Consider the following 104,786-nt stretch of genomic DNA (forward strand, 5'->3'; position numbering starts at 1 on the left):
AACAAGATGGCGCTGGCCGGCATCAGCAAGCCGGAGGATCTGGACAATCTCATAGCCTATATCGAAAGCGCGGCTTCGAAGCCGGCCGAGTGACAGCGAAAAGCGGAGTACGTGGAGGTCGGCAGTACGCCCTTACACCTGGCTGGTTTCGCCCTCTGCCAACTGAGCAAGCCCCGGCAGATTGCAAACCAGGAGCTTCTGCCGCCCGCCCTGCACCAACCCCTTGCTCTCCCAGCTGGAGAGGATGCGGGAGACGGTGTGCAGTGTGGTGCCGGTCATTTCGGCGATATCCTGACGGGAAATGGGGAAGTCGATACGGATGCCGTCTTCCTCCTTGCGGCCCGCCTGCTGCGAAAGGCGCAGTACGGCATGGGCCACCCGGCGCTCCACTTCCTGCGTCGACATTTCGCGGATGCGCGTATGGGCTTCCTCGAGACGCTGGCCGATCGTCTGCATGGCGGAGACGGCAAGATGCGGGTTCTGTTCGACGAATTGCGGCCAGAGGTCCGTCTGCCATGACAGGATGACGCTTTCGGCCGCCGTCGTGGCGGTGCCGGGATAATCGGACCGTTGCAGTGCTCTTGCGAAACCGAAGAGATCACCGGGATGCACCACGCGCACGATGATCTGCTGGCCGTCATGCGTCACCTGCGTCACCTTCAGGCGGCCGTGGATAAGCAGGAAAAAATGCGTTGCCGACTGGCCCTGCTCGAAAATGGCTTCGCCCGGCGGCACCAGCCGGGATGTGGCGTGGGTCAGCAGTCCGTCCAGCTCATCGTCGGCCATCTTGGCAAACAAGGCCAGCGACCGGATGACGCTTCGGTCAATCTTCACTTGCACCCTCTCCGGTGATCGGACGATCCTCGAGGTGATTGCAGTGGCAATCGGGGATCGGCCTTTTCTGTATTGTCAGCATACAGCACTATCACCGGCGGCAGAAGATCAAATGATATGAATCAAGCGTTTGTTTTAATTGATGATTGTCAAGAAAACAGGGTGGTGGCACGAAGCTTTTCGAGAAGCGGCGCGTACCAGCGCGTGTCTCTCACGAGCCTGAACCCGAGATTATCAGGCGGTACGCCAACGGCGCAGCCGCCGCTTTTCGGGTTTTTGACGAAGGCGCTCATCGCCGCCCGGTGTTTTCCCGAAGCGACCGGGATACCGCAGGAGGCGACGCTATCGATCGCCTCACCATCCTTGCCAAGTGTCACACGGTGGCTGCAGCTCGACGTCCACTCCCAGACATTGCCGCCGAAATCGGCAAGGCCATATTCGTTTTCGCCGAAGCTGCCATAGGATTGCGGAACGGGGTTGCCCGAGGCCCTGCGGCTGGTCTGCCGCTCGTAATCCGCCAGCCAGCGCAAAGCCGGATTTTCACTGTCCGCGGCGACACCCAGCGTCTCATCCGGGAAAAGCGAGCCGGCGGCAAAGGCAAGTTCGGCGTCGCTCGGCAGGCGCCAGACAGTGCCGGTTTGCTCGCTCAGCCACTTTCCATAGGCGTGGGCGTCGTCCTGGCTGATGCCGGTTGCCGGTATCTCGCCGCCGACCGGAGCGGCAAAGCCGGGTTCCGGCTGCTGGCAGCCGCCTTCCGCAACGCAGCGCGCATAATCTGCGCTCGACACCTGATATTTCATGATCGTCAGATTTTGTCGCACCGCCACGTCGACCATCGGCCCATCGACGGCATAACCATTGCGGAAATATTCGCCCTCCGCCCGATAGGTGAAATGTCCGGCAGGCACTGTAACGACCTGTGGAGCCATCATGGCCGCGCGGTCATCAGCACCGCTGCGGATGATCCCGGACTGGAAACCGATGGCCGTTGCCAGCAGTGTTGCAATCGAGAGCGGGAGAAGAAGCGAGACGGCATTTGGGAAGTGGCTGTTGCCGGGAATGCCCATGTGAACCTGCCTGCGTCAAGAAGACGCCAAAGTTCGGGCCTGCTTTCAGGCCGCATAGCAGAAGGGGAAGCGCGCCGCGACCGCTGGCGGCGGCGCGCTCCCGTTTGTGTCAGATGCTCGAGGGGGCAAGCACCGCCTGCATCAGGCTGTTGTTCCACTCACCCGTCACCTTGAAGTGGGCGGCTGCACCCAGCTCGAAGGCCTCAATGAGGTTGTGGTTGACATAAGCGTAGATGCCGGGCTGCTCGAAGGTGTAGAAGGCCGCACCCGCCGTGCCGCCGGGAATGAACCAGGTTTCCTGGTCGAGATCCGGTGGGTTGCGGAACTTGCCCGTTGCCCAGACATAATCGCCATGGCCGCCGATGAGGTGCGGACGGGTATCACGGTTTGCCTGCGAATGGACGATCAGCACCTTCTCGCCAACGGCGGCCTGAAGGGCATGTTCCCCGGTCAGGGCGCCCACTGCGCCATTGAAGACGATGTGGCTCGGTGTCAGCTTGCGCATCACTTCCAGCGTATCGGCCATGGCATCGCCGGCGCTTTCATATTTCTTGAAATTGCCGTTCTCGTCGCGCGGGATGTAAAAGTCCTGCTCGCCGACATAATAGATCTTGTCATAAACAAGCTCCTTGCCGTGGCCGTCCGTCAGGCCCTCACGCGGCAGTACCATGATCGCGCCATTCATGCCCGAGGTGACGTGCCACGGCACCATGCCGGGAGGTGCGCAGTGATAGACGAAGACGCCGGCCTTGGTGGCCTTGAAGCGCAGGATCGCCTTTTCACCGGGGTTGACGATGGTGAGCCCGCCGCCGCCGAGCGCGCCGGTGGCCGAGTGGAAATCAATATTGTGCTGCAGCTCATTGGTATCGGGGTTGATAAGGGTCAGTTCGACATAGTCGTCCTGGTGCACCACCATCAGAGGCCCGGGAACCGAACCGTTGAAGGTCATGGCGTGGACCTCGGTGCCCTTGTCGTCGAGGATCATCTTCTGCTCTTTGATCGTAAGCGTGAACTCGACGATCTTCGGTCCGCCTTCGGCTTTCTGCGTGTGGACATGCACGAAGGGCGGTTTGACGAGATCAACTTTTACGCGAGGCAGCGCTGCAATCTCAGCGCTCGTCAATGGCTTGGCTGCGGCCTTCTTTTCCTCTGCCGCGCTCGCTGCCGATGGCATGATGACGGGAGCTATAGCCCCTGCAAATGCTGCGCCTGCGAGAATATTACGCCGTGTGATGTGGAAGGTTTCCGTCATCATTCTTCTCCTATCCCTCTTGGGGCAGAGCATGTTTCGCTCTGTCACAGCATTTGTAGCGGAGGTGCGGAAATACAATTTGAGATGGAGCAAACTTCGCTTTCGGCACCCTGCGACATTTTGGCAGGCGGCTGAAGGCCGGTGTGGAAGCGTCGCACCGCCTCTTTGCCTGTTCGCAAAGAAGTCGGACGGGCTTGCGTCTAGACATATGTCAAGACCAAGCAAGGAGCATTATAATGAGTGGCAGCGAAACCGTTCTCACCCAAGGGCGCAGCCGGCCAAAGGGCGGCATTCCAAGAGGGCTGGCGCGCACCGGCCCGGTTATCTTTTCGTACGGCTTCCGGCCGTTTTTCCTCGGTGGCGCCCTGTGGGCCATCGTGGCGATGGTGTTGTGGATCGCAGCCCTTTCCGGCTTGATCGACCTCGGCGGGGATTACGGCGCACCGAACTGGCATGCCCATGAGATGCTGTTCGGTTTTGCCTCGGCGGTGCTGGCCGGCTTTCTTTTGACGGCCGTGCCGAACTGGACGGGGCGGCTGCCGGTGTCGGGCAAACCCTTGGTGTGGCTGTTTGCGCTCTGGTGTGCCGGCCGGCTTTTCCTGCTTGTGCCGGACCATGTGGGCGTGGTCACTGCCGCAGCCGTGGACGGGCTTTTCCTGCCGGCACTTCTGGCGATCTGCGCGCGTGAGGTCATTGCCGGGCGAAAATGGAAGGACCTGAAGGTGCTGGGCGGGCTGCTGGCGCTTTCCGTTGCCAACATCATATTCCATGTTGCAGCGATTGGGGGTGATCATAGCTTGATCGCGACCCGCCTTGCGGTCTCGGCCTACACGGTTCTTGTCATCATCGTAGGCGGCCGCATCGTGCCGAGTTTTACCCGCAACTGGCTGAACCGTTTCGGCCGCACGGATTTCCCGGTGCCCTATAACGGCTTCGATACCGCCGCCATCCTCACCGGCATCGCGGCGCTGGCCGTCTGGACGATAGAGCCTGAGAGCATCGTGGCGGTGCCAACGGCGCTTCTGGCGGCTTTCATGCACGCCGTGCGTCTGATCCGCTGGCGCGGCTGGACGACATGGCCGGAGCAGGTGCTGGTGGTGCTGCATGTCGCCTACGCCTTCATCCCCGTCGGTTTCATTACCATAGCGCTGGCGGCTCTTGACGTCATGGACACACGTTCCGTCCTGCATGTCTTCACCGTCGGCGTTATCGGCTGCATGATGCTTGCTGTCATGACGAGAGCGAGCCTTGGCCATACCGGACGCAAGCTTGCGGCCAGCAGGGTTACCATTGCCGCTTATGTCGCGCTGATCGCCTGCGCACTGCTGAGACCGGCAGCCGAGTTCTTCCCCGGTGCGATGATGCATCTCTACGCTTGCTCGGCGCTCTTCTGGATCGTGGGTTTCGGTCTCTTCTGCATTGAATATGGGCCGATCCTGATGCGCGAGCGCAAACCGCTGAAAGTCTAGATTGCTTGCGACGCCGCTAAAACGAAACGCCCCGGAGCAACTTCCGGGGCGGTTCGGTTTCGGGGAATTTGATTTATGGCTTAATGCGCGCCGGCACCGGCGCGGATGAAGATGCGGAACGCCGTGCGCGCCTCGTCGAAATTGCCGGCCCATTGATGACCCCGGGCCAGAAGTTCCGGGTAAAGGAATGTCGGCTCCTGCGGCATCAGCACGAAGATCACGGCACCCGGCGGAAGACGGTCGAGTGCGGCAAGCGTGCGGCTCGCCTGGCCTTCGGCCGTCTCGTCGCTCAGATCGAGATAGATGACCGGATCGGGCCATATCTGCGGCTCCTCGGCGTTGCCCGCAAGCGCCGGTGACACGGAAATCTGTTCGGTCTCAGTGGATTGCGGCGTAAACAGCACTTCCCAGTCACCGCCGCCGATTTCCCTGACCTGATGGTCGAAACCGCGCTCGGCCATCACCTTGAACAGCGGAACGGGCCGGAAGGCGGCGTATAATCGCAGCGCCTCACCGGGAGCAAGCCCGGCCACGGCTTCCATGATGGCCGGAAAGGGCTCGCCGCCGCTCAGCAAAAGCGGCCGGACATCGAGTTCCCTGATCATTTCCGTCATTGCATCACCTCATCTGTCGGCTGGCGGCGGCAAGGGCCATCCGCCAGAGGTCTTTTCACCACACCGCCGGGGCAGGGGTCAATGTTCGGATCCGCAGCAGCATTCGCAGCCGGACATATCATCCTCGGAACCTTCGGCCTGTTCTTCCAGCCGGCCGATATCGAGACGCCAGACTTCCGGGCCCTGTTCGAGATATTCCCAGCCGAACTGGCCGGGGAAATTTGTGGCCAGCTGGTAAAGCAGTGGACGGGGATCGTGATCGCTGGTGATCTGCAAAGATTGCCCCTCATTCAATGCGCTGAGCGCACCGAAAATGCGCGGATGGCGTTCGCGGTGCGGAATGATGCGCACATCGATATTGGTTGCGGATTGGGCTTCGGACATAGGCTGGCTCCATGACCGCGAATACTGAAATGTCCGGCGGTGCGGCCGGCCGGCGGACTGGAAAAACCTATCCGCCGTGCCGTTGGGAGACATTGTCGCCGCGCAAACAAACCTGAGATTCGTCAGGTTCATCTGTTTGACATGGTTCAGCCCGCAAGGCTGCGATAGATCGCCGGCAGCGCCGATGGCAGCTTGGCGATCCTGCTGACGATGGCATAACCGTTCTGGCCGAACATGGCCGGAATATAGGATTGCGCTTTGCTGTCCACCGTTACGCCGAACACGCTGACGCCAGAGCGTCGCGCCTCGGAGACCGCGCGGCGGCTGTCCTCGATGGCGAAGCGGCCCTCATAGTGGTCGACATCGTTCGGCTTGCCATCCGTCAGCAGCAGAAGCAGCTTGCGGCGCTCCGGCCTTTCACGCAGCTTGGCGCTGGCGTGGCGGATGGCGGGGCCGATGCGGGTGTAGAAGCCGGGTTTCAGCGCCGCGATGCGACGCTCGATAGTGTGGCCCATCGGCTCATCGAAATCCTTCACTGCTTCCACCCGCACCCAGGAACGGCGGCGGGAGGTGAAGGTCAGGATGGAGTGACTGTCGCCGCAGGCGGAAAGCCCGTGGGCAAGCACCAGCAGGGCTTCCTTCTCCACATCGAGCACCCGGCGATTGTCGAACCAGGCATCGGTCGATAGCGACACATCGACAAGGATCGTTACGGCAAGATCATGCGCCTGCGGGCGGCTTGCCATATGAATGCGGTCGCTGCCCTGTCCTCCGGCGGCGATATCGCTTCTGGCGCGAACCACGGCGTCAAGATCGAGATCGTTGCCGTCAAGCTGGGCGCGCAGCATCTCGTGGCGTGGCCGCAGCACCTCGAATTGCCGCCTGACGTGGCGGATAAGGCTCTTGGTGTCCGGGCCGGGTTCCGGTGCCGTCTCGGCGTCTTTCGCCGGACCGGCGATGACCCGGCAATGATCGGCGAGATAGGTACCGCTGCGATAATCCCATTCGGGATAGGTCAGCTCCGCTGTCAGCGGGGTATGGTTCAGTGCTTCAGGCGGCAGGTCGAGATCGAAGCGGAAGCGGGCGGAAGGCCGCCCCTTTCTTTCACCCAGCGTCATATCGTCAAGCTCGTCCGCCGCACTGCCGTCGGCATCGTCGCTGTCGTCACCCGGCCGGTCGACATTGACCATCTCCGCCATGGCGAGGATTTTTTCGAAACGGTTGAGGATGAAGGGGCTGCGTTCGGTCTGGCGGTTCTCGGTCTTTTCGCGCACGGCGATATGGCGGGCCGCTTCTGCGCCCTGCGGCGCGGCGCCCGCTGCCGGCTGGTCTTCGCTCTGCCTGGCCTCGGATGTTTCGCGCAGCAGCGTGTCCGGCCATAGCGGCACCGGCAGCATCGGCAGGTAGCGCGGCGGCGCTTTTTCCGGAAGACCGGCGGGTGGCGCATGGCCCTCGATCCCTGCCGCATTGGCGAGCATGGACAGCACCCGTTGTTCCACCTGCTGCTCCGCCTGCGGCAGCGGCCGTTTTTGGCGCACCGCGAGCATCGCGGCGCAAAGCCGGCGATAACGGGCCTTCATTCCGGGGAAGGCATGGATGACGGCTTTTGCCAGTTCTGCGGCGCGGTCGAGCCGGGCAAGATCGTTGCCCAACGGATCTGCCGCCGCAACCGGTTCAAGCGGCATCATCGCCATGGCGGCAGCGAGCCAGAGATAAAGATCGCGATTGAGGTGGCGGTCGGGAAACAGATCGAGCACCGGCGGCAGCATCAGCGTGGCATGATCACGTCCGGGCTGGGCGAGCTTCTCTTCGCCAAGACCCATGCGCTGGCGCAGCCTCAGCCGGTGGCTGGAAGTGCGGGCGCGGGCCGGGGCGATCTGCACCGCATGTTCACCGCCAAAACCGCGAAAACATATGGCCAGTACGGCCTGCATATCCTCCAGCTTCACGGCGTGATCCGGGAAGCGCAGCCATGTGCCGGTTTCGCCGATCAGCCTGTGCCAGGCGCGGCCGACGGTTTCTTCCAGTTCCAGAAAGTCCAGCATGGTTTATCCTCATGGCATCGGACCGGAACGCGCGGGGCCGCGCAATCCGGTGTGGATATCAAAGCGCCTATCGAATGATCGCATCCGCGACTTCATGCAGCGCGGCCTTCACATCCGGCTCGTCAGTCAGCGGTTCGATCATGGTCGCGCGCACGGCCTGACGGGCGGGAAGGCCGGTATCGATGAGGCTGGCGCAATAGACGAGCAGACGGGTGGAGACGCCTTCTTCCAGATCGTGGCCTTTCAGACCGCGCAGCCGGTGGGCAAGATCGACGAGCGGCTCGACATCGCGCGCATCCAGCCCGCTTTCATGCGAAACGACGGCGATTTCCTGCTCCTTGGGTAGAAAATCGAATTCAATGGCGACGAAGCGCTGGCGGGTGCTGGGCTTCAGGCTCTTTAAAAGGTTCTGGTATCCGGGATTATAGGACACGACGAGCATGAAGCCGGAGGGCGCTTCCAGCACTTCGCCAGTGCGCTCCAGCGGCAGGATGCGGCGATCGTCGGTGAGGGGATGCAGCACGACAGCCACATCCTTGCGCGCCTCAACGATCTCATCGAGGTAACATATGCCGCCCTGGCGCACGGACCTCGTCAGCGGGCCGTCCATCCACACGGTTTCCCCGCCTTTCAGCAGGTAACGGCCGGTCAGATCAGCGGCAGCAAGATCGTCGTGGCACGAAACAGTGGAAAGTGGCAGGCCGAGTTTCGCTGCCATATGGCTGACGAAACGGGTCTTGCCGCAGCCTGTCGGGCCTTTCAGCAGCAGCGGCAATTGCCGCACCCAGGCGCTTTCGAACAGTGTGCATTCATTGCCGAGCGGGGTGTAGAACGGCGCATCCGGCAAAGGCTGCGGCGCGGGGCGGAAAATCGTATTCATGGTCATCTCCATGGTTGGTGGTAAGGAACCGGCTCTCCGGGGGAAAAGGAGAGCCGGTCCGTTTCTCATTCGGCGGGCTGCACGAGGCGGGCAACGTCGCCCTGTTTCTGCTTGCCCGGTACCAGGATTGCCCAGATGAACATGACCGCCGAAATGAGAACCGCGAAACCAGAACCGAGACGGATCCAGTAGAAGATCGCCAGCTGATCCTGCACATCCATGAAGCTTTCGCCCATGACCCGCTGAAGCTGGATCTGCACCACGCCGGCAAAGGTGAGCGCGAAGGTCATCACCGACATGGCCGTGCACATGACCCAGAAGCTCGTCATCGAAAGCCACTGGTTGTAGGGCGCACGTTTCTTCATTTCGGGGATGGCATAGGCCATCATCGCAAGGTTCAGCATCACATAGGCGCCGAAGAAGGCGAGGTGCCCGTGAGCGGCGGTAAGCTGCGTGCCGTGGGTGTAATAGTTCACCGAAGACAGCGTGTGCAGGAAGCCCCAGACGCCGGCACCGAAGAAGGCCATGACCGAGCAGCCGATCGACCACAGAAGCGCGGCGCGGTTCTCATGCTTGCGGCCAGCCTTCCAGGTCATGACGAAGGTGAAGATGACCATGGTGAAGAAGGGGGCCACTTCCAGCGTCGAGAACAGCGAACCGATCCACTGCCAGTAACCCGGTGCGCCGATCCAGTAATAATGGTGACCGGTGCCGAGGATGCCCGAGAAGAGTGCAAGACCGACGATGACATAGAGCCATTTTTCCACCACTTCGCGGTCAATGCCGTTGAGCTTGATCATCAGGAAGGCGAGGATCGACGCCATGATCAGTTCCCACACGCCTTCCACCCACAGATGAATGACGTACCACCAGTACATCTTGTCCAGCGCCAGGTTGATGGGGTTGTAAAAGGCGAAAAGGAAGAAGATCGCCAGACCCCAGAGACCGAAGAGCAGGATGTTGATGACGGTGGTCTTGCGGCCCTTCAGCGCCGTCATGGTGATGTTGAACAGGAACATCAAAACGACAAGCACGATGCCGACCTTGATGGCGAAGGGCTGTTCGAGGAATTCGCGGCCTTCATGGATGCGAAACATATAACCGACCACGGCAACCGCGGCGGCCACCAGGAAGATCCAGAACTGGGCGATGGCGAGCTTGGGGCTGTAAAGCTCCGTTTCCGTCTCTTCCGGCAGAAGATAGAAGGTCGAGCCCATGAAGCCCATCAACAGCCACACGACCAGCGCATTGGTGTGGATCATGCGCACGATGTTGAAGGGCAGAAGCTCGGAAAGCGTGTTGGGCAGCACGTAGATCGTCGCGGCGATGACGCCGAACAGGATCTGCGCCACGAACAGCCCGATTGCGCCGTAAAAATACAGCATGGCGACTTTTTGCGTCTGGTATTTCATCTCGTCATCTCCTTGCCGTCAACCTCAACCCGCATCGTTCGGCGGCCAGTTCTGCGTCTTGATCCGGCTCGTCCATTCGAGGAAGTCGACGAGATCATCGAGTTCCTGTTCGGTGAGATTGAACTGCGGCATCTGGCGCCGGCCCTCGATGCCGGTGGGCTGGGCGGCCATCCAGGCCTTGATGGAATCGCGCGCCGTCTCCTTGTCTTCCACGCCGCCATAGCGCTTCCAGACATTGCCGAGTTCGGGCGCGAAATAGGCGCCTTCGCCGAGCAGCGTGTGACAGTTGATGCAGGAATTTTTCTCCCACACGTGTTTGCCGCGAGCGACGCTTTCCGTCAGCGTGCTTTCATCCGTCGAGGTGGTGCGCATGTAATAATGGCTATGGGCGGTCAGCCCGACGAATATGGCGAAGAAGAAGATGGAGCCGCCGTAAAAGACGTTTCGCGCTCCTGTTTTGGTCAGGCGTTCTGCCATGCCAATGGTCCTTTCCATCCGGAAGACCGCTTATGCGGACTGGCTTGATCGAACCCTCTTGCCGGGATTTGCCAGCAGGCTGGCGGAATGCGGTGGGGTCTGAAGCCTTTCTAGCCGCTGGCCGCCGGCGTTCTTTGCCATTTGGCAAACAAGTGGAGAGGTGATGCGGTCCGCCTTTTCAGAGCGACAAAATGCCCTGCAGGAACGCCCGCAAAAGGGCTGCGGCGGCGAAGATTGCGGGCCATGCCAGAAGTGCCGTGCGCAGCAGGCCTCGCTCTTCGCCAAAACCCAGAAAGTCGTCGATGACGCGTCTGGATTTCATGAGCGCGAAAAGCAGCATCAGGCAGGCGACGGCAACCGGCGGCAGAAGCGCTGCCTTCCACGAGGTGACGACGGCCGTACCGGCGAGAACAAGAATGGCGAGCACTGCAAAACTTCTTGCAAGCTGGCGGGAGGTGCGGTGGATCATGACTGTCAAACCAGATAGACGATGGGAAAAATGACGATCCAGACCAGATCGATGACATGCCACAGCGTCGTCACCAGCGTGACGTTCTCGTTTTTCGGGAAGACTGCGACGAGAAGCAGCAGCACGGCCACGAAGACGACATGCAGCAGGTGGAAACCGGTGAGCAGGAAATAAAGCTCGAAGAAAGCGCTATAGGCGGGGTCGGACGCGAAAGCGATTTCGGTGGAATATTCATGGAGCTTCACACCGACGAAAGCGAAACCCAGCAGGCCGGCAAGGACCAGCGCCAGCCTTTTGCCCGCCAGCGCCGTGTGGCGGCTGGCCGCGACGGCCGCCTGCCAGCCGCTTGCCAGCAAAATCAGGGTGTTGAGGCCGGCAAGTTGTGGCTGCAGATGTTGGCGCGCGGCGGCGAACGCATCAGGGTTGAGGGCGAAGGCAATGATGAAGGCGCCGGTCAGCGCGCCGAAAGCGGCAAGTTCGCTCCAGACCAGAATCCACAAAAGCAGGTTTCCGCTTTCCTCTTCCGTATTGATCGCCATGGCCTCGCCCGTAATTGTAAAACAGCAAGCCACGCTTAGGCGTCCTCAAACCCCGCTTCTTTGCGGTCGGTCAAAGAAGGGAGCGCGCAAAGTCCTATTGTCATGACAAAGCGCAACTCTGGAAAATGGAGCTTCCGATGAACGACGCGCAGGTCGGGCTGATTGTCGCAACCCCTATTATCATTGGCTTTGCCGTGCTGTTGTACCGTATGGGTGTGTTGCAGCGCATGGGCGCGGTTTCCGCCGTGCTTGCCTCCGTGGCCATTGCTTCGGTGCTGTTCCTGAACCAGTGAGAAAGCAGTCGCATGTTTGAACTTGTCGCCGCTCTTTCGCTTTTTGTGGCGCTGCATTCCATTCCCGCCGTACCTGCCGTGCGCGGCCGGTTGATCACGGCCATTGGCCGGCCCGCCTATTTCGGGGCTTATTCCGTCGTCTCGCTTCTGGCGCTGGGCTGGGTGTTTTATGCTGCGCTGTCGGTTGATTATATTCCGCTCTGGGATGTCGCGCCCTGGCAGGCGCATGTCACCTTTCTGGCAGCGCCGATTGGTCTGTTTTTCGTGCTGGCCGGTCTTCTCAGCGTCAATCCGCTTTCCATTTCCGTGCGGCAGGGAGATAAACCGGGGGCAATCGTGCGCATCACGCGGCATCCGGTGCTTGTCGGTTTCCTGTTCTGGTCGCTGGGGCATGTCGTGCCGAATGGCGACCTGCGTTCCGTCATCCTGTTCGGCGGCTTTGCACTGTTTTCGCTTGGCGGGATGGCGATGACCGAAAAACGCGCGCGGAAAAGACTGGGTAATGCATGGAGCGCGGCGGCTGCTAAAAACGCAACGATCCCTTTCGCAGCAATCCTTTCCGGCAAAACGCGCCTCGCCGTGGACGGGCCGATGTTGCTAGCCGCGGTGCTGACAGGGTTGACGGTCTGGTGGCTGCTGGCCGGCGGCCATGCCGCGCTCTTTGGCGCAGACCCCATGGCCTATTTCTGATCGCTCACGACGTCTTCACCACATGCGGCTGCCATATCGGCGCTTGCGGTGCGGGCGCGATGCCGAGCTGATCGATAGCGCGGGCGGCAAGCTGGTCGACAATATCGAGGACGCTTTGCGGCCTGTTATAAAAGGCCGGCACCGGCGGCATGACGATGGCGCCTGCCTCCGTGACAGTGCACATGTTGCGCAGATGGATGAGATGCAGCGGCGTCTCGCGGGTCATCAGCACCAGTTTGCAGCGTTCCTTCAAATGCACATCGGCGGCGCGGGTGAGAAGATTGTCCGAAAGCCCGGTCGCAATGGCGGCCAGCGTCCGCATGGAGCAGGGCGCGACGATCATGCCCGCCGTCGGGAAGGAACCGCTGGCGATTGCCGCACCGATATCATCGATGGCATGATTGACGCCGGCGAGCGACAACATCCGCCCCATGGCTTGCGCACCTTCCTCATGCAGCACGGTGCGTCTGGCGGATTGCGACAGGACGAGATGGATTTCGACGATTTTCATGTCGGCGAGACGCTCGATGATGCGCAGCGCAATGCCGGCACCCGATGCACCGGTGACGCCGACCACGACGCGGCACAGGTTCATGGTCGTTCTCCAAGGCCAAGATCACGCCACATCAGATCCACCTTTGCGATGACGTCAGGTGTCATGGAGAGCACGCGACCCCATTCACGCTCCGTCTCCGGCGAAAGCTTGCGGGTGGCGTCCAGACCCATCTTGCCGCCGAGGCCGGTTTTCGGCGAGGCGAAGTCGAGATAATCGATCGGCGTATCGTCGATGATCGTTGTATCGCGCGAAGCGTCGAAACGGGTGGAAAGCGCCCAGATGACATCCGCCCAGCTGTGCACATTGATGTCGGGATCGACCAGAATGATGAGCTTCACATAGCTGAACTGCGGCAGCATCGACCACAGGCCCATCATCACCCGCTTTGCCTGGCCGGGATAACGCTTGTCGATGGAGACGACCATGACGCGGTAGGAACAGGCCTCCGGCGGCATCCACAGATCGACGATTTCCGCAAACTGCCTTTTGACGAGCGGCAGGAAAATCTCGAGCATGGCTTCGCCGAGAACCGAGGGCTCATCCGGCGGCCGGCCGGTATAGGTGGAAAGATAGATCGGGTCGCGGCGCATGGTGATGGCCGACAGCGTCATGATCGGAAAGGCTTCGACGGAATTATAATAGCCGGTGTGGTCGCCATAGGGGCCTTCGAGTGCCGTTTCCGTTGCTGAGACGGTGCCTTCCAGCACGATCTCGGCATTGGCGGGCACCGGCATCGGCACCGTCAGGGCCTTCGCGATGCGGCTTTTCGAGCCGCGCAGCAGGCCGGAAAAACCAAGCTCGCTGATATGTTCGGGAAGCGGCATGACGGCGGAAAGAATGGTGGCGGGATCAGTGCCGATAGCGACGGTTACGGGCATATCCAGCCCGCGTCCCTGCCACACCCGGTGGTGCTGCGCGCCGCCGCGATGCGCCAGCCAGCGCATGATCACCCTGTTCGGCCCCAGCACCTGCGTGCGATAGATGCCGACATTGATATCGTCGGGATCATCAGGCGAACGGGTGATGATCAGCGGCCAGGTGATGAGCGGGGCCGGCTCGCCCGGCCAGCACCATTGCACCGGCAGGCGGGCAAGATCAACTGCATCACCCGTCAGTACCTTTTCCTGTACCGGCGCGCGCGCGACGTTGCGTGGCCGCATTGACAGTGCGGCCTTCAGCAAAGGCAGCTTACCCCATGCCTCGGCCATGGATTTCGGCGGCCGTGGCTCGCGCAATTCGGCAAGCTTTTGTCCAAGTGCTGGCAGGCCGCCCGTTTCCAGCCCCAGACCCCATTCGATGCGTTGCCGCGTGCCGAAGAGATTGGCAAGCAGCGGCATGTCCCGCACCTTGCCCTCATGGTCGACGGGTTGCTCGAACAGCAGCGCCGGCCCACCATCGGCGAGCACGCGGCGGTGGATTTCGGTGATTTCGTGCACCAGTGAGACCGGCTGGCGGATTCGCCGCAGCTGCCCGCGTTCTTCCAGCAACCGTACGAAACTGCGCAGATCGGCTGCGTGGGCGGGTTTAGTTTCTGTTTTCTCGTCTCTCATGCCGCCTTTTTGCCGGTGGCGGTGCGGCATGTCCTTGCGCTGCCGCAAATGCGGCTTCAGTGCGAACGAAGATAGTCGGCAAGAACGAGGGCGTGGTTGTGTTCGGTATCATGGGCGGCGTAAAGCAGCGTGACGCGGCCCTTCGCCATCAGCTCCTTCATGCGCGCCACGGCATCGGGATTGGCGGCCAGCTCCTCATGATAGTGCCGGGTGAATTCCGCAAAACGCGACGGCATATGCGAGAAATTCTTGCGCAATTCGTTGCTGGGCGCGATTTCCTTCATCCACAGCGAAAGCTGTGCGGTTTCCTTGCGCATGCCGCGCGGCCACAGCCGGTCCACCAGAATGCGTGCGCCGTCATCATCGCTGGCGGCATCATAAATCCGTTTGATCCTTATATCGGACATGGGCGGCCTCCTTCGCTTCGCAAGTGAATGATTTATAGCGGCTTTTGTGAAGCCGCACCCGAAAATCTCTCTGTCTTTGCGTTCGCTCAAACCGGCGCTGGCGCGCTGCGGTTAGGTTCCTGCCCGCAACTGACCTGACAGGACCATTTATGAGACCGTTTCCCGCCGCCATCGCCCGCCCCATGAATTTTCTGCCCCTTGCCGTGGTGCAGCGAGCGACGGCGGCGATGCTGGCGCAGATCATGAAACGGCACCCTGACCTGTTCGGCCGGCTGGGTGAACATAAAGGCAAGCGCTTCGCTTTTCTGCCTGTCGATCTGCCCTTCGCTTTCATGGTCGAGCCGGCGCGTCCGGCCATCACCGTCAGCCGAAAGGGCCGCCTGCCGAAGGTGGATGCTGCCGTGGAAGGGCCGCTTTTCATGCTGCTGGCGCTGATGGAGGGCAGGCAGGATGCCGATGCGCTGTTCTTTTCGCGTGATCTCAGCGTCACCGGCGACATGGAGGCGATGCTGGCACTGCGCAATACGCTCGATGACAGCGGCATTGATCTGCCGCGCGATCTCGGTGCCTTTGCTGGGCCTTTCGCGCCTGTCGTAACGGGGCTTGCGAACCGCCTGCGCGGCCATGTTCTTTCGGAAACACGGGGAGGTGCGGCGTGGAGCTGATCTGTCCTGCGGGAACGCCCGCCGCCTTCCGCGAGGCCGTAGATGCCGGGGCGGATGCGGTCTATTGCGGCTTTCGCGATGAAACCAATGCCCGCAATTTTCCCGGCCTCAATTTTTCCCGCGAAGAGCTTGCCGAAGCCATTGCCTACGCGAAGAAGCGCGGCGTCCAGACTTTCGTCGCGCTCAACACCTTCATGCGCGCGGGCAATGAGGATATCTGGTATCGCGGTGCGGCCGATGCCGTGAAGGCGGGGGCGGATGCGCTTATCCTTGCCGATTTCGGTCTGATGGCGCATGTGGCGGAACACCACCCGCAGCAGCGCATCCATGTCTCCGTGCAGGCCTCCGCCTCCAATGCGGACGCTGTGAACTTTCTCGTCGATGCCTTCGGCGCGAAACGCGTGGTGCTGCCGCGCACGCTGACGATTTCCGACATCGCCCGGCTGGCGCGGCAGATCCGCTGCGAAATCGAAATCTTCGTGTTTGGCGGCCTCTGCGTCATGGCGGAGGGGCGTTGCTCGCTCTCGTCTTACGCCACCGGAAAATCCCCCAACATGAACGGCGTCTGCTCGCCAGCAAGCCATGTGCGTTATCGGCAGGACGAGCAGGAGCTGGTGTCGGAACTCGGCGATTACACCATCAACCGCTTTCCGGAAGGCGAAGCGGCGGGTTATCCGACGCTGTGCAAGGGCCGTTTCGAGATTGCCGATGACAAGTCCTATGCCTTTGAGGACCCGGTGTCGCTTGATGTGATGGACCAGATCGATGCGCTGCGCGAAGCGGGGGTCAGCGCGCTGAAGATCGAGGGCCGCCAGCGCGGCAAGGCCTATGTGGCGGAAGTGGTTTCCACCCTGCACCGGGCGCTGGCCGCCAGTGCCGAAGAGCGGGGAAGGCTGCTCTCACGCCTGCGACTGTTAAGCGAAGGCCAGCGCACAACTGTCGGCGCTTATGAGAAACGCTGGAGATGATGGCGATGGCACACACAGCAAAGGCCACATTGGCGCTTGGCCCGGTCCTCTATCTCTGGCAGGGCGAAAAATGGCGCGATTTTTACTTCCGCATCGCCGATGAAGCGCCCGTCAGTCATGTCTATCTCGGCGAAACCGTCTGTTCCAAACGGTTTCATTTTACCGAACCGCATCTGGCCGAGGTGATCGAGCGGCTGGAGAGTGCCGGAAAGCAGGTGATCCTCTCGACGCTTTCACTGATAACGCTGGAACGGGAAAGCCGCCAGCTGCGCGGCCTGATCGCCGACAGCCCCTATCCGGTCGAGGCGAACGATCTTTCCGCGCTCGGCATGTTGCACGGCACGCCGCATGTCGTCGGGCCGATGGTGAATGTCTATAATGCGGCCACCGCGCGGTTGCTCGCCTCGCGTGGGGCAAGCGCCATCTGCCTGCCGCCGGAACTGCCGGTGACTTCGGTGGAGCGCATCGTGGCGGAAACACCGGATGTGAAGTTCGAAGTCTTCGCCTTCGGCCGCCTGCCGCTCGCCATCTCCGCACGCTGCGCCCATGCCCGCGCCAAGGGCAATATCAAGGATAATTGCCAGTTCGTCTGCGGTGACGACCCGGATGGATTACCGGTGCGCACGCTTGACCGGCAGTCGTTTCTGGCGCTGAACGGCGTACAGACGGTGTCGCACACCTGCCAGTCGCTGCTTGGCGAATTGCAGGATCTGGCGGTCGCTGGCATCGCCCGATTCCGGCTGTCACCACAGGATTGCGACATGGTGGCGGTGGCGCAGATCCATGACGATGTTCTGGCCGGCAGGCGGGATGCGGCAGATGGTCTTGCACGTCTCGGGCAAATCTATCCGGACGTGCCTTTTTCCAATGGTTTCCACCACGGGCAGGAAGGGGCGGCCTGGGTCGCCCGTGCCCGCAACACGGCGCATGGGGTGAATGCATGACGATGAACAGGCAAGAGCCGCAATCGCTGTCTGCGGCAGCGCCGGGCGGGGCGGATATCGCTGCTGCGATCCATCTGGTGCGCAACGTGGTTTTGCAGAGCGCACTCGATTGCGGTTGCCGCGACAAGGTCCATGAGGCGCTGCGCGAGCTTGAGGACTTCGAGCGCCAGCGCAATATCGTCAAGTTTCTGGCCGCCGCCCGCGAGGAGCGGCGCAAGATCGGGCTTCTGACCGAGATGCTGGCGGATTTTGCCGAGGACGATACGGTCGATGAAGGCATCGTCGAAACGGCGAGCCTGATGTTTCTCGACATCGCCGCCGCCGCTCAGGAAGGATCGCGAATTCTGCGCGACGCCCTGTCTCTTAAAACATGTAAATAAAACTCATGTTTTTGGTGTTGTTTGATCCAGCGCAAAGAGGCCGTTCTTGCAAAATGTCATCCCCGGTACACGCAGGTTATGACTGAAGGGGTGGCATATGCGGGTGCTGAAGGCGGGGTTTTTCACGATAACAACGGGTTTGATGGCAGGGGTTTCCGGTGTTGCGCTTGCGCAATCTGCCACACCGGGCTCGACCACGGTTCTGGAGACGATCACGGTTGAGGGGGCGAGATGGGCGGATGGCGTGGAGCAGGCGCGCCAGCGCCTGAAGGCCATTCCAGGTGGTGTCTCCGCACTCCAGCCGCAGGAAGCGACCTCAAAGGCCGTGCCGACGCTTGCAGATGCGCTTGCTTCGGCGCCCGGCGTGGTGGTGCAGCGCTTTTTCGGCGGCAATGACCAGCCGCGCATTCAGATCAGGGGCTCTGGGTTGCAGCAGAACCCGGTCGAACGCGGGGTTCTGGTGCTGAAGGACGGGTTGCCGATCAACCGTGCCGATGGTTCCTATATCGTCGGGCTCGCCAATCCCGGTCAGGCCAGCCTCATCGAAATTTACCGCGGTTACACCGCCAACCGGCTGGGGGCCAGCGTTCTGGGCGGGGCGATCAATTTTGCTTCGCCGGTGGAGAAGGGAACCAGCATTTCTGCCGGCGGCGGCAGTTTCGGTCAGGCAGATGCCTCGCTGCGCACTGGTTTTGATGCGGATCGCTTCGCCGCCGGTTTTTATGCCGATGTCAGCCGTCGCGACGGTTATCGCGTTTACAATGATTCCCGCCGGGTAAGTGTCGGCGGGGTGATTGAGGCGGAGGTGTCGGACGCGGTCAAGACGCGGGTTTTTGCCAGCTATACCGATCTGGGTTTTGACGTGGCGGGACCCCTGACGAAAAGCGCCATGGATGCTGATCCCAGACAGGTTTCGCCCGGTCCGCCAACCAGCCTCGGCCCGAATGTGACGCGTGACAAGCCACGCCGGGAAGCCAGTCAGTTCGTCATCGGCTCGCGCAGCTCGATCGAACTCGGCGATCATCTCTTCGATATCGGATTGGGTTACACCTACACCAGGGATATGTTCCGGTTCCCGGTCTCTAGCGGCGTTCGGCGCACGGATGGCGGCGATGTGACGGGGCTGCTGCGTTATGCCTACCAGCCCGATGCCGATGCCCTGCTACCGCTTTTTGAAGCTTCGGCGCTCTATACGGTCGGTTCGGCGGAACGGACCTATCACATCAACCGGGCAGGGGGTGATGGTCCGGCCTTTTCCAACAATGATCTCGATGCTTCGACGCTGTCTTTGAATGCGGGGCTGAATATTCCGCTTTCCGAAACGGTGACGCTGTCGCCATCGCTTTCCTACACCCATGCCACCCGCGACAATGACGACCTCTGGCGGGCTGCAACCCGGCCAAGGCTGAGCTTTGGACCGGGTGGCGCGGCCACCTCTGCCGTGGCTGCGGTTGATACGAGCTATGAGCACAGCTATAGCGGCTGGTCTCCGGCGCTCGGCATCAGCTGGCGCCCGGACGATAACAACATGCTGTTTGCCGCCGTTAGCCGCAGTTTCGAACCGCCGACCCATGACGATCTTCTCGGCACCACCGGCGGCACGCCGAATGCATCGCCCACCGGCTTTTCGACGCCCGATCTTGAGGCGCAGACGGCGACCACGGTCGAGATCGGCTGGCGCGGCGAGCGTGGCTCGTGGAATATCGACGCCACTGCGTATTACTCCTGGGTGGAGAACGAATTGCTCAGCCTGCGCGATAGCAGCGGTTCGCTGCTCTCCGCTTTCAATGCGGATGAAACCGTGCATGCCGGTCTTGAACTTGGCGTTTCCGGCGAGGTGCTGGATGGGCTGACCGCTCGCTTTGCCTATGTGCTGCAGGATTTCCGCTTCCGCGACGATCCGGTGCGCGGTGACAACCGACTGGCCGGCGCGCCGCGCCATGTCGTCAATCTCGCCCTGCAATATGTCATTTTCGAACAATGGGATATCGGCGCGGTGCTGCAATGGGTGCCGTCCAAAACCCCGGTCGACAACATGAATACGATGTATGCCGATCCCTATGCGGTGGTCGATCTCAAGACCGAATATCGCGTCAATGACAGGTTCTCGATCTACGGCGCAGTCACCAACGTCTTCGACAAGGCCTACGCCTCATCCACCCTCATTCTCGACCAGGCAAGCGCCGGTCAGGCGGTCTATCTGCCGGGCGACGGGCGCGGATTTTATGCCGGCATCAAGGCGCGTTTCTGAACGCGGAAAGGACCTGATCATGACGAGTTACACACGACGCCGGGCGCTGTCGCTGCTTTCCGGGCTGACCGTTGCGGGCCTTGCTGCGCCGTCGATTTTGAAAGCAGAAGCTCCGCTTGTCTTTTACGGTCCGCCCGCAGCACCTTCGGCGGTTCTGGCGCATGCCGTAAAAGGCGGTTTCCTGAAGGATGTCGCGCCTGGGGCCGTCTTCAAGGCATGGAAAACGCCGGATGAAATGCGCGCCGCCGTCGCCTCCGGCTCCATGGGAGCGGTGGTGATGCCGAGTTACGGTGCTGCCAATCTCCATAATCGCGGCCTCGGCCTTGGGCTTTTGAACGTGCTGACAACGGGTCTGCTCTACATTGTGTCGAAGGACGAGACGCTGACGTCGCTCGAAAGCCTTTCCGGCAAGACGCTGGCTCTGCCGTTCAAGAACGATATGCCCGATTTCGTTCTGCGCCGGCTGGTCGCTGAAAAAGGCTTGAAGCCCGGCGATATCAAGCTGGAATATGCCGCTTCGCCACCGGAAGCCGTGCAATTGCTGCTGACGGGGCGGGTAGATGCGGCCCTGCTGAGTGAACCGGCCGCGACCGCTGTGCTGATCAAGGCAAAGTCGTTTTTCATGACCGTTCACCGCACCATCGATGTCCAGAAGGAATGGGCAAAGGTGGCGGGCAAGCCGGAAATCCCGCAGGCGGGCCTTGCCCTGACGTCGCAGGTTCAGCAAAAGCTCGGCAAGGCGGGTATAGAGGCTTTGCAGGCGGGAATGGAAGCGGCACTTGCCAGTGCCACAGCTGACCCGCAAACGGCGGCCGCGGCTGCGGCCGATGCCCTCGGTTTCCCGCCGGAAATCATCGCCGCCTCCTTCCCGACAAGCCATTTGTCGGCATTTAAGGCAAGTGCGGCACGCGCCGATCTCGAGGCATTTTACGATGAACTCGCCAAGGCCGACCCGGCAATCATCGGCGGCCGGCGGCCGGATGACGGCTTTTATCTGGTGTAGCAGGCATGAACCGCATTCTTGAAAGTCTTGGCTGGACCGGTCGCTATCTCTGGGCGGGCTGGGCCGGGCTTTCCGGCATTTTCTGTTTTCTCGCCGCCTGGCAGGCCGGGCATGAGATTTACGGCTCCTTCATCCTGCCCTCGCCGGGGGAGACTTTCGCGGCAATCGGGCTTCTGGCGGCGCGGCCGGATTTCTTCGCCATCCTGTCGCAAAGCGCCATCAGGGCATTGACCGGTTTTGCCATTGCCGCCGGCATCGGAACGGTTGCAGGCCTACTGGCAGGCTATTCATTCGCTGCTATGCGGCTGATGAAGCCTGTTGTCACCGTCCTGCTCGGCGTGCCGCCCATCGGCTGGATTGTGCTGGCGCTCATCTGGTTCGGTTCGTCTGGCGGCACGGCCGTCATGACTGTGGTCATTGCTTCAGCGCCCGTTTCCTTCGCGGGCGCGCTGGAAGGAGTGGCCAAGCGCGACCGTCAGCTGGAGGTGATGGCGCAGGCCTTTGGCGCTTCGTGGTTTTACCGGCTGCGCACCGTCACCATGCCGCATGTGCTTTCCTATCTCTTTCCGGCATGGACGACCACGGCCGGAAGCGCCTGGAAAGTAACTGTCATGGCGGAGCTTCTATCGAATTCCGGCGGCATCGGCGGTGAACTGGCCACTGCACGGGCGCTGTTCGATATCGCGCAGGTGAGCGCCTGGCTCACCATCACCGTCGCGCTGGCGCTCATCACCGATTACGGCCTGCTGCATCTGCTGCGCGAAGCGCTGGAACGCTGGCGCGCCGCCGGATTGCCATGGGGTGTCAAACGATGAGCGACCATTCTGCCTTGAGTTTCGAGCATGTCGGCCACGCCTTTCTCGGCCGCAGCCTGTTCGAGAATTTCGATCTCCGCATCGCACCGGGGGAAACCGTGGCGTTGCTCGGCCCTTCCGGCAGCGGCAAGACGACGATTTTGCAGATCGCGGCGGGTATCATCGATCCCGTTCGCGGCCGAGTGCGGCGCAATTACCGCAGGCAGGGCCTGGTGTTTCAGGAGCCGCGGTTGCTGCCGTGGATGACGTTGATCGACAATATCGCTTATGGCCTTGCGGCAGCCGGAATGCCAAAACGGCAACGGCGGGAAACCGCCGGGCAGTTTGCCCTGGAAGTCGGTCTGGAAGAGACGGATTTTCACAAATATCCGGTCGAGCTTTCCGGCGGCATGCGCCAGCGTGCCGGGGTGGCGCGGGCGCTTGCCGTGGAACCGGACATGCTGTTTCTGGACGAACCCTTCAGTGCCGTTGATGTCGGCCTGCGCCGGCATTTGCAGGAACTTCTCGTGGATGCTGCTCGTCGGCGTGGTTTCTCCACGCTTCTCGTCACGCATGATCTTCATGAAGCGCTGTTGGTGGCCGACAGGCTGATCGTGCTCTCAGGCGTCGATGGCCGCGTTGTTGCCGCACATACTCCGGCCGGTTCGCCGGGGCGGCGCATGGCGCGCGCAGTGTTCGACGAAGTGGAATTCCTGTCCGAGAGCCCGGCTTTCGCCGAATTGTTTTCGGCAAAGGAGCGGATGCGATGAGACAGCCACCAATCCTTTCGGAAGCCCTGCGGCTGTTTTTCCCTTTGGCCGCCCTGCATGGCGCGATCTGGCCGTTCTTGTGGGTCGTCATCGGCGGCTACGCCTTACCTTTTGCCGATGCCGTTCCGCCCTCGCAATGGCATGCCCATGAGATGATTTTCGGCACCTATGGCATGGCGCTCGCGGGTTTTCTCGGCTCGGCAGTGCCTGAATGGACCGATACGAAAGCGGCGGCGGGTCGCACACTTGTTTATTTTGCCGGTCTCTGGCTGCCGGCTCGCCTGATCGGTTTCGTGGGGGCCGATGGGTGGAGCCTGCTGGCGGGCTTTTTTGATCTGGCGTTTCTACTCGCGCTCTCCGTCCTTATCGGCAAGGCGATGCTCGTGCGGCGAACGACGAAACATCTGGCGTTCCTCGTCTGGCTCATTCTGTTTGCGGCGATGGAGACCGGCGTGCGCTATGCCTGGTGGATCGGTGATCTGGAACTCGCAGCTCGCTGTCTGGAGGCGGCGCTGTGCATCTTCACCGTGCTGTTTTCGCTCTCGGCGGCGCGCATCAATGTGGTCGTCATCAATCTGGCGCTCGATCCGAGCGGCGAGACCACGCCTTACCGGCCCCATCCCGGCCGCCAGCACATGGCGGGCGCCATGGTGACGCTTTACATAGTGGCGAAACTCTTCTTTCCGGAAAGCGATGTCTGCGCCTGGTTGGCGCTGGCGGCCGGTGCGGCGTTTTTTGACCGACTGGCAGAGTGGTTCATCGGGCGTGCCGCCTTCAAGACCGAGGTGCTGCTGCTCGGCCTCGGCAATGCCTTTGCCGGTGCGGGTTTTCTGGCGCTCGGGGCGGTGCGGCTCGGTTTTTCCGTCACGCCCGCCGCTGGCCTGCACCTGTTGTCGGTGGGCGCACTTGGCTGCGCCATCATGGCCGTGTTCATCATCGCCGGGCTGCGGCACACCGGACGCAACCTGACGCATCTGCCGTGGCAGGCGCATGGTGCCGCCGCCTTGATGGTGGCGGCCGGGCTGATCCGCATCCTGCCGGAATTCGATTTCGCAGCATTCCTGTCACCCTATCATCACGGCCTCAGTGCTATCCTGTGGGCGGCAAGTTTCGGGGTCTGGCTTCAGGGCTTCCTGCCCTTCATGCGTGCGCCCGGAGTTGATGCAGCGGGAGCTTGCGGCTGAGGCGCAACGTGCTCCTCCCGCCTTCGACGCTTTCGTGTGGCCTGATTATTTTTTCGGCAAAAGCGCAATATGAAATCAGTGACTTAGGCCAGCACTATTGATGAATGTTATTTCTAATAAATAATCAATAAAATCAAGTGGTTGAATATTTCTGCCTTTTGGCCGATGATAACTCGAACCGAACAGGGAAACGCGAATATGCCCAAAATAGTCGCGCCTCTACACGCAGATGGAAAGCCGAGCAGGACGAGGGAGCTTATTACCTTCGCCGTTCTGGCCTTTGGGATCTGGCCTGTGCTGGCGGTCGGATTTGTCGGAGCCTATGGCTTCATCGTCTGGATGTTCCAGATCATTTACGGGCCGCCGGGGCCGCCCGGCCATTGAGGGCGAATGACGATGCAAGTCTCTCTCAGCCGGCGTGATTTTCTGCGCGGCGGACAAAAACGGGAAACACGTATCTGTCCCCCCGGGGTCGCGTTGAGCGACCTCGCCGCCTGCAGCGGTTGCGCAAAATGCGTTGAAGCCTGTCCCACCGGCATCATCACCATGTCGGGCGGCTCGCCTTCGGTCGATTTCTCGGCCGGGGAATGCACCTTTTGCGGCAAATGCGCGGAAGCCTGTCCCGAGCCGGTTTTTGCCGTCCCTGCGGCGCAGCGCTTCGATCATGTCATGGCGATTGGCGATGGGTGTCTCGCCTTCGGCAATGTCGATTGTCAGGCCTGCCGCGATGCCTGTCCGACCGAGGCCATCCGGTTTCACCCCCGCCGCGGCGGCCCCTTCGTGCCCGAGCTTATTGAGGATGCCTGCACCGGCTGCGGGGCCTGTGTGTCCGTCTGCCCGACGGGTGTGATCAAGATCAAGGAAACAGCCACGGAGATGCAATATGCCTGAAAATACAGGCCGGTATCATGTCTCAAGCGCTGTCGTGGCGGTGATGCCGCAGATGCGGGACGCCGTGTTCGCAACGCTTTTAACGCTCGACAATGTCGAGGTTCATGGCGAGGGCAACGGCAAGATTGTCATCGTCATAGACGGCACGAGCACCGGCATGTTGGGCGATACGCTCACTTATATTTCGACACTCGACGGTGTGATTGCCGCCAACATGGTTTTCGAACACGTCGACACAGAGGAGACAGGCGGCGATGAGCAGCGAACTGACGCGGCGTGATCTATTGAAGGCCCATGCCGCCGGCATTGCGGCGGCAACGGCGGGCATTGCGCTGCCGGCCGCCGCCCAGCCGGTGCCGGGCGGTGTTTCCGCATTGCAGATCAAATGGTCCAAGGCGCCCTGTCGTTTCTGCGGCACAGGCTGCGGCGTCATGGTTGGCGTCAAGGAAGGCAAGGTTGTCGCCACCCATGGCGACATGCAGGCGGAGGTCAATCGTGGCCTCAACTGCATCAAGGGCTATTTCCTGTCCAAGATCATGTACGGCAAGGACCGGCTGCAGACCCCGCTTCTGCGCAAGAGGAACGGCGTCTACGCCAAGGATGGCGAGTTCGAGCCGGTGAGCTGGGACGAGGCCTTCGACGTGATGGCGCAGCAGTGCAAGCGGGTGTTGAAGGAGAAGGGGCCGACAGCCGTCGGCATGTTCGGCTCGGGCCAGTGGACGATCTTCGAAGGTTATGCGGCAACCAAGCTGATGCGCGCCGGTTTCCGCTCCAACAATCTTGATCCCAATGCCCGTCACTGCATGGCTTCGGCCGCTTACGCCTTCATGCGCACCTTCGGCATGGACGAGCCGATGGGCTGTTACGACGATTTCGAACACGCCGATGCTTTCGTGCTCTGGGGCTCGAACATGGCGGAGATGCATCCCATTCTGTGGACCCGCATTGCCGACCGGCGTCTGGGCTTTGACCACGTGAAGGTGGCGGTGCTTTCGACCTTCACCCATCGCAGCATGGATCTGGCCGATGTTCCGATCATCTTCAAACCGGGTACGGACCTCGTCATCCTCAATTACATCGCCAACCACATCATCAAGACCGGCCGCGTCAACGAAGACTTCGTGAAGAACCACACGAAATTCGTGCGTGGTGTCACCGATATCGGTTATGGCCTGCGGCCCGACAATCCGGTGGAGGTGAATGCCGCCAATTCCGCCGATCCGACCAAGACGGAAGCGATCGATTTCGAGACCTTCAAGGAATTCGTCTCCGAATACACGCTGGAAAAAACCGCCGCCATGACCGGGGTGGAAGCCGGCTTCCTGGAAGAACTGGCCGAGCTTTATGCCGACCCGAACCGCAAGGTCATGTCGCTGTGGACCATGGGTTTCAACCAGCATGTGCGCGGCGTCTGGGCCAACCAGATGGTCTACAATATCCACCTTCTGACCGGCAAGATTTCCGAGCCGGGCAACAGCCCGTTCTCGCTCACCGGCCAGCCATCGGCCTGCGGCACGGCGCGTGAGGTGGGAACCTTTGCCCACCGCCTGCCGGCCGACATGACGGTGACCAACCCGGAACACCGCAAACATGCCGAAGAAATCTGGCGCATACCGCACGGTGTCATCCCGGAAAAGCCGGGTTACCACGCCGTGCAGCAGGATCGCATGCTGCATGACGGCAAGCTGAATTTCTATTGGGTACAGGTCAACAACAACGTTCAGGCCGGTCCCAACACCAAGAACGAGACCTATCTCGGTTATCGCAATCCCGAAAACTTCATCGTGGTCTCGGATGCTTATCCGACCATCACCGCCATGAGCGCCGACCTCATTCTGCCCGCCGCCATGTGGGTGGAGAAGGAAGGGGCCTATGGCAATGCCGAGCGGCGCACCCATGTCTGGCACCAGCTGGTTGAGGCGTCGGGCGAGGCGCGTTCCGATCTGTGGCAGCTGGTGGAGTTTTCCAAGCGCTTCACCACCGACGAGGTGTGGCCGGCGGAACTGCTGGACGCCAATCCGGACTATCGCGGCAAAACGCTGTTTGAGGTTCTCTACAAGGATTGCGATGTCGGCAAGTTCCCGCTGAGCGAGATCAATGCGTATTACAAGAACCAGGAATCCACGGATTTCGGTTTCTACCTGCAAAAGGGTCTGTTTGAGGAATATGCCGCTTTCGGGCGCGGTCACGGCCACGATCTGGCGCCTTACGATGCCTATCACGAGGTGCGCGGCATGCGCTGGCCTGTGGTGGACGGCAAGGAAACGCTGTGGCGTTACCGCGAGGGTTACGACCCCTACGTCAAACCGGGTGAAGGCGTGAAGTTCTACGGCAACAAGGATGGCAAGGCGGTCATCATCGCCGTGCCTTACGAGCCGCCGGCGGAATCTCCCGATGAGGAATTCGACACCTGGCTGGTGACGGGCCGCGTGCTGGAGCATTGGCATTCCGGCTCCATGACCATGCGCGTGCCGGAACTCTACAAGGCCTTTCCCGGGGCGCGCTGTTTCATGAATGCCGCGGATGCGCGCAAGCGCGGGCTCAATCAGGGTGCGGAAATCCGCATCGTCTCGCGCCGTGGCGAAATCCGCTCCCGCGTGGAAACGCGCGGCCGCAACCGCATGCCGCCCGGCGTCATCTTCGTTCCCTGGTTCGACGCCAGCCAGTTGATCAACAAGGTGACTCTCGACGCAACCGATCCCATCTCCAAGCAGACGGATTTCAAGAAATGCGCAGTCAAGATAGAGCCAGTCGCATGATCAGGAAACACGGATGGATCGCCGCCACGCTTCTGGTCGTGGCGCTGGCGACGGGAGCCGTTGCGCAGATGGTGCCGGAATTGTCCGGCCCGCGCGGCGATGCCATGAGGACCGAGCCGGCAAAACCCTTGCCGAAATGGGTGATTGACGATTTCAGGCGCATGCGCGCCTATCCAGAGCAGCCGCCGGTCATCCCGCATTCGATCGACGGCTACCAGCTTTCGGTCAATACCAACCGCTGTCTGTCCTGTCACAAGCGCGAATTCACGCAGGACTCCGGCGCGCCGATGATCAGCGTCACCCATTACATGACGCGGGAAGGCCAGATGCTGGCGGATGTTTCACCACGTCGCTATTTCTGCACAGCCTGCCATGTGCCGCAAGCCGATACGCGGCCGCTCGTGCCCAACACCTTTCAGGACATGAGCGAAATGGGTGTCAAACCGGCGGGTAGCGAATGATGATCGCCCGTGTGAAAAAGCTCCTCGCCTGGCTGTGGGTGGTTCTGACGACGCCGGCCGCCACGCTCAGCCTTGCTTTTCTAACCCTCGGCGGCTTCGTTGGCGGGGTGATGTTCTGGGGCGCCTTCAACACCGCGCTCGAAATGACCAACAAGGAGGCATTCTGCATTTCCTGTCACGAGATGCGGGCGAATGTTTATGAAGAGCTGACGCGGACGGTGCATTTCTCCAACCGTTCCGGCGTGCGCGCCTCCTGCCCGGATTGCCATGTGCCGCATGAATGGACCGACAAGATTGCCCGCAAGATGCAGGCTTCCAAGGAGGTCTGGGGCAAGATCTTTGGCACCATCGATACGCGCAAGAAGTTTCTCGACCATCGCCTTGAGCTTGCACAACACGAATGGTCGCGCCTCAAAGCCAATGACAGCCTGGAATGCCGCAATTGCCATTCCTCCGCCGCCATGGACTTTACCAAGCAGACGCAGCGTGCTGCCGACATCCATTCAAAATATCTGCTGACGGGCAAGGCCACCTGCATCGATTGCCACAAGGGCATCGCCCATGAATTGCCGAATATGGAAGGCATCGATCCCGGCTGGAAAATGCCGCCGGCGCTCAACGGTGAACCGGGACAGACGGCGTCTGCGGTCGATGACTTGCGCCGCGCCATGAGCGATGTGCACAGGAACGTTTTCTGAGCATCAGATGCGGGCATGGGAAGCCGGGGTCAGACCCGTCCGGCTTCCTCGATGAACCGGCGCAATAGGGGCAGATGCCGCCTCTCGGCAAGGCAGACGGCGTATTCGTCGATCAGTTCGCGGGCGTCGCCCAGAGGAACGAAGGAAAGTCGCGCATCGTGGCCGAACTCCAGATCGGCGACCACACCGCACCCCACCCCGTTGGCAATCGCTTCCCGCACGCCTTCTCTGGAGGAGATTTCGATCACCGGCTGGATGGAGATGCCGTGATCGGCGAGGTTCTTTTCGAAGATTTCACGCGTGCGCGATCCACGCTCGCGCATGACGAAGGACAGGCCTTCCAGTTCGGCCATAAGGACGTTCTGCCGCGCAGCCAGCGGATGCGAGACGGGTACGCATAAACCAAGCCGCATGCTGAGAAATTTGACACCGTAAAGGCGCGGATCGTCGGGTGCGCGGGCGGTGATGGCGACATCGGCCCGGTAGTCGATGATCTGCTCCACTACCCGTGCCGAATTGTCGACCGAAAGGGAAAAGGTCAGTTGCGGCCGCTCGGCCTTCAGCCGCGAAAGAATGGGAAGCGGCAGGATGGGGCCATCGGCTGCAACGCGCAGGTGCCCGCCCGCGGCACTTTCTCCACCGCGAAGCAGGGCCTTCGCCTCATTTTCCGCCTGGAACAGGCGAGCGGTGATTTCGAACAGGCGTTCGCCCTGCGGACTGAGGCTCACCCCCCGCGGTTTTCTTTCCAGAAGGTTCACGCCGCTGATCGCCTCCAGCTCCCGAACATGGGCCGAAAGCGTGGACTGGCTTATCGCCATGTCCCGTGCAGCCTGGGAAAAACCGCCCGATTGCGCGACGATATGAAAGGCCTTCAGCTGCGTGGTCGACATGGGGTCCTGTTCTGCCGCCGGTCGACACGACTGGACCGATGCGAAGTAACTATCGGTGAAAACGCTGACAACTCCATGACGCCTGCGGGAAGGTTTCGTTTACCCCGCTGCGAAACCGATGGCGGGCATGGGAAAACGCTATGGCGCGTTTACACTTTGTTAGGAATTCGTCATCGGCGCGTTAGTCCCCGTCCTTAATCGTACCGGCATGGCCAAAGGGCCAACCCGTTTCACGCAAAAAGGCCAATGAGATGACGACCTCCCAAAATCCGATCGCCAATCCCATCGAATCCTCTTCCGACTGGCTGCTGGCCATTCCGCGGCTGTCGCAGCAACAGGGCATTCTGGTCTCGCCGAATGGTACCGGCATGGCGACGTCCTACAGCCTCGTTTATGACGTTTATTTCCCGAAGAATGGCTCCTCCGGTTGGATGCCATTTCTGCAGACCGACCTTACCAACGTCAGCGACGGTGATATTTTCGGCAAGGCAAGCGGTGACAGCTATGGTCTCGGCATCAGCAGCGATTATCGCGGCACCGCCAGACTGGACGCGTGGAACCGCATAGGCCTGACAATCGAAACGGACGCCAGCGGTGCGGTTTCGATGAAGAAATATATTAATGGAGAATTCGTCGCCGAGCAGAAGATCGCGGCATCCGCTGCTGGTCGCTTCGCCATCGACATGTCCAAGGGCTTCCTGATCTTCTCTGACGAGGATGGTGAGACTTCGCCCGGTTATCTTAGCAATTTCCTGTTCCTCAAACAGGCTCTGACTGCTGACGAGGTATCCTATCTCGGAGGCCCCAAGGCCACGGGCATTTTGCCGGTCGAGATGAAGGTGGAGGCCGAAAAGGTTGGCGTCCTCGAAACCCGTTTCGCCGAAGGCTCGGCCTCACCGGTTATGGGAGGTGGTACAGTCACTGGTAAAGGCACGACCCTGGAATTTAAGACACCGGCCCAGGCCGGTATTCTTGCCATCGGTGAAAAACCCGCAGTCGATACGGCCGCAGTTATTAAAACGTCTGCGATAAAGGACATGATGGTTACGCCGGATACGGCGAATGTGACCATCGATCTGTCGAAGCATTTCTCCGGTGAGAAGCTCACATTTACGGTTCAGAACAGTAAGAACGAGACTGTGGATGCGGTATTGACGGACGGCAACAAGCTGACGCTCGATTTTGCCGCCCTTGGTCATTCCGATATCCGCGTGACGGCAACTGACAGCGCCGGCAAGAGCGTTACGGACGACTTCCGCGTGCGTGTCGCCGGCCCGAATGCCTACACCATCGCAGTGTTCCCTGACACGCAGGACTATACCTCCAATGACGGTATCAAGCACCTGTTCGGCGAGATGACGCAATGGCTGGTCGACAATCGCGATAGCCACAAAATCGTCTTCATGAGCCATGTCGGAGATATAACCCAGAACAACCGCCCGGCCGAATGGGACATCGCCGAACCGGCGCTGCGCAAGCTTGACGGTAAGGTGCCTTACGCGCTGCTTCCGGGCAACCACGATCAGGCTAATGGCGGAAGCGCGGCTGACCACACCTCCGTTGAACTGGACCGCCGCTTCTCTGCCGAAAAGCAAGCTGCGACCAATGCCGGCGTCTTCGGCGGCGCCTACGATCAGGAACAGGCCGCCGCGCGCAATACCTACAGCACCTTTACCGCGCCTGACGGCACCAAATGGCTGTCGATCTCGCTCGAATTCGGCCCGCGCGACGACGTGATCCGCTGGGCGGGCGATGTCATCGAGAAATTCCCCGACCACCGCGTCATGCTCGCCACCCATTCGCTGACGAGCTATGCAACACGCCAGGATAATCTGGCCCTGCCGCTTTACGACGAAGGTGCGGGTTACGACTATGGCATGCGCACCGATCAGCGGGGTGCAAACGACGGCGAATATGTCGCGCGCGCCCTGCTGTCGCGTTATCCAAACATCGTCATGACCTTCTCCGGCCATATTTTCGGCGACGGCGCGGAAACCGACATCACCTACAACCAGTATGGCGAGCCCGTCTTCCAGTTCCTGGTCAATTACCAGAACGGCGTGTCGCGTGAAATCACCGGAAACGGCGTCGAATCCCGCGGTAATAATGGCGGCAACGGTGCGATGCGCCTGATCACCATCGATCCCGACAATAATCGCATCACCACCGAAACCTATTTCACTGCCTTCGACGACTATCTCGACGGTTATCGCACCAAGCCGGAACTCGATCGCGATGGCCTGACCGGTTATTATCGCGGCCATCAGGAAGTGTTCGAGAACGTCCATGTCGGCCACGGCACGGCGCGGGCCATGGCTGAGGCCGGAGATGACATCGTCGCCAACGCCTCCACCGGCGCATCTTCCGCCGCTGTCTCCCTGTCGGCCGCAAAGTCGCTGTTGGCTGGTGAGATTCAAAGCTTCGTCTGGACAAACAAAAATGGTGACGTCGTTGCAGAAGGCAGGGAGGCTTCAGTCGATCTCGCTCTTGGCAAGCACAAGCTGACGCTCACGGCAACGGACGCCAATGGCGTCAAGACCACTGATAAAGTCGATGTTCTGGTACGCGGCGACCGCACCCTGCTCATTGAAAACTTCAACGACGGCAAAGCCGACGGCTGGGCCACCGATTTCGGGGCTGCCGATGGCAATACCGGCCGGTTCCTGCTGAAGGGCACGGTGTTTTCCCGTCCGACCGCGACCGCTGGTCTTGCCGCCCCCGAAGCCGCGCTTTTCGACCAGAGCGATGCGGCCGGCAACAAGCTCGTTTATATCGGCGCCCAGTCAGCGACCTGGAACGACTACGTCTTCGAGGCGACGCTGACGCAACTCGATAACGATGCGATGGGCGTCTACTTCTATTATAAGGACGCGAACAACTACTACCGCTTCGCCATGGATGGCGAAACGAACCGTCGCCAGCTCGTAAAGGTCGCCGACGGAAAGTCGGTCGTGCTTGCCGAGGTGAAGGAAGGCACCCCCTACAATATGGAAATTCCGCTGACCGTTGCGATGGTCGGCGGCTCCATCAACGTCTTCCTCGGTGACAAGAACGTCTTTGGCGGTCCTGTCGTGGATACGAACGCGCCGCTTTCCGGCGGCACCGTCGGCGTCTACTCCAGCGGCCAGCGGGCTTCGGTTTTTGACGATATCGTAGTGACGAAGGCCGTCACGACCGCGAAAGCAGGTATCGACCAGAGAACCTATGACATCGATGGCGACGGCAAGGCGTCCGTGACACTCGACGCATCAGGTTCTTTCGGGCCAGAGCAACTGACCGACTTCACCTGGACCGACCTCAAGGGCAATGTCGTTGCAACCGGTAAGAAGGCCGATGTCATCCTCGATGCGGGCGTGAATAAACTGCTCCTCAAGGTTACGGCTGCTAACGGTTCCATTTCAACCGATCGTATCGACATCACCGTCGTCGAAAGGACGAAAATCCTTGTTGCCGAGGATTTCTCTTCCGCCGCGGCAATGGCGCGTTTCAAGATCGTTGATGAGGGCGAGTTCGGCGGTATCGGGCCGGATGGCAAGTCGTCTGAATGGCTGATTTCCAACGGCAAGCTGCTTCAGACGACGGGACTTGCCAGCCGCGAACTGACCTGGAGCGGTGCAACCAACTCCGACTACTACAAGCGCGGATGGAGCCCGATGGGCGATGGCGTCAACGTGCTGCGTCTCGGCACCTATGCGCTGTTTCAGGATCCGGCGGCGCTTGCCTGGACGGATTATGCCGTTGAGGCGACGTTCCAGACCCCGGACAAGGACGGCCTCGGCTTCCTCTTCCGTTACAAGGACAGCAAGAATTACTACAAGCTGGAACTTGATGCCGACGGCATTCTCGACCGTAGCCCCGGCAACGGCGCCGGCAGCATCTTCAACCTCGTGCGCATGAAGAACGGCATCGAGGAAATTCTTGCCCAGGTTCCGGGCAAATACGAGCCCGGTCAGGCGATGAAGCTTCGCGCCGAAGTCGTCGGCGACAAGATCACAGCCTTCTTCAATGACGAGGCGCTGTTCGCCTATCCGATCGGTGACCGCGAACTCGATGCCGGTACCTTCGGTCTTTATTCCTGGGGCAATGCCGGTTTGACTTTCGACAATCTGACCGTCGTCGACCTGAAATCCGGGCTTGATGCAGGAAATATTATCAGCGGTACAGACGGCCACGACTTACTTGAAGCCAAAACCGCTGACGCGACCATCCTCGGCCACGACGGCAACGATACGCTCCTCGGCTCAACGGGCGATGATCGTCTGGACGGCGGCAATGGTGATGATGCGCTGATCGGTGGCGCTGGCCGTGACGGGCTCTCCGGCGGTGCCGGTGATGACAAGCTCTGGGGTGATGCCGGCGACGACATGATTTCAGGTGGTCTTGGCGATGATTTCATCGAGGGCGGCCGTGGCAACGATCTGCTGATCGGTGGCGATGGATCTGACCTTTATCGTTACGGGCGCGGTGATGGTTCCGACATCATCATCGAGGCTGCGCCGACAGCTCGTGGGACCGATATTCTTTACCTGCACGATATCAACAGAAGCGAGGCTGTTCTGCGCAAATATGGCCAGTCCGTCGAAATCGAACTGGCGGGCGGCGAAAAACTGTCGCTGCGCAACCAGCTGGCGGATGGCGGTATCGAAATGCTGCGTTTCGCTGATGGTACAAACCTCGGCCGTGAGGCCATCACCAAGGGTCTCGTGAACCGGGGTCCGGCCGCGGTGTCCGAAACGCTTGCCGCGATCAATGAGGATGCCGTGTCCTTCCTCATTCCGTTCAGCGCCCTGCTTGCGAATGACAGGGACGCCGATCTGGACGTATTGGCAGTGGCCAGCGTTTTCCGTGTCATTGGCGGAACGGCGGTTCTGGAAGAAACCGGCATCCGCTTTACCGCGGCCGCCAATTTCAACGGCAAGGCGTCCTTCAGCTACAAGATCGCCGACGGTCGCGGCGGTTCCAGCGAAGCGACTGCGGCCTTCACCATCAAGCCGGTCAATGACGCGCCTGTCACCGCCTCCATCGCCGTGACAACCGACGAGGATATCGCCCTAAGTGGCAAGATCGTCGCCTCCGACGTCGATGGCGACACGCTTTCCTATGCCATCAAGACGGGCGCAAATGCCTCGAAGGGCACTGTCGCGATCGATGCAGCAACCGGTGAATGGGCCTATACGCCGAACACAGATGTCAACGGAACCGACAGCTTCACGGTTGTTGTTTCTGATGGTAAGGGCGCCAGCGTCGAGAGCGTGGTGACCGTGACTGTCGCTCCCGTCAACGACGCGCCTGTTGCTGTTGCAGACAGGATTATGCTCTCGGAAAAGGACAACGCCGTCTTCGATCTCGTCGCCAACGACACCGACGTGGAAGGTGACCGTCTTGCGCTCGTCAGCATCGCCGTGACGGCGGTTGCGGGCCTTGCCATAACCAATCAGCAGGCGGCTGCCGCTTTCTCGGTGGCAGACGGCAAGCTGGTTGTCGATCCTTCCTCCGCCTTTGCTGCGCTGGAAGATGGGCAGCAGGCGACCGTGACGCTCAGCTACACGGTTCGTGACGCAAATGGCGGCGAAGCCGAGGGCACCACGACGGTCACGGTGGACGGCTATACCGAATACAACATCGTTGAAGGCGGTGATGGCAACGACATGCTGATTGGGACCAGCCGCAAGGATATGCTCGAAGGCGGCGACGGTGACGACACGATGGTTGCCGGCGAAGGCAACGACATGGTGGATGCCGGAGCCGGTAACGACCGTGTTCTCGCCGGCGAGGGCAATGATGTGATCGACGGCGGCGCGGGCAATGACGTGCTGATGGGCGGATCCGGTAACGACGTTATAAGCGGTGGAGCTGGAAACGACACGCTGAATGGCGGCGCAGGCGATGATACGCTGAGCGGTGGCACCGGCAATGATACCCTGACGGGTGGCAGCGGTGCCGACACCTTCGTCTTCGCCGCCGGTAATGGTCGCGATGTCGTCACCGACTTCGAGGCCGGTGCCGAGGGCAAGGATGTCGTTCAGCTCTCGAAGGATGTCTTCGCGGACTACCAGGCACTCATCGCGTCCGGCTCCTTTACCAATGGGGAAAACGGCGCTGAGATTGCCTTCAACGACGGCTCTTCCATCACCTTCGCCAATGTGAAGACGGAACAATTCGCCATCGACGACTTCCGCTTCGCCTGAACCATGAAAGGCGCATCCGATCGGATGCGCCTTTTTTCGCTCGCAGGCACCTGTCACCGGCACGTTATCGCCGGCTGATACCGCCATCGCGATCTCAACGGATAGTAAAAATGCGTTTTCATTCTGCCAATAACAATGTTCGCCAGATCAAGGGTGTGTTCGCCGGCTGTGCCGGCGCTTTCATCGGCATCGGGCTGATGAGCGCTCTGGTCAATATTCTTTATCTCACCGGCTCGCTGTTCATGATGGAGGTCTATGACCGCGTCCTGCCGAGCCGCAGCCTGCCGACGCTGGTCGCCCTGTTCGGCATCGTCGTGGTGCTTTACGCGTTTCAAGGCCTGTTTGACGCCCTGCGCGGCCGTTTGCTGGTGCGGCTTTCCGATCGTCTCGATCAGGCGCTGTCATCGAAGATCTACGATGCGGTTATCGGCCTTCAGCTGCGCCTGCCCGTCAGCGGCCGTCAGGCGCAGCCGCTCCGCGATCTCGATACGATCCGCTCGTTCCTGTCCGGTAGCGGGCCGCTTGCGTTGTTCGATCTGCCCTGGCTGCCATTTTATATTGCCATCTGCTTCGCTTTTCATTTCTGGCTCGGTGTCACCGCACTTGCCGGCGCCGCCATTCTTACGATTTTCACGCTGATGACGGAGCTGGTGTCACGGCGTCCGGTGGAAGAGGCGGCGCACCACTCCGCCAAACGTAACCGACTGGCCGAAACCAGCCGCCGTAATGCCGATATTATTTCCGTCATGGGAATGGCTTCGCCACTACGCGCACGCTGGCAGGCGGATAACCGCGCCTATGTTCGCGAGCAGAGATCGGCAAGCGATATCGCCTCCGGTTTCGGCGTGGCAAGCAAGGTGCTGCGCATGCTGCTGCAATCCGGCATCCTCGCGGTCGGTGCCTGGCTCGTCATCAACGAACAGGCAACGCCAGGCATCATCATTGCTGGTTCCATCCTGTCTGCAAGGGCGCTGGCGCCGGTCGATCTCGCCATCGCCAACTGGAAAGGTTTCATTGCTGCCCGGCAAAGCCGCCGGCGTCTCGAAAAAACGCTGGCGCTGCTGCCGGACGGGAACGCGCGAATGGATCTGCCTGCGCCGCACGCCCTTCTGTCGGTCGAGCGGGTGGGTGCCATGCCGCCCGAAGCGACTGAACCGGTGCTGCAGGACATCGTCTTCACACTCGCAGCCGGCAGCGCCCTTGGTGTGATCGGCGCAAGCGGCTCCGGCAAGAGTTCACTGGCACGGCTTCTCGTCGGCCTCTGGCGGCCGCTCAAAGGTGCCATTCGGCTGGATGGTGCGACGCTCGACCAATGGCCGGCGGAGGCCTTGGCCCGCCATATCGGCTACATGCCGCAATCTGTCGAACTGCTGGACGGCACGATCGCCGAAAATATCGCCTCCTTCGATCCGGAAGCGCGTTCGGAGAAGATCATCGCGGCGGCGCGCGCGGCCCGAATTCACGATCTCGTCGTCAGCCTGCCGGATGGTTATTCCACCGAGGTCGGAGAAACCGGACGGCAATTGTCGGCGGGGCAGAAACAACGGATCGCCCTTGCCAGAGCGCTTTATGGTGAACCGTTTCTGGTTGTGCTCGACGAACCGAATTCCAACCTCGATTCAGAGGGTGAGGATGCGCTGACCGCAGCCATTCTCGGGGTTCGCGAACGTGGCGGCGTGGCCGTCATCATCGCCCACCGTCCAAGCGCGCTTTTTGCAGTGGACAAGGTGCTGATGCTTGCCGACGGACGACAGCAGGCTTTCGGTCCGAAAGAGGAGGTGCTTGCCAAGGTGTTGCGCCCGGTTGGCGGCACGGCAGGCGCGCTTAAGGTCGTGCAGGCGGCGGAAACAGGAAAGGCTTGAAAATGGATGAATGGCAGACACTCAGGCGCTCGATCCGCAATCACCTAGCTGCCGGAGGTCTCGGATTTCTGACGCTGACAGGCCTGTTCGGCGGCTGGGCGGTTGGCACGGAGATCGTCGGCGCGGTGATTGCGCAGGGATCGCTGGTGGTTGAAACCAGCCTTAAGAAAGTCCAGCATCCGGCGGGTGGCGTCGTCAGCGAGCTGATGGTGCGCGACGGCGATCGGGTGAAGGCCGGTGACGTGGTGATGCGCATCGATGCGACAATGACCAAGGCCAATCTGGCCATCGTCGTCAAAAGCCTCGATCAATTCACCGCCCGCAAGGCGCGGCTTGAAAGTGAGCGAGACCGGGCCGACAGCGTGGTGTTTCCGCAGGCTTTGCTTGACCGGGCCGATGACGCAGAGATTGCCGCGATGATGAACGCGGAGCAGCGTCTTTATGAAACCCGCAAGGCTGTCCGTGAAAGCAAAAAAAGCCAGCTCGAACAGCGCGTGCGGCAGCTTCGTGATGAGATAACCGGCATGGAAGCCGAGCGGGCAGCGAATTTCCGCGAGCAAGGGATGGTCGATGAGGAATTGAACCGCTTTCGCTCACTGCACGAAAGGGGCCTGATGGAAAGAAGTCGGCTCAGCACGCTGGAGCGTCAGGCGACGGATATCGAAGGGGATATCGGCCGGCTGATGGCGGGCATTGGCGGCGTCGAGGCGAAGATCAGTGAAACGGCATTGCAAATCCTCCAGGTTGATGAGCAATGGTCGGAGGAGGTCGGCTCGGATCTGCGTGAAATGGAAGCCCGCATCGGCGAATATGTCGAGCGGCGCGTGGCGGCTGAAGACCAGCTAAAACGTGTCGATATCATCGCGCCGCAGGATGGTGTCGTGCATCAGCTTTCAGTGCACACCGTCGGCGGAGTCGTGGCACCCGGTGAGCCGATCATGATGATTGTTCCTGAGGTCGACAAGCTGGTGGTCGAGGCCAAGGTTGCGCCGCAGGACATCGACCAGATCTATTATGGTCAGCGGACAAACCTGCGTTTCTCTGCCTTCAATCAGAAGACCACGCCGGAAATCACCGGAACGGTGGAGCGCATTTCTGCGGATGTGACGGTGGATCAGCGAACGGGTGCCAGCCATTACGTGGTGCGTGTTGCAACGTCTCCGGAGCAGATAAAGCGGCTTGGGGAATTCAGCCTGATGCCCGGCATGCCGGTGGAGGCCTTTATCACCACCGGCGAGAGAAGCGTTTTGTCGTATTTTCTCAAACCCCTGCTCGATCAGGCCAACCGGACGTTCCGCGAGGTTTGAGAGGCTGCGGCACCGAACAAAAAAATGGAGATAGTCTATAAAGGCTGCGTGTCCTTCGCATATGCGGTGCCGAACCGCCGACGGAGCTCTGCAAAGCCTGGGCTTCGGGCTGATCTGCAATATCCGCATGCACATCCGTCAGCGCGAAGCGGGTACGGCGGCACGGTGATCAAGTCTTCGGTTGCAGGAGAAAATTGTATCGTGGCGCAGGCGCGTCGCAACTGGAGCCGGTTGGAGATCGGCATGACGACAAGGCTGCTCGTACTTATCGTCAGCCTCACACCGTGCGCCCATCAGGCGCACGGTGCTTTTTATTGCGGAACCGGATCGCGATCTATGGCAATCCGGCTCCGTTCGCACAAAAACGTCAGCCGATCTGCGCGTTATCGTCACGCTTGATGGCGATGACGGCCGAGCGTGGCAGCTTGCCTTCGCCATCCGGGAAGGGGGCGTCGGGGTGCTGGATGCCGACGAAGTGGGTGCGCTTGTCGCCGGACCAGGTCTGGCCGGTGACTTCGGAACCCTTAGGTGCCGTCAGGAAACGCTCGATGCGGCCGGTGGCCGGGTCGCCCGCCAGCATCTGGTTGTTGCCCTGGCCGGCGAAGTTGCCTTCGTTGCTGTCCTCGCCATCGGTCTGGATCCAGAGGAGACCGGTACTGTCGAACATCATGCCGTCGGGCGAGTTGAACATGTTGCCTTCGTTGATGTTCGAGGAGCCGGCAAAGGCGTCCTTGTGCACGGAAGGATTGCCGGCCATGCAGAACAGGTCCCACTTGAACTTCGCGTCCGCATGGTCGTCATTTTCCGGATACCAGCGCACGATCTGGCCGTATTCGTTCTTCTCGCGCGGGTTGGCGGCATTGATGGCCATGGCGTCGCCGCCGGCGTTGGAACGCAGCTTGCCGTCTTTGACTTCGCCACGGCGGCTATTGTTGGTCAGCGCGCAATAGGCTTCGATGGCGACCGGGTTGATGGCGACCCATTCCGGACAGTCCATGGTGGTCGCACCCACCTTCGAGGCGGCCTGGCGGGTGAAGACGCAGATTTCGTCGATCTTCATGCCGGTGCTTTCAGGCGTCAGAGCCACCCATTCGCCTGCGCCGTCATCGGCGAACTTGGCGACATAAAGCGTGCCTTCGTCGAGCAGCCTGGAGGTGTCGCCGCCCGGCACGTAAATGCCGTTGGAGACGAATTTGTAGAGGAATTCGCCACGCTCGTCGTCACCCATGTAAACGACGACACGGCCGTCACGGGCAATCACCACGGCGGCGTTTTCGTGCTTGATGCGGCCAAGCGCGGTGCGTTTGATCGGGGTGGAGGAGGCGTCCGAAGGATCGATCTCGACCACGTAACCGGCGCGGCGCGGCTCGTTCGGGTTCTTGGCAACGTCGAAACGCGCGTCGAACTTCTCATAGGCGTAGCGAGTTTCGGCCACGATGCCGTAACGCTTGTAGTCATCGGGCAGCTTGAAGGCGGCATCGGTGGTGCCGAAATAGCCGTTGAAGTTTTCTTCGCAGGTGAGGTAGGTGCCCCAGGGCGTGCGGCCTGCGCCGCAATTGTTGAAGGTCCCGAGACAGTCGATACCGTCGGGATCGGCGGCGGTCTTGACGAGCTCGGAGCCTGCGGCCGGGCCGGAAAGCTTCATCGGCGTGTTGTGGTGGATACGGCGGTTGAACGGGCTGTCGAGAACGATTTCCCAGCCCTCGTTGCCTTCCACCACTTCCATGATGGTAACGCCCTGCATGTTCTGCAGGATCTTTACGTCGTCGGCCGTCTTCGGGTTGCCCTTGTCCGTGTGCGGCAGGTTGATTTCAGGGTTCACATATTCATGGTTGACGGCGATCAGCTGGTGAGCGCCGACCATGAAGAGTTCCATGCCGTCGGTATTTTCACCAAAGACCTTGTCGGAGTTTTCAACGCTGACACCCTTGGTCGGGTCGAGATCGGGAACGTTGGAAAACAGCGGCTGGCCCCATTTGGCAACCGGCTTCCAGCTGTAACCTTCCGGCACGTGAATGGTGTGGTCGGTTGCGGCCGCCACCGGTTTGAAGGGGAAGCGGCCAGCGGCGGCTTCCTGCGCTTCGGCCGAAGTGCTTGCCATCAGGTTGCCAAGCGTGCCCATGGCAGCTGCGGCCGAGCCGAAGGCCAGCACACCGCCGAGGAAACCGCGGCGGGAAATCGCGGTTTCGACCACGCGGTCGAAATCGGTTTCGGCCGGCGGCGGGTTTTGCAGTTCATCCCATTCGTCCCAGGACAGTTTGCTCGTATCGATGTCGGTCATGTCGTGTCTCCACCGTTGCATGTTTGGAATCATTCCAACAAGCTGCGTACCGTTTGAGTATTTCACACGGATGACGGGAGGAGTGGCTTTAAATATGAGTTTATGGGAACAGAAACCGTTGTTTTTCCCTCATTGCGGGAGAAGGATGCGGGTGAGCAGGAGGTCTTCGAAATGGCCAAAGCGGAAGGCGATCTCCGTTCCCTCAAGCCAATTGCCGGTGAGATCGGCGGTCAGGCGAAGGGACCCCGAGCCATCCGCGTCGTAAGCGGATAATTCGGCTGCTTCGAAAAAGAAAAGCCGTTTCACCGTCGGATAAAGCGCCTTGAACAGGCTCTCCTTGGCCGAAAAAATGAGCCCGGTCATGAAGGGATCGACAATGTTGCCGAGGCTGTGAAGCTCATGCGCCGTCAAGGTCTGCGAAGCAATATCGCGGGCTTCTTCTTCGCTCAGGCGTTTCTCGATATCGATGCCGATGCCGAGAAACCTGCTGCTGGAGCCAGCAAGGGCAATTGCCCGATCACTGCTATGAGAAATCGCGCCGACCACACCTTCGGGCCAGATCGGCGCGCGGTCCTCTCCCATTCCGGGAAATGATGCGTGGCCGGTAAGGCGGCGTATGGCTTCCGCCGCGCATCTGCGTCCCGCCAGAAACTCCGCCTTGCGTCTCGGCACCGCCCGCAGCAGCTGTGCTGGCAGGGCAGGGGCGATGCTGCCACCGGTTTCGTCGTCGGGGCTGTAACGAAGGGTGAGGCAATGGCAATCGCTGCTGTCATCCGGCCACGGCCAGACCGCTTCCGGCTGGTTGCCGAAAACAGTCTCGTTATGCAATGCCGGCATGATCGCCATATCTGTCCCTCACTACGCCGGCGAGATCAGGCCGCGAGCGTTGCGCCGCCATCAACCACGATCTGCTGCATCGTCACGTGGCCAGCCTGATCGGAGGCGAGAAACAGCACCGTATCGGCTATATCATCCGGTCTTGCAATCTTGCCAAGCGGAATACCGAGCTTGAACTGCTCCGGCAGGCCGGCGACGAGCCGTTCCTTGCCGGTGGGATCGCTCAGCATGCCGGCCAGCATCGGCGTATCGGTGGAGCCGGGCGAGACCACGTTGCAGCGCACGCCATAGGGCGCAAGTTCAAGGGCGGCGCAATGGCTGAGGCTGACCAAAGCTGCCTTGGAAGCGCAATAGGCCATCATGCCGATGCGCGGCACCACGGCTGCATTGGAGCCGACATTGACGATCGCGCCACGCCGCTGCCGTTTGAAGGCGCCACTCCATTGCCGCAGCAGATGGAACGGGCCTGCGGCATTGACATCCATGCAGGCTTTCCAGTCTTCCGGCGTCAGGCTTTCGCTGTCTCCAAGCCGCAAAATGCCTGCGGCGTTGACGAGGATATCAAGGCCGCCCCATTCGCTTTCGATTGCCTTGCATACTCTCTCCACCGCCGCGGCGTCGGTGATGTCGAGGGCGATCTGGCGGAAGGGTGCTTCCGCTGTGCCAGCCAGAAGGTCGAGGCCGATGACTTCGGCCCCTTCCTCGATGAAACGTTCGGCGATGCGGCGGCCGATGCCCTGGGCCGTGCCCGTCACCAGCACACGCCGCCCGGTAAATCTCTGTTGCGTCATCTTGTCTGTCCGCTCAGGCTGCAAGCCGCTTTTCGTCGATCAGTGTCCACCAGGCGGAAAGTGTGGGCACACGCGCAAGCTCATCGAAGCCGACGGTGACGCCGCGTTCCTTCAGTTCGCCGGCGAGTTTCATGACCTGCAGGGAATCCAGCCCGTAAAAGATCAGGTTCTCGTCGGGGTCGATATCGCTTTCGTCCTCCACAAGCTGCAGGACACGGGCTTTCAGCCATTCGCGGGTGTCGGCAGTCTCTCCGGCGCCGACGAGGCTTGCGGTGTCGATCACCACGCCGCAGCGTGTCGCCACATATTGCAGCGCCATGCGGTGCTCGGCCTCGGAAAAATCGGCGACGCCGTCACCGATCATGAAGGGCTGGATATCCTTCATGAAAGCTTCCACCGCCGTCATCATGCAGCCGATATGGGCGTAAACGCCGCCGACAATGATCTGGTCGCGGCCCCAGCCCTTCATGCGTTCGGCAAGATCGGAACGCTGGAAGGCGCTGTAGCGCCATTTGGTCAGCACCACGTCATCAGGTGTCGGGGCAAGCTTATCCACCACCTTCTGCAGTTCCGGGTCCACGACGGTGAGGCCCGGTCCCCACATGTCGTTCAGCAGCGCCCGGTCGCCGGGCGGCTGGTCGTGCGGCTGGGCCGTGTAGATGACCGGTACGCCGTTCTGAACCGCCCATGCCTTCACCTTCGCGAGATTGTCGATGAGGGTCGTCATCAGTTTGCCGTCGGCCTCGTAGAACCGCAGGAAATAACGCTGCATGTCGTGGATGAGCAGCACGGCGCGTTTCGCGTCGGGCTGCCATTTTGTCTTGTTGGCCGGAAAGCTGGCGGCAACCGGCATCGGATAATCGGAAATAGTGGGGATCGTCATGAAGACCTCGGTGGTTTGGCGCGCCGGGCGGCGCATAGTGATTTGGGACGCCCTGTAGAGCGTCCCCTTCGATAAGAGCGCGTGTCAGGCACTGACGGCGACAGGGGGTGCCGCGAGCAGGTCGCGCAGGTGTTTCTTGTCGATCTTGCCGACGGCGGTAAGCGGCATGGCGTCGATGAAACGCACCCGGTCCGGCAGCTTGTAATCCGCGACGCCGAGCGCGGCGAGATGCTGGCGGATGGCCGGCGCTTTCAGCGCGGGATTGCGCGAGACGACGAAGACGCAGCTTTTCTCACCGAGAAGTTCGTCCTGCATCGCCACCAGTGCAGCATGCGTCACATCAGGATGCCGCAGGATCAGGTTTTCCACCTCTTCCGAGGCAACCTTTTCGCCGCCGCGGTTGATCTGGTCCTTCACCCGGCCGACGACCCGCAGATACCCTTCGGGCGTGCGCTGCACCACATCGCCGGAGTAATAAAAGCCCTGTTTGTCGAAGACCCGGGCGCTGTGTTCTGGCGCGTGGTAATAGCCCCGGAACGTATAGGGGCCGCGGGTTGCCAGCATACCGGCCTCGCCCTCGGGCACATCATTGCCATCCTCGTCAACGATGCGGATTTCGTCATCCGGGCTGATTGGCCGTCCTTGCGTGGTGAAGACGAGATGGTCGGGATCACCAGCGCGGGTATAGTTCACCAGACCTTCGGCCATGCCGAAGACCTGCTGCAGCGCGCAACCCAGCACCTCCGGCACCTGGCGGGCCAGCGCTTCGGCGAAGCTGGCGCCGCCGACCTGCAGGAGCTTGAGGGATTTCAGCCTTTGGCGATGTGCGGGTGCTGCCTGCAACCACAACGCCACGGCCGGCGGTACCAGCGGCACCATGTCGATGCCGTGTTTTTCGATGAGATCGAAGCAGGCAAGCGGCTCCGGATTGGCGGCCATGACCACCGTGCCGCCGGCGTGAAATACACCGAGCGCTCCGGGTGAACTCATCGGGTAATTATGAGCCACCGGAATGGCGCAAAGAAAACGGGTCTGCGGCGAAAGTTCGCAAATCTCCGCGCTGGCCCGGGCGCTGTAATCATAGTCGTTATGCGTCCGGGGGATCAGTTTCGGCGTTCCGGTGCTGCCGCCGGAGAGCTGGAACAGCGCCACCTCGTCTGCCGCCGAAGGGGCATAGGTCGGCGGATTTTCCGCAGGCGCGGCAAGCATCCGTTCAAGGCTGCGTTGCGGCTCCGTCGCGCCCAGCAACAGGGTCAGGGAGAGCTGCGGAGAGGAAGCCTTAAGCACGTCCAGAAACGCGTCATTGGCGAAAAGCTCATGGCTGCGCGAGGCAATCACCAGTTTGGGCGCGATCTGTTCGGCATAGGAGGTCATTTCCAGCCGGCGGTGGCTGAAGAGCGCGTTGACGGGTGCCGCGCCGATTTTGATCAGTGCAAAAAAGACGAGATAAAATTCGGCGATGTTAGGCAATTGCACCAGTGCCGTGTCGCCCTTGCCGATGCCTGCCGCCGCAAGATGGCTTGCGAGATTGGAGGATTGCCGGTCGAGTTCGGCATAGGTAAAGCGGCGCTCACCGCAGATCAGCGCCGTCGCATCCGGCTGGCGCTGCACCTGTTCGGTGAGGATGCGGCTCAATGGCCTGTCGATCCAATAGCCGCGCTCGCGGTATAGGCGCGCCAGGTCGTCGGGCCAGCGTTCAAATTCGATTGTCATGGTTATCCCCGGGGAAAGTTCGGTCGCGCTCAGGCGGAAAGACCGCAGGCATTCAGCATGGTTTTGAGCTTGGTCTGCACCTCGGCCCATTCGGATTCGGGTTCCGAGGCCTCCACGATGCCGGCGCCGGCGAAAAGCCGCACGGTCTGGTGCTGCACGGTGCCGCAGCGGATCGTCACTACCCATTCGCCATTGCCCTGCGCATCCGTCCAGCCCACCATGCCGGTGAACAGGCCACGCTCGAAAGGTTCGACGAAACGGATGAGGCGATGGGCGCGTTCGGTCGGGAAACCGCAAACGGCCGGTGTCGGGTGCAGCAGGCACGCCAGTTGCAGCGCGTTGGTTTCCGGGTCGGCAAGACGGCCTTCGATGCGCGTCGAAAGGTGCCAGAGTGCGGCCGTATTGATGAGGGAGGGTTTTTCCGGAACGTCGAGTTCCGCGCAGCATGGCGAAAGCAGCGAACGGATATCCTCGATCACCAGACTATGCTCGTAGTGGTCCTTTTCCGACGCCGAAAGCCGGTCCGCATTGGCCTTGTCCGCCACCGGGTCGGTCATGCGTTTCGCAGATCCGGCCAGGGGGTTCGAGATGATCTTCTCACCCTGCTTGCGGATGAGCAGTTCCGGGCTGACGCCGATCAGGTCACCGCCCTCCGGAAGCGGAATACGGAACTGGTAACCCTCGCGATTCTGCTTGGCGAGGCTGGCCAGCAATCTCTCGACATTGACCTCGGAGGCGAAGGTCAGTTCACGCATGACGGAAAGCACCGCCTTGCGCACTTCGGAATGGCGGAAATTGAGAATGGCATGCTCGACGGCATGTTTGAAACCGGCCTCGTCCGGCAGGCTGTTTTGGCCGACAAGCGCCGGCATGGCCGAATCAGTGGCGACCGGAACCGCGTCGCGCGGACTCCACTTATGGTTGTTTGGGATGTAAAGGCATGACGGTTCGCTGACATCGAAGGGGATTGCGCCAATCGCGATCGGATTGTCCTGTCCAGCCCGGCGTGCCCGTTCGAAAGCGCCCTTAATCGCCTGCTGCAAAGGGCTTGCCATGTCTTCGCCACCGCGGGCTGGAAGGGTTATCCTTTCGCGAATTCCTTCGGCCCGCAACTGCCCAGTGCCGGAGGTAAACAAAAATTCTCTATTAAAATCAGTAATTTCGTCGGATTCGACGTCATTCGTCCTGAGTGCTCCCGTTTTCATGGGATGCCTCCTGTTCGAGTGGTTGACGATGGCTTATACTTGATTATAATAATCATGTTTTGTCAATCGGTGCAAACTCACATGCGAAATTTAACCCCGATGCAGGTGGCCTATTGGGTCGGTCGAGAGGCGGATGGGATACTCGGAAAAGTTACGCCCCATCTTTACCTCGAGTTCGACGGGCAGGGATTTGACGCGGAAAAACTGGCCATTGCAGTCGAAAAGCTTTGCCGGCGTCACCCCATGCTAAGCCTCAGGATCGATGCGGAGGGGCGTCAATCCGTCGACCCCTTCGGCCGGCCGCTTCACCTTGATGTCGAAGACCTGACCGCCCTCGATTCGGAGGCTCTGGCGCGCCGGCTCGAGGCAAAACGGCGGGACTGGAGCCATCGGCAGACCGATCTGTGCACCGCATCCCCGGCGGCGATCTCGCTCAGCCTGCTGCCGCAGGGACGCAGCCGGTTGCATGTGGATACCGACATGCTGGCGGTTGATCCCGCCAGCGTTCGGATCGTGATGGAGGATCTCGCCCGGCTTTACGACGAGGGCGAAGGCAAAGACGAAACCGCGCTTTCTGAAGAGGTGGCACCATCCTTTTTCGACTGGGTGGAGCGTCTTGCCTCCGATCCGGAGCAGAGGACCCTGCGTGAAAGAGACCGACTGTGGTGGCGACAGCATATTGCGGATATTCCCGATGCGCCGCCGCTGCCATTTTTGCCGGAAGACGCCACCCGTGCCGTTCACACGGATCGCTTCGCCACCATGCTTTCAGCGGCCGAGCGAGGCAGTCTGGAGCAGGCGGCGCGGCGTTGCTCGGTGACGACATCGGTGCTGTTGCTCGGTGTTTTCGCCGTGGCACTGTCGCAGGCGACACAGGCGCAAAAGTTCAGGCTGTCCGTGCCGGCTTTCTGGCGCGCGCCGCTGGTGGAAGGGGTCGATGGCGTCGTCGGCGAATTTTCCAATGTGCTGGTGCTCGGCGTCGATATCAGGCCGGATGAAAGCCTGGAATCGCTGCTCGGCCGCCTTTTCGGCGAGATGAACGGACTTCTCGCCCACCAGTCCTATCCGGGCGTCAGCGTCATGCGCGACCTCTCCCGTCTGCGCGGCGGCTTGCAGAACTCACCCGTGGTCTTCACCGCCGGCGTCGATCTGGCGGGCGGGGAATTGTTTTCGGAAACTGTCGGGCGTGTGTTCGGCTCCATGGTCCACACCGTCTCGCAAGGGCCGGGGGTCGCGCTGGATGCGCAGGTCGCGGCGCTCGATGGGGGTCTGCTGATCAACTGGGATGTGCGGCTCGATGCGCTGCCGGAACATTGGTTGCGCGCCCTGTTTGAAGCCTACACAGGGCTTCTTCGCCAGCTGGCGGATAGTCCTGATCTCGTTTCCGAAAGCGTGGAACGATTTGGCGCACGGCAACCGAAACCGGCAGCCGAGGCGAAAGGAAAACCGATGGAACGTCCTCTCTCACCCCTGCAACAGGCCTATCTGCTGGGGCGCGGCACCCATCTGCCGCTCAGCGGCGTGGCGATGCAGGAGTTTCGCGAATATCGCGGCAGCATCGACCCGGCCCTGCTGCAGTCGCGTCTTTCCGCCATGGTGGAGCGACATGAGAGCCTGCGCACCCGCATCGATGAGCGGCGGCTGGTACAGGTCGTCAGCGACGAGTTGAAGATCAACCTTGATATTGTTGATCTTTCTGCGCTGTCTTCTACTGAAGCGGAAGCGCGAATGAACGCCTTGCGACGGGATTTTTCCCATGCCCATTTTGATCTTGCCGCCTCGCCCTGGCAGGTCACGGTCTTCCGCCTCCCTGCGCGTGAGGCAACGGCTGACCGTGTCGTGGCTTTTCTGCGTTTCGATGCGCTCATCCTCGATGGCCGTGCGATAGCGAGCCTTGCGGCGGAACTTTTCGATGGCGTCCTGCCGGCGGAGGTTGCCGTTGTGGCCAAAACGCCGAAAGAAGATATGGCGGCGGCCCGTGCCGAAGATGCCGCCTATTGGACGGAAAAGCTGAAAACTGCTGAAGTGCCGTCGCAGCTGCCGTGGAAAGCTCCGCTCGAAACCATCGCCGTCTCGCGTTACAGCCGTCAGAGCCTGACCGTTGAAAAACAGCGCTTTGCCGCCTTTTCCCGCATCGGCGCGAAAGAACGGCTGTTCAAGAATTCGGCGCTGACGGCGGTGATCCTCGATGTGCTGTCGCGCTGGCTGAATGAAGGCGCCCTCGTTGTCGGCATTCCTGTCGCCCCGCAGGTGGAAGGAGCCTTCGCCAATCGTTCGAGCTTCATTGCAGTCGAATGGAATGCGGCAAAAGGGGACTTTGCCGAGCGGGCCGCTGGGCTGCAGACGGATGTGCTGGAAGGCCTGAACCACCTTGCTTTTTCCGGCATCGACCTCAATCGCGTGCTTCTCAATGCCAATGCGGGCGGGCTCGCTTTGCCGGTGGTCATCACCAACGGCCTGAGCTGGCCGACGCTGTCGCCCGAATCGACCATGCGCTGGACGGACGGTCTCACGCAGACACCGCAGGTGGCGCTGGACTTCCGCTTTTCGCAAAATCCGCAGGGGGATCTCGTCCTCGATATCGACTATGCCGAAGAGGCGATCGATGCCGCAATGGTCGGGAATATTCTCGCGGCCATCGAGCGTACGATTGCCGCGATCACGGATAACAGCGCTTACGCTTTCAAAGCGCGCGATATTGTCGACCTGTCCCATTATCGGCTGAACGGCGACGAGCGGAGTTTCGTCTGCCCGCCATTTCTGGAACGGATCGCCGCGCATCTTTTCGAGGGTGACCCGTCGCGCACCGCGCTCGTCAGCGGTAAACGGCGCATCTCTTACGGTGAACTCGGTGAGATGGTGGCCGGTGCGATGGCAGGCCTCAAGGCCCGTAATATAGGTCGAGGAGATGTCGTGGCGGTGTGCCTGCCGCGCAGCCCTGAACATACGGCCATCACGCTCGCCGCGGCACTGACAGGCGCCATCTGGGTGCCTGTTGATGCCGGCTCGCCGGAAGACCGGCTGCGCTATCTGCTGACCAATTGCCGCCCGGCCATCATCGTTGCCCGCAGCGTTCCGCAGGGCTTCGAGGCCGTCGAACCGGAGGTGCTTCTCGCCACGCCCGCCCCGGCGGGAACGCCTGTTGCCCTGACGGAACTGGGGGCGTTGTCCCGCAGCGAGGAGCCGGCTTATTATCTCTACACGTCAGGCACCACCGGCAAGCCGAAATGCGTCGTGCTTTCCAACCGCGCCACCGCCAATGTCATCGGCAGCACGCTTGCGGAATGGGCGGTTACGGAAAAGGACGTGTTCATTTCGGTCACGCCGCTGCACCACGACATGTCGGTCTTCGATGTTCTCGGCGCGCTGGTCGCAGGCGCGACGCTGGTGCTGCCGGAACCGGGCGAGGAAAAGGATGCGGTGCGCTGGAACGAACTGGTGGCCGAACATGGCGTGACGCTCTGGTGCTCCGTGCCGGCCATCCTTGAAATGCTGCTGTCTTGCCGCCGTGGCGACCAGCTTGCGTCACTCCGGCTCGTGGCGCAGGGCGGCGATTACATCAAGCCCGTCATCATCGAAGAGCTGCGCCGGCTGAAGCCCGATCTGCGGCTGATATCGCTCGGCGGCCCGACTGAAACGACGATCTGGAGCATCTGGCACGAGATCGTTGCGGAGGATGTCGCGGCCATCCCCTATGGCCATCCCCTGCCGGCCAATCGTTATTTCATCCTCAACGATCAGGGCCAGCATTGCCCGGCCGGTGTCGTTGGCCGCATCCATACGGTCGGCGTGAATGTGGCGATCGGTTATCTGGAGGACGGCGCCATCACCCAGACGGATTTCGTCACGGTGGATGATCCCGAAGGCAAGCCGGTGCGCGCCTTCCGTACCGGTGACCGGGGTCGCTACCGGCCGGATGGCAAGATCATGTTTGCAAGCCGGGTCAATGGCTACGTCAAGGTGCGCGGTGTGCGCGTCTCGCTGCCGGATGTGGAAAACGAACTCATTCGCCATCCCGCCATCCAGCGGGTGCTGGTGGTGGACTATGGCGTCGAGCAAAAGGGCGAGGCGGCCATTGGCGTGCTTTATGTCACCGCCCCCGGCCTTGAACTCTCCAGCGCTGATCTGCGCAATTTCGCCCGCAGCCATCTGCCGGAATCGCATGTGCCTGGCCGGTTCCTCAAGGTTGATGACCTGCCGCTTTCGGCCAATGGCAAGCCGGATCGCCGCCGGGCGCGGGAGTTGCTGATGGCTGCGGTGGGTGGCGCGGAACCGGTAAAAATCTCCGCACCTGCGGTTACCGCCGTCGACCAGGGCCACCGCCGGGTGCTGGATATCTATCTCGGCGTGCTGGGCAAAAAATCGGCGACGGTGGATGCAGGCAGTGATCTGCTCGCGCTTGGCCTCCTGCCATCGCATCTGAAGGCCGTTTCGGCGGAAATCCGCACCGCCTTTGGCGTTGAACTGACGCCGCAGCAGCTTCTGCGGTGCCGCAACGCCAGGCAGGTGACTTCGCTTCTGGCTGTGAAGGCGGCGTGATCCCAATCATTTCGGGCGGCGCCCGGCAACAGGAATAGTTCAAGGAAAAACAGATGGCGCATATCGATCCTGCCGGCGGCTGGCTTCCACTGACCCAGCCGCAACTCGATTTCTGGGAGGAGTTCTCCTTCCATCCAGACGAGCCGGTTTCCACGGTCGCCCATTACATCGATCTTTCGGGTGCGGTGAACGAAGGCGCGCTCCTTCAGGCGATCACCCGCACGGTGCGCGAGTCCGAGGTTCTGTCGATCCGTTTTCGCATCGGTGAGGATGGCGAGACGCCGCAGCAATGCTGCGATGCCGGCCATGCCCCGGTGGTGACGGTTGTTGATCTCCGCACGGATCCATCGCCCTTTGAAGAGGCGCTGCGGCGCATGAACGCCGATGTGGAGGCGAGGCTGGATCTCAGAACCGACAGGCTTTCCGCGCAGCTGCTCTACCGCATCGCCGATGATCGTTATCTCTGGTACATCCGCGCCCATCACATCGTCGTGGATGGCTATGGGCTGACGCTGGTGGAGCAGCGTTGCGGCCAGCTTTACGGGCATTATTGCGGCAAGGGCGAAGCGGGACCGGATTTCCACCCCTTCGCCAGTTTCCTCTCCGAAGAGGATGCCTACAGGCAGAGCCGGCGTTTCGAAAAGGACCGCGATTTCTGGGCGGACTATCTTTCAGCCTCCGCCGATCTGCCCGTGCTGGACAAGGATTGCGAGGATTACGGCGGCGGCGGCCTGCATGCCGATGCGGCCTTGCCGCAGGGTTTCAGCACGCGGTTACAGCAGATAGCCGGCCGTCTGGAAATTGGCTGGCCTGATCTTCTGGTATTGCTGTCCGGTCTTTATCTTCACCGGGTTTTGCCACGTCCGGACCGTGATGTGCTGACCTTGTGGCTGCCTTTCATGAGCCGCTGGGGCAGTGTCGGTGCGCATATGCCGGCCATGCTCGTCAATATCCTGCCCTTCCACCTCACGATCGAGCCGCAGGAAAGCGTCGGCGCATTTCTGGCGCGCAATGCCGCCAACCTGCGCCGCCAACGCCTGCATGGCCGTTACCGCATCGAGCAGATCGCCGCCGACCGGGAAATCTCGAAGGGCCGGCGCTTCTTCTTCTCGCCGCTCATCAATGTCCTGCCCTTCAGCGCGCCGGTCTTTGCCGGGCTCGGCGTCGCGCGGCACATTCTGGCCAATGGTCCCGGCGATGGATTCAACCTCACCTTCCGCGGCGAAGATGACGGCAGCGACCTGAACCTGCATATCGATGCGGATTCGGTACTGACGCAAGCGGAGGATTTCGCCCGTTATCGCGCGGAACTGCCATTGTTCCTTGATGCCATGCTGCGCGAAGAGGTGCTGACGCTTGTGGCGGCGGAGGCGTCTACGGCGTTCCGTTTGGCGGTTTGAGGGGGGGGACGACTGTGGGTGAATGCTAGGCCGGCTTCAGGGTGTGAGGCCGGGTATATGTTGCCGATAAAGACGGATAATCCCTTTTCCGTCATGCCGGACTAGATCCGGCATCCAGCCACGGCGCGTCTGCGCCGTGAAAGGCCTCTCTCGCGATCAAGGACTTGATCGCACTGGACCCCGGACCAAGCCCGGGGTGACGGCGTGCGGATGCAGGGGCCGCGTCAATACATTCTCATCAGCATTCATAGGCAAAAATAACCCAGCTCCGCTAAGCGAAGCCGGGTTTTCCTTGCCCAAGTCCAGCTCAGGCGAGGGTTGTCAGCACCTTGCTCGAAGCGCCGGCTTCGGCAAAGCGGCTGAAGACGCCGCTGGTGGTGTTGCGCAGCCGCTCGACGTCCTGCGGGCCGTAGCGGTCCGAACGGTAGCTCATCAGCACGCGGATGGAGCGTTCACCGCCGATCATTTCTTCCATTACCTCGAATTGCAGCCCCAGCATGGATTCGTGCTTGTCGGGGTCGATCTGGCGGAACTCCACCGGTTTGCCATCTGGTCTGGCAAGCGTGCCATTCAGCTTGTTCCTGGCGTGAATCTGGATGAAGACCTCGAACAGATGGTCGCGGCCGGGCGTCATGCCCAGCGCTTCCTCGACGAGATCGATCGGGATTTCGCTGTGTTCCAGTGAGCCGTTGATGGTGTTCTTCACCGAAGAAATCAGCTCGCCAACGGTCATGTTCTCGCCGAAACGCACGCGATGGGCGACGACCGTGGTGAAATAGCCGATGGTGTCGAAATATCCGCTATCCGTACGGCCCGAAGCCGAGGTGCCGACCACGAGATCGGTCAAGCCACCCAGATGGCGCAGCGATGCGGCGATTGCCGCATAAACCACGTTGAACAGCGAGGCGCTGTTCTGCTTGGCAATGGCGTAGAGCCCGTCGCTGACGTGCTTTTCAAGCTTGAATTCGACCCAGCCGCCGGCCGGCGCTTCATCCTGCGATGCCTCGTGCGGGGTGCTATCCTGCCCGTTGAGGGCAAGGCCCTTCGGCGCATCCCGCAACATATCGGTCCAATAGGCAAGGTGGCCGGCATTGACGCCTGAGGCGACCTGTTTTCTGGCAAATTCATGGAAGGGCGCAGGTTTGGTTGCAAAAACCGGGGCCTTGCCGGCCACTCTTGCCCGGTAGGCTTCGGTCAGTTCGTCCATCATCAGGTTCACCGACCATTCGTCCAGCACGATGTGGTGGAAGAGGAAGGACAGCACCTGCCGGCCGGTCTGTGCATCCCGCAGGAAGCGTAGCCGTATCGGCAATTCACGCGCAAGATCGAACCGCCAGCCGGCCTCTGCGTGGCGGTCCACACCCTGGCTTTCTTCGCTGGTCCAGAACCATTTGTAACCGGGCATGTCGTGCATCGGCACGATCTTCTGCAGAACCGTGTCGTTTTCGACGTAAAAATGGGTGCGCAGGCCGGGGTGGCGCTCGATGATGTCGAGGAAGGCGCATTCGAAAGCGTTTTCATCGACGGGATCGAGGAAATCGAGCGCGAAGGGAATATTGAATATCTCGCCGAAACCGAAGGCGGCATAGGCCTTCCAGAGCGACATCTGCGCCAGCGAAAGCGGCGCGGTCAGCGAGCCGGTTTCCGTCGCTTCCGCATGTGCGGGCGCAGCAGTTTCGAGATGGGTCGCCTGTGTGGCGAGCGCGGCGGCGGTTGGATAGCTGAAAAGGTCGTTGAAACGCAGCTCTATGCCGTGATTGCTGAGCAGACGCCCGATGATGCGGGTGGCGATCAGCGAATGACCGCCGAAATCGAAGAAATCGTCGTCCGGTCCCATATCGGGTGAGGCAAGCGCCTCTCGGAATTCGGCAAGGATGGTCGTGGCGGTGGCGTCATCGCCAGGGTGGGCGGATAGGCGAGCCGGCTGCTCCGATGCTGCGGAGGCATTTTGAGGTACGATGCCGGAAAAATCTGCGCCGCCTTCGAGATGGCTGACGAAACGCTCCAGCAGGAAGGCCGTCGCATGCGGCGACATTTCCTTACCGCCCGTCAGTTCGAGACGGATGTCGCCAGCGGCTGTCGGGCCAGCGGCGAGGGTGAGGCCAAGACCGGATTGCAGGGAGGGCAGGAGCAGGGGTTCGAACTGGAGGCCATGCTCCGATACGGGCTGAACAGGCGCCGCCAACACATGCAGTGTGAAGGTGGCGGGCGCGTCATCATTGTCGTTTCGCTGTTCCAGTCCTGCCAATACGGCTTTTTCAGCCTGTTCGGGCGATTGGTGACGCGAGATCGATATCCGCGATGCAGCCTCCGCTGAAGGTGGCGTAGGGGCATCGTTTTGCAGGCGGAGCGTCACGGTTTCGGGACCGTCGCCTGCCGCGAGGAACAGGGCGAAACGCGCACCGGCACGCGCCAGAAGCGCATTTGTCGCGGTAGAACTGTTGAGGCCGAGCAGTGTGGCGGGAAGATCGACGCCATGGCTGTGGCTTGCCGGCCTCTCCAGCCTGTTTTGCCGCAACGCCACGACTGCTGAGCCGGAGGCCGGGCGCTGCAGCCAGCCGAGTGGAAGCGGGTTGATACCGCCATCTTCGACCTTGCGAGCGGAAAGCGGTTTTGGTGTCTCACCGGCATAGGCGGCGGAAATGCCATCCAGCAGGATTTGCGGCGAGAGGACTTCGCCGAGCAGGCCATGGACCAGGAAGGCCAGCAGGGTTTCCCCTTCATTCAACAGCACCACCGCCTGGAAGGACGGGTCGGTTTCGGCGTCGAAGGGCCTTGCCTGAAGGTCGTGCAGAAGGGCGAGGGCTTCCGCTGACGATGGCACCTGCAGCAATTGCACATCGGAGGCGGACAGGGCTTCGATGCTTTTTGAAAGGGCGCCATCCTCTCCGAAGGCAAAGCGTACGCGAAGCTCGGGCCAGGCTTCGCCGATCGTCTTCAGCGCTGCGGTCAGGCGCAACAGGTCGCATTCTTCGCCGATGCGGTAGGCGAGAAGATGCCGGAAGACCTGATCGGGGTCCTGAAACTGCTTGAACCAGATCTGCTCTTCATATTGGCTCGGCGGTGCTGCGTCGCCTCTGTCGAAGCTCTCTTCGACGCGACGTGCGAGCATACGCGTATTGTCTGCTGCCATGGTCCTCTCCTTGGACATGTTCTGGGAAATGTTCAGGGACATCGCGCCAGGCGCGAAAAATCCTGTTGGCGGGGATCAGTCTCCCACGCGCGCCCGTTCGATCAGCGCCTGCCAGGCGGCAAGAGTGGGCTGCCGGGCCAGCTCGTCATAGTCGAGACGCGTTCCGGCAAGCTGCGAAAGCGGCGGGATGAGGCGCATGAGGGCGAGCGAATGAAGCCCGTGGCCGAACAGGTTGTCCCCCGGTTCGATATCGTGCGCCTCATCCTCCAGAACCTCGGCAAGAAGGGCCTTGAGGTCTGTCAGCATCGTTCCCGCCTCCAGCATGACATCCGCCGCCGCCGTGGGCTCATTCATCGAAATGATCGTGAACGCCGCTGGCGCCGCGCCGCCAGTAACCGGAGGCGCGCGTCCATTTGGGGTTTGCGCCGAATTCTTCGATCAGGAGGGCACGAATCTCCTTTGCGGTCTTGGATTCGCAGGCGACCCAGCTGCAGAAATCGCCCTTCGGCAGCTCAAGCTTGCGCAACGCGTCAGTCAATGCGTCGTGATCGGTTCCGCTCGCGGTGTTTTGCGTCACCCAGACGATCGAAGCGTCAGCCTTTGTGGCGATGTCCAGACGGTCCGCATCCGTTTCAACCTCGATCAGCGCCACAGCCCGTGTGCCTTCCGGCATTTCTTCGAGCCGCCGCGCCAGCGCCGGAAGGCCGGTATCGTCGGCGATCAGCAAATGCCAGTCATAGGTGAAGGGAACGGTGAAAGAGCCGCGTGGGCCGGCGATCCACGCCCGGTCGCCCACCTTTGCGGCTTTCGCCCAGTTGCTGGCGGGGCCGTCATGATGGGTGGCGAAATCGATGGCGAGTTCGCCTTTTTCAGCATCGAAGCTGCGCGGCGTATAATCGCGCGCCAGCGGGCGCGGCGCGCCTTCCGGGAATTCAAGGCCGTTCGGGCCGATCACCGGCAAATTCGGCTCGGTTTCGCCGGGAAGCGGGAAGAACATCTTGACGTGGTCGTCAAAACCGAGGCTTGCAAAGCCCTCCAGTTCCGGTCCGGTGAGGACGATGCGCACCATGGACCGGCTGAGCTGTTCCACCCGCGCAACATCGAGGCAGCGCAGCTTGACGGCGTGGCGATGACGTTTCGGAGTACGGTCCGGAACGGCGGTTTCAATGCTGTCGGTTATGCTCATGCTGTTGTCTTTCGTGGGATGTTGCCGACGGGTTCGGCAGTCTCGCTGTCCCGGATCGGCGTGCGGGATGATCGCTAATCGGAAGTGTCATCCGGCGCGATAATCCGGCATCGTTGCTTCAAGATGTGCAAACCATAACAGGCGCTTCCGGCCGTCGCAATATAACTTTACACAAAAACTCAAGTTTATGGCCGGCGCATGAAATACGCGCCGGTACGCACTGTTTTCAAGAATATCAGGGGCGGCCCGCCCAGCCTTCCACCGCGTCCAGCGTGTGCAGGGCGCTGGGAATGGAAGGCGTCGTGACCCTGGTGGAATCGAGGAACACGATCCTGCCTTCGCGGGCCGGTTTCACGAAACGTTCCCAGCCGGGAATGATCTTTTCCAGTGCCGCGCGCGTTCCATCCTCGCCGCGGGCAGGGCTGTTATAGCTGTTCATCACCACCAGCAGATCAGGATTGAGCTTGCCGAAAGCCTCGGCACTCAGCGGCATGGTAAGGGTGGAGCCAAGCCCGCCGGAAGAGGCGGCGTTATCGATTTTCAGCCGGGCATAACCCAGATCCTCCAGTGCCTGCACCGCGCCGGACATGTCGCCGACAGCATTGATCTGGTCGGTCAGCAGGATCGCCAGATAAGTCTTGCCCTTGACATCTTCGCCCAGCGTCTTTTTGACGGCGGCAAGTTTGGTGTCATAGGCTTTCCGGCGTTCGGCGAAAGCGTCGCTCCGACCCACGAGACCGGCAAGATTTTCTTCCACGTTGAAACCATAGACATGGCCGGTGCTGACCTTTTGCAGATAGACGGGCGCTATGGTGGAAAGCTGCTCGGCCTTGCCGCCATCCATTTCCGTTGCCACGATCAGATCCGGCTGCAGCGCCCGCAGCTTTTCGAGATCAATCTGGCCGACTGCGCCAAAACCCTTGGGTTTCGTACGGCCTTCGCCAAGAACGGTATCGATAAAATCGACGGCGGTGGCGAATTTGCCGTCGCTATTGCGACCATAGGCGCCGACCACATTGGCGCCGAGATCCATCAGCGGCACGCCCAGGAGCGGCTCATGCATGACGACGATGCGTTGCGGCTTTTCCGGAACGGAGACGGTGCGGCCGGCGGCATCGGTCACGCTGCGCTCGGCGGCAAGGCTCGTTCCAGCGGTCAGAAAGGCGGCGAGTAGGATGGCAATTCGCATGGTATTCCCTTTATTCAGTCATTCAATGGCTGTTGGTTCTGCGCAGCGCCTGCAGTCGCAGCGTGAGGATGAAAAGCGGCACGCCGATCAGCGTCAGCGCAAGGCCGATCGGCATCGGCGTATCAGCCACCAGCCCGCGCGACAGCGTATCGGCGGTTACCACCAAGATGCCGCCGGTCAGCCCCGACAGGAAAAGCCTGGCGCGGCCAACGGCGGGCGAAACGAAAGTGGCGAGATGCGGGGCGATGACGCCGAGAAAGGTGAGTGGGCCGACCGCCGTGACGGCTGAGGCACTGAGGATGACCGCGAAAACAATGACGAGCGGGCGCGAATGCCGGACGGTTTCGCCAAGCGCCATGGCCATCTCGTTGCCGAGATCGAAGACCGCAAGCGCCCGACCGATGAGGAAAATACCGGCAATGCTTCCGGCAAAGAGGGGCGCAAAAACGAGGATGGTGGACCAGCTTGCCTGAAACAGCGAACCCGCCATCCAGTCGGCCAGTGAAAGCGACGTTTCCGCCGGCGTGTAGAGCAGAAGCACAGATGAGACGGAGGAAAGGGCGGATTCGATCGCTATGCCCATCAGTAGAATGGCAAGTCCGCTGGAGCGTTCACGTCCAACAAGCGCGATCAGGAGGAAGGCCACAACCAGACCGCCGCCGACGGCCGCCAGCGCTACCACGGTTTTCGGCGCGGCCGGCACCAGCACCAGAAGCAGCATGATGGTGGTCATCGACCCTTGGCTCAGACCAAACAGGCCGGGATCGGCGAGCGGATTGCGGGCGACGGATTGCAGCATGGCGCCTGCCAATGCCACACTCCAGCCGGCCATGAAGCCAAGCAGAATGCGCGGCAGCCGCACCGTCCACAGCGCATAGGCCTGATCGTCGCTCAGATGCCCGCCGGCAAGGCCGTGCAAAAGGTCTAATAGACCTGTTTGGGTATTGCCGAGGCTGACGGATATGGCGGCGAGCACAAGCGCCAGCCCCATCAGCGCGAGGCCGGCCTTCAGATTGCCGATGCCGATTTGCAGACCGCTCGGCAGCCTGAGCACCGCTTTGCCGTCGGTGGCGAAATGTCGTTTCATGACAGCCCCCTTTGCGAAGGCGAAAGATAAAAGCGCTTGACGATGACGATGAAGACGAGGCCGCCGAGCAGGTCCATGAACAGCCCGGTATTGACCACATAAGGCGCAAATAGAGTTTGCGCGCCGAGGTCGGCCAGCACGCAGAGACCCGCGCCGACAAGGGCGGACGCCGGCAAAGCGAGCGTGAAGTTCACGCCGACCAGCGGCCGGACCATATGCGGCACGATGAGGCCGACGAAACCGATCGGGCCGCAGATCGCCACGGCCGAACCCGACGCCAGCATGGTGGCGAAGAGCGCGACCCGGGAAATACGCGTCACGTTCACACCGGCGGAGGCGGCCTTTTCCGCGCCCAGCAGAACGAGCGTCAGCGGTCGTGCTACCGACAACAAAATCACCAGCGCAATGGCTCCGATCCACCAGAAATCGGTAAGGCGCTCGGCATAGACGTGGTTGATATTGCCGCCCACCCAGCTCAGAAATTCGCTGCGCCGTGTCGGATTTGATAACAGCAGGGCATTGGTTACGCCGATCAGCAGCATCGAAACCAGCGCACCCGCGAGGATGAGCGACAGGCCGCGCGGATCGTTCGACCGTCCGGCAAGGCGCGCGACGAAGAAGCAGGCGCCAAAGCCGAGACCGGCGCCGATGAGTGCCACTAATCCCTGCATCTCCGGGGAAAGATCGAACACCAGCGCGCCGGCAACCACAAAAAGCGTCGCGCCGGCATTCAAGCCCAGAGTAGAGGGTGAGGCGAGGGGATTGCGGACAAGCCCCTGCAGCACGCAGCCGCTGACGGCGGTGGTGGCGCCCACGTAAATCGCAATCAATGAGCGCGGGATCTGTTGATAAAGGAGCACCGACTGTTCATAGGTGTCGGCCTCGCCGCGCCAGAGCGTTGCCGCGATTTCGGCAAGCGGCATGTCACCGCTCATGACGAGCAGATTGATAGTGAGGATGGCGGCCAGCAGCAGCGCGGCGGCAAAAATCAGCGTTATTTTCGAGGTCATGCCGGAATGGCCTGTTCCTGCCGCTCCAGCCTGGGCACGCAGATGAGCCGCCCCTGACGGGAGAAGATATCGGCTTCGAGATCGAAAACCTCGGCGACATTTTCAGGGGTGACCGTTTTTTCAACCGGCCCTGAGGCCAGAACCCGTCCGGCTTTCAGCATGATGACATCATCGGCGAAAGTGGAGGCGAGGTTGAGATCGTGCAGTACGACGATCACGGTTTTGCCGTGCCTGTCGGTCAATTCGCGCACAAGGCCGAGAACGGCATATTGATATTTCATGTCGAGATGGTTGACCGGCTCGTCCATCAGGATCACGTCGGTATCCTGCGCCAGCACCATGGCGATGAAGGCGCGCTGGCGCTGGCCGCCGGACAGCGTGTTGACCTGTGCTTTCGCCTTGTCTTCCAGCCCGACGGTCTTCAGCGCCTCGGCAAAAAGTGTGCGGTCGCGCTCGGTCGGGCCGCCGCCAAGCCCGTAACGGGCGTAACCGGCAAGCTCAACCAATTCGCCAAGCGTCATATAGTCAGGGCAATGGCATTCCTGCGGCAGATAGGCGATGCGGCGGGCGAGTTCCCGGCGTCCGATTTCGCCGATCAGACGCTCGCCAAGCCTTATTGTGCCTGATGACAAGGGCAGGAAACCCATGATGGTTTTCAACAGCGTCGACTTGCCGCAGCCATTGGGGCCGACCAGCGCCGTCACCCGCCCGGCCTGGAAACGGGCGGACAGTCCTCTCAAGACGGGGACGTGTCCGTAGCTGGCGTGAAGGTCCGTCGCATCAAGCACCGGATACAACTCCTGTTATTCATTCGGCCATGCGTCGAGATGCCGCTAAGCCGCTATAAGCATTTGAATTTAAATATCGATCTTGCGAAAAACGGATCTCGTTCCGGCAAGCGCGATGCTCTGATCTTGAAGCGACACTAAACTATAGTAAAACTCTCCACAAATCGAAATTTGCCGATTCAACCCGCAGATTTCTTCCCGGTTATTTCAGTCGAGGTGCATCATGTCAGTCGCAGCCAAGCTCCATGTCGGCATGTCGCTGGCCCCAACCTGGCTCAGCGGCGAGGCGTGGCGGCGCGTGGACAGCGATATAGATGGGGTGTTTTCCAGCGATTATTTCGTCGATCTGGCGCAGCGCGCAGAGGCGGCGCATGTGGATTTCGTCTTCCGGCCCGATACGCTTTTTCTGCGCACCGAAGGGCTGGAAACCGGCGGCGGATTTGCCAGCATGGACCCGACCATGCTTCTCGCCGCAATCGCCCGGGAGACCAGTCGCGTCGGCCTGTTATCCACGGTTTCGACGACCTTTCTGCCACCCTATGTGGTTGCCCGCCAGATTCAGTCGCTGAACTGGCTGAGCAACGGCCGGGCGGGTTGGAACATCGTCACTGCCCTCGACGGCCACGAAAATTTCGGCCTCAAGCAAATGCCGTCGCCGCAGGAGCGTTATGAACGCGCCGCCGAATTCACGCAGGTGGTGCGGCAGCTCTGGGCAAGTTTTCCGAACGAGGCGTTGAAGCTCGACAGGGAGAGCGGACGTTTTGCCGATTCCTCGCTGGTGCGGCCGGTTGCGCATGAAGGGCCGCACTTCAGCGTCAAAGGCCCGCTCAACCTGCCGGCCCATGCCAGCCGCATTCCTCTGGTGCAGGCGGGTGCTTCTCCCGAGGGCCGTGATTTTGCCTCGTCGGTGGCGGATGCGGTCTTTGCCTCCACGCCGGATATGCAGGCAGCCATCGAACTCAGGGCGGATCTGCGCCGCCGGGCCGAGGGACATGGCCGCAAGCCGGATGGGGTGAAGCTGATGCCGGGCCTCAGCCTCTATCTGGCAGAGACCCAAAAGGAGGCACTGGAACTCTTCGCGGAGACCCATGCCCGCGTCAACCGCGCCCGCGCCTTTGCCTCCATCCGCGACATGACGGGCCTCGATCTCTCGGATTGGCCGCTCACACGGATCGTCACCGTTTCGGATTTGCCATCGCCGCCTGAAACACCCAGAAGTCGCACCCATGCCAACCTCTTGCGCCGGTTGATCGAGCGGGAAACCTTGAGCGTCGGGGACCTGCTGCAAAGGCCGGAAGTGATGGGGTCCGGCCACTGGCAGGTCATCGGCACCGTGGAGGATGCTTTTGAAACCATTCGGGAATGGGCGCAGGCCGGTGCGATAGACGGTTTCGTCGCGGTGCCCGGAGGGTCTGTCGCGTCGATGCGGCTGGTATTGGAGCGGTTGCTTCCAAGGCTTGGCGATGCCGGGCTTTTCCGCACCGGCTATTCCGGCCATACCTTTGCGGAGCATCTGGCCGAATAGGATTACGATCCGCCGGATTCGCCCGTCGCCTTTGTGGCCGCTTCGAGCAGTCGCGAAAAATGTCCCTCGGCCTCGGCGGTCGCCAGGAAGGATACGGTGGTGACGACACAACAGATTTCGCGCTGGGCGTCGAAAACCGGGGCCGCCTTGCCCGTCAGAGCCGAAAACAGATGTTCGTTGAGTTCCGCACCGCCTGCCTCGCGGATGGTGTTGAGAACCTTCACCTCTGGTCGTGCACCGCGAAAGGCGGCCGGCTGCAATTTGCGTACGGCGGCAATTCTGTCCGGCGGCAGGTGAGCCTGAAAAACCAGCCCGCAGGCACTGTTGTCCAGCGGCAGAACATCACCGAGCGCCACGGTGCTGATGGAGAAGCTGGCGCTCCTGTGCCATTGCACCACCGTCGGGCCGCGATCGGTCCAGATCGCCACGCCACAGCTGGCGCCGATCTGTGAGGCCAGATTTTTCATCTGGCGACCGGCAGTCTCGACCGGATTGATTCGTCGCAGCGCGCTGATGCCTATCCCAAGTGCCGCAGGCCCGAGATCGTAGCAACCGCTTGCCGGATCCTGGGTCACCAGTCCTTCCCGCACCAGGCTCTGCATATAACGGTGCGCGGTCGAACGGCCTGTGCCGGCGCGTTTGGCCAGTTCGCCAAGCGCGACTGCTGTCTCCGATTTTGCGAGAAGATCGAGGAAACGCGCCGCGATCGACACGGACTGAATGAGCGCCGAACGCTTCTCGCCCTCGTTCTCAGGCAGATCATCGGCATCGTCATTCATGGCGTTCAAGCCTGTTCCCTCATTTTTGGACTGAACATGCCTAACGCATCGACCGGAAAATCGGAATTGATTTCTGACAGGAAAACCGGCCGTTGCGACGCTTTGCCAATCGTGGCGCTGAGGGGTGGTCGATAAATTTTGTTGTAAATATGGCACATCCCGTTACGGAACCCCGATTGTCCGCAATGCAGAACGTATTCTCTATTGCGAAACAGATAACGCTTCCGTTACTTGAATATGACTTTAATACTCATGTTTATTTAGGGGTGTGTTATGGGGTTTCGCTCTAACGGTCGTTTGATGAACGGGGTCAGCGTTCTGACGCTGGCGACGCTGTTTGTAACGCCGGTCCTGGGTCAGGATCAGCAGGCTGAGACAGCGGGGACGACCGTTCTCAAACCGATCGTCGTGACCGGTGAAAAAGTGGCGCGTGATATGAAGAACACGGCGTCGTCCGTTTCGGTCATATCCAGCGAGAAAATCAAAAAGGAAAAGACCGGCGACCCGACCGTTTCGGATGCGATCAAGGATATTCCGAACGTCGTTTACACCGACAATGTCAGCGCCCCGATCATTCGCGGACAGGACACGCAGGGACCGAATACGGGTTCCATCGCCTTCTTTACCGGCACGGTGCCGCGCGCCACGATCAATGTCGACGGTCATTATCTCGGTTATAACGAGTTCATCTATGGCGCGACCTCCATCTGGGATGTCGACAGCATCGAGGTCTTCCGCGGTCCGCAGACCACCTCACAGGGCGCGAACGCCATTGCCGGCGCCATCCTCGTCAATACCAAAGACCCGACGTTTACGCCGGAAGCGAGCTATCAGGCCGAGATCGGCAATTATCACCAGAAGCGTGGTTCCTTCGCCTTTTCCGGTCCGCTGATCGAAGACGAACTGGCGGCGCGCATGGCGATCGACTATTCCGGTCGTGACACCTTCATCGACTATATCAATTCTGCTTTCGCCCATGACGGCACGGATCAGAACTTCAAGGAGTTCAATGGTCGTTTCAAGCTTCTGTGGGAACCTTCGGAAATCCCCGGTCTTTCGACCAAGCTCACCTATTCCTATAATGCTTCCAATCGTCCAAGCCAGGAAGCGGCGTCGCGTCCTTTCGAGGATCTGAACCACATCACCAACACGATGCCGAGCTTCAGCCAGTATACCAATACCGGCATTCTCGACATCAACTATGATTTCGAGAACGGGGTGAAACTGTTCAACCAGACGCAGTTTTCCTCCTCCATCGCCAAGCGCAGGGTCGGCATTGCCAATACCGGTGATGCCGATATCGACCTGAAAAACACCTCCCACGAAACCCGTGTGACCTTCGGTGATCAGGAGGATGTGCTGAGCGGCGTAGCGGGTATTTTCTACGCACATACGAAAGCCGATGAAGTGCTTTATCTGCGCGGAACATCGCGCTTCAACGACACCAAGGACAATCTCGGTCTCTTCAGCGAACTGAGCTATCGCCTGACGGATCAATGGACGCTGACCGGTGGTCTGCGCTACCAGCAGGACCAGATTCAGCGCAACGGTTACAGAACGCTGAGCGCCACAAGCAGAAGTTCGGTCAATTATGACGAGACTTTCTCTGAGATTCTGCCGAAGGCCTCGCTCGCTTATGCCGTGAATGATGACTGGACGGTGGGCGGTTTAATCAGCCGCGGTTACAATCCCGGCGGTGTCGCATTTGACCTGACGACCAGCAAATGGCGCACCTTCGACAAGGAAACCATCTGGAACTACGAGCTCTTCACCCGCGCCAGCCTGCTGGATGATACGCTGACGATCAACGGCAACCTGTTCTACATGGACATGAAGGATGCGCAGTTCAACGTGCCGATCGTCGTGTCCACGGGCATCAGCGAATCCTACACCGTCAATGCCGAAGAAGCCCATGCTTACGGCCTGGAAATCGGTGCCGACTATCAGGTTCTCGACAATCTGACGCTCAAGGCCAGCGCCGGTTTACTGAAGACGAAAATCGACGAGATTTCCAGCAATTCCGCCTATCTCGGCAAGGAATTCGCCAAGTCGCCCGGGTACAGCTTCACCATCGGCGCCAGCTGGGACGTGACGGACAAGTTCACCGTCTCGGGTCAGGTGCGCCATCTCGACGGTTATTATTCCGACACGGATAACAAGGCCGTTTATGCGATCGAGCCCTATACGATCGCGGATGTGCGGGCGAGCTACAAGTTCCAGGAGGAGCTTGAATTCTACGCTTACGTCAAGAACGTCTTCGACGAGCGTGCGCCGACGCTGATGAAGGAGAACCGCGGCATTGGCGGCATCGAGGCCAGCATGACCGAACCGCGCATGTTCGGCATCGGCGTTCGCGGCACCTTCTGAGCCGTCACCCGAACTGAAAAACAAAAAGGCCTCCGAAATGATTTTCGGAGGTCTCAAGCTGCGGCAAAACTTGTCTTCCGCTTGCCGTCATCCTCGGGCTTGTCCCGAGGATCCAACCACGTAGCGTAAAATCAATCCGTCGCAGATGCTCGGGTCAGGCCCGAGCACGACGAAGGAGAAGTTTTAGGCCCTCGTAAAACCTTGCTTCTCGATCCTGACAAAGCCTCAGAAAAACGCCTGAATGCCCGTCTGCGCCCGGCCGAGGATCAGCGCGTGAACGTCATGCGTGCCCTCATAGGTATTGACCGTTTCAAGGTTCTGGGCGTGGCGCATGACGTGGTATTCGATCTGGATGCCGTTGCCGCCATGCATGTCGCGGGCCTGGCGGGCAATATCCAGCGCCTTGCCGCAATTGTTGCGCTTGACGATGGAGATCATTTCCGGCGCCATCTTGTGCTCGTCCATCAGCCGGCCGACGCGCAGCGATGCCTGAAGGGCGAGCGCGATTTCGGTCTGCATGTCGGCGAGCTTCTTCTGGTAAAGCTGCATGCCGGCCAGCGGCTTGCCGAACTGCTTGCGGTCGAGGCCATATTGAAGGGCACGGAACCAGCAATCTTCGGCAGCGCCGAGCACGCCCCAGGAAATGCCGTAGCGGGCGCGGTTGAGGCAGCCGAACGGACCTTTCAGACCGGAAATATTCGGCAGCAACGCGTCTTCGCCGACTTCGACGCCATCCATGACGATCTCGCCGGTGATCGAGGCGCGCAGCGAAAGTTTGCCGCCGATCTTGGGGGCGGAAAGGCCCTTCATGCCCTTTTCCAGTACGAAGCCGCGGATCTGGTTGTCATGAGCTTCCGATTTCGCCCAGACGACGAAGACATCGGCGATCGGCGCATTGGAAATCCACATTTTCGAACCGCGCAGGCGATAGCCGCCGGCGATCTTTTCGGCGCGGGTCTTCATGCCGCCCGGGTCGGAGCCGGCATCCGGCTCGGTGAGGCCGAAACAGCCGATAAGTTCACCGGAAACGAGGCCGGGCAGATATTTCTTCTTCTGCTCGTCCGAGCCATAGGCGAAGATCGGGTGGATGACGAGCGAGGATTGCACGCTCATCATCGAGCGATAACCGCTGTCGATCCGCTCCACCTCGCGGGCGACGAGGCCGTAAGCCACGTAGCTTGCATTGGCCGCACCATATTCTTCCGGCAGGGTGACCCCGAGCAGGCCGGTGCGGCCCATCAGCCGGAACAGTTCCGGTTCGGTCGTTTCAGAAAGATAGGCTTCCGATACGCGCGGCAGGAGTTCGGATTTGCCGAAGGCGGCGGCGGCGTCGCGGATCATCCGCTCGTCGTCGGTCAGTTGGTCTTCGAGCAGGAAAGGGTCCTGCCAATGGAATGCTGCGCGTTCGCTCACTTTATGCCTCCGGATTTGCTGGCCGGATTATTGGTAATCGGCCCAGATGGCACAAGCCATGTTTACTCATTTTTGCATTACATATAGTAATGGCTCATGACATCTCTCAGCCGCAAACTCCTGCCCTCCACCAGCGCGCTTGCCGCCTTTGATTCCGTTGCCCGGCTTGGCAGCTTTTCGGCTGCTGCGGACGAACTGGCCCTGACGCAAGGGGCGATCAGCCGGCAGGTTATGTCACTGGAAGAGCAGCTTGGCGTGCGCCTGTTTGAGCGCGGCGCGCGCGGCGTTGCGCTGACGGCGGAGGGTAAAACTTACGCGAAATCGATTGCCTCGGCTCTTGGTGAGATACGCTCCGCCTCCCTGCAGCTCATGACCAAAACGCATGGCAATACGCTGAACCTCGCGATGCTGCCCACTTTCGGCACCCGCTGGCTTCTGCCGCGCATCCCCGATTTCGTCTCCAGCCATCCGGAAATCACCATCAATTTCGCCACCCGCATCGGCCAGTTCGATTTCGAGCGTGAACAGCTGGATATGGCAATCCATATCGGTCAGGCGGATTGGCCGGGGGCGGAAAGCACCTTTCTAATGCATGAAATGGTGGCTCCGGTATGCAGCCCCGAGTTTCTCAATACGCATCCAGTAGAAAAGGCAGGGGATCTAGCCGCCCTGCCGTTGCTGCACATGGCCTCGCGGCCGGGGGCGTGGGGCCACTGGTTCGAAAGCCTTGGCCTGTCGCTTGCCCTGCCGCAGGGGATGCGGTTCGAGCAATTCTCCAGCGTGGCACAGGCCTGCATCGCCGGACTTGGCGTCGCGCTGATGCCGCTTTTCCTGATCGACAACGAGTTGAAATCGCGGCAACTGGTCAAAGCCTTCGATCATCAGGCTAAAAGCCCAAGCTCCTATTATGCGGTGGCGCCGCTTTCTCGCGCCAATCACGTTCCGGTCGTGCTGTTTCGCGACTGGCTGGTGCGACAGGTGGAGGCCTATCGCGCAACAAATGGCTTGCCGCTGCAAAAATAACCGCACTTTTTTCGGGCATTTATGTCTTATGCCCAGCTTTTCGCCCATTTTGCCGCCCGGTGGACTCGACAGGGCGGTTTCACTCGACTATCGTGATTAAACGTTTAATCAGCCCTTTCGGTCCATCATGGCGTCTTCACGGCCTGCCACCAATCTGAGCGCGATAGCAGCGGCACTCGGCGTGTCGGTGGCAACCGTGTCCAATGCGCTGTCGGGCAAGGGCCGGGTTTCGCCTGATCTGGCGGAGCGTATCCGCAAGACGGCAAGCGAGCTTGGTTATGTGCCGAGTTCGGCGGGCAGGGCGCTGCGCACCGGCAGATCAGGTGTTCTGGGGCTGGTTCTGCCCGATATTGCCAATCCCCTCTTTCCACAGATTGCGCAGGCCATCGAAAAGGCCGCGGTGAGTGCCGGTTACGGCGTTCTGATCGCCGATGCGCGTGGCGAGATCGCCATGCAGACGGATGCCATCAACCGGCTTATCGAGCGCGGCGTGGATGGAATGGTTATCGTTCCGCGCCGCGGCACGCGCATTACCGATGTCGATTGTCCTGTCGCGGTGATCGACAGCCCCTCGACCCCCGGCAACACTGTTGCAGCCGACCATTGGGATGGCGGCCGGCAGGTTGGCGAATACCTGGCGGCACTTGGCCACAAAAAGGTGGTGCTGGTCGGCAAAAACCGGGATTCCAACGTGCAGAACGACCGCCTCGGTGGCATTCGTGATGGTCTTGGCAAGACCTGCGTTGCACAGACACTGTGGATAGACGCCCTCGAAAAAGCCGATGGCGCGGGTTGCCGGCTTGGCCTTGCCGACAGGGTTGCTGAGGGTTTTACCGCTTTTGCTGCCGTTTCCGATCTGCATGCGCTGCGGGTGCTGACCGAATTGCAGCGCGAGGGCATCGAAGTACCGGAAGAGGCCAGTGTCACCGGCTTCGACGATCTGATTTTCTCGGCCGTGGTCACGCCGCCGCTGACGACGATGCGCATGGATATGGGCCGCATCGCCGATCTTGCGGTTGGAGCGCTGCTGCGCGCCATTGACGATGTCAGCGAAGGCGGCCTCGCCGTCGATGTTACGGCAGAAATCTCGAAAGTACCGATGGCGCTGATCATGCGCGGCTCCACCGGCAAAGCAAAGCATGATGCGATTGAAGCCAAAAAAATCACAGCAGGAGAACTCACACCATGAAAAAGATCATTCTTGCATCGGGCGCTGCCCTGATGCTGACGATGGGAGCCGCTGAGGCGCAAGACAAGACGCTGACGATTTCGGTCTACGCCTTCGCGCAGGACGAATTCAAGGAACTGGTCTATACGCCGTTTGAACAGAAATGCGGCTGCAAGCTGGTCGTCGAGACCGGCAACAGCGTCGAGCGTCTGGCCAAGATGGAAGCCAACAAGGCCAATCCGGTAGTCGATCTCGCCATCGTCTCGATGGCGGATGCTCTTTCCGCCACCCGCAAGGACCTGATCCAGAAGATCGACGCCACCAAGGTGCCGAATATCGAAAACCTCTATGACATCGCCAAGGACCCGAATGGCGACGGCATGAGCGTCGGCGTCAATTTCTACGCCACCTCCATCGTCTACCGCACCGACAAGATGAAGATCGACAGCTGGGCCGATCTCCTGAAGGACGGCATTGTCGATCACGTCGCCTTCCCGAACGTCACCACCAATCAGGGCCCGCCGGCGCTTTATATGCTCGGTAAGGCCATCGGCAAGGACACGCCTGATCTTTCCGGTGCCATCGAGGCCGTGGGTGAAAAGAAGGACGAGATCGTCACTTTCTACGTCAAGTCCTCGCAGCTGGTGCAGCTGATGCAGCAGGAAGAAATCTGGGCAGCGCCGATTGGCCGCTTCTCCTGGGCGCCCTTCACCAAGCTTGACCTGCCGCTTGCCTGGGCCACGCCCAAGGAAGGCCAGACCGGTGGCATGAACGTGCTCGTGGTGCCGAAGGGCACCAAGAATGAGGACCTTGCCCTGCAGTTCATGGATTTCTGGCTTTCGACCGACGTTCAGAAGGCGCTGGCCGAAAAGCTGGTGGACAGCCCGACGAACAGGGAAGTCAAGGTGTCCGACGAGGTGGCGAACAATATCACCTATGGCGATGAAACCGCACGCAGCCTGCAGCTTATCCCGTCCGACGTGACGCTCGATAACCGCGACAAGTGGCTCTCGGAGTGGAACTCCAAGGTCGGGCAATAAGCCAAAATAGTCGAATTCAGTCAGGAACGGGGTGATTTTCAGCGTCCGCAAGGGCTCGCCCCGTTTCAGGAAAAGCGGTTTGGTCGTCCCCTGACCGCTTTTCCAACCTTTTAAAGCCGCAAGCCGGTATCCGGCTTCAAGCGTAACCGGCCACAGCGCCGTTCAGGGAATAAACCAATGTTTCAGAACCGGGCCGAAGCGCTGGCGCTTGCCTTGCCCGCCGCGATTTTTGCGGCGGCGGTTTTTCTTGTGCCGGTCTTCATGCTTTTGTCGGAGGGCTTTCGCACCGCTGACGGCTGGACATTCTCCGCTTATGCCGATTTCTTCTCCGATCCGCTGAACCAGACGGTTTTCCTGCGCACCCTGAAGCTCGGCGCGCTCGTGACCGTTGTTTCGGCGGTGGTGGGGTATGCGGCGGCCTTCGCCATCATCAACCTGTCGCCAGGAACGAAGGGCCATGTGGTCAATCTCGTTGTACTGCCGTTGATGATTTCGCCGGTTGCCCGCACCTATGCGTGGATCGTCATTCTCGGCAGAACCGGCATCGTCAACCAGGCGCTGCAGGCGGTGGGCCTCAGCGACGCGCCGATCCGTATCCTGTTTTCTGAAACGGCTGTTTTTATCGGCCTTCTGCAGCTGTTCCTGCCGTTGATGATCATCTCGCTCATCAGCGCGCTGGAGAACATGCCGAAGGATACGATCGCGGCTGCCCGCGTTCTCGGCGCAAACTGGCTGCAGGTGTTCTGGAAAGTCATCCTGCCGCTCACAAAGGAAGGACTGGTTGTCGGCGGCACGCTGGTCTTTACCGGTTCGCTGACGGCCTATATCACGCCAGCCATCCTCGGCGGCTCCAAGGTGTTGATGCTGGAAACACTGCTTTACCAGCAGGTCACTGTTTCCAACAATTTCGTCGCCGCCAGCGTCATCGCCTTCATCCTGATCGTCATGAGCTTTGCCGCCAATATCCTGCTGAAGCGCATCGCCACCGCAAGGAACAAGAAATGACCCGGCAGCTCTTCATTCCGCTCACACTCCTTCTTGTCGTCGGTTTCCTCATCGGGCCGTTCCTCATCATCGTCGCCGCCTCGTTTTCGGCCGGCGATACGCTTGCCTTTCCGCCGCAGGGCTTTTCGCTGAAGTGGATCGCCAAGGTCTTCACAGTCGAAAGTTTCCGCGAAAGTTTCGCGATGTCGATGTTCCTTGCCATCGGCGGCACGTTCACGGCGCTCATCCTCGGTATTCCCGCCTCCTACGCCATGTCGCGCTACAAACTGCCTTTCGCAGAAACCGTGCGCACCATCGTTTCCGCGCCGATCATCGTGCCCGGCATCATCGTTGGTCTGGCGCTGCTGCGTTATTTCGTCGTGCCTTTCGGCATCGGTATTACGCTTGCCCTGTTTCTCGCCCACACAGCGCTCATCCTGCCCTATGCGGTGCGGGTGGTGTCAGCCAGCCTCAACAATCTGCGCTCGGATATTGAGGAGGCTGCGGTGCTGCTCGGCTCGTCACGGGTCGGCGCGTTTTTCCGGGTGGTGCTGCCGAATATTCGCGGCGGCATCCTGTCGGCCTTCATTCTTGGTTTCGTGACGAGCTTCAATCAGGTGCCGGTATCGCTGTTCCTGTCGGGTCCGGGCGTGCGCACGCTGCCCATCGACATGCTGGGTTACATGGAAATCGTCTTCGATCCTTCCGTGGCCGCCCTTTCTTCGCTGCTCGCCTTCCTGTCCATCGGTATCGTCTTCATGGCCGAACGTTTTCTGGGGTTCTCCCGTTATGTCTGACGCAAATTATCTTTCGCTCAACAAAGTCTCGCTCGCTTATGGCAACAACATTGCCGTGAAGGATCTCGATCTTGATATCCGCAAGGGCGAACTTCTGGCCTTGCTGGGGCCTTCCGGCTGCGGCAAGACGACGACGATGCGCGCCATTGCCGGGCTGATGCCGGTGGCTGGCGGGCGCATCGATCTCGACGGGGCCGATATTACCCGTGTCGCCGCCAACAAGCGCGCCGTCGGTCTGGTGTTCCAGTCTTACGCACTCTTCCCGCATCTGACGGTGTACGAAAACGTCGCCTTCGGCCTGAAACTCAAGGGCATGAGCGGCAAGCCACTGGAGGACAAGGTCGCCTCCGGCCTGAAGTCGGTGGGCCTCTCCAATTTCGCCTCCCGCAAACCGGCCGAGCTTTCCGGCGGCCAGCAGCAGCGCGTGGCATTGGCGCGCTCCATGGTAATGGAGCCAAAGGTGCTGTTGCTCGATGAGCCGCTCTCCAATCTCGATGCCCGCCTGCGGCTTGAAATGCGCACCGAATTGCAGCGTGTGCAGAAGGAAACCGGCGTAACAATGATCTTCGTCACCCATGACCAGATCGAGGCTCTGGCGCTGGCCGACCGCATTGTCGTCATGAAGGGCGGCAAGATCGAGCAGATCGGTACGCCGGAAGAGATCTACAACGCGCCGGTTTCATCCTTCGTGGCTGACTTCGTCGGCTTTGAAAACATCTTCGCGCTGGAAGGCGGCGCGCTGAAAACCGCAAACGGTACAACACCGCTTTCCGGACCAGTCCCTTCAGCATCTGGACTGGCCTGGCGGCCGCGCATGGTCACCCTCGGTTCAGGTCCTTTCCAGGGAACCGTGCGCGGCACATCCTTTGCCGGCAACACCCGCGAATATCTGCTGGATACGCCGCTCGGACCCATCAAGGCGGAAACCGATGCGGCGCTTGCCGCGCATGTCATTGGTGATACGCTCGCCTTTGATCTGCCGGTCGAAAAGGCGGCGAGCCTCAAGGTGTTTAACTGACCATGGGTGTATGGATCGATACCGATATGGGCTTTGACGACATTGCCGCCATCATGGTGGTGCAATCGGCAGGCCTTGCCATCGACGGCATTTCGCTGGTGTTCGGTAATACGACGCTGGAAGCGGTGTGCGGCAATGCCGCCGGAGCGGTCTCAACCTTCGGCTGGTCGATGCCGATCCATCAGGGCCGTACCAAGCCCGTGCTTGGCGCACTCGAAACCGCGCAATGCATTCTGGGCGATAACGGCATTCCGACCGTCGGCCAAAACTTGCCGGATGCGCCAGCCTTGCCGAAAAGCGATGCCTTTGCCGCCCTGTGCAACTGGCTTGAGGGTGATGGCGAAAAGCGCATTCTGGCGCTCGGCCCGCTCACCAATATCGCCGCGGTTTGCCTTGCCCGGCCTGATCTTGCCGCCAGAATTTCCGATCTCACCTGGATGGGTGGCGGCGTGACCAGCGGCAACCATACTGCATCGGCGGAATTCAACGCCTTTGCCGATCCGGAAGCGCTGGCAATCGTTCTGTCCCACGGCCTGCCGTTGCGCATGGTCGATCTCGACACCTGCCGCAAGGTTATGGCCTCGCCGGCCGATGTGCTGCCGATCCGCGATGCCGGCGGCAAAAACGCTGCGCTGATTGCCGATCTGCTGGAAGGTTTCATCGGCATCGCCACCCGCCGTGGCAGAGTCGCCATGGCGCTTTACGATCCCGTTGCCGCCGTTGCCTTTACCTCCGGTCTCATTGGCTGGCGGCAGGCGCGGATCGATGTCGAACTTCATTCCGCCTTGACCCGGGGCAGAACCGTGGTCGAGATGCGCGCCGACAAGGTGGAAACCTTCAATGCGCACTTTGCCGAAACCGTTGATGCCGAAAGTGCGAAGACGGCGATCCTCGAGGCGTTGCGCCGGGAGGCCGCCCGATGAGCGCGAACTCTCCAACACGCGAGCCTGCCGATCTCACCGATGATGCGCTGCGCAGCCGCGCGGTCGCCGCCGCACGTGGCGATGCGCCTTTCGATGTCCTCATCACCGGCGGAACATTGGTGGATGTGGTGACGGGAGAGCTTCGCGCCGCCGATATCGGCATCGTCGGCGCTCTGATCGCCAGCGTGCACGAGCGGGCAAGCCGCAGCGACGCTGCACGGATCATCGATGCGGCAAGTGCCTTTGTCTCGCCGGGCCTCATCGATACACATATGCATGTCGAAAGCTCGATGGTCACGCCGGCCGCCTATGCGGCGGCAGTGGTCGCCCGTGGTGTTACCACCATCGTCTGGGACCCGCATGAATTCGGCAATGTGCATGGTGTGGAAGGGGTGCGCTGGGCGTCGAAGGCAATCGAAAATCTGCCATTGCGCGCCATTTTGCTGGCGCCTTCCTGCGTGCCATCAGCTCCGGGGCTGGAGCGTGGCGGCGCGGACTTTGACGCGACCATTCTCGCCGATATCCTGTCATGGCCGCAGGTTGGCGGCGTTGCGGAAATCATGAATATGCGCGGTGTCATCGAGCGCGATCCGCGCATGGGCGGCATCGTGCAGGCCGGGCTTGCCTCGGGCAAACTGGTCTGCGGCCACGCCCGCGGCCTGAAAGATGCAGATCTCAACGCCTTCATGGCGGCGGGTGTCTCCTCCGATCACGAGCTGGTGTCGGGTGAAGACCTGATGGAAAAGTTGCGGGCGGGGCTTACCATCGAGTTGCGCGGTTCGCATGATCACCTGCTGCCGGAATTTGTGGCGGCGCTGAATGCGCTGGGCCATCTGCCACAGACGGTGACACTCTGCACCGACGATGTCTTCCCGGATGACCTGTTGCAGGGCGGCGGGCTTGACGATGTGGTACGCCGGCTTGTGCGTTACGGTCTGCGCCCCGAATGGGCGCTGCGCGCTGCCACGCTGAATGCCGCGCAGAGGCTCGGCCGTGCCGATCTCGGCCTCATCGCCGCCGGCCGCCGCGCCGATATCGTCATTTTCGAAGATCTGAGCGCCTTTGCGGCCCGTCAGGTGATCGCAAATGGCAGGGCTGTCGCTGAAGGCGGCCGCATGCTGGTAGAGGTTCCCGCCTGCGACGCAACGGCGCTCGAAGGCTCGATGAAGCTGCCGCTTCGTGAGCCCGATGATTTCCGGGTCACATCCGAAGGCACGAAGATACGCCTTGCTACCATCGACCGCCCGCGTTTCACCCAATGGGGCGAGGCGGAAGCCGAGGTGATGGATGGTTTCGTCGTTCCGCCCCAGGGTGCGACGATGATTTCCGTCACCCATCGCCACGGCATGGCCGAGCCGATCACCAGAACCGGATTCCTTACCGGCTGGGGAAACTGGAACGGCGCCTTCGCGACCACCGTCTCGCATGACAGCCACAACCTCACCGTTTTTGGTGGTAATGCCGAGGACATGGCGCTGGCCGCCAATGCGGTGATAAAAGCGGGTGGCGGCATGGCCGTTGCCTCAGAGGGCAAGGTCACCGCACTTCTCCCGTTGCCGCTTTCCGGCCTCGTTTCCGATGCCCCGCTTGAAGACGTGGCAAAGGCTTTCGAAGAATTGCGCGAAGCCGTCGGCAGGGTGGTGGAATGGCAGCCGCCCTATCTCGTCTTCAAGGCCTGCTTCGGCGCCACGCTCGCCTGCAATATCGGCCCGCACCAGACGGATATGGGCATTGCCGATGTGTTGACAGGCAGGGTGATGGAAAGCCCGGTGATTGCCGTTCTCGAATAGCGGCGGCCCGCATCTGCGGGCTGCGGTTCATTCGACCCCGGCCACGTCAGGCGTCTGTGTTTCGCGCGCGGCAATGCGCGCCGCCAACACGAAATTCTTCACCACCGGCGATGTCGTTCCGCGCCGATAGGCGAGCGATATGGAAAGCCGCGGCGGCGGGCCGCTGGAAGGTAATAAGACGATGTTCTGCATTTTGACCTGCGCGACGGATTCCGGCAGGAGGGAAACCCCGAGTTCGGCCGCGACCAGCGACAATATCGAGGCGATTTGCGGTGCCGCCGGCCCTAAGTGCGGCGTGAAACCGGCCTCCTGGCAGGCTTTTATCGATGCATCGTGAAGGCTGGTGCCGACGCTGCGTGGCGTCAGAATGAAAGGGTCGTCGCGCAATTCCATCAGGTCTATGGCGGTGCCGCGCCGCGCGAGCGGATGGGACGCAGGCAGGGCGACCAGAAGCGGTTCGTCAGTGAGCACTTCCTCGAGCAATGTATCGGGATCGGATTGAGAAGGGCGCAAAAGCGCCACGTCCAGCCGATCTTCGAGCAGGGCCGGTGTCAGTGCCAGGGCGGCTGCCTCCATCACCTGAAGCTCCACGTCGGGATATTGGCGTCTGTAGGTGCGGATGCAGGCCGGAACCAGAGGGTTGAGCGCCGCCGTGCCGGTGACGCCTATTCGCAGAATGCCGGTTTCACCGGCTGCTGCCCTGCGGGCGAGCCGGACACCTTCACCCACCTGATGCGGAATATGGGTCACCGCAGCCCGAAAGGCATGGCCCGCCGGTGTCAGTTCCGCACCATGCGCAAGACGCCGGAATAGCCGCACGCCGATTTCCTGTTCCAGAACCTTTATCTGCTGGCTGAGCGGCGGCTGCGCGATTCCCAGATGTTCTGCCGCCCGCGTAAAACTGCCCTCATTGGCGATGGCCAGAAAATAACGGATGTGCCTGAGTTCCATGATATTAGATCCAGATATGATGGGAACGCCTTCCATATATTAGAATGAAAGACTGAGTTGCGCTATAGCTGGGAGCGAAAGGGACAAACCCGATGCGCCAGCTCAAAAAACAGGATTTCACCCCGCCGATCGTCATGACGGAGGAGCCGCCGGATGTGCTGTGGATACGGCAGGGAAGCCGTCAGTTTCGCCGGGCGAGTTGGGCGCTTTTCCTTGCGGGCTTTGCCAGCTTTTCGCTGATCTATTGCGTGCAGCCGCTCCTGCCGGAATTTCCGGCGGAATTCGGCATCAACCCTGCAACTGCATCACTGGCCCTGTCGCTGACGACGGGAACGCTTGCCTTCGCCATTCTGCTCAGCGGAGCCTTTGCCCAGCTCTTCACCCGCCGAAATCTGATGTTCGTTTCGATGATGCTGGCAGCCATCGCCAATATCATTGCGGCAAGCACGCAAGGCTGGGCATGGCTGCTTGCCGCCCGCGCGCTGGAAGGGTTCGTGCTCGGCGGCGTTCCGGCCGTCGCCATGGCTTATCTTGCCGAGGAGATCGAACCTTCCAGTCTCGGCAAGGCGATGGGGCTTTACGTCGGCGGCACGGCGTTCGGTTCCATGGCGGGACGTGTCGGCATGGGGCTGGTGTCCGCCTATACCTCCTGGCAGGTGGCAATGTATGCGCTGGGGGCGGTCTGCATCCTCGCGGCCATCGGCTTCCTGCTGCTACTTCCGCCTTCGCGGAATTTCCGGCCGCAGCACATGCCGCTTAAAAATCATCTGAGAATATGGGCGCAACATCTTGGAAACCCGGAACTTCGGCGGTTCTATTTCCTCGGCGCGATGCTGACGAGCGTGTTCACCACCGTTTTCAACTATTGCGCCTTTCGCCTCGTCGCGCCGCCTTACGAATTGGGCCGCACGGCCGTCAGCATGATTTTCCTGACCTTTGCCCTGGGTATCGTCGCGTCCTCCTATGGCGGGGCGCTGGTCGACCGGTTCAGCCGGCGGATCATGCTGGTGGTTGCCTTTTCCACCATCCTTGTCGGTATCCTGCTCACATTCGCCTCAAGCATCATCCTCATCGTGGCGGGGATTGCGGCGATAACCATCGGATTTTTCATCGGGCATTCGGCTGCCAGCAGTGGAGTGGGCGCAAATGCGGGGGCCGCCAAAAGCCATGCTTCCGCGCTTTATCTGCTGTTTTATTATTGCGGAGCGAGCATTACCGGCTGGGTCGGCGGCTGGTTCTGGATCCATGCCGGCTGGCCCGGCATCATGGCCATCACCGCCGGCTGCGCGCTTGCCGGAATTTTTGTCAGCCTTGCGCGCCCGGGCACGCGGCGCGCCTGAGCGGCCATCGCGTCGGCCGGGGCGTCACTCCACCGCCAGTTCCTGCTCCACCAGCGTCGCCCAGAACGCAACGCCCGGCACGATGGCCGCATCGTTGAAGTCGTAGGAGGTGTTGTGGTGCAGCGCGCCATCCACCGCCGGGCCATTGCCCAGCCAGACATAACAGCCGGGGGCTTCACCAGCGAAGAAAGCGAAGTCGTCGCCGGCGGTTGAGGGCGGGAAGGCGGTGCGGGCTTTGGTGCCGAACACCGTTTTGGCGGCTCGAAGCGCCCGTTTCGTCGATTCTGTCTCGTTGATGACGGGGGGAATGCGCCGGATGAATTCGTAATGCGCCTCGATGCCGAACATCGCCGCCGTGCCTTTGGCCATCCTGCCGATTTCCGCTTCCAGCTGGTCGCGTACCTCAGCTGCATAGGCGCGCGCCGTGCCACCGATTTCAACGAGATCGGGAATGACGTTGAGTGCCTTTGGATCACCCGCCTGAACCGAGCAGGCGCTGACCACGGCGGGCTGCAACGGATCGACGATGCGGCCGACGATGGTTTGCAGCGAAGCGAGGAAGGTGCCGGCAGCTGTTATGGGGTCACGGCCGAGATGTGGCTTGGCGCCATGGGTGCCGACACCCTTGAAGGTCACGCGCCAGCTGTCGGAAGAGGCAAGCTGCGGGCCTTCCACCACGGCCATTTCATCGATGCCGAGCCCCGGCATATTGTGCAGGCCATAGACTGCATCGCAGGGAAACAGCGAGAAAAGCCCGTCCTCCACCATTTTTTTCGCGCCGCCGCGGCCTTCTTCGGCCGGCTGGAAGATGAAATGCACGGTGCCGGAAAAATCGCGGGTCTTTGCGAGATAGCGCGCAGCACCCAGCAGCATGGCGGTGTGGCCATCATGGCCGCAGGCATGCATCTTGCCGGGAAATTTCGATTTATAGGGCCTGTCGGGAATTTCCGGCATGGCAAGCGCATCCATGTCGGCACGCAGGCCGATGTTGCGGGTGCCGTTGCCCACCTGCAGGGTGCCCACGACGCCGGTGCCGCCAAGGCCGCGATGCACCTTCACCCCGGCCCGTTCCAGAAGATCGGCGACGATGGCGCTGGTTCTCTCCTCTTCGAAACCCAGTTCCGGATGCGCGTGCAGATCGTGGCGAAGCTCCGTCAGGAATGGCAGGTCTTCACCGATCCGGTCCAGCAGTCTCATGGGCAGCTTGTCCTTGAATATGGGAAAAACCCGAGTCATAGGTGGGTTCGTCCGAATGCCTGTTGCTTTGTTCCCTTCTAGCTGAAAAAGCCAATGAAATGAACCCGCCGCATGTATGCGGTTGCTGAAATGCCCGATATGCCGAACGGGGTTGGCGTGGCTGGAAAAACCGCGTCCGCTTTGCGCCATCCCGGTCCTGAAAGGAAAACCGATGCCGTCATCCGCATCGCCTGATACCCAGTCACCGACCGCTCCTCATGAGTTCTGGCAGGTGATAGCTGCTCCCCGCACATTTGAAACGGCCGGGCCGCATTCATCCTTCTTCCCGGCCGTCCTGGATGATGGAAGGCAGATTTGCCTGCCGATAAGGCCGCTCGCGGATGGTGAACATGCGCTTGCCTCGCTCATCGTCAATCAGGCTTCTTTTGAGGTGCTTGAAGTGCTCGCGGCTGATCTTGCCCGCAAGCTTTCCGTCTTTGAGCCGGATGTCGTCATCGGCCTGCCGACGCTCGGTCTGACGCTTGCCGCCGCCGTTGCCCGCCATCTTGGCCATTCCCGTTACGTACCGCTCGGCACCTCACGCAAATTCTGGTATCTGGAGGAACTGTCGGTGCCCATGTCCTCCATCACCACCAAACAGGAAAAGCGACTTTACATCGATCCGCGTATGTTGCCGCTCATCGAGGGCAGGCGGGTGGCGCTGGTGGATGATGTCATCTCCAGCGGCAGTTCCATCATTTCAGGTCTTTCGCTTCTCGCGTCGTCCGGCATTCAGCCCGTCGTCATCGGCGCGGCCATGCTGCAATCGGATCGCTGGCGGCAAAAAATCGCCGCTTTCGGGCCGGAATGGGCAGAGCGGGTGAGGGGTGTTTTCACCACGCCGCTGTTAACGAAAGCGCAAGGCGGCTGGCTGGCTTGACGTTGCGCAAATTCCGGCAAAACGCAAGTGGTGATAATTTCATCATTGCCTAATTTGCGTCTTGCGAAGCTGCGAGAGATCGTCCTAAGATCACCTTCGACAGATTATAGCGCCCGGCGAAAAACGCGCCGGTTTGCTTTCGTTCGGTGTCATTCCGGCGTCTGCCCGCCCCCTTTGGTTTTGCCGCTTTACTGGAATTTCTTCCCATGCATGCAGTGTTCGACGGTCATAATGATGTGCTGCTTCGGTTGTGGCGCAACAGCAAGGCCGGTGCCGATCCGGTTGCGGAATTCAGAAACGGTACGCGGGAAGGCCATATCGATGGTCCCCGCGCCAGGGCCGGCGGTCTTGGCGGCGGGATCTGCGCCATCTACATCCCCTCCGGCGACCTCATCTTGCAGGAGCCGGATGAAAGCGGTCACTATGATACGCCACTTGCCGCGCCGCTGGAGCGCTTGCCTTCGCTCGATATCGCCATGGAGAAGGCTGCAATTGCGCTGAGGCTCGATCGCGCTGGCGCCTGGCGGCTTTGCCGTTCCACGGCCGATATCCGCAAGGCCTTTGCCGAAGACGTTTTTGCCGCGGTGCTGCACATGGAAGGCTGCGAGGCGATCGGTGCCGATCTTGATGCGCTCGAGGTATTTTATGCCGCCGGCCTGCGCTCGCTGGGTCCGGTCTGGAGCCGGCACAATGTTTTCGGCCATGGCGTTCCCTTTTCTTATCCCATGTCGCCCGATACCGCGCCCGGTCTCACCGATGCCGGTTTTTCGCTGGTGAAGGAATGCAACCGGCTGGGCATTCTCGTCGATCTGGCGCATATCACCGAAAAAGGCTTCTGGGATGTGGCCAAGACCACCAACCAGCCGCTGATCGCAAGCCATTCCAACGCGCACGCGCTTACCCCCGTTGCCCGTAATCTCACCGACCGCCAGTTGGACGCCGTCAAGGACAGTCACGGTCTGGTCGGTCTCAACTATGCCGTGACCATGCTCAGGCCGGATGCGCGCGACATTGCCGACACGCCGCTTTCCGACATGGTGCGCCATATCGACTATATGGTGGAACGCATGGGTATTGACTGCGTGGCGCTCGGATCGGATTTCGACGGCGCGACAGTACCCGTTGGCATTGCGGATGCGAGCGGCAACCACAATCTGGTTGCGGCGCTGAAATCGGCAGGTTACGGTGACGGGGAGTTGGCCAAAATCTGCCGGGAAAACTGGCTGCGCGTTCTGTCCCAGGCCTGGTACGAACCGGCCTGAAGACGCCCTATAGCGAATGAAATCAATCTTATAACAAAAGGGGAGATCCTATGATCAAATCGCTCAACAAATCCATGCGTATTCTCAGCACCAGCGCCGCTCTGTCGCTGATGATGCTGTCGGCTCCGCACGCTTTCGCCGCCACGCCGGCCGATACCCTGGTCGAAGGTTTTGCCATCGACGACATCATCACGCTCGATCCGGGCGAAGCCTTCGAACTGTCCGCCGCCGAAGTTACCGGCAACACCTACAGCAAGCTGGTCTCCATCGATCTCAACGACACGTCCAAGGTCATCGGCGATCTGGCCGAGAGCTGGACGACCTCCGAAGACGGCCTGACCTATACCTTCAAGCTGAAATCCGGCCTGAAATTTGCCTCCGGCAATCCGATCACCGCTGACGATGTGGCATTCTCCTTCGAGCGTGCCGTCAAGCTCGACAAGTCGCCGGCATTCCTGCTGACGCAGTTCGGCCTCAAGGGCGACAACGTCAATGAAAAAGCCAAGGCTGCGGATGCGAACACCTTCGTGCTGACGGTTGACAAGCCCTATGCGCCGAGCTTCGTGCTGAACGTGCTCACCGCAACCGTCGCTTCGGTGGTCGACAAGAAGCTCATCACCGAAAAGGCGAAGTCCGTTACCCCGAGCGCGGACTACAAATACGACACGGATTTCGGCAATGAATTCCTGAAGACCGGTTATGCCGGTTCCGGCCCTTACAAGATCCTCGGCTGGAAGGCCAACGAGGCCGTCATCCTCGAAGCCAACCCGAATTATTATGGTGAGAAGCCGAAGCTGAAGCGCGTCGTCTATCGCCACATGAAGGAAAGCTCCGGCCAGCGCCTGGCGCTTGAGAACGGCGATATCGATGTTGCCCGTAACCTTGAGCCGGGTGACATGGAAGCCGTTTCCAAGAAGGAAGGTCTTGCCGTCACTTCCGCGCCCAAAGGCACCGTTTATTACTTCAGCCTCAACCAGAAGAACGAGAACCTGAAGAAGCCTGAGGTCATCGAGGCTTTCAAATATCTCGTCGATTATGACGCGATCGGCGCGACGATCATCAAGGGTATCGGCGAAGTTCACCAGACCTTCCTGCCGAAGGGTCAGCTCGGTGCGCTTGACGAAAACCCCTATAAGCTCGACGTCGTCAAGGCCAAGGAACTTCTCGCAAAGGCTGGCCTGAAGGACGGTTTCACCGTGACCATGGATGTGCGTAACACGCAGCCGGTGACCGGCATTGCCGAAAGCGTGCAGCAGACGCTGGCGCAGGCCGGCATCAAGCTGGAAATCATTCCGGGCGATGGCAAGCAGACGCTGACGAAATACCGCGCCCGCACCCATGATATCTACATCGGTCAGTGGGGTTCGGACTATTTCGACCCGAATTCGAATGCCGAAACCTTCACCATCAACTACGACAATTCGGATGAGGGCAAGAACAAGACGCTCGCCTGGCGCAATGCCTGGGACGTTCCTGACCTGACCAAGGAAACCCAGTCGGCGCTGCTGGAAAAGGACACTGCCAAGCGTGCCGCCATCTACGAAAACCTGCAGAAGGAAGTTCTGGCGAAGGGTCCCTTCGTCATCATCTTCCAGCAGACAGAAGTGGCGGGTTATTCCGCAAAGCTCCAGGGCCTGAAGCTCGGACCGAGCTTTGACACCAACTACGTCTACACGATCTCGAAGTGATGATCCGGAAGGATCGGTCTCTTGAGTATTGTTGAAGCAAACAGCAGGGCGAGGCAGGGCAAACGCCGTGCCAACGCCCGTGTGAAAGCCATTCTTGGCTTCGCCGTCACCGTCATCACCACCTTTCTGGGGCTGATGGCGGTCACATTTTTCATTGGCCGTGTGGTGCCGATCGATCCCGCGCTGGCGATCGTCGGCGACCGCGCGCCTGCGCATGTGGTTGAGCGGGTGCGCGAGCAGCTTGGCCTCAACCTGCCGCTCTGGCAGCAGTTTTTCCTTTATCTGAAGCAGGCGCTTTCGGGGGATTTCGGCATCTCCGTCCTCACCACCAATCCTGTCATGGAGGACATCAAGCGGGTGTTCCCGGCGACGATCGAGCTTGCCACGATCGGCACCATCATCGGCGCCGTCTTCGGCATTCCGCTCGGCGTTCTCGCCGCCGTCAAACGCGGCAGTTTTGCCGATCAGGTAGTGCGCGTCATCGGCCTCATCGGTTATTCCGTGCCGATATTCTGGCTCGGCCTGCTGGCGCTGCTGGTGTTTTACGCCCGGCTGCAATGGGTCGCTTATCCCGGCCGCATGGATATCGTCTATGAATTCACCTTCACTCCGGTGACGGGCTTTTTCCTGATCGACGCGATCTGGCAGCGGCAATGGGACGTGCTGTGGGATCTGTTCCGCCACATCATCCTGCCCGCCTCTCTGCTCGGTTATTTTTCGCTGGCCTATATCAGCCGCATGACGCGCTCCTTCATGCTGAACGAGCTCGCCCAGGAATATATCGTTGCGGCCCGCGCCAAGGGGCTTTCGGAAACCCGCATCATCTGGTTCCACGCGCTGCGCAATGCCGCCGTGCCGCTGGTGACCGTGATTGCGCTCTCCTATGCCGGTCTACTCGAAGGTTCGGTGCTGACCGAAACCATCTTCGCCTGGCCGGGCCTCGGCCTCTACATCACCAATTCCCTGCAGAACGCGGATATGAATGCCGTTCTTGGCGGCACGATCGTGATCGGCGCCATCTTCGTCGGCATCAATCTCTTCTCCGATCTGCTTTACCGGACGCTCGATCCAAGGACGCGCAGCCGATGACGATTTCGACTGATACACTCAAGCCCTATAGCCGCGAATGGCTGCTCTCCGACCGGCCGTCCTCGCGCAGACAGGCACGGCTTGGCCGCGCCTATGTCATCTGGCGGCGGTTTTCAGAAAACCGGCTAGCGCTGCTTGGCCTCGGCATCATCATCGCGCTGCTCTTCGTCGCGCTGTTTGCCGATGTGCTGGCCCCGCACAACCCGGTGCAGGGTGATCTGCGCAACGCCCGGCTTTTGCCGCCCGGCACCGAGGGTTATCTGCTCGGCACCGACGATCAGGGGCGGGATATTCTCTCGCGGCTCATCCACGGTTCGCGGCTCACTTTGTTCGTGGTGCTGCTGGTGGCGATTATCGCCGCACCCATCGGGCTTATCGTCGGCACTGTCTCGGGTTATGCCGGCGGCTGGGTCGATGCCATTCTGATGCGCATCACTGATATCTTTCTCGCCTTCCCGAAGCTGGTTCTGGCGCTCGCGCTGGTGGCGGCACTCGGGCCGGGCATTGAAAATGCGGTGCTCGCCATCGCGGTCACCTCGTGGCCGCCCTATGCGCGTATCGCGCGCGCCGAAACCATGACGTTCCGCAATTCCGATTTCATCGCGGCTGTGAAGCTCATGGGCGCGTCGCCCTTCCGCATCGTCTTGAAACACGTCATGCCGCTGTGCATGTCGTCGCTCATCGTGCGTGTGACGCTCGATATGGCGGGCATCATCCTCACTGCTGCCGGTCTTGGTTTTCTCGGTCTTGGTGCCCAGCCGCCGCTACCGGAATGGGGGGCGATGATCGCGTCGGGACGCCGGTTCATTCTTGATCAGTGGTGGGTGGCGGCCATGCCGGGTATCGCGATCCTGATTGTCAGCCTCGGTTTCAACCTTCTGGGCGATGGCCTGCGTGATGCGCTGGATCCCAAGGAGGCAGGCCAATGAGTGCGCCGCTTCTGACCGTTCAGAATCTCCGCGTGTCTTTCCCCACCCGCACCGGGCTGGTGGAAGCGGTGCGCGGTGTCTCGTTCACGCTTGGGCGCGAACGCCTCGGTATCGTTGGCGAATCCGGCTCGGGCAAGTCGCAGACGGGCCGCGCCATCATGGGGCTGACCCCGAAAAGCGCACGCATCGAGGCTGATACACTGCGTTTTGGTGATATCGATCTGCTCAGCGCTTCTGCGAAGGAAAGGCGGATCATGCGCGGCAAGCGCATGGCCATGATCCTGCAGGACCCGAAATATTCCCTGAACCCGGTGATGACCATCGGCCGCCAGATCATGGAAACCTTGCGGACCCATGAAAAGATCGGCAGCGGCGAGGCGCGTCAACGCACGCTTGCGATGCTTGAGGCCGTGCAGATCCGTGACCCCGAGCGCGTTTTCAATCTTTACCCGCACGAGGTCTCCGGCGGCATGGGTCAGCGTGTCATGATTGCCATGATGCTGGTCTGCGGTCCGGAACTGCTGATCGCCGATGAGCCGACTTCGGCGCTTGACGTGACGGTTCAGCTGGAAGTGCTCGATATTCTCGACAGGCTGGTGCGCGACCGTGGCATGGGGCTGATCTTCGTCAGCCACGATCTGCGGCTCGTATCCTCCTTCTGCGACCGTGTTCTCGTCATGTATGCCGGCAAGGTGGTGGAGGAGCTGTCTTCCGCCAATCTGAAGGAAGCCAAACACCCCTATACGCAAGGGCTTTTGAACTGCCTGCCGGAAATTGGCAGTCACCGCCATCCGCTGCCCGTTCTGGAACGCAAGCCGGAGTGGCGCGCATGAGCACAGTTCTTTCCATCAAAGACATGGTGGTGGATTTCGACGGTTACATCGCACTCGACAGCGTCAGCGTCGATGTGGCCGAGGGTGAATCTTTCGGTATCGTCGGCGAATCCGGTTCCGGCAAATCCACGCTGCTGCGCGCCATTGCCGGTCTCAACCATTTCGATGAAGGCTCGCTGATGGTGGCCGGTCGCTCCTATCAGGGAAAGCACCGGGACAAGAGTTTCTATAGCGATGTGCAGATGGTGTTTCAGGACCCTTATGGTTCGCTGCACCCACGCCAGACGGTGGATGCGCTGCTGCTCGAACCGCTGGTCATCCACGGTCTCGACAATCGCGAGCAGCGCATTGCCCGGGCATTGGACGAGGTGGGCCTCGGCTCCGGCTTCCGCTTCCGTTATTCGCACCAGCTGTCCGGCGGCCAGCGCCAGCGCATCGCCATTGCCCGTGCGCTGATCGTCGAGCCGAAAATCCTGCTGCTGGATGAGCCGACTTCGGCGCTCGACGCCTCTATTCAGGCCGAAATCCTCAATCTTCTGGAACAGGCCCGCAAGGACCGTAACCTCACCTTTGTCATGGTCAGCCACGATCTCGGCGTCATCAGCCACATGTGCGATCGTCTGGCGGTTATGAAAAGCGGCAAGGTGGTGGAAATGCTGGAGGCCGAGGCGCTGGAAAGCCGCGAATTCAGCGCGGATTATACAAGGCAGCTGCTGGTGGCGAGTGAGGGTTTCAAACGCGCTTGATGGCGTGAGGGTGTCTCCCTTTCTTCTCCCCGCCGGGGAGAAGATGCCCCGAAGGGGCAGATGAGGGGGCAAGCTCTCCGCCTCTCTCCACCGTCGCCCCCTCATCCGGCGCTGCGCGCCACCTTCTCCCCGGCGGAGAGAAGAAACGAGCGGTGAGCTTTACTTTCACAAGCGGTCTTTCCGGGTGAAGTATTCTCTCGTGCCGCCACGATGATATGCTGGCCCGCCACAGCGGCCCACCCGAACAAGGTTTCCATCCCATGCAACTGCGCGCCTTGATGTATTTTGACGAGCTCGTCCGCACCAATTCCATGCGCGCCGCGGCGGAAAACCTGAATGTCGCGCCAACGGCGGTCAGCCGGCAGATCGAAAATCTCGAATATTATTTCGGCTCGCCGCTGGTGGAGCGATCCAGCCGCGGCGTGAAGTTGACGGCGGCAGGTGAGCTGCTCGCCGCCCGTGCCGGCAAGACGCTGCGCGAGCTCGACCATGTGCACCAGCTGATCGATGACTTGAAGGGGCTGCAGCGCGGCCGCGTCACGGTCTATGCCAATGGCGCAACCGTGGCCAATCTTCTGGCGCCGGTGCTGGCGCAGTTCAGCCTGAAATACCCAAAACTGCGTTTCGAGGTGCATATCACCAGCGCCCGGCAGGCGATGGAGGCATTGGGCGCGGCTGAGGCCGATCTGGTTGTCAGCCTTTTTGCCCCAAAGGTTTCCGGTGTGAAAGTGCGTTCGCGTACCCGCATCAGCTATGATGTCATCTTCCCGGCCGGCCATGCGCTCGCCGCCCAGCCGGAAGTCTCGCTGAAGGAGCTGGCCGGCCTGCCGCTTGCCCTGCCGGACAAAAGTTTTGCCGCGCGGCAGGCATTCGACACGCTGTTTGCCGATGCCGGCATTGAGCTTGATCCCGTCTTCATTACCAGTTCGCTGGAAATGCTGAAGGAGCTGGTGCTGGGTCACGCCGCCGCCACGCTGTTGCCGGCGCTTTCGGTGGCGCGTGAAATCCGCAGCGGCCAGATGGTTGCGGTTCCGCTTTCCGGCAAGAAGGGTATCCATACCCAGATCGATCTCTGTGTTGCGCCTGATCGGCAATTGTCCTTCGCCGCCTCCAAGCTTGCTGATTTCATCGAGCGCTTCATGCGCGAGGCGACGGCTGGGTAAGCGGGGCAGTCGGTGTTTCTGTCGGAGAGGTTGATTTCCGTTCGCATTTCCGTGTAGCCATTTTAGCTACACGGAGCACACAAAAATCGAGATTGTGTGTGCGCCTGCAACATGACACTCTTTTTGCAACGGGTGGTCTTCGGAAGGGCAAAAATGCCCCGGCCGCCAGACAGGGGACTAAGGATGCCACGCACTTATCTTTCGCAGGCGGCAACGCTTTCGCGCCGCACCGCGCTGACCCTCGCATTGGGTACCGCGCTCTGGCTGCCGCTTTCGCTTGCGGGGGCTGAGGCTGCGCCGAAAACCGCGCTGACGCTGGGCATGGCAGTCGAGCCGACCGGCCTCGATCCGACCATTGCCGCCCCTGTCGCCATCGGCCAGGTGACCTGGCAGAATGTCTTTGAAGGTCTGGTGACGATCGACCGCGACGGCAAGGTGAAGCCGCAGCTTGCCGAAAGCTGGGAAATTGCGCCTGACGGCAAGACCTACACATTCAAGCTGCGCAAGGGCGTTACCTTCCACGATGGTGAGGCTTTCGATTCCTCTGTCGCAAAGTTTTCGCTGGATCGGGCGCGCGGTGAAAACTCGGTCAATCCGCAGAAACGTTTCTTCGCCGCCATCGACAGTATCGAGACGCCGGATGCCGCAACGCTGGTGCTGAAGCTGAAGCAGCCGGCTGGTAGCCTTCTTTATTGGCTCGGCTGGCCTGCCTCCGTGATGGTCGCGCCCAAAAGCGCGGAGAATAACCGCACGACGCCCGTCGGCACTGGCCCGTTCAAATTCGTGAACTGGGCCAAGGGCGACAAGGTGGAACTGGAGAAGAACGCCGCCTATTGGGACAAGGCCGTGGCGGTGAAGCTCGACAGGGCGACCTTCCGCTTCGTGTCCGACCCGCAGGCGCAGGCTGCGGCACTGAAGTCTGGCGATATCGATGCCTTCCCGGAATTCGGCGCGCCGGAACTTATGACCTCCTTTGATGGCGATAAGCGCCTCGGCACCTTCGTCGGCAATACCGAGCTGAAGGTCGTGGCCGGCATGAACAATGCCCGCAAGCCTTTTGATGACAAACGCGTGCGACAGGCGCTGATGATGGCGGTGGATCGTGGCACTGTCATTGAGGGCGCCTGGTCCGGTTACGGCACGGCCATTGGCAGCCACTACACCCCGAATGACCGCGGATACATCGATACGACAGGGGTGCACCCTTACGATGTCGACAAGGCGAGAGCGCTGCTTGCCGAAGCGGGTTATGCTGATGGTTTTAGTTTCACCATCAAGGCGCCGCAGATGGCCTATGCCCAGCGCACCTCGCAAATCCTGCAGGCGATGCTGGCCGAAATCGGTGTGACGATGACCATTGAGACCACCGAATTTCCGGCCAAGTGGGTGGCGGATGTTCTGAAAGGTGCGGATTACGACATGACCATCGTCGCCCATGCCGAGCCGATGGATATCGATATCTATTCCCGCGATCCCTATTATTTCAACTACAAGAACCCGACCTTCAACGAGGTTATCGCCAGCGTCGAAAAGACGGCGGATGCCGCTGAGCAGGAAAAGCTTTATGGCGACGCCCAGAAAATCCTCGCCGAAGATGTGCCGGCTCTTTTTCTGTTCGTGATGCCGAAGCTTGGTGTATGGGACAGGAAGGTGAAGGGGCTGTGGGAAAACGAGCCCATTCCCTCGAATGTGCTGACGGATGTGCATTGGGAAGAGTGAGGTTTGCCATGAAGGGCGGGGCGCATTTCCGCCCTACACCTCATTCCTGTGCTTGTCACAGGAATCCAGCCAGTCCAAGTCCTTGGGCTGGAAAGACTCCTATCGCCGCGCAGACGCGCGACGGCTGGATCCCTGTGACAAGCACAGGGATGAGGGAGGAATGCGCGGGTAAGGCGATAGACCCATTTGCCATATCCGGCTACACAACCACGCAAGGAGAAGATGCCAGATGTTAGCCGTCCTCATCCGGCGTCTTGTAAGCCTCGTCATCACGCTGTTTGCCGTCTCCCTCATCATCTATGTCATTATGGGCCTGCTGCCGGGTGATCCAGCCGCCATCATGCTTGGCACTTCGGCGAGCCCCGATACGCTGGCCGCCCTGCAGAAGCAGATGGGCCTCGATCAGCCGCTGCCGCTGCGTTACCTCCACTGGCTGGTCGGCGTCTTCCGCGGTGATCTCGGGCAATCCTATACCTATGGCGTGCCTGTGGCGGGCCTGATTATCGAGCGGCTGGCCGTTACCCTGCCGCTCGCCCTGCTTGCCGTTTGCCTGTCCGTTGCCATTGCCATTCCGCTTGGCGTGGCGGCGGCGCGGAACCGCAACGGGGCGCTGGATTTTGCGGCCGGGCTGTTTTCCCATGTGGGCATTGCCGTGCCGGGATTCTGGGTCGGGCTGCTGCTCATCATCGTGTTTTCCACCACGCTCGGCTGGATGCCATCAGGCGGGTTTCCCGGCTGGACGCCAAGCTTTTCGGCAGGGCTTGTAGCGCTGGTGCTGCCGGCAATCGCGCTGGCGCTGTCGCAGGCCGGGGTTCTCACCCGCGTCTGCCGCTCCGCCGTGCTTGAAGTGATGAATGAGGATTTCGTGCGTACCGCGCGGGCCAAGGGCCTGAGCGAACGGGTGGCGCTGTGGCGGCATGCGGTTCCGAATGCGATGATCCCCGTTGTCACCATGATTGGCCTGCAATTCACCTTTTTGATTGCCGGCGCGGTGCTTGTCGAGAATGTCTTCAACCTGCCGGGCCTTGGCCGGCTTGCCTATCAGGCGCTGACCCAGCGCGACATCGTCGTCATGCAATCCGTCGTGCTGTTCTTCTCGGCGCTGGTCATCATCATGAATTTCGTGGTCGATATCGCCTATCTCTTCATCGATCCGAGACTGCGGGCAGGTGCGCGATGATGCGATTTATCCGCCGCCGCCCGGCCTTCGTCCTCGGCATCGCTGTCACCAGCTTCCTCGTTGCCGTTGCCCTTTTGTCGCTGGTCTGGACGCCGGTTTCGCCGACCAAGATGCAGATCGTCCAGAAACTGAAATCGCCATTCGTTTATGGCGGTCTCGGCACGGATCATTTTGGCCGTGATGTGCTGTCGATGCTGATGGCCGGCGCGTGGAATTCACTCTCCACCGCCATCGCCGCCGTCGCCATCGGCGCGTCTGTCGGCACGGCCATTGGCGTCGCGGTCGCGGCCCTGCGTGGTGTTACCGAAACCGTGGTCATGCGCATCTGCGATATCATCTTCGCCGTGCCGCCTATCCTGTCGGCGATGATGCTCGGCGCTTTCATCGGCACGGGGCGCTTCACCGCCATCATTGCCATCGCCACCTTCATGGTGCCGGTTTTTGCGCGGCTGACGCTGGGGGCCGCACTGCAGATATGGGCGCGGGAATACATTACCGCTGCCATCAGCATCGGCCAGAACCGCGCCAAGATCACGCTTTTCCATATCGTGCCGAATATTTCCAACCAGATCATCGTGCAGGTGACGATCCAGCTCGGTCTTGCGATATTGACGGAAGCAGGCCTTTCATTCCTCGGTCTCGGCATGCCGCCACCCGCCGCCACCTGGGGGCGGATGCTCGCCGATGCCCAGACCTATCTTGGCGCTGCACCCTGGCTTGCCATCATGCCCGGCCTTGCGATTGCGCTCGCCGTTTTCGGCCTCAATCTTCTCGGCGATGGCCTGCGCGACCTGCTGGACCCGCGCGATACCAGTTGACCGTTCAAAAAAGCTGTCGCCCTTATTTCCTGTTTTTCTGACGAGACGATGCCATGACCGATCTCATAGACCTCAACACGCTCGAAATCCTGGCGCTTTACCGGGATAAGAAGCTTTCGCCATCGGAATATTGGCAGGCGGCGGAGGTGCGTATCGATGCCTTCGAACCGGTTGTGAACGCGCTTTACGCTTATGATCCGGAAGATGCTCGCAGGCAGGCGCTGGCCTCGACGGAGCGTTGGCAAAAAGGCGAAACGCTCGGGGCTCTCGATGGCATTCCGGTCTCGCTGAAGGAACTCATCGCCACGAAGGGCCACCCGGTGCCGCTCGGCACCAGGGCGGTGGAACTGGTGCCTGCGGCTGAAGACGCGCCGGTGGCTGCCCGCTGCCGGGAAGATGGCGCGATCATTTACGCGAAGACCACCTGCCCGGATTACGGCATGTTATCGTCGGGCCTTTCCAGCTTCCACAAGCTCAGCCGCAACCCGTGGGATCCCACCCAGAACCCCGGTGGCTCCAGTGCCGGTGCGGCTTCGGCCGGCGCTGCGGGTTACGGCACGCTGCATATCGGCACGGATATTGGCGGCTCGGTGCGGCTGCCGGCCGGATGGACCGGTCTCTTCGGTTTCAAACCGAGCCAGGGCCGCATCCCGGTCGATCCCTATTATACCGGTCGCTGCGCCGGGCCGATGACCCGCACCGTCATTGATGCCGCCTATGCCATGGCGACGCTTTCGCGGCCTGACTGGCGCGATGGTACATCACTGCCGCCCAACAGCATCGACTGGATGGATCTCGATATCGACGTGAAAGGCCTGAAGATCGGCCTCATGCTGGATGCCGGCTGCGGCCTGCCGCTGGAAGAAGAGGTGTGCGATGCTGTTGTCGCGGCTGCGAAACTGTTCGAGGCGGCCGGTGCTATCGTCATCCCGGTCGAGCCGGTGCTGACGCGCGAGATGCTGGACGGGCTGGATGATTTCTGGCGAGCGAAATTCTGGGGCGATATGGTGGCGCTGAGCGATGAACGCCGCGCGATGATCCTCCCCTATATTCTCGAATGGGCGGAGAAGGGGGCGGAGGTTAGCGGTTCCCGTGCGGTCTTCGGATTCAATCAGACGATGGAAATGCGCAAGACCTGCGGGCGGCTGATGCAGACAGTGGATGCGGTTATCTCGCCCACCAATCCCATCGTGTCTTACCCGGCCGACTGGGCCTCGCCCACCAATGATCCCTCACGGCCCTTCGAACATATCGCTTTCACGGTGCCGTGGAACATGTCGGAACAGCCGGCCTCCTCGATCAATTGCGGTTTCTCGACATCCGGCATGCCCATCGGTCTGCAGATCGTCGGTCCCCGTTACGAGGATTTGTTCGTGCTCAAACTTTCAAAGGCGTTCGAGAATTGGGGCGGCGGTGTGAGACGCTGGCCGCAGCCGCCGCAGGCCCGCTGATCCCACCTTTATCGGCCATGTAGTATTGCCATAATACCCGCGTCTCGATCCTGCCTGCTAGGGTACCCAAAGGCATTCGAAAACGGGAGGAGCAGACATGCCGAAGAAGATTTTGATGATCACCGGCGATTTCGCCGAGGATTATGAGACCATGGTGCCGTTTCAGACGCTGCTTGCTGTCGGCCACACGGTGCATGCCGTCTGCCCCGGCAAGAAGGCGGGCCAGACCATTGCCACGGCCATCCACGATTTCGAGGGCGACCAGACCTATTCGGAAAAACGTGGCCATAATTTCGCGCTCAACGCCACCTTCGCCGATATCAAGGTTGCCGATTACGATGCGCTGGTCATTCCCGGCGGCCGCGCGCCGGAATATCTCCGCCTTAATGCGGATGTGCTGGCGGCGGTGAAACATTTCTTTGAAGCCGACAAGCCGGTGGCCGCCGTCTGCCATGGTGCGCAATTGCTGGCGGCGGCCGGTGTCTTGAAGGGCCGCACCTGCTCGGCCTATCCCGCCTGCCGTCCCGAGGTCGAGTTGGCCGGCGGCACCTATGCCGATATCGCCATCGATGCGGCTGTTACCGACGGCAAGCTGGTGACGGCGCCCGCATGGCCGGCGCATCCGGCCTGGCTTTCGCAATTCATGGCGGTGCTCGGCAAATAAGACCGGCGAAACGGGGCTTTTTCCGGCCCCGTTTTCCGCCTATCTTTCAGGCGTGGTGAGGGAGGAAACCATGTGCAAGCTTTTCATCAAGGCAGACCCCACGCTTTGGGAAAGCCATACGCGGTCGCTCAGAATCGACGGCATGGTCACAAGTGTGCGGCTTGAGAACTTCTTCTGGACGACGCTGGACGAGATCGCGCGCCGCGATGGCATGAACAGCGTGCAGCTCATCGCCAAGCTTTATAATGAATCGATTGATGCCGGGCACGACCTCGGCAATTTCACCTCGTTCCTGCGGGTCTGCTGCGGGCGTTATCTGGCGCTGCAGCTTTCCGGCGATATTCCCGCGCGGACGGATATTCCGATTGCGGCGCTGGATGCGGACAGTATTCTCGATGCGGAGAAGGTGAATTACCACTAGGTGGTAACTTTGGGCTCGATAGTGGATCAACTTGCACCCGACGTCATCCTCGGGCTTGACCCGAGGATCCACAGTCACGCGCGGCAATGGATCCTCGGGTCAAGCCCGAGGATGACGGTGGAGAGGTTCTTGTGACGCAGGGAACGGCGTCTCCTCAGCTCTTCAGCGCCCTTGGATCTAACGCATCGCGCACGGCATCGCCGATATAATTGACGCTCAGAACCGTCAGTGAAATCGCCAGCCCCGGCCATAACACGCGCGACGGCGTCAGTTGCAGGAAGTTGGCGCCATCAAACAGCAGTCGTCCCCAGGTCGGAAAGTCGGAGGGGAAGCCGAGACCGAGGAAGGAGAGCGCCGATTCCGTGATGATGGCGGCGGCGATGCCGAGGGTGGCCGAAACCATGATCGAACTCAGCACATTCGGCAGGATGTGCCTCAGGATGATGCGATATTCGCGCATGCCGCTCGATTTCGCCGCCATGATGAATTCCTGGCTTTTGATCGTCAGCACATCGCCGCGCACGATACGGGCGGTATGCATCCAGCTGGTTATCCCGATCACGAAGACAATCAGGATGAAGATGCCGGTTTCCGGACCGAATGCCGCGCGCAACGTATCGCGAAACAGCATCAGGATGACGAGCAGTAGCGGCAGAAGTGGCAGGGCGAGGAACAGGTCGGTCAGCCGCATCAGCGGCCCGTCGAGCCTGCGGAAATAGCCTGACAGCACCCCCACCAGCGTGCCGAGAAACAGCGCCAGCAGCATGGCGGTGATCCCGACGGCAAGCGAAATGCGCCCGCCAGCCAGCACCTGCGCCAGCATGTCCTTGCCGAGATTATCGGTGCCGAAGGGATGGGCCAGTGATGGCCACTGGTTGCGTTCCTTTACGTTGATGGCGTTCGGCGCGACGGTGTGGATATAGGGCCCGACATATACTGCAAGCAGGATGAAGACGAAGACGAAGAGCCCCGCCACACCGCCCTTGTGAACGCGGAACTGTTTCCAGATATCGGCAAGGGCGGATTGCGTCGGGGTGGCCGCAACCGTCGGCGCTGCAATGGTGGCGTCAGTCATAGCGGATCCTCGGGTCGAGAATGCCGTACAGCACGTCGGCAATCAGGTTGAAGAGCACGATCAGCACCGCGAAAATGAAGGTCAGCGTCTGCACCAGTGGAATATCCGCGCCCTGAACGGCCGTTATCAGCAATTGGCCAAGCCCGTTCACGCGGAAAATCTGCTCGGTGATGATGGCGCCGGAAAATATCGTCGGCACGCCGAGTGCAATCACGGTCACAACAGGGATCAGGCTGTTGCGCAGCACGTGGACGAGCAGGACGGATTTTTCCTTCACGCCTTTTGCCCGTGCCGTGCGCACATAATCCTGATGCAGATTGTCCAGCATGGAGGCGCGCACGAAGCGGCTGATCTGCGAGACATTGTAGAGCGTCAGCACCAGCACCGGCAGGAACATCTGCTTCACCTGCGCCACGAAGCTTGCCCAGTCCGAGACCCTCAGATTGGTGTCGTAAACGGAAGGGAACCATTGCAGATAGGAGCTGAAGATGACGACCAGCAGCACGCCGGTGAAGAAGGTCGGAACCGAATAACCGACCATGGAAATGAAGGTGCCGATCTGGTCGAAGATCGAATATTGCTTATAGGCGGAGATGACGCCGATCGGGATCGCCAGCAGCGCGCCGAAGAGATAGGCGAGGCCCACCACCCACAGCGTTTGCGGCATGCGCTGAATGACGAGATCGACCACCGGGCTGCGTGTCGCCCATGACAAGACACGCATACGGCTACCATCGCCGATCTGCCAGCCGGTGAGCTTTTCGAAGAGGTTCAAAGGTTCGTTGATGAAGAACTGTTGCAGCCACATCAGGTAACGGATGAAGAAGGGCTGGTCGAGGCCAAGCGAGGCGCGGATCTGCTCGCGCACTTCCGGCGGGATGGTGAGCGGCAGGTCGCCGGTCGGGTCGTTGGGCGCAAGATCGAGCAGCGCGAAGATGACGAAGCTGATGACGAGCAACGTCGGTACGGCAAAGGCAAGCCGCCGGAGCGTAAAGGCAAACATCTGAAACTCTCCAGACCCAGAGCGCGGCAGCACGAAAATTGGGAGCTTCTTCGCCGTGACGCTGCAAATGTGTCTTCAGAACATGGTCCAGGGGGCATGCAAAAGGCCGGCCCCCTTGTCGGGGAGCCGGCGCATCTGCGTGTTACTTTTTGCGGGACCAGTCCGCGACGTTCCAGAGTTCCGAATCCCAGGCATTCATGCGAACGCCTTCCAGCGTCAGCGAATGTGAGGAAACGTTGCCGCGGTGGATGAGCGGAATATGCGCGCCTTCTTCCGTCAGCATGTCGTTCAGCTGCTTGGCGATTTCCCCGCGCTTGGCAAAGTCCGTGGTCTTGGAAAGGACGCCCACCAGCTTGTCGAATTCCGGGTTGCAATAACGCGGAACATTCTGACCCTGCCAGCCGTTGGCCGGGGCAGGGATCTTGTCGCACAGCCATTCCGCCAGATATTTTTCCGGATCGGTGCCGTCGAAATTGTTGGTGTACATTTCAACGTCGGCATAAAATTTCTGGAAGGTATCCGGGCTTGCCGGGTCGCCGCCGAAGAACACCGAGGCGCTGACATTGCGAAGTTCAGCCGCAACGCCGATCTGCGACCACATGTCTTTCACCAGTTCCTGCGCCGCCTGGCGAACGGAGTTGGTGGAGGTCTGGTAGAGGAAGGACAGCTTCACGCCGTTCTTGGCGCGGATCCCGTCTGATCCCTTCACCCAGCCTGCATCATCCAGCAGCTTGTTTGCACCTTCCACATCCTGCTTCAGGCACCAGCTGTCGTTTTTCGTCGAAGCGACGGCCTCAGGCGCCGGCACGATGTTGCAGGTCGGCTTGCCCGCCTCGCCATAACCCGTCTCGTCGATAATATCGCGGTCGATGGCGAGCGAGAGTGCCCGGCGCACGGCCGGATCGGAAAGCGCCGGGTGCGGCCCGCCCTCCTTGGTGGAGCGCTTGTCGCCCAGGGCGGGATCGGCATTGTACCAGTTGAGATTGATACGCTCGACCTGCGTGCCGAAGGCGGTTTCCAGCTTGCCCTTGCCGGCCGCCACCATGGTGGCGAGGATTTCCGGCTCCACCTGCATGTTCCATGCGTAGTCGAATTCGCCGGTTTCAAGAACGGCACGCGCAGCGGAAGCCGCATCGCCGCCGCCTTTCAGGGTCACGGTGGCGAAGGCGGGCTTGGCCGGATCGCGATAGTTGGTATTGGCGACGTAGCTGATCACGTCGTTCGGCTTGAAATCCTTGACTACGAAGGGGCCGGTGCCGATGGGACCGAAATTGGCGGAGGTGCAGCCCGGAGCCGCAGCGCCGACGCATTTCTCAAACTGCTTCTTCTGGATAACCGGTGATTGTGCGCCGACGAATGCGGAATAGGGGTAAGGTTTTGGTTCGGTGAAGCTGACCTTGACGGTATGGGCGTCGACGGCCTCGACGTTTTTCACGCCTTCATATTGTGCCGCCTGTGCGCAGCCGCCATCCGGTGCGGTGCAATATTTCCAGGTGAAAACCACATCGTCAGCGGTAAGCGGCGTGCCGTCAGACCATTTGACATCGCTTTTCAGCTTCCAGGTCATGCTGAGCAGGTCTTTTGCTACGCCGCCATTATCGACGGTCGGGATCTCGCTCACCAGCATCGGCACCAGCTCGCCCTTTTCGTCGTAGCGCGCCAGCGGCTCGATCACCATGGACGAGCTGTAGATTTCCTTTGTGCCTCCGGAAAGGTAAGGGTTAAGTGTCGATACGGCCTGCCAGAACAGGATTTTCAGTTCGCCGTCACTGCCGCGCTCGGCATGGGCGGCAGTGCCTGCGAGGGCCATGGCCGCCACCGTGCTGGCAAAGAGAACGCTGCGCTTCTTCATCGTGTTTTTCCCCTTTTTAGATTTTATCTATTTGAATGTTTGACGCTTTTCCCATCGTCATGTGCAAGGTCTATTGTTTATAAGTATTTGACTTTGCTAAGGAATACTCCTCCATTCCGGATGATGCTATTGTCAGTTTTTTTGAAAATCAAGCCCCAAACTCGTATTGATGAACAAAATTTGAGCCATTCGCCTTTTGGCCTATTTTTCGCTCATGCAGCAAAATTCAGACTTGCAAAAGTAGAAATTCCAAACGCAATATGGCTCCCGACAACCCGGCGGGGAACAAAAAAAGGAAAACTGGGAATGCCGATATTGAACCGTGTGGCCGAGATGCAGGAAGACGTTGCCGGCTGGAGGCGCCACCTGCACGAGACGCCGGAACTGCTTTACGACGTCTTCGAAACATCGAAGTTCGTGGCCGAGAAACTAAGGTCTTTCGGCTGTGACATCGTCGAGACCGGCATTGGCAGGACCGGGGTGGTCGGCATCATCAAGGGTCGGCACGGCGACGGCCCGACTATCGGTTTCCGTTCCGACATGGATGCCCTGCCGATCCTCGAGACCAGCGGCAAACCATGGGCTTCCAAGGTTCCCGGCAAGGCCCATTCCTGCGGCCATGACGGGCACACCGCCATGCTTCTTGGCGCGGCGCAATATCTGGCAGAGACCCGCAATTTCAAGGGTTCCGTGGCCGTGATCTTCCAGCCCGCCGAAGAGGGTGGGGCAGGGGCGCTTGCCATGCTGAATGACGGCATGATGGAAAAGTTCGGCATTTCCCAGGTCTATGGCATGCATAACGAGCCGGGCATTCCCGTCGGCCAGTTCGCCATCCGCAAGGGCTCGACCATGGCGGCGGCGGATAGTTTCGAGATCGTCATCACCGGCAAGGGCAGCCATGCGGCCGCACCGCACCTTTCCATCGATCCGGTGTTGACCTCGGCGCATATCATCATCGCCCTGCAATCCATCGTCTCGCGGGAGACGGACCCGCTGAAATCGCTCGTCGTCACCGTCGCCACCACCCATGGCGGCACGGCCGTCAATGTCATTCCCGGCTCGGTGACGCTGACGGGCACTGTGCGCACGCTGCTGCCGGAAACCCGTGATTTCGCCGAAAAACGTCTGAAGGAAGTGGCGACCGCCACGGCCATGGCGCATGGCGCCACCGTTGAGGTGAAATACCACCGCGGTTATCCGGTCACCTTCAACCACAGTGATGAGACGGAATTTGCGACCGGCGTGGCGATGGGTGTGGCTGGCGCCAACGCCGTCAACACCAATCCCAACCCGCATATGGGAGCGGAAGATTTCTCCTACATGCTCGAAGCCCGCCCCGGCGCCTTCATCTTCATCGGCAATGGCGATACCGCCGGGCTGCACAATGCCGCCTATGATTTCAACGATGATGCACTGCCTTACGGCATCAGCTACTGGGTTTCGATGGCCGAAAAGGCACTTGCTGCGTAAGACATCCGGCGGCCGTCATGGCCGCCTTCTGCTTTTCAGGAGATCGGCATGCTTTTGGCGGCGACATCAATGGAACAGACCGGCGGTTCAGTCAGCCCGGTTTTATCGGTTCAGAATCTCACCACATCCTTCCGCGTCGATGGCGGTTGGAAATCCGTGGTGCGCAATATGAGTTTCGAGATCGCACCGCGCGAGACGGTGGCGATCGTCGGCGAAAGCGGCTCGGGCAAAAGCGTCACCTCGCTCTCCATCATGCGCCTGCTCGATAAAAAGACGAGCCGCATCGAAGGCAAGGTCATGCTCGGCGGGCGCGACCTGCTGGCGCTGCCGGAAGAGGAGATGCGCAAGGTTCGCGGAAAAGACATTTCGATGATCTTCCAGGAGCCGATGACCAGCCTCAATCCGATCTTCCCGATCGGCAAGCAGATCGCCGAAGCGTTGACCGTGCATCAGGATATTTCTTCGTCTGCCGCCAAGGCTGAGGTCATCCGCCTGCTGGAGAAGGTCCGTATTCCCAATGCGAAGAACCGTTTCGACGATTATCCGCACCAGTTTTCAGGCGGCATGCGCCAGCGCGTGATGATCGCCATGGCGCTCGCCTCCAAACCGAAGCTGCTGATCGCCGACGAGCCGACAACGGCGCTCGACGTGACCATCCAGGGCCAGATTCTCGACCTCATCAAGCTGCTGCAGGAAGACGAGGGCATGTCGGTCCTGTTCATCACCCATGATATGGGCGTGGTGGCGGAAGTGGCTGACCGTACTATCGTCATGTTCCGTGGTGATGTCGTGGAAACCGGCACCACCGACGATATCTTCCACCGCGGCCATCATCCCTATACGCGTGCTTTGCTTTCGGCGGTGCCGAAGCTCGGTTCGATGAAGGAAAGGGCGCTGCCGGCGCGTTTCCCGATCATCGATATCAAGACCGGCGAGAGCCAGCCTGTGGTCGAGGTCAAGGATACTGTTTCCGGCGGCCGCACGCCCATTCTCTCGGTCAAGGACCTGACGACCCGTTTCGATATCCGCTCCGGTCTTTTTGGCCGCAAATCCGGTGCCGTACATGCGGTGGAAAAAGTCTCCTTCGATCTGGCCGAGGGTGAAACCCTGTCTCTCGTGGGGGAATCGGGTTGTGGCAAATCCACCACCGGGCGGTCGATCACCCGGCTGATCGAACCGACATCCGGCAATGTCATGCTTGACGGTTACGAGGTGCTGAAGCTCGACAAGACGACGCTGCGCACCATGCGCCGCAGCGTGCAGATGATCTTTCAGGACCCCTTCGCATCGCTCGATCCGCGCATGAGCATCGGCACGGCGATTATGGAACCCTTTATCGAGCATAAACTTGGACCCAAGCCGCAGGCGCGCGAAAAGGCGGCGGACCTGATGGAAAAGGTTGGCCTCAGCCCGGATATGATGCGGCGTTTCCCGCATGAATTTTCCGGCGGCCAGCGCCAGCGTATCGCCATTGCCCGTTCGCTAATGCTCGATCCCAAGGTCATCGTTGCCGATGAGGCTGTCTCGGCGCTTGATGTCTCGATCAAGGCGCAGGTCTGCAACCTGCTGCTCGACCTGCAACAAAGCCTCAACCTCGCCTTCCTTTTCATCTCCCATGACATGGCGGTCGTCGAGCGCGTCAGTCATCGTGTGGCGGTGATGTATCTCGGCGAGATCGTCGAAATCGGCCCCCGCGCCGCCGTCTTCGACAATCCGCAGCACCCCTATACGAAAAAATTGATGTCGGCCGTTCCCGTGCCGGACCCGGCGCGACGGCAGATCCGTCGCAACATGGCGACGGACGAGATCAAGAGCCCGATCCGCCCGGTGGATTATGTGCCGCCGCAGCGCCACTACCGCGAGGTTTCAGCTGGGCATCTGGTGCAGGAAGCGGCTTGATTAAGCAGTCCCGTCTTCGGGCTGAGCGCTGGTAAGGGACCGAGTGGTTTCCGCATATTTCTTCTCCCCGTCGGGGAGAAGTCCGCGGCAGCGGGATGAGGGGGCAAGGGTAGAGATAAACCGAGAGCTTGCCCCCTCATCCGACCCTTCGGGCCACCTTCTCCCCTCGGGGAGAAGAAACCTGCCGCACCGCCACGCCAGATGATTTTACGCCGGCCGCATGCTCCCTTGCGCATCCCACCGTTTGACAGCCGCCGCAAAAAAATGCCAGCAAATGCTCAAGCATAATTCTGAGAGGGCAGCGGCATGGCCAGACGAAACGACGCACATGGACGGCTGGACGATGCGGCCCGCGCCGGCTGGCTTTATTATGTCGCCGGCCGCACGCAGGATGAGATCGCCGCTGCCATGAGCATCTCCCGGCAGTCGGCGCAGCGGCTGGTGTCGCTGGCCGTCGCCGAGCGGCTGATCAAGGTCCGGCTTGATCACCCCATTGCTGCCTGTCTGGAAAAAGCCGAACGGCTGAAAGAGAAATTCGACCTTAGATATATCGAGGTGGTGCCGAGCGATCCGGCCGGCGTTTCCTCGACCGTTGGCATTGCCGAGGCCGGCGCGGCGGAGATCGAGCGCTGGCTGAAAAATGCCGATCCCATCGTGCTCGCTATCGGCACCGGCCGTACCTTGAAGGCCGCCGTGGACCAGTTGCCGCCGATGGAGTGCCCGCAGCATCGCATCGTGTCGCTGACAGGCAATATCGGGCCGGATGGCTCGGCGGCCTATTATAACGTCATCTTCAGCATGGCCGATGCCATCAAGGCGCGGCATTTTCCGATGCCGCTGCCGGTTCTGTGCTCGTCGGCTGAGGAGCGGGAACTGCTGCACGACCAGTCCATGGTGCGCTCAACGCTGGCGCTTGGGTCCGCCGCCAATGTCACCTTTGTTGGCGTTGGTGAACTCGGGGAAAACGCGCCGCTCTGCGTCGATGGTTTTCTGGGGGTGGATGAGATGAAGGCTCTTATGGCAAGTGGTGCCGTCGGTGAGATCTGCGGCTGGATGTATGATGCCAATGGCCGCATTCTCGAGCACGCCGTCAACGAGCGCGTTGCCTCCGTTCCCATTCCGTCACGAGAGACCTGCACCGTCATCGGCATGGCGCAGGGCGCGCGCAAGAATGCCTCGATTCTGGCGGCTCTGCAGGGCGGTCTGCTGAACGGTCTCATCACTGATGAAGTGACAGGTGAATATTTGCTCACCCATTGAGCAAAAATTAAATCAACAAAATCAGATATTTGATTTTTCCATGTGCGTCGCAGCACAGGATGTCGCTTGACTTTTTCGGCTTGCGAGTGAGTAAATGCCCCAGAGCAAAGCGAATGCTCATCATTTTTCTTCTGGGAGGAAGATATGACACTGAAGACCATTTTGCTGGGCGCATGCTCGGCCCTCGCCTTTACCACCCTTGCTTCCGCCGAAACGCTGACCATCGCCACCGTCAACAACGGCGATATGATCCGTATGCAGGGGCTGACCTCCGACTTCACGGCAAAGAACCCGGACATCAAGGTCGAATGGGTAACGCTTGAGGAAAACGTCCTGCGCGAGCGCGTGACGACCGACATCGCCACCAATGGCGGCCAATACGACATCATGACCATCGGCAACTATGAAGTGCCGATCTGGGCCAAGCAGGGTTGGCTGCTGCCGCTCGAAAAGCTCGGCGACAAATACGATGTCGATGACATCCTGCCGGCCATCCGTGGCGGCCTTTCCGCCGAGGGCAAGCTTTACGCAGCACCCTTCTACGGCGAATCCGCCATGATCATGTATCGCAAGGACCTGTTTGAAAAAGCCGGCCTGAAGATGCCTGAGAACCCGACCTGGGAATTCATCGGTGACGCCGCCCGCAAGATTACCGACCGCAAGGCCGATATCAACGGCATGTGCCTGCGTGGCAAGGCCGGCTGGGGCGAGAACATGGCGTTTATCAGCGCGCTCACCAACTCCTTCGGTGGCCGCTGGTTCGATGAAAACTGGAAACCGCAGTTCGATCAGCCGGAGTGGAAAAGCTCCCTGCAGTTTTATGTTGATCTGATGAAGGATGCCGGTCCGTCGGGCGCCTCTTCCAACGGCTTCAACGAAAACCTGACGCTGTTCCAGCAGGGCAAATGCGGCATGTGGATCGATGCGACGGTTGCTGCCTCCTTCGTGTCCAACCCGAAGGATTCGACCGTAGCTGACAAGGTCGGTTATGCGCTCTTCCCGACGCATGGCGAACTGAAGAACCACGGCAACTGGTTGTGGTCCTGGAACCTTGCCATCCCGAAGAGCTCGCAGAAGGCGGAAGCTGCCGAAAAGTTCATCGCCTGGGCAACAAGCAAGGACTACACCACGCTCGTCGCTTCCAAGGAAGGCTGGGCAAACGTGCCTCCGGGAACCCGCACCTCGCTTTACAAGAACGCCGATTATGAAAAGGCCGCCGCCTTCGCCAAGCCGACGCTTGCCGCCATGGATGCTGCCGATATTACCAAGCCGACTGTAAAGCCCGTGCCTTACACCGGCGGTCAGTTTGTGGCGATCCCTGAATTCCAGGCGCTCGGCACCACTGTTGGTCAGCTGTTCTCGGCGGTCGTTGCCGGTCAGTCCAGCGTTGATGATGCGCTTGCGGGCGCCCAGTCGACTGCGACGCGTGAAATGACCCGCGCCGGTTACATCAAGTAATCCTCCCGAAGATCGCTGTCCGGCTCCCGTGCCGGGCAGCGAACACTCCGGGTCGGAAGCCGCCAGGCGGCTCTAATGCCTTTCAAATCAAAACAAGAATGAGCCGGTTCTTCCGGATATGCCGGGCGCATGTCGTGACGCCTGTACCCAAGGGGAGGTGAGTGCAATGGCAACTCGAAACACGAGCGGTCTGGCGCGGGTGATGCTTGCGCCATCGGTGCTGTTATTGCTGGTATGGATGATCGTGCCCCTGGCGATGACGCTGTGGTTCTCGTTCCAGAACTACAATCTCCTCAACCCGGCCAATGTCAGCTTTGCGGGTCTCTTCAATTACCAGTATTTCTACACCGACCCGGCCTTCTTCCAGTCAATCTGGAACACGCTTTTGATCGTCGGCGGCGTGCTTGCGATCACCGTCATCGGCGGCATCGCCATTGCGCTCCTGCTCGACAATGACATTTTCGGCCAGGGCATCGTGCGCATCATGATCATCTCGCCGTTCTTCGTCATGCCGCCGGTGGCCGCATTGGTGTGGAAGAACATGATCATGCATCCCGGTTACGGCGTGCTTGCCGAT

89 protein-coding genes (1 of these 89 cut by a window edge) are annotated in these 104,786 nt (G+C 60.6%); 54 read left to right on the forward strand and 35 right to left on the reverse strand.

What is annotated here, in order from left to right:
• Window positions 1–93, forward strand: the 3' end of a protein-coding gene (locus PL640_RS18495) for a c-type cytochrome (protein ID WP_271362981.1). The gene continues 303 nt to the left of window position 1, outside the view; only the last 93 of its 396 coding nucleotides appear in the window; its start codon lies beyond the left edge, outside the window; it ends in the stop codon at window positions 91–93.
• Window positions 94–132: 39 nt separating this feature from the next.
• Here PL640_RS18495 and PL640_RS18500 read toward each other — a convergent pair whose 3' ends face one another.
• The 3 genes from PL640_RS18500 to nirK form a co-directional block, all read right to left on the reverse strand.
• The gene (locus tag PL640_RS18500; RefSeq protein ID WP_080820468.1) at window positions 133–834 is read right to left on the reverse strand and encodes a Crp/Fnr family transcriptional regulator; all 702 of its coding nucleotides are present in this window, start codon (window positions 832–834) and stop codon (window positions 133–135) included.
• A gap of 149 nt (window positions 835–983) precedes the next feature.
• Window positions 984–1,901, reverse strand: a complete 918-nt coding sequence (locus PL640_RS18505; RefSeq protein ID WP_271362982.1) for a formylglycine-generating enzyme family protein — start codon at window positions 1,899–1,901, stop codon at window positions 984–986.
• Between the two features lie 109 nt (window positions 1,902–2,010).
• Window positions 2,011–3,153, reverse strand: a complete 1,143-nt coding sequence (gene nirK / locus PL640_RS18510) for a copper-containing nitrite reductase (protein WP_142842899.1) — start codon at window positions 3,151–3,153, stop codon at window positions 2,011–2,013.
• Window positions 3,154–3,389: 236 nt separating this feature from the next.
• Here nirK and PL640_RS18515 point away from each other — a divergent pair, with 236 nt between their 5' ends.
• A complete protein-coding gene (locus tag PL640_RS18515) occupies window positions 3,390–4,622 on the forward strand; it encodes an NnrS family protein (RefSeq protein WP_271362983.1) in 1,233 nt (410 codons plus the stop codon).
• A gap of 80 nt (window positions 4,623–4,702) precedes the next feature.
• Here the strand turns inward: PL640_RS18515 and PL640_RS18520 are convergent, their stop codons facing one another.
• The 8 genes from PL640_RS18520 to PL640_RS18555 all read right to left on the reverse strand — a co-directional run bounded on the left by PL640_RS18520 (window position 4,703) and on the right by PL640_RS18555 (window position 11,442).
• A complete protein-coding gene (locus PL640_RS18520) occupies window positions 4,703–5,236 on the reverse strand; it encodes a DUF2249 domain-containing protein (RefSeq protein WP_271362984.1) in 534 nt (177 codons plus the stop codon).
• 78 nt (window positions 5,237–5,314) lie between these two features.
• Window positions 5,315–5,620 (reverse strand): DUF2249 domain-containing protein, encoded by a 306-nt coding sequence (locus PL640_RS18525; RefSeq protein WP_271362985.1) that lies wholly within the window; start codon window positions 5,618–5,620, stop codon window positions 5,315–5,317.
• Window positions 5,621–5,766: 146 nt separating this feature from the next.
• Window positions 5,767–7,665, reverse strand: a complete 1,899-nt coding sequence (locus tag PL640_RS18530) for a nitric oxide reductase activation protein NorD (protein ID WP_271362986.1) — start codon at window positions 7,663–7,665, stop codon at window positions 5,767–5,769.
• Window positions 7,666–7,732: 67 nt separating this feature from the next.
• Window positions 7,733–8,545: a CbbQ/NirQ/NorQ/GpvN family protein gene (locus tag PL640_RS18535; RefSeq protein WP_153515871.1), complete on the reverse strand. Its 813-nt coding sequence runs from the start codon at window positions 8,543–8,545 to the stop codon at window positions 7,733–7,735.
• A gap of 65 nt (window positions 8,546–8,610) precedes the next feature.
• Entirely contained in the window at window positions 8,611–9,957 is a 1,347-nt protein-coding gene (locus PL640_RS18540; RefSeq protein ID WP_110758675.1) for a nitric-oxide reductase large subunit, read from the reverse strand.
• Window positions 9,958–9,981: 24 nt separating this feature from the next.
• Window positions 9,982–10,434, reverse strand: a complete 453-nt coding sequence (locus PL640_RS18545; RefSeq protein ID WP_046800955.1) for a c-type cytochrome — start codon at window positions 10,432–10,434, stop codon at window positions 9,982–9,984.
• A 178-nt stretch (window positions 10,435–10,612) separates the two neighbouring features.
• A complete protein-coding gene (locus tag PL640_RS18550; protein ID WP_162936922.1) occupies window positions 10,613–10,903 on the reverse strand; it encodes a hypothetical protein in 291 nt (96 codons plus the stop codon).
• A 5-nt stretch (window positions 10,904–10,908) separates the two neighbouring features.
• The gene (locus PL640_RS18555) at window positions 10,909–11,442 is read right to left on the reverse strand and encodes a cytochrome c oxidase subunit 3 (RefSeq protein ID WP_271362987.1); all 534 of its coding nucleotides are present in this window, start codon (window positions 11,440–11,442) and stop codon (window positions 10,909–10,911) included.
• A gap of 137 nt (window positions 11,443–11,579) precedes the next feature.
• Between PL640_RS18555 and PL640_RS18560 the strand changes: the two genes are divergently transcribed.
• Window positions 11,580–11,735, forward strand: a complete 156-nt coding sequence (locus PL640_RS18560; protein ID WP_003520964.1) for a hypothetical protein — start codon at window positions 11,580–11,582, stop codon at window positions 11,733–11,735.
• Between the two features lie 12 nt (window positions 11,736–11,747).
• Entirely contained in the window at window positions 11,748–12,425 is a 678-nt protein-coding gene (locus tag PL640_RS18565) for an NnrU family protein (RefSeq protein WP_271362989.1), read from the forward strand.
• Between the two features lie 4 nt (window positions 12,426–12,429).
• Here the strand turns inward: PL640_RS18565 and PL640_RS18570 are convergent, their stop codons facing one another.
• The 3 genes from PL640_RS18570 to PL640_RS18580 are packed head-to-tail and all read right to left on the reverse strand — an operon-like array spanning window position 12,430 to window position 14,938.
• A complete protein-coding gene (locus PL640_RS18570; protein ID WP_271363046.1) occupies window positions 12,430–13,014 on the reverse strand; it encodes a UbiX family flavin prenyltransferase in 585 nt (194 codons plus the stop codon).
• Between the two features lie 2 nt (window positions 13,015–13,016).
• The gene (locus PL640_RS18575; RefSeq protein WP_271362990.1) at window positions 13,017–14,531 is read right to left on the reverse strand and encodes a UbiD family decarboxylase; all 1,515 of its coding nucleotides are present in this window, start codon (window positions 14,529–14,531) and stop codon (window positions 13,017–13,019) included.
• Window positions 14,532–14,587: 56 nt separating this feature from the next.
• Window positions 14,588–14,938, reverse strand: a complete 351-nt coding sequence (locus PL640_RS18580; protein WP_080830320.1) for a DUF488 domain-containing protein — start codon at window positions 14,936–14,938, stop codon at window positions 14,588–14,590.
• Window positions 14,939–15,087: 149 nt separating this feature from the next.
• Here PL640_RS18580 and ubiT point away from each other — a divergent pair, with 149 nt between their 5' ends.
• The 15 genes from ubiT to PL640_RS18655 all read left to right on the forward strand — a co-directional run bounded on the left by ubiT (window position 15,088) and on the right by PL640_RS18655 (window position 28,706).
• Window positions 15,088–15,603, forward strand: coding sequence for a ubiquinone anaerobic biosynthesis accessory factor UbiT (gene ubiT, locus PL640_RS18585; RefSeq protein ID WP_271362991.1), 516 nt, complete (start codon window positions 15,088–15,090; stop codon window positions 15,601–15,603).
• Window positions 15,594–16,571: a ubiquinone anaerobic biosynthesis protein UbiU gene (gene ubiU / locus PL640_RS18590; RefSeq protein ID WP_271362992.1), complete on the forward strand. Its 978-nt coding sequence runs from the start codon at window positions 15,594–15,596 to the stop codon at window positions 16,569–16,571. The genes ubiT and ubiU overlap by 10 nt, the downstream gene beginning before the upstream one ends.
• Before the next feature lie 5 nt (window positions 16,572–16,576).
• Window positions 16,577–17,515, forward strand: coding sequence for a ubiquinone anaerobic biosynthesis protein UbiV (ubiV, locus tag PL640_RS18595; RefSeq protein WP_271362993.1), 939 nt, complete (start codon window positions 16,577–16,579; stop codon window positions 17,513–17,515).
• Entirely contained in the window at window positions 17,512–17,895 is a 384-nt protein-coding gene (locus tag PL640_RS18600) for a hypothetical protein (protein WP_271362994.1), read from the forward strand. Before ubiV ends, PL640_RS18600 begins: the two co-directional genes overlap by 4 nt.
• Before the next feature lie 97 nt (window positions 17,896–17,992).
• The gene (locus tag PL640_RS18605; protein ID WP_271362995.1) at window positions 17,993–20,146 is read left to right on the forward strand and encodes a TonB-dependent receptor family protein; all 2,154 of its coding nucleotides are present in this window, start codon (window positions 17,993–17,995) and stop codon (window positions 20,144–20,146) included.
• 19 nt (window positions 20,147–20,165) lie between these two features.
• The gene (locus PL640_RS18610) at window positions 20,166–21,149 is read left to right on the forward strand and encodes an ABC transporter substrate-binding protein (RefSeq protein ID WP_271362996.1); all 984 of its coding nucleotides are present in this window, start codon (window positions 20,166–20,168) and stop codon (window positions 21,147–21,149) included.
• 5 nt (window positions 21,150–21,154) lie between these two features.
• Window positions 21,155–21,964, forward strand: coding sequence for an ABC transporter permease (locus PL640_RS18615; RefSeq protein WP_142842884.1), 810 nt, complete (start codon window positions 21,155–21,157; stop codon window positions 21,962–21,964).
• Window positions 21,961–22,713, forward strand: a complete 753-nt coding sequence (locus tag PL640_RS18620) for an ATP-binding cassette domain-containing protein (RefSeq protein WP_142842883.1) — start codon at window positions 21,961–21,963, stop codon at window positions 22,711–22,713. Before PL640_RS18615 ends, PL640_RS18620 begins: the two co-directional genes overlap by 4 nt.
• Window positions 22,710–23,897, forward strand: a complete 1,188-nt coding sequence (locus tag PL640_RS18625; RefSeq protein ID WP_271362997.1) for an NnrS family protein — start codon at window positions 22,710–22,712, stop codon at window positions 23,895–23,897. Before PL640_RS18620 ends, PL640_RS18625 begins: the two co-directional genes overlap by 4 nt.
• Before the next feature lie 198 nt (window positions 23,898–24,095).
• Window positions 24,096–24,281 carry a periplasmic nitrate reductase, NapE protein gene (gene napE / locus PL640_RS18630; RefSeq protein ID WP_046800942.1) on the forward strand — a complete coding sequence of 62 codons (186 nt, stop codon included), beginning with the start codon at window positions 24,096–24,098 and terminating at the stop codon, window positions 24,279–24,281.
• A 6-nt stretch (window positions 24,282–24,287) separates the two neighbouring features.
• Window positions 24,288–24,788, forward strand: a complete 501-nt coding sequence (locus PL640_RS18635) for a ferredoxin-type protein NapF (protein ID WP_271362999.1) — start codon at window positions 24,288–24,290, stop codon at window positions 24,786–24,788.
• On the forward strand, window positions 24,781–25,068 hold the full coding sequence (locus tag PL640_RS18640; RefSeq protein ID WP_052819247.1) for a chaperone NapD: 288 nt from the start codon (window positions 24,781–24,783) through the stop codon (window positions 25,066–25,068). Before PL640_RS18635 ends, PL640_RS18640 begins: the two co-directional genes overlap by 8 nt.
• Window positions 25,043–27,547, forward strand: coding sequence for a periplasmic nitrate reductase subunit alpha (gene napA, locus PL640_RS18645; protein WP_271363000.1), 2,505 nt, complete (start codon window positions 25,043–25,045; stop codon window positions 27,545–27,547). The genes PL640_RS18640 and napA overlap by 26 nt, the downstream gene beginning before the upstream one ends.
• Window positions 27,517–28,008, forward strand: coding sequence for a nitrate reductase cytochrome c-type subunit (locus PL640_RS18650; protein ID WP_142842879.1), 492 nt, complete (start codon window positions 27,517–27,519; stop codon window positions 28,006–28,008). The genes napA and PL640_RS18650 overlap by 31 nt, the downstream gene beginning before the upstream one ends.
• A 2-nt stretch (window positions 28,009–28,010) precedes the next feature.
• Window positions 28,011–28,706 carry a NapC/NirT family cytochrome c gene (locus tag PL640_RS18655; protein WP_271363047.1) on the forward strand — a complete coding sequence of 232 codons (696 nt, stop codon included), beginning with the start codon at window positions 28,011–28,013 and terminating at the stop codon, window positions 28,704–28,706.
• A 29-nt stretch (window positions 28,707–28,735) separates the two neighbouring features.
• On the opposite strand, the gene PL640_RS18660 is transcribed toward PL640_RS18655, so the two are convergent.
• Window positions 28,736–29,596, reverse strand: a complete 861-nt coding sequence (locus tag PL640_RS18660) for a LysR substrate-binding domain-containing protein (RefSeq protein ID WP_271363001.1) — start codon at window positions 29,594–29,596, stop codon at window positions 28,736–28,738.
• A 251-nt stretch (window positions 29,597–29,847) separates the two neighbouring features.
• Here PL640_RS18660 and PL640_RS18665 point away from each other — a divergent pair, with 251 nt between their 5' ends.
• From PL640_RS18665 to PL640_RS18675, 3 genes are all read left to right on the forward strand, one after another.
• On the forward strand, window positions 29,848–35,784 hold the full coding sequence (locus tag PL640_RS18665; RefSeq protein ID WP_271363002.1) for an Ig-like domain-containing protein: 5,937 nt from the start codon (window positions 29,848–29,850) through the stop codon (window positions 35,782–35,784).
• 110 nt (window positions 35,785–35,894) lie between these two features.
• Complete coding sequence (locus tag PL640_RS18670) at window positions 35,895–37,646, forward strand: type I secretion system permease/ATPase (protein WP_271363003.1); 1,752 nt, start codon at window positions 35,895–35,897, stop codon at window positions 37,644–37,646.
• A 2-nt stretch (window positions 37,647–37,648) separates the two neighbouring features.
• The gene (locus PL640_RS18675; protein WP_271363004.1) at window positions 37,649–38,953 is read left to right on the forward strand and encodes an HlyD family type I secretion periplasmic adaptor subunit; all 1,305 of its coding nucleotides are present in this window, start codon (window positions 37,649–37,651) and stop codon (window positions 38,951–38,953) included.
• Window positions 38,954–39,320: 367 nt separating this feature from the next.
• Here the strand turns inward: PL640_RS18675 and PL640_RS18680 are convergent, their stop codons facing one another.
• From PL640_RS18680 to PL640_RS18705, 6 genes are all read right to left on the reverse strand, one after another.
• Window positions 39,321–41,234, reverse strand: a complete 1,914-nt coding sequence (locus PL640_RS18680) for a PhoX family protein (protein WP_271363005.1) — start codon at window positions 41,232–41,234, stop codon at window positions 39,321–39,323.
• A 129-nt stretch (window positions 41,235–41,363) separates the two neighbouring features.
• Window positions 41,364–42,080, reverse strand: coding sequence for a 4'-phosphopantetheinyl transferase family protein (locus tag PL640_RS18685; protein ID WP_271363006.1), 717 nt, complete (start codon window positions 42,078–42,080; stop codon window positions 41,364–41,366).
• A gap of 26 nt (window positions 42,081–42,106) precedes the next feature.
• The gene (gene dhbA, locus PL640_RS18690) at window positions 42,107–42,862 is read right to left on the reverse strand and encodes a 2,3-dihydro-2,3-dihydroxybenzoate dehydrogenase (RefSeq protein WP_271363007.1); all 756 of its coding nucleotides are present in this window, start codon (window positions 42,860–42,862) and stop codon (window positions 42,107–42,109) included.
• A gap of 13 nt (window positions 42,863–42,875) precedes the next feature.
• Entirely contained in the window at window positions 42,876–43,745 is an 870-nt protein-coding gene (locus PL640_RS18695) for an isochorismatase (RefSeq protein WP_271363009.1), read from the reverse strand.
• Between the two features lie 84 nt (window positions 43,746–43,829).
• A complete protein-coding gene (locus PL640_RS18700; protein WP_271363011.1) occupies window positions 43,830–45,458 on the reverse strand; it encodes a (2,3-dihydroxybenzoyl)adenylate synthase in 1,629 nt (542 codons plus the stop codon).
• Window positions 45,459–45,487: 29 nt separating this feature from the next.
• A complete protein-coding gene (locus tag PL640_RS18705; RefSeq protein ID WP_271363013.1) occupies window positions 45,488–46,663 on the reverse strand; it encodes an isochorismate synthase in 1,176 nt (391 codons plus the stop codon).
• An 81-nt stretch (window positions 46,664–46,744) separates the two neighbouring features.
• On the opposite strand from PL640_RS18705, the gene PL640_RS18710 reads away from it, so the two are divergent.
• Window positions 46,745–51,202: an amino acid adenylation domain-containing protein gene (locus PL640_RS18710; RefSeq protein ID WP_271363014.1), complete on the forward strand. Its 4,458-nt coding sequence runs from the start codon at window positions 46,745–46,747 to the stop codon at window positions 51,200–51,202.
• A 53-nt stretch (window positions 51,203–51,255) separates the two neighbouring features.
• Entirely contained in the window at window positions 51,256–52,602 is a 1,347-nt protein-coding gene (locus tag PL640_RS18715; protein ID WP_271363015.1) for a condensation domain-containing protein, read from the forward strand.
• Window positions 52,603–52,909: 307 nt separating this feature from the next.
• On the opposite strand, the gene PL640_RS18720 is transcribed toward PL640_RS18715, so the two are convergent.
• The 7 genes from PL640_RS18720 to PL640_RS18750 all read right to left on the reverse strand — a co-directional run bounded on the left by PL640_RS18720 (window position 52,910) and on the right by PL640_RS18750 (window position 61,004).
• Window positions 52,910–55,735 (reverse strand): condensation domain-containing protein, encoded by a 2,826-nt coding sequence (locus tag PL640_RS18720; RefSeq protein WP_271363016.1) that lies wholly within the window; start codon window positions 55,733–55,735, stop codon window positions 52,910–52,912.
• A gap of 75 nt (window positions 55,736–55,810) precedes the next feature.
• Complete coding sequence (locus PL640_RS18725; RefSeq protein WP_142842865.1) at window positions 55,811–56,089, reverse strand: phosphopantetheine-binding protein; 279 nt, start codon at window positions 56,087–56,089, stop codon at window positions 55,811–55,813.
• Window positions 56,082–56,921, reverse strand: coding sequence for a siderophore-interacting protein (locus tag PL640_RS18730; protein WP_271363017.1), 840 nt, complete (start codon window positions 56,919–56,921; stop codon window positions 56,082–56,084). The genes PL640_RS18725 and PL640_RS18730 overlap by 8 nt, the downstream gene beginning before the upstream one ends.
• A gap of 235 nt (window positions 56,922–57,156) precedes the next feature.
• Entirely contained in the window at window positions 57,157–58,110 is a 954-nt protein-coding gene (locus PL640_RS18735) for an ABC transporter substrate-binding protein (RefSeq protein ID WP_271363018.1), read from the reverse strand.
• 22 nt (window positions 58,111–58,132) lie between these two features.
• Window positions 58,133–59,197 carry a FecCD family ABC transporter permease gene (locus PL640_RS18740; RefSeq protein WP_271363019.1) on the reverse strand — a complete coding sequence of 355 codons (1,065 nt, stop codon included), beginning with the start codon at window positions 59,195–59,197 and terminating at the stop codon, window positions 58,133–58,135.
• A complete protein-coding gene (locus tag PL640_RS18745; protein ID WP_271363020.1) occupies window positions 59,194–60,207 on the reverse strand; it encodes a FecCD family ABC transporter permease in 1,014 nt (337 codons plus the stop codon). Before PL640_RS18745 ends, PL640_RS18740 begins: the two co-directional genes overlap by 4 nt.
• Window positions 60,204–61,004, reverse strand: coding sequence for an ABC transporter ATP-binding protein (locus PL640_RS18750; RefSeq protein WP_271363021.1), 801 nt, complete (start codon window positions 61,002–61,004; stop codon window positions 60,204–60,206). The genes PL640_RS18745 and PL640_RS18750 overlap by 4 nt, the downstream gene beginning before the upstream one ends.
• A 214-nt stretch (window positions 61,005–61,218) precedes the next feature.
• Here PL640_RS18750 and PL640_RS18755 point away from each other — a divergent pair, with 214 nt between their 5' ends.
• On the forward strand, window positions 61,219–62,520 hold the full coding sequence (locus PL640_RS18755; RefSeq protein ID WP_271363022.1) for an NtaA/DmoA family FMN-dependent monooxygenase: 1,302 nt from the start codon (window positions 61,219–61,221) through the stop codon (window positions 62,518–62,520).
• Between the two features lie 2 nt (window positions 62,521–62,522).
• Here the strand turns inward: PL640_RS18755 and PL640_RS18760 are convergent, their stop codons facing one another.
• The gene (locus PL640_RS18760; RefSeq protein ID WP_271363048.1) at window positions 62,523–63,299 is read right to left on the reverse strand and encodes an IclR family transcriptional regulator; all 777 of its coding nucleotides are present in this window, start codon (window positions 63,297–63,299) and stop codon (window positions 62,523–62,525) included.
• Window positions 63,300–63,599: 300 nt separating this feature from the next.
• On the opposite strand from PL640_RS18760, the gene PL640_RS18765 reads away from it, so the two are divergent.
• Window positions 63,600–65,666: a TonB-dependent receptor gene (locus PL640_RS18765; protein ID WP_269702596.1), complete on the forward strand. Its 2,067-nt coding sequence runs from the start codon at window positions 63,600–63,602 to the stop codon at window positions 65,664–65,666.
• A gap of 225 nt (window positions 65,667–65,891) precedes the next feature.
• On the opposite strand, the gene PL640_RS18770 is transcribed toward PL640_RS18765, so the two are convergent.
• Window positions 65,892–67,079, reverse strand: a complete 1,188-nt coding sequence (locus PL640_RS18770) for an acyl-CoA dehydrogenase (protein ID WP_271363023.1) — start codon at window positions 67,077–67,079, stop codon at window positions 65,892–65,894.
• Window positions 67,080–67,175: 96 nt separating this feature from the next.
• On the opposite strand from PL640_RS18770, the gene PL640_RS18775 reads away from it, so the two are divergent.
• The 8 genes from PL640_RS18775 to PL640_RS18810 all read left to right on the forward strand — a co-directional run bounded on the left by PL640_RS18775 (window position 67,176) and on the right by PL640_RS18810 (window position 75,822).
• Complete coding sequence (locus PL640_RS18775) at window positions 67,176–68,102, forward strand: LysR family transcriptional regulator (protein WP_271363024.1); 927 nt, start codon at window positions 67,176–67,178, stop codon at window positions 68,100–68,102.
• Window positions 68,103–68,229: 127 nt separating this feature from the next.
• A complete protein-coding gene (locus PL640_RS18780) occupies window positions 68,230–69,291 on the forward strand; it encodes a LacI family DNA-binding transcriptional regulator (RefSeq protein WP_271363025.1) in 1,062 nt (353 codons plus the stop codon).
• A complete protein-coding gene (locus tag PL640_RS18785) occupies window positions 69,288–70,310 on the forward strand; it encodes an ABC transporter substrate-binding protein (protein ID WP_271363026.1) in 1,023 nt (340 codons plus the stop codon). The genes PL640_RS18780 and PL640_RS18785 overlap by 4 nt, the downstream gene beginning before the upstream one ends.
• A 177-nt stretch (window positions 70,311–70,487) precedes the next feature.
• A complete protein-coding gene (locus PL640_RS18790; RefSeq protein ID WP_142842853.1) occupies window positions 70,488–71,315 on the forward strand; it encodes an ABC transporter permease in 828 nt (275 codons plus the stop codon).
• The gene (locus PL640_RS18795; RefSeq protein ID WP_125146475.1) at window positions 71,312–72,091 is read left to right on the forward strand and encodes an ABC transporter permease; all 780 of its coding nucleotides are present in this window, start codon (window positions 71,312–71,314) and stop codon (window positions 72,089–72,091) included. The genes PL640_RS18790 and PL640_RS18795 overlap by 4 nt, the downstream gene beginning before the upstream one ends.
• Entirely contained in the window at window positions 72,084–73,109 is a 1,026-nt protein-coding gene (locus PL640_RS18800) for an ABC transporter ATP-binding protein (protein ID WP_271363027.1), read from the forward strand. The genes PL640_RS18795 and PL640_RS18800 overlap by 8 nt, the downstream gene beginning before the upstream one ends.
• Window positions 73,110–73,111: 2 nt before the next feature.
• Complete coding sequence (locus tag PL640_RS18805; protein WP_271363028.1) at window positions 73,112–74,032, forward strand: nucleoside hydrolase; 921 nt, start codon at window positions 73,112–73,114, stop codon at window positions 74,030–74,032.
• Window positions 74,029–75,822, forward strand: a complete 1,794-nt coding sequence (locus tag PL640_RS18810) for an adenine deaminase (RefSeq protein WP_271363029.1) — start codon at window positions 74,029–74,031, stop codon at window positions 75,820–75,822. Before PL640_RS18805 ends, PL640_RS18810 begins: the two co-directional genes overlap by 4 nt.
• A 27-nt stretch (window positions 75,823–75,849) precedes the next feature.
• Here PL640_RS18810 and PL640_RS18815 read toward each other — a convergent pair whose 3' ends face one another.
• Window positions 75,850–76,773 (reverse strand): LysR family transcriptional regulator, encoded by a 924-nt coding sequence (locus PL640_RS18815; protein WP_269702610.1) that lies wholly within the window; start codon window positions 76,771–76,773, stop codon window positions 75,850–75,852.
• Between the two features lie 92 nt (window positions 76,774–76,865).
• On the opposite strand from PL640_RS18815, the gene PL640_RS18820 reads away from it, so the two are divergent.
• Window positions 76,866–78,113, forward strand: a complete 1,248-nt coding sequence (locus PL640_RS18820) for an MFS transporter (RefSeq protein WP_271363030.1) — start codon at window positions 76,866–76,868, stop codon at window positions 78,111–78,113.
• Window positions 78,114–78,137: 24 nt separating this feature from the next.
• On the opposite strand, the gene PL640_RS18825 is transcribed toward PL640_RS18820, so the two are convergent.
• Entirely contained in the window at window positions 78,138–79,310 is a 1,173-nt protein-coding gene (locus PL640_RS18825) for a M20 aminoacylase family protein (protein WP_271363031.1), read from the reverse strand.
• A gap of 211 nt (window positions 79,311–79,521) precedes the next feature.
• Between PL640_RS18825 and PL640_RS18830 the strand changes: the two genes are divergently transcribed.
• From PL640_RS18830 to PL640_RS18895, 14 genes are all read left to right on the forward strand, one after another.
• On the forward strand, window positions 79,522–80,229 hold the full coding sequence (locus PL640_RS18830; protein WP_271363032.1) for a phosphoribosyltransferase: 708 nt from the start codon (window positions 79,522–79,524) through the stop codon (window positions 80,227–80,229).
• Between the two features lie 206 nt (window positions 80,230–80,435).
• The gene (locus tag PL640_RS18835) at window positions 80,436–81,491 is read left to right on the forward strand and encodes a dipeptidase (protein ID WP_271363033.1); all 1,056 of its coding nucleotides are present in this window, start codon (window positions 80,436–80,438) and stop codon (window positions 81,489–81,491) included.
• Window positions 81,492–81,541: 50 nt separating this feature from the next.
• Window positions 81,542–83,179, forward strand: a complete 1,638-nt coding sequence (locus PL640_RS18840) for an ABC transporter substrate-binding protein (protein WP_142842844.1) — start codon at window positions 81,542–81,544, stop codon at window positions 83,177–83,179.
• Between the two features lie 21 nt (window positions 83,180–83,200).
• A complete protein-coding gene (locus PL640_RS18845; protein WP_142842843.1) occupies window positions 83,201–84,268 on the forward strand; it encodes an ABC transporter permease in 1,068 nt (355 codons plus the stop codon).
• Complete coding sequence (locus PL640_RS18850; protein WP_142842842.1) at window positions 84,265–85,197, forward strand: ABC transporter permease; 933 nt, start codon at window positions 84,265–84,267, stop codon at window positions 85,195–85,197. The genes PL640_RS18845 and PL640_RS18850 overlap by 4 nt, the downstream gene beginning before the upstream one ends.
• Window positions 85,194–86,030 carry an ABC transporter ATP-binding protein gene (locus tag PL640_RS18855; protein ID WP_271363034.1) on the forward strand — a complete coding sequence of 279 codons (837 nt, stop codon included), beginning with the start codon at window positions 85,194–85,196 and terminating at the stop codon, window positions 86,028–86,030. Before PL640_RS18850 ends, PL640_RS18855 begins: the two co-directional genes overlap by 4 nt.
• Entirely contained in the window at window positions 86,027–86,776 is a 750-nt protein-coding gene (locus PL640_RS18860; protein WP_142842840.1) for an ABC transporter ATP-binding protein, read from the forward strand. The genes PL640_RS18855 and PL640_RS18860 overlap by 4 nt, the downstream gene beginning before the upstream one ends.
• 260 nt (window positions 86,777–87,036) lie before the next feature.
• Entirely contained in the window at window positions 87,037–87,939 is a 903-nt protein-coding gene (locus PL640_RS18865) for a LysR family transcriptional regulator (protein ID WP_173990075.1), read from the forward strand.
• 183 nt (window positions 87,940–88,122) lie between these two features.
• Window positions 88,123–89,658, forward strand: a complete 1,536-nt coding sequence (locus PL640_RS18870) for an ABC transporter substrate-binding protein (RefSeq protein WP_271363035.1) — start codon at window positions 88,123–88,125, stop codon at window positions 89,656–89,658.
• Between the two features lie 229 nt (window positions 89,659–89,887).
• Window positions 89,888–90,838 carry an ABC transporter permease gene (locus PL640_RS18875; RefSeq protein ID WP_271363036.1) on the forward strand — a complete coding sequence of 317 codons (951 nt, stop codon included), beginning with the start codon at window positions 89,888–89,890 and terminating at the stop codon, window positions 90,836–90,838.
• Window positions 90,835–91,656 (forward strand): ABC transporter permease, encoded by an 822-nt coding sequence (locus PL640_RS18880; RefSeq protein ID WP_271363037.1) that lies wholly within the window; start codon window positions 90,835–90,837, stop codon window positions 91,654–91,656. The genes PL640_RS18875 and PL640_RS18880 overlap by 4 nt, the downstream gene beginning before the upstream one ends.
• Window positions 91,657–91,709: 53 nt before the next feature.
• On the forward strand, window positions 91,710–93,107 hold the full coding sequence (locus PL640_RS18885; RefSeq protein ID WP_271363038.1) for an amidase: 1,398 nt from the start codon (window positions 91,710–91,712) through the stop codon (window positions 93,105–93,107).
• Window positions 93,108–93,204: 97 nt separating this feature from the next.
• Window positions 93,205–93,771 carry a DJ-1/PfpI family protein gene (locus PL640_RS18890; protein WP_003504778.1) on the forward strand — a complete coding sequence of 189 codons (567 nt, stop codon included), beginning with the start codon at window positions 93,205–93,207 and terminating at the stop codon, window positions 93,769–93,771.
• Between the two features lie 70 nt (window positions 93,772–93,841).
• Window positions 93,842–94,192, forward strand: a complete 351-nt coding sequence (locus PL640_RS18895; protein ID WP_065117712.1) for a ribbon-helix-helix domain-containing protein — start codon at window positions 93,842–93,844, stop codon at window positions 94,190–94,192.
• Between the two features lie 154 nt (window positions 94,193–94,346).
• Here the strand turns inward: PL640_RS18895 and PL640_RS18900 are convergent, their stop codons facing one another.
• The 3 genes from PL640_RS18900 to PL640_RS18910 all read right to left on the reverse strand — a co-directional run bounded on the left by PL640_RS18900 (window position 94,347) and on the right by PL640_RS18910 (window position 98,122).
• Entirely contained in the window at window positions 94,347–95,267 is a 921-nt protein-coding gene (locus PL640_RS18900) for an ABC transporter permease (protein ID WP_142842834.1), read from the reverse strand.
• A complete protein-coding gene (locus PL640_RS18905; protein WP_142842833.1) occupies window positions 95,260–96,270 on the reverse strand; it encodes an ABC transporter permease in 1,011 nt (336 codons plus the stop codon). Before PL640_RS18905 ends, PL640_RS18900 begins: the two co-directional genes overlap by 8 nt.
• 142 nt (window positions 96,271–96,412) lie before the next feature.
• Window positions 96,413–98,122 carry a peptide ABC transporter substrate-binding protein gene (locus tag PL640_RS18910; protein ID WP_271363039.1) on the reverse strand — a complete coding sequence of 570 codons (1,710 nt, stop codon included), beginning with the start codon at window positions 98,120–98,122 and terminating at the stop codon, window positions 96,413–96,415.
• 306 nt (window positions 98,123–98,428) lie between these two features.
• On the opposite strand from PL640_RS18910, the gene PL640_RS18915 reads away from it, so the two are divergent.
• From PL640_RS18915 to PL640_RS18935, 5 genes are all read left to right on the forward strand, one after another.
• Complete coding sequence (locus PL640_RS18915) at window positions 98,429–99,592, forward strand: M20 aminoacylase family protein (protein ID WP_271363040.1); 1,164 nt, start codon at window positions 98,429–98,431, stop codon at window positions 99,590–99,592.
• A 48-nt stretch (window positions 99,593–99,640) separates the two neighbouring features.
• Entirely contained in the window at window positions 99,641–101,491 is a 1,851-nt protein-coding gene (locus PL640_RS18920) for an ABC transporter ATP-binding protein (protein ID WP_271363041.1), read from the forward strand.
• Between the two features lie 306 nt (window positions 101,492–101,797).
• Entirely contained in the window at window positions 101,798–102,751 is a 954-nt protein-coding gene (locus PL640_RS18925) for a sugar-binding transcriptional regulator (RefSeq protein WP_271363042.1), read from the forward strand.
• Between the two features lie 144 nt (window positions 102,752–102,895).
• Window positions 102,896–104,209: an ABC transporter substrate-binding protein gene (locus tag PL640_RS18930; RefSeq protein WP_142842828.1), complete on the forward strand. Its 1,314-nt coding sequence runs from the start codon at window positions 102,896–102,898 to the stop codon at window positions 104,207–104,209.
• A 166-nt stretch (window positions 104,210–104,375) separates the two neighbouring features.
• On the forward strand, window positions 104,376–104,786 hold a 411-nt coding region (locus PL640_RS18935), incomplete at its 3' end, for a carbohydrate ABC transporter permease (RefSeq protein WP_271363043.1).

Origin of the sequence: Agrobacterium sp. ST15.16.024, from assembly GCF_027956545.1 — a bacterium.
Classification (GTDB): domain Bacteria; phylum Pseudomonadota; class Alphaproteobacteria; order Rhizobiales; family Rhizobiaceae; genus Agrobacterium; species Agrobacterium cucumeris.

What these genes read in the sequence shown, in the direction of transcription:
- PL640_RS18505 (WP_271362982.1), bottom strand. Translation starts at nt 1,901, where the DNA reads ATGGGCATTCCCGGCAACAGCCACTTCCCAAATGCCGTCTCGCTTCTT.
- nirK (WP_142842899.1), bottom strand. Translation starts at nt 3,153, where the DNA reads ATGACGGAAACCTTCCACATCACACGGCGTAATATTCTCGCAGGCGCA.
- PL640_RS18515 (WP_271362983.1), top strand. Translation starts at nt 3,390, where the DNA reads ATGAGTGGCAGCGAAACCGTTCTCACCCAAGGGCGCAGCCGGCCAAAG.
- PL640_RS18520 (WP_271362984.1), bottom strand. Translation starts at nt 5,236, where the DNA reads ATGACGGAAATGATCAGGGAACTCGATGTCCGGCCGCTTTTGCTGAGC.
- PL640_RS18525 (WP_271362985.1), bottom strand. Translation starts at nt 5,620, where the DNA reads ATGTCCGAAGCCCAATCCGCAACCAATATCGATGTGCGCATCATTCCG.
- PL640_RS18530 (WP_271362986.1), bottom strand. Translation starts at nt 7,665, where the DNA reads ATGCTGGACTTTCTGGAACTGGAAGAAACCGTCGGCCGCGCCTGGCAC.
- PL640_RS18535 (WP_153515871.1), bottom strand. Translation starts at nt 8,545, where the DNA reads ATGAATACGATTTTCCGCCCCGCGCCGCAGCCTTTGCCGGATGCGCCG.
- PL640_RS18540 (WP_110758675.1), bottom strand. Translation starts at nt 9,957, where the DNA reads ATGAAATACCAGACGCAAAAAGTCGCCATGCTGTATTTTTACGGCGCA.
- PL640_RS18545 (WP_046800955.1), bottom strand. Translation starts at nt 10,434, where the DNA reads ATGGCAGAACGCCTGACCAAAACAGGAGCGCGAAACGTCTTTTACGGC.
- PL640_RS18550 (WP_162936922.1), bottom strand. Translation starts at nt 10,903, where the DNA reads ATGATCCACCGCACCTCCCGCCAGCTTGCAAGAAGTTTTGCAGTGCTC.
- PL640_RS18555 (WP_271362987.1), bottom strand. Translation starts at nt 11,442, where the DNA reads ATGGCGATCAATACGGAAGAGGAAAGCGGAAACCTGCTTTTGTGGATT.
- PL640_RS18560 (WP_003520964.1), top strand. Translation starts at nt 11,580, where the DNA reads ATGAACGACGCGCAGGTCGGGCTGATTGTCGCAACCCCTATTATCATT.
- PL640_RS18565 (WP_271362989.1), top strand. Translation starts at nt 11,748, where the DNA reads ATGTTTGAACTTGTCGCCGCTCTTTCGCTTTTTGTGGCGCTGCATTCC.
- PL640_RS18575 (WP_271362990.1), bottom strand. Translation starts at nt 14,531, where the DNA reads ATGAGAGACGAGAAAACAGAAACTAAACCCGCCCACGCAGCCGATCTG.
- PL640_RS18580 (WP_080830320.1), bottom strand. Translation starts at nt 14,938, where the DNA reads ATGTCCGATATAAGGATCAAACGGATTTATGATGCCGCCAGCGATGAT.
- ubiT (WP_271362991.1), top strand. Translation starts at nt 15,088, where the DNA reads ATGAGACCGTTTCCCGCCGCCATCGCCCGCCCCATGAATTTTCTGCCC.
- ubiV (WP_271362993.1), top strand. Translation starts at nt 16,577, where the DNA reads ATGGCACACACAGCAAAGGCCACATTGGCGCTTGGCCCGGTCCTCTAT.
- PL640_RS18600 (WP_271362994.1), top strand. Translation starts at nt 17,512, where the DNA reads ATGACGATGAACAGGCAAGAGCCGCAATCGCTGTCTGCGGCAGCGCCG.
- PL640_RS18605 (WP_271362995.1), top strand. Translation starts at nt 17,993, where the DNA reads ATGCGGGTGCTGAAGGCGGGGTTTTTCACGATAACAACGGGTTTGATG.
- PL640_RS18610 (WP_271362996.1), top strand. Translation starts at nt 20,166, where the DNA reads ATGACGAGTTACACACGACGCCGGGCGCTGTCGCTGCTTTCCGGGCTG.
- PL640_RS18615 (WP_142842884.1), top strand. Translation starts at nt 21,155, where the DNA reads ATGAACCGCATTCTTGAAAGTCTTGGCTGGACCGGTCGCTATCTCTGG.
- PL640_RS18620 (WP_142842883.1), top strand. Translation starts at nt 21,961, where the DNA reads ATGAGCGACCATTCTGCCTTGAGTTTCGAGCATGTCGGCCACGCCTTT.
- PL640_RS18625 (WP_271362997.1), top strand. Translation starts at nt 22,710, where the DNA reads ATGAGACAGCCACCAATCCTTTCGGAAGCCCTGCGGCTGTTTTTCCCT.
- napE (WP_046800942.1), top strand. Translation starts at nt 24,096, where the DNA reads ATGCCCAAAATAGTCGCGCCTCTACACGCAGATGGAAAGCCGAGCAGG.
- PL640_RS18635 (WP_271362999.1), top strand. Translation starts at nt 24,288, where the DNA reads ATGACGATGCAAGTCTCTCTCAGCCGGCGTGATTTTCTGCGCGGCGGA.
- PL640_RS18640 (WP_052819247.1), top strand. Translation starts at nt 24,781, where the DNA reads ATGCCTGAAAATACAGGCCGGTATCATGTCTCAAGCGCTGTCGTGGCG.
- napA (WP_271363000.1), top strand. Translation starts at nt 25,043, where the DNA reads ATGAGCAGCGAACTGACGCGGCGTGATCTATTGAAGGCCCATGCCGCC.
- PL640_RS18650 (WP_142842879.1), top strand. Translation starts at nt 27,517, where the DNA reads ATGCGCAGTCAAGATAGAGCCAGTCGCATGATCAGGAAACACGGATGG.
- PL640_RS18660 (WP_271363001.1), bottom strand. Translation starts at nt 29,596, where the DNA reads ATGTCGACCACGCAGCTGAAGGCCTTTCATATCGTCGCGCAATCGGGC.
- PL640_RS18665 (WP_271363002.1), top strand. Translation starts at nt 29,848, where the DNA reads ATGACGACCTCCCAAAATCCGATCGCCAATCCCATCGAATCCTCTTCC.
- PL640_RS18670 (WP_271363003.1), top strand. Translation starts at nt 35,895, where the DNA reads ATGCGTTTTCATTCTGCCAATAACAATGTTCGCCAGATCAAGGGTGTG.
- PL640_RS18675 (WP_271363004.1), top strand. Translation starts at nt 37,649, where the DNA reads ATGGATGAATGGCAGACACTCAGGCGCTCGATCCGCAATCACCTAGCT.
- PL640_RS18680 (WP_271363005.1), bottom strand. Translation starts at nt 41,234, where the DNA reads ATGACCGACATCGATACGAGCAAACTGTCCTGGGACGAATGGGATGAA.
- PL640_RS18685 (WP_271363006.1), bottom strand. Translation starts at nt 42,080, where the DNA reads ATGGCGATCATGCCGGCATTGCATAACGAGACTGTTTTCGGCAACCAG.
- dhbA (WP_271363007.1), bottom strand. Translation starts at nt 42,862, where the DNA reads ATGACGCAACAGAGATTTACCGGGCGGCGTGTGCTGGTGACGGGCACG.
- PL640_RS18695 (WP_271363009.1), bottom strand. Translation starts at nt 43,745, where the DNA reads ATGACGATCCCCACTATTTCCGATTATCCGATGCCGGTTGCCGCCAGC.
- PL640_RS18700 (WP_271363011.1), bottom strand. Translation starts at nt 45,458, where the DNA reads ATGACAATCGAATTTGAACGCTGGCCCGACGACCTGGCGCGCCTATAC.
- PL640_RS18705 (WP_271363013.1), bottom strand. Translation starts at nt 46,663, where the DNA reads ATGAAAACGGGAGCACTCAGGACGAATGACGTCGAATCCGACGAAATT.
- PL640_RS18710 (WP_271363014.1), top strand. Translation starts at nt 46,745, where the DNA reads ATGCGAAATTTAACCCCGATGCAGGTGGCCTATTGGGTCGGTCGAGAG.
- PL640_RS18715 (WP_271363015.1), top strand. Translation starts at nt 51,256, where the DNA reads ATGGCGCATATCGATCCTGCCGGCGGCTGGCTTCCACTGACCCAGCCG.
- PL640_RS18720 (WP_271363016.1), bottom strand. Translation starts at nt 55,735, where the DNA reads ATGGCAGCAGACAATACGCGTATGCTCGCACGTCGCGTCGAAGAGAGC.
- PL640_RS18725 (WP_142842865.1), bottom strand. Translation starts at nt 56,089, where the DNA reads ATGAATGAGCCCACGGCGGCGGCGGATGTCATGCTGGAGGCGGGAACG.
- PL640_RS18730 (WP_271363017.1), bottom strand. Translation starts at nt 56,921, where the DNA reads ATGAGCATAACCGACAGCATTGAAACCGCCGTTCCGGACCGTACTCCG.
- PL640_RS18735 (WP_271363018.1), bottom strand. Translation starts at nt 58,110, where the DNA reads ATGCGAATTGCCATCCTACTCGCCGCCTTTCTGACCGCTGGAACGAGC.
- PL640_RS18740 (WP_271363019.1), bottom strand. Translation starts at nt 59,197, where the DNA reads ATGAAACGACATTTCGCCACCGACGGCAAAGCGGTGCTCAGGCTGCCG.
- PL640_RS18745 (WP_271363020.1), bottom strand. Translation starts at nt 60,207, where the DNA reads ATGACCTCGAAAATAACGCTGATTTTTGCCGCCGCGCTGCTGCTGGCC.
- PL640_RS18755 (WP_271363022.1), top strand. Translation starts at nt 61,219, where the DNA reads ATGTCAGTCGCAGCCAAGCTCCATGTCGGCATGTCGCTGGCCCCAACC.
- PL640_RS18760 (WP_271363048.1), bottom strand. Translation starts at nt 63,299, where the DNA reads ATGAATGACGATGCCGATGATCTGCCTGAGAACGAGGGCGAGAAGCGT.
- PL640_RS18765 (WP_269702596.1), top strand. Translation starts at nt 63,600, where the DNA reads ATGAACGGGGTCAGCGTTCTGACGCTGGCGACGCTGTTTGTAACGCCG.
- PL640_RS18775 (WP_271363024.1), top strand. Translation starts at nt 67,176, where the DNA reads ATGACATCTCTCAGCCGCAAACTCCTGCCCTCCACCAGCGCGCTTGCC.
- PL640_RS18780 (WP_271363025.1), top strand. Translation starts at nt 68,230, where the DNA reads ATGGCGTCTTCACGGCCTGCCACCAATCTGAGCGCGATAGCAGCGGCA.
- PL640_RS18785 (WP_271363026.1), top strand. Translation starts at nt 69,288, where the DNA reads ATGAAAAAGATCATTCTTGCATCGGGCGCTGCCCTGATGCTGACGATG.
- PL640_RS18790 (WP_142842853.1), top strand. Translation starts at nt 70,488, where the DNA reads ATGTTTCAGAACCGGGCCGAAGCGCTGGCGCTTGCCTTGCCCGCCGCG.
- PL640_RS18795 (WP_125146475.1), top strand. Translation starts at nt 71,312, where the DNA reads ATGACCCGGCAGCTCTTCATTCCGCTCACACTCCTTCTTGTCGTCGGT.
- PL640_RS18800 (WP_271363027.1), top strand. Translation starts at nt 72,084, where the DNA reads ATGTCTGACGCAAATTATCTTTCGCTCAACAAAGTCTCGCTCGCTTAT.
- PL640_RS18805 (WP_271363028.1), top strand. Translation starts at nt 73,112, where the DNA reads ATGGGTGTATGGATCGATACCGATATGGGCTTTGACGACATTGCCGCC.
- PL640_RS18810 (WP_271363029.1), top strand. Translation starts at nt 74,029, where the DNA reads ATGAGCGCGAACTCTCCAACACGCGAGCCTGCCGATCTCACCGATGAT.
- PL640_RS18815 (WP_269702610.1), bottom strand. Translation starts at nt 76,773, where the DNA reads ATGGAACTCAGGCACATCCGTTATTTTCTGGCCATCGCCAATGAGGGC.
- PL640_RS18820 (WP_271363030.1), top strand. Translation starts at nt 76,866, where the DNA reads ATGCGCCAGCTCAAAAAACAGGATTTCACCCCGCCGATCGTCATGACG.
- PL640_RS18825 (WP_271363031.1), bottom strand. Translation starts at nt 79,310, where the DNA reads ATGAGACTGCTGGACCGGATCGGTGAAGACCTGCCATTCCTGACGGAG.
- PL640_RS18830 (WP_271363032.1), top strand. Translation starts at nt 79,522, where the DNA reads ATGCCGTCATCCGCATCGCCTGATACCCAGTCACCGACCGCTCCTCAT.
- PL640_RS18835 (WP_271363033.1), top strand. Translation starts at nt 80,436, where the DNA reads ATGCATGCAGTGTTCGACGGTCATAATGATGTGCTGCTTCGGTTGTGG.
- PL640_RS18840 (WP_142842844.1), top strand. Translation starts at nt 81,542, where the DNA reads ATGATCAAATCGCTCAACAAATCCATGCGTATTCTCAGCACCAGCGCC.
- PL640_RS18850 (WP_142842842.1), top strand. Translation starts at nt 84,265, where the DNA reads ATGACGATTTCGACTGATACACTCAAGCCCTATAGCCGCGAATGGCTG.
- PL640_RS18855 (WP_271363034.1), top strand. Translation starts at nt 85,194, where the DNA reads ATGAGTGCGCCGCTTCTGACCGTTCAGAATCTCCGCGTGTCTTTCCCC.
- PL640_RS18860 (WP_142842840.1), top strand. Translation starts at nt 86,027, where the DNA reads ATGAGCACAGTTCTTTCCATCAAAGACATGGTGGTGGATTTCGACGGT.
- PL640_RS18865 (WP_173990075.1), top strand. Translation starts at nt 87,037, where the DNA reads ATGCAACTGCGCGCCTTGATGTATTTTGACGAGCTCGTCCGCACCAAT.
- PL640_RS18870 (WP_271363035.1), top strand. Translation starts at nt 88,123, where the DNA reads ATGCCACGCACTTATCTTTCGCAGGCGGCAACGCTTTCGCGCCGCACC.
- PL640_RS18875 (WP_271363036.1), top strand. Translation starts at nt 89,888, where the DNA reads ATGTTAGCCGTCCTCATCCGGCGTCTTGTAAGCCTCGTCATCACGCTG.
- PL640_RS18880 (WP_271363037.1), top strand. Translation starts at nt 90,835, where the DNA reads ATGATGCGATTTATCCGCCGCCGCCCGGCCTTCGTCCTCGGCATCGCT.
- PL640_RS18885 (WP_271363038.1), top strand. Translation starts at nt 91,710, where the DNA reads ATGACCGATCTCATAGACCTCAACACGCTCGAAATCCTGGCGCTTTAC.
- PL640_RS18890 (WP_003504778.1), top strand. Translation starts at nt 93,205, where the DNA reads ATGCCGAAGAAGATTTTGATGATCACCGGCGATTTCGCCGAGGATTAT.
- PL640_RS18895 (WP_065117712.1), top strand. Translation starts at nt 93,842, where the DNA reads ATGTGCAAGCTTTTCATCAAGGCAGACCCCACGCTTTGGGAAAGCCAT.
- PL640_RS18900 (WP_142842834.1), bottom strand. Translation starts at nt 95,267, where the DNA reads ATGACTGACGCCACCATTGCAGCGCCGACGGTTGCGGCCACCCCGACG.
- PL640_RS18905 (WP_142842833.1), bottom strand. Translation starts at nt 96,270, where the DNA reads ATGTTTGCCTTTACGCTCCGGCGGCTTGCCTTTGCCGTACCGACGTTG.
- PL640_RS18910 (WP_271363039.1), bottom strand. Translation starts at nt 98,122, where the DNA reads ATGAAGAAGCGCAGCGTTCTCTTTGCCAGCACGGTGGCGGCCATGGCC.
- PL640_RS18915 (WP_271363040.1), top strand. Translation starts at nt 98,429, where the DNA reads ATGCCGATATTGAACCGTGTGGCCGAGATGCAGGAAGACGTTGCCGGC.
- PL640_RS18920 (WP_271363041.1), top strand. Translation starts at nt 99,641, where the DNA reads ATGCTTTTGGCGGCGACATCAATGGAACAGACCGGCGGTTCAGTCAGC.
- PL640_RS18925 (WP_271363042.1), top strand. Translation starts at nt 101,798, where the DNA reads ATGGCCAGACGAAACGACGCACATGGACGGCTGGACGATGCGGCCCGC.
- PL640_RS18930 (WP_142842828.1), top strand. Translation starts at nt 102,896, where the DNA reads ATGACACTGAAGACCATTTTGCTGGGCGCATGCTCGGCCCTCGCCTTT.